The sequence below is a fragment of the Candidatus Pelagibacter sp. genome (genome assembly GCF_052049675.1).
Taxonomy (GTDB): domain Bacteria; phylum Pseudomonadota; class Alphaproteobacteria; order Pelagibacterales; family Pelagibacteraceae; genus Pelagibacter.
Map to the genome: position 1 here is coordinate 692,059 of NZ_JBNGZM010000001.1, position 115,343 is coordinate 807,401.

General features: G+C 30.6%; 115 protein-coding genes, 1 tRNA gene and 1 other RNA gene (2 of these 117 only partly in view). 31 read left to right on the plus strand and 86 right to left on the minus strand.

Annotated features, from left to right (window positions below):
- Positions 1–1,020: the 3' portion of a cryptochrome/photolyase family protein gene (locus ACTT9L_RS03835; protein WP_440928016.1), read on the plus strand. Its footprint begins 402 nt before the window's first position; only the last 1,020 of its 1,422 coding nucleotides appear in the window; the start codon falls outside the window, past its left edge; the stop codon is at positions 1,018–1,020.
- 8 nt (positions 1,021–1,028) lie between these two features.
- Here ACTT9L_RS03835 and ACTT9L_RS03840 read toward each other — a convergent pair whose 3' ends face one another.
- Genes ACTT9L_RS03840 through ACTT9L_RS03875 form a run of 8 tightly spaced genes read right to left on the minus strand, consistent with a single transcriptional unit; the run spans position 1,029 to position 8,483 of the window.
- Positions 1,029–1,448, minus strand: a complete 420-nt coding sequence (locus tag ACTT9L_RS03840) for a secondary thiamine-phosphate synthase enzyme YjbQ (protein WP_440928017.1) — start codon at positions 1,446–1,448, stop codon at positions 1,029–1,031.
- Positions 1,448–2,503, minus strand: a complete 1,056-nt coding sequence (zapE, locus tag ACTT9L_RS03845; RefSeq protein ID WP_440928018.1) for a cell division protein ZapE — start codon at positions 2,501–2,503, stop codon at positions 1,448–1,450. Before zapE ends, ACTT9L_RS03840 begins: the two co-directional genes overlap by 1 nt.
- On the minus strand, positions 2,503–2,934 hold the full coding sequence (locus ACTT9L_RS03850) for a hypothetical protein (protein WP_075504010.1): 432 nt from the start codon (positions 2,932–2,934) through the stop codon (positions 2,503–2,505). The genes zapE and ACTT9L_RS03850 overlap by 1 nt, the downstream gene beginning before the upstream one ends.
- 2 nt (positions 2,935–2,936) lie before the next feature.
- On the minus strand, positions 2,937–4,235 hold the full coding sequence (locus ACTT9L_RS03855; RefSeq protein WP_440928019.1) for a PQQ-binding-like beta-propeller repeat protein: 1,299 nt from the start codon (positions 4,233–4,235) through the stop codon (positions 2,937–2,939).
- Positions 4,228–4,872, minus strand: coding sequence for a hypothetical protein (locus tag ACTT9L_RS03860; RefSeq protein WP_440928020.1), 645 nt, complete (start codon positions 4,870–4,872; stop codon positions 4,228–4,230). The genes ACTT9L_RS03855 and ACTT9L_RS03860 overlap by 8 nt, the downstream gene beginning before the upstream one ends.
- Positions 4,873–4,874: 2 nt before the next feature.
- Positions 4,875–7,544, minus strand: coding sequence for an aconitate hydratase AcnA (gene acnA / locus ACTT9L_RS03865; RefSeq protein ID WP_440928021.1), 2,670 nt, complete (start codon positions 7,542–7,544; stop codon positions 4,875–4,877).
- 1 nt (position 7,545) lies between these two features.
- On the minus strand, positions 7,546–8,139 hold the full coding sequence (locus ACTT9L_RS03870) for a LysE family translocator (RefSeq protein ID WP_440928022.1): 594 nt from the start codon (positions 8,137–8,139) through the stop codon (positions 7,546–7,548).
- A gap of 2 nt (positions 8,140–8,141) precedes the next feature.
- Positions 8,142–8,483 (minus strand): tRNA-binding protein, encoded by a 342-nt coding sequence (locus tag ACTT9L_RS03875; RefSeq protein ID WP_440928656.1) that lies wholly within the window; start codon positions 8,481–8,483, stop codon positions 8,142–8,144.
- 27 nt (positions 8,484–8,510) lie between these two features.
- On the opposite strand from ACTT9L_RS03875, the gene argE reads away from it, so the two are divergent.
- Entirely contained in the window at positions 8,511–9,689 is a 1,179-nt protein-coding gene (gene argE / locus ACTT9L_RS03880) for an acetylornithine deacetylase (RefSeq protein ID WP_440928023.1), read from the plus strand.
- Here the strand turns inward: argE and ACTT9L_RS03885 are convergent.
- Both ACTT9L_RS03885 and speB read right to left on the minus strand, forming a co-directional pair.
- Positions 9,686–11,119, minus strand: coding sequence for an aldehyde dehydrogenase family protein (locus tag ACTT9L_RS03885; protein ID WP_440928024.1), 1,434 nt, complete (start codon positions 11,117–11,119; stop codon positions 9,686–9,688). The genes argE and ACTT9L_RS03885 overlap by 4 nt on opposite strands.
- 20 nt (positions 11,120–11,139) lie before the next feature.
- Positions 11,140–12,099 carry an agmatinase gene (gene speB, locus ACTT9L_RS03890; protein WP_440928025.1) on the minus strand — a complete coding sequence of 320 codons (960 nt, stop codon included), beginning with the start codon at positions 12,097–12,099 and terminating at the stop codon, positions 11,140–11,142.
- A 53-nt stretch (positions 12,100–12,152) separates the two neighbouring features.
- Between speB and ACTT9L_RS03895 the strand changes: the two genes are divergently transcribed.
- Together ACTT9L_RS03895 and ACTT9L_RS03900 are read left to right on the plus strand one after the other, a co-directional pair.
- Positions 12,153–12,881 (plus strand): putative zinc-binding metallopeptidase, encoded by a 729-nt coding sequence (locus ACTT9L_RS03895; protein WP_440928026.1) that lies wholly within the window; start codon positions 12,153–12,155, stop codon positions 12,879–12,881.
- Positions 12,878–13,528 carry a peptidylprolyl isomerase gene (locus tag ACTT9L_RS03900; protein ID WP_440928027.1) on the plus strand — a complete coding sequence of 217 codons (651 nt, stop codon included), beginning with the start codon at positions 12,878–12,880 and terminating at the stop codon, positions 13,526–13,528. Before ACTT9L_RS03895 ends, ACTT9L_RS03900 begins: the two co-directional genes overlap by 4 nt.
- Here the strand turns inward: ACTT9L_RS03900 and ACTT9L_RS03905 are convergent.
- The 7 genes from ACTT9L_RS03905 to ACTT9L_RS03935 all read right to left on the minus strand — a co-directional run bounded on the left by ACTT9L_RS03905 (position 13,521) and on the right by ACTT9L_RS03935 (position 22,262).
- Positions 13,521–15,743: a 3-hydroxyacyl-CoA dehydrogenase NAD-binding domain-containing protein gene (locus ACTT9L_RS03905; protein ID WP_440928028.1), complete on the minus strand. Its 2,223-nt coding sequence runs from the start codon at positions 15,741–15,743 to the stop codon at positions 13,521–13,523. The genes ACTT9L_RS03900 and ACTT9L_RS03905 overlap by 8 nt on opposite strands.
- A gap of 36 nt (positions 15,744–15,779) precedes the next feature.
- Complete coding sequence (locus tag ACTT9L_RS03910; RefSeq protein ID WP_440928029.1) at positions 15,780–16,634, minus strand: ABC transporter permease; 855 nt, start codon at positions 16,632–16,634, stop codon at positions 15,780–15,782.
- A gap of 2 nt (positions 16,635–16,636) precedes the next feature.
- Entirely contained in the window at positions 16,637–17,902 is a 1,266-nt protein-coding gene (locus tag ACTT9L_RS03915) for an ABC transporter permease (RefSeq protein ID WP_440928030.1), read from the minus strand.
- Positions 17,903–17,971: 69 nt separating this feature from the next.
- On the minus strand, positions 17,972–19,087 hold the full coding sequence (locus ACTT9L_RS03920) for an extracellular solute-binding protein (protein ID WP_440928031.1): 1,116 nt from the start codon (positions 19,085–19,087) through the stop codon (positions 17,972–17,974).
- Between the two features lie 128 nt (positions 19,088–19,215).
- Positions 19,216–20,301: an ABC transporter ATP-binding protein gene (locus tag ACTT9L_RS03925; RefSeq protein WP_440928032.1), complete on the minus strand. Its 1,086-nt coding sequence runs from the start codon at positions 20,299–20,301 to the stop codon at positions 19,216–19,218.
- Positions 20,302–20,346: 45 nt separating this feature from the next.
- Positions 20,347–21,516, minus strand: coding sequence for a M24 family metallopeptidase (locus ACTT9L_RS03930; protein ID WP_440928033.1), 1,170 nt, complete (start codon positions 21,514–21,516; stop codon positions 20,347–20,349).
- Positions 21,516–22,262: a maleate cis-trans isomerase family protein gene (locus ACTT9L_RS03935; RefSeq protein WP_440928034.1), complete on the minus strand. Its 747-nt coding sequence runs from the start codon at positions 22,260–22,262 to the stop codon at positions 21,516–21,518. The genes ACTT9L_RS03930 and ACTT9L_RS03935 overlap by 1 nt, the downstream gene beginning before the upstream one ends.
- 58 nt (positions 22,263–22,320) lie before the next feature.
- On the opposite strand from ACTT9L_RS03935, the gene ACTT9L_RS03940 reads away from it, so the two are divergent.
- The 3 genes from ACTT9L_RS03940 to ACTT9L_RS03950 are packed head-to-tail and all read left to right on the plus strand — an operon-like array spanning position 22,321 to position 25,582.
- The gene (locus tag ACTT9L_RS03940) at positions 22,321–23,193 is read left to right on the plus strand and encodes a DMT family transporter (protein WP_440928035.1); all 873 of its coding nucleotides are present in this window, start codon (positions 22,321–22,323) and stop codon (positions 23,191–23,193) included.
- Positions 23,157–24,131 (plus strand): NAD(P)-dependent oxidoreductase, encoded by a 975-nt coding sequence (locus tag ACTT9L_RS03945; RefSeq protein ID WP_440928657.1) that lies wholly within the window; start codon positions 23,157–23,159, stop codon positions 24,129–24,131. Before ACTT9L_RS03940 ends, ACTT9L_RS03945 begins: the two co-directional genes overlap by 37 nt.
- A 20-nt stretch (positions 24,132–24,151) precedes the next feature.
- On the plus strand, positions 24,152–25,582 hold the full coding sequence (locus ACTT9L_RS03950; protein WP_440928036.1) for an aldehyde dehydrogenase family protein: 1,431 nt from the start codon (positions 24,152–24,154) through the stop codon (positions 25,580–25,582).
- Here ACTT9L_RS03950 and ACTT9L_RS03955 read toward each other — a convergent pair.
- Positions 25,566–26,717 (minus strand): TauD/TfdA family dioxygenase, encoded by a 1,152-nt coding sequence (locus ACTT9L_RS03955; RefSeq protein WP_440928037.1) that lies wholly within the window; start codon positions 26,715–26,717, stop codon positions 25,566–25,568. The two genes, ACTT9L_RS03950 and ACTT9L_RS03955, sit on opposite strands and share 17 nt — an antisense overlap.
- On the minus strand, positions 26,717–27,448 hold the full coding sequence (locus tag ACTT9L_RS03960; protein ID WP_440928038.1) for a class II aldolase/adducin family protein: 732 nt from the start codon (positions 27,446–27,448) through the stop codon (positions 26,717–26,719). The genes ACTT9L_RS03955 and ACTT9L_RS03960 overlap by 1 nt, the downstream gene beginning before the upstream one ends.
- A gap of 125 nt (positions 27,449–27,573) precedes the next feature.
- Here ACTT9L_RS03960 and ACTT9L_RS03965 point away from each other — a divergent pair, with 125 nt between their 5' ends.
- The 10 genes from ACTT9L_RS03965 (at position 27,574) to ACTT9L_RS04010 (ending at position 38,141) form a co-directional block, all read left to right on the plus strand.
- On the plus strand, positions 27,574–28,599 hold the full coding sequence (locus tag ACTT9L_RS03965; protein ID WP_440928039.1) for a quaternary amine ABC transporter ATP-binding protein: 1,026 nt from the start codon (positions 27,574–27,576) through the stop codon (positions 28,597–28,599).
- Position 28,600: 1 nt separating this feature from the next.
- A complete protein-coding gene (locus ACTT9L_RS03970) occupies positions 28,601–29,062 on the plus strand; it encodes a thioesterase family protein (RefSeq protein ID WP_440928040.1) in 462 nt (153 codons plus the stop codon).
- Positions 29,063–29,102: 40 nt separating this feature from the next.
- Positions 29,103–30,056 (plus strand): DMT family transporter, encoded by a 954-nt coding sequence (locus tag ACTT9L_RS03975; protein ID WP_440928041.1) that lies wholly within the window; start codon positions 29,103–29,105, stop codon positions 30,054–30,056.
- Positions 30,053–31,021 carry a 2OG-Fe(II) oxygenase family protein gene (locus ACTT9L_RS03980; protein WP_440928042.1) on the plus strand — a complete coding sequence of 323 codons (969 nt, stop codon included), beginning with the start codon at positions 30,053–30,055 and terminating at the stop codon, positions 31,019–31,021. The genes ACTT9L_RS03975 and ACTT9L_RS03980 overlap by 4 nt, the downstream gene beginning before the upstream one ends.
- Before the next feature lie 105 nt (positions 31,022–31,126).
- On the plus strand, positions 31,127–32,296 hold the full coding sequence (locus ACTT9L_RS03985; RefSeq protein ID WP_440928043.1) for an LLM class flavin-dependent oxidoreductase: 1,170 nt from the start codon (positions 31,127–31,129) through the stop codon (positions 32,294–32,296).
- Positions 32,293–33,996, plus strand: coding sequence for a thiamine pyrophosphate-binding protein (locus ACTT9L_RS03990; protein WP_440928044.1), 1,704 nt, complete (start codon positions 32,293–32,295; stop codon positions 33,994–33,996). Before ACTT9L_RS03985 ends, ACTT9L_RS03990 begins: the two co-directional genes overlap by 4 nt.
- Complete coding sequence (locus ACTT9L_RS03995; RefSeq protein ID WP_440928045.1) at positions 33,993–34,580, plus strand: amino acid synthesis family protein; 588 nt, start codon at positions 33,993–33,995, stop codon at positions 34,578–34,580. Before ACTT9L_RS03990 ends, ACTT9L_RS03995 begins: the two co-directional genes overlap by 4 nt.
- Before the next feature lie 6 nt (positions 34,581–34,586).
- Positions 34,587–35,369, plus strand: coding sequence for an alpha/beta fold hydrolase (locus ACTT9L_RS04000; protein ID WP_440928046.1), 783 nt, complete (start codon positions 34,587–34,589; stop codon positions 35,367–35,369).
- Positions 35,362–36,843 carry an aldehyde dehydrogenase gene (locus ACTT9L_RS04005; RefSeq protein ID WP_440928047.1) on the plus strand — a complete coding sequence of 494 codons (1,482 nt, stop codon included), beginning with the start codon at positions 35,362–35,364 and terminating at the stop codon, positions 36,841–36,843. The genes ACTT9L_RS04000 and ACTT9L_RS04005 overlap by 8 nt, the downstream gene beginning before the upstream one ends.
- A gap of 107 nt (positions 36,844–36,950) precedes the next feature.
- Positions 36,951–38,141 carry an ABC transporter substrate-binding protein gene (locus ACTT9L_RS04010; protein WP_440928048.1) on the plus strand — a complete coding sequence of 397 codons (1,191 nt, stop codon included), beginning with the start codon at positions 36,951–36,953 and terminating at the stop codon, positions 38,139–38,141.
- Between the two features lie 32 nt (positions 38,142–38,173).
- Here the strand turns inward: ACTT9L_RS04010 and ACTT9L_RS04015 are convergent, their stop codons facing one another.
- The 16 genes from ACTT9L_RS04015 to ACTT9L_RS04090 all read right to left on the minus strand — a co-directional run bounded on the left by ACTT9L_RS04015 (position 38,174) and on the right by ACTT9L_RS04090 (position 51,704).
- A complete protein-coding gene (locus ACTT9L_RS04015) occupies positions 38,174–39,343 on the minus strand; it encodes an MFS transporter (protein WP_440928049.1) in 1,170 nt (389 codons plus the stop codon).
- A gap of 76 nt (positions 39,344–39,419) precedes the next feature.
- A complete protein-coding gene (locus ACTT9L_RS04020) occupies positions 39,420–40,751 on the minus strand; it encodes a branched-chain amino acid ABC transporter permease (protein ID WP_440928658.1) in 1,332 nt (443 codons plus the stop codon).
- Between the two features lie 35 nt (positions 40,752–40,786).
- A complete protein-coding gene (locus ACTT9L_RS04025) occupies positions 40,787–41,797 on the minus strand; it encodes a branched-chain amino acid ABC transporter permease (protein ID WP_440924962.1) in 1,011 nt (336 codons plus the stop codon).
- 1 nt (position 41,798) lies between these two features.
- Entirely contained in the window at positions 41,799–42,506 is a 708-nt protein-coding gene (locus ACTT9L_RS04030) for an ABC transporter ATP-binding protein (RefSeq protein ID WP_440928050.1), read from the minus strand.
- Positions 42,506–43,294, minus strand: coding sequence for an ABC transporter ATP-binding protein (locus ACTT9L_RS04035; protein ID WP_440928051.1), 789 nt, complete (start codon positions 43,292–43,294; stop codon positions 42,506–42,508). Before ACTT9L_RS04035 ends, ACTT9L_RS04030 begins: the two co-directional genes overlap by 1 nt.
- A 5-nt stretch (positions 43,295–43,299) precedes the next feature.
- Positions 43,300–44,067, minus strand: coding sequence for a pyrroline-5-carboxylate reductase (locus tag ACTT9L_RS04040; RefSeq protein ID WP_440928052.1), 768 nt, complete (start codon positions 44,065–44,067; stop codon positions 43,300–43,302).
- A gap of 32 nt (positions 44,068–44,099) precedes the next feature.
- Positions 44,100–45,011, minus strand: coding sequence for a glutarate dioxygenase GlaH (gene glaH, locus ACTT9L_RS04045; protein WP_440928053.1), 912 nt, complete (start codon positions 45,009–45,011; stop codon positions 44,100–44,102).
- A 39-nt stretch (positions 45,012–45,050) separates the two neighbouring features.
- Complete coding sequence (locus ACTT9L_RS04050; protein ID WP_440928054.1) at positions 45,051–45,374, minus strand: AzlD domain-containing protein; 324 nt, start codon at positions 45,372–45,374, stop codon at positions 45,051–45,053.
- Positions 45,364–46,068 (minus strand): AzlC family ABC transporter permease, encoded by a 705-nt coding sequence (locus ACTT9L_RS04055; protein WP_440928055.1) that lies wholly within the window; start codon positions 46,066–46,068, stop codon positions 45,364–45,366. Before ACTT9L_RS04055 ends, ACTT9L_RS04050 begins: the two co-directional genes overlap by 11 nt.
- Positions 46,068–46,853 carry an ABC transporter ATP-binding protein gene (locus ACTT9L_RS04060; protein WP_440924955.1) on the minus strand — a complete coding sequence of 262 codons (786 nt, stop codon included), beginning with the start codon at positions 46,851–46,853 and terminating at the stop codon, positions 46,068–46,070. The genes ACTT9L_RS04055 and ACTT9L_RS04060 overlap by 1 nt, the downstream gene beginning before the upstream one ends.
- Complete coding sequence (locus ACTT9L_RS04065) at positions 46,853–47,593, minus strand: ABC transporter ATP-binding protein (protein ID WP_440928056.1); 741 nt, start codon at positions 47,591–47,593, stop codon at positions 46,853–46,855. The genes ACTT9L_RS04060 and ACTT9L_RS04065 overlap by 1 nt, the downstream gene beginning before the upstream one ends.
- Positions 47,590–48,642, minus strand: a complete 1,053-nt coding sequence (locus ACTT9L_RS04070) for a branched-chain amino acid ABC transporter permease (protein ID WP_440928057.1) — start codon at positions 48,640–48,642, stop codon at positions 47,590–47,592. The genes ACTT9L_RS04065 and ACTT9L_RS04070 overlap by 4 nt, the downstream gene beginning before the upstream one ends.
- A complete protein-coding gene (locus tag ACTT9L_RS04075; RefSeq protein WP_440928058.1) occupies positions 48,629–48,811 on the minus strand; it encodes a hypothetical protein in 183 nt (60 codons plus the stop codon). Before ACTT9L_RS04075 ends, ACTT9L_RS04070 begins: the two co-directional genes overlap by 14 nt.
- Positions 48,808–49,701 (minus strand): branched-chain amino acid ABC transporter permease, encoded by an 894-nt coding sequence (locus tag ACTT9L_RS04080; protein WP_440928059.1) that lies wholly within the window; start codon positions 49,699–49,701, stop codon positions 48,808–48,810. Before ACTT9L_RS04080 ends, ACTT9L_RS04075 begins: the two co-directional genes overlap by 4 nt.
- Positions 49,702–49,764: 63 nt before the next feature.
- On the minus strand, positions 49,765–51,003 hold the full coding sequence (locus ACTT9L_RS04085) for an amino acid ABC transporter substrate-binding protein (RefSeq protein WP_440928060.1): 1,239 nt from the start codon (positions 51,001–51,003) through the stop codon (positions 49,765–49,767).
- An 86-nt stretch (positions 51,004–51,089) separates the two neighbouring features.
- Positions 51,090–51,704, minus strand: a complete 615-nt coding sequence (locus ACTT9L_RS04090; RefSeq protein ID WP_440928061.1) for a LysE family translocator — start codon at positions 51,702–51,704, stop codon at positions 51,090–51,092.
- 117 nt (positions 51,705–51,821) lie between these two features.
- Here ACTT9L_RS04090 and ACTT9L_RS04095 point away from each other — a divergent pair, with 117 nt between their 5' ends.
- Both ACTT9L_RS04095 and grxC read left to right on the plus strand, forming a co-directional pair.
- Positions 51,822–52,118 carry a TIGR03643 family protein gene (locus tag ACTT9L_RS04095; RefSeq protein WP_440907558.1) on the plus strand — a complete coding sequence of 99 codons (297 nt, stop codon included), beginning with the start codon at positions 51,822–51,824 and terminating at the stop codon, positions 52,116–52,118.
- 3 nt (positions 52,119–52,121) lie between these two features.
- Positions 52,122–52,379 (plus strand): glutaredoxin 3, encoded by a 258-nt coding sequence (grxC, locus tag ACTT9L_RS04100; RefSeq protein WP_440928062.1) that lies wholly within the window; start codon positions 52,122–52,124, stop codon positions 52,377–52,379.
- Between the two features lie 10 nt (positions 52,380–52,389).
- Here the strand turns inward: grxC and msrB are convergent, their stop codons facing one another.
- The 23 genes from msrB to hflK form a co-directional block, all read right to left on the minus strand.
- Positions 52,390–52,764, minus strand: coding sequence for a peptide-methionine (R)-S-oxide reductase MsrB (msrB, locus tag ACTT9L_RS04105; protein ID WP_440928063.1), 375 nt, complete (start codon positions 52,762–52,764; stop codon positions 52,390–52,392).
- Positions 52,761–53,660, minus strand: a complete 900-nt coding sequence (locus tag ACTT9L_RS04110; protein ID WP_440928064.1) for a histone deacetylase family protein — start codon at positions 53,658–53,660, stop codon at positions 52,761–52,763. The genes msrB and ACTT9L_RS04110 overlap by 4 nt, the downstream gene beginning before the upstream one ends.
- 2 nt (positions 53,661–53,662) lie before the next feature.
- The gene (locus ACTT9L_RS04115; RefSeq protein WP_440928065.1) at positions 53,663–54,613 is read right to left on the minus strand and encodes a D-2-hydroxyacid dehydrogenase family protein; all 951 of its coding nucleotides are present in this window, start codon (positions 54,611–54,613) and stop codon (positions 53,663–53,665) included.
- Positions 54,606–55,508 (minus strand): DMT family transporter, encoded by a 903-nt coding sequence (locus tag ACTT9L_RS04120; RefSeq protein ID WP_440928066.1) that lies wholly within the window; start codon positions 55,506–55,508, stop codon positions 54,606–54,608. The genes ACTT9L_RS04115 and ACTT9L_RS04120 overlap by 8 nt, the downstream gene beginning before the upstream one ends.
- Positions 55,509–56,750 (minus strand): NAD(P)/FAD-dependent oxidoreductase, encoded by a 1,242-nt coding sequence (locus ACTT9L_RS04125; RefSeq protein WP_440928067.1) that lies wholly within the window; start codon positions 56,748–56,750, stop codon positions 55,509–55,511.
- Between the two features lie 63 nt (positions 56,751–56,813).
- Entirely contained in the window at positions 56,814–57,938 is a 1,125-nt protein-coding gene (gene rodA / locus ACTT9L_RS04130; RefSeq protein WP_440928068.1) for a rod shape-determining protein RodA, read from the minus strand.
- Positions 57,939–59,861, minus strand: coding sequence for a penicillin-binding protein 2 (mrdA, locus tag ACTT9L_RS04135; protein ID WP_440928069.1), 1,923 nt, complete (start codon positions 59,859–59,861; stop codon positions 57,939–57,941).
- The gene (gene mreD / locus ACTT9L_RS04140; RefSeq protein WP_440928070.1) at positions 59,854–60,372 is read right to left on the minus strand and encodes a rod shape-determining protein MreD; all 519 of its coding nucleotides are present in this window, start codon (positions 60,370–60,372) and stop codon (positions 59,854–59,856) included. Before mreD ends, mrdA begins: the two co-directional genes overlap by 8 nt.
- The gene (gene mreC, locus ACTT9L_RS04145) at positions 60,372–61,220 is read right to left on the minus strand and encodes a rod shape-determining protein MreC (RefSeq protein WP_440928071.1); all 849 of its coding nucleotides are present in this window, start codon (positions 61,218–61,220) and stop codon (positions 60,372–60,374) included. Before mreC ends, mreD begins: the two co-directional genes overlap by 1 nt.
- Before the next feature lie 5 nt (positions 61,221–61,225).
- Positions 61,226–62,260 carry a rod shape-determining protein gene (locus ACTT9L_RS04150; protein WP_075504547.1) on the minus strand — a complete coding sequence of 345 codons (1,035 nt, stop codon included), beginning with the start codon at positions 62,258–62,260 and terminating at the stop codon, positions 61,226–61,228.
- The gene (locus ACTT9L_RS04155; RefSeq protein WP_440928072.1) at positions 62,260–63,831 is read right to left on the minus strand and encodes a 2-isopropylmalate synthase; all 1,572 of its coding nucleotides are present in this window, start codon (positions 63,829–63,831) and stop codon (positions 62,260–62,262) included. Before ACTT9L_RS04155 ends, ACTT9L_RS04150 begins: the two co-directional genes overlap by 1 nt.
- Before the next feature lie 102 nt (positions 63,832–63,933).
- A complete protein-coding gene (locus ACTT9L_RS04160) occupies positions 63,934–65,616 on the minus strand; it encodes a dipeptide ABC transporter ATP-binding protein (RefSeq protein ID WP_440928073.1) in 1,683 nt (560 codons plus the stop codon).
- On the minus strand, positions 65,613–66,551 hold the full coding sequence (locus tag ACTT9L_RS04165) for an ABC transporter permease (RefSeq protein ID WP_440928074.1): 939 nt from the start codon (positions 66,549–66,551) through the stop codon (positions 65,613–65,615). Before ACTT9L_RS04165 ends, ACTT9L_RS04160 begins: the two co-directional genes overlap by 4 nt.
- The gene (locus ACTT9L_RS04170) at positions 66,535–67,518 is read right to left on the minus strand and encodes an ABC transporter permease (RefSeq protein WP_440928075.1); all 984 of its coding nucleotides are present in this window, start codon (positions 67,516–67,518) and stop codon (positions 66,535–66,537) included. The genes ACTT9L_RS04165 and ACTT9L_RS04170 overlap by 17 nt, the downstream gene beginning before the upstream one ends.
- A gap of 61 nt (positions 67,519–67,579) precedes the next feature.
- Positions 67,580–69,142 (minus strand): ABC transporter substrate-binding protein, encoded by a 1,563-nt coding sequence (locus ACTT9L_RS04175; protein WP_440928076.1) that lies wholly within the window; start codon positions 69,140–69,142, stop codon positions 67,580–67,582.
- An 82-nt stretch (positions 69,143–69,224) separates the two neighbouring features.
- The gene (gene ilvC, locus ACTT9L_RS04180; RefSeq protein ID WP_440927064.1) at positions 69,225–70,247 is read right to left on the minus strand and encodes a ketol-acid reductoisomerase; all 1,023 of its coding nucleotides are present in this window, start codon (positions 70,245–70,247) and stop codon (positions 69,225–69,227) included.
- 18 nt (positions 70,248–70,265) lie between these two features.
- Positions 70,266–70,814, minus strand: a complete 549-nt coding sequence (gene ilvN / locus ACTT9L_RS04185; protein WP_440928077.1) for an acetolactate synthase small subunit — start codon at positions 70,812–70,814, stop codon at positions 70,266–70,268.
- Positions 70,815–70,819: 5 nt separating this feature from the next.
- The gene (locus ACTT9L_RS04190; RefSeq protein ID WP_440928078.1) at positions 70,820–72,586 is read right to left on the minus strand and encodes an acetolactate synthase 3 large subunit; all 1,767 of its coding nucleotides are present in this window, start codon (positions 72,584–72,586) and stop codon (positions 70,820–70,822) included.
- A 52-nt stretch (positions 72,587–72,638) separates the two neighbouring features.
- Positions 72,639–73,547 carry a tRNA (adenosine(37)-N6)-dimethylallyltransferase MiaA gene (gene miaA / locus ACTT9L_RS04195; protein ID WP_440928079.1) on the minus strand — a complete coding sequence of 303 codons (909 nt, stop codon included), beginning with the start codon at positions 73,545–73,547 and terminating at the stop codon, positions 72,639–72,641.
- A gap of 2 nt (positions 73,548–73,549) precedes the next feature.
- The gene (locus tag ACTT9L_RS04200) at positions 73,550–74,965 is read right to left on the minus strand and encodes a Do family serine endopeptidase (RefSeq protein WP_440928080.1); all 1,416 of its coding nucleotides are present in this window, start codon (positions 74,963–74,965) and stop codon (positions 73,550–73,552) included.
- Position 74,966: 1 nt separating this feature from the next.
- On the minus strand, positions 74,967–75,152 hold the full coding sequence (locus ACTT9L_RS04205; RefSeq protein ID WP_440928081.1) for a DUF2065 domain-containing protein: 186 nt from the start codon (positions 75,150–75,152) through the stop codon (positions 74,967–74,969).
- A gap of 7 nt (positions 75,153–75,159) precedes the next feature.
- Positions 75,160–76,032: a protease modulator HflC gene (hflC, locus tag ACTT9L_RS04210; protein ID WP_440928082.1), complete on the minus strand. Its 873-nt coding sequence runs from the start codon at positions 76,030–76,032 to the stop codon at positions 75,160–75,162.
- A gap of 1 nt (position 76,033) precedes the next feature.
- Entirely contained in the window at positions 76,034–77,134 is a 1,101-nt protein-coding gene (gene hflK, locus ACTT9L_RS04215; RefSeq protein ID WP_440928083.1) for an FtsH protease activity modulator HflK, read from the minus strand.
- Between hflK and ACTT9L_RS04220 the strand changes: the two genes are divergently transcribed.
- The gene (locus tag ACTT9L_RS04220) at positions 77,135–78,010 is read left to right on the plus strand and encodes an Mrp/NBP35 family ATP-binding protein (RefSeq protein ID WP_440928084.1); all 876 of its coding nucleotides are present in this window, start codon (positions 77,135–77,137) and stop codon (positions 78,008–78,010) included.
- Here the strand turns inward: ACTT9L_RS04220 and thyX are convergent.
- Positions 77,991–78,938, minus strand: a complete 948-nt coding sequence (gene thyX / locus ACTT9L_RS04225) for an FAD-dependent thymidylate synthase (RefSeq protein WP_440928085.1) — start codon at positions 78,936–78,938, stop codon at positions 77,991–77,993. The two genes, ACTT9L_RS04220 and thyX, sit on opposite strands and share 20 nt — an antisense overlap.
- Before the next feature lie 4 nt (positions 78,939–78,942).
- Here thyX and ssrA point away from each other — a divergent pair.
- Positions 78,943–79,242: a transfer-messenger RNA gene (gene ssrA, locus ACTT9L_RS04230) on the plus strand.
- On the opposite strand, the gene ppdK is transcribed toward ssrA, so the two are convergent.
- From ppdK to ACTT9L_RS04250, 4 genes are read right to left on the minus strand one after another with little or no spacing between them, the layout of a single operon-like run.
- On the minus strand, positions 79,243–81,909 hold the full coding sequence (gene ppdK / locus ACTT9L_RS04235) for a pyruvate, phosphate dikinase (protein ID WP_440928086.1): 2,667 nt from the start codon (positions 81,907–81,909) through the stop codon (positions 79,243–79,245). It lies immediately after the preceding tmRNA gene.
- Complete coding sequence (gene glyS, locus ACTT9L_RS04240; protein WP_440928087.1) at positions 81,909–83,975, minus strand: glycine--tRNA ligase subunit beta; 2,067 nt, start codon at positions 83,973–83,975, stop codon at positions 81,909–81,911. The genes ppdK and glyS overlap by 1 nt, the downstream gene beginning before the upstream one ends.
- Positions 83,975–84,856, minus strand: a complete 882-nt coding sequence (locus ACTT9L_RS04245; RefSeq protein WP_440928659.1) for a glycine--tRNA ligase subunit alpha — start codon at positions 84,854–84,856, stop codon at positions 83,975–83,977. Before ACTT9L_RS04245 ends, glyS begins: the two co-directional genes overlap by 1 nt.
- Positions 84,846–85,652: a S49 family peptidase gene (locus ACTT9L_RS04250; RefSeq protein WP_440928088.1), complete on the minus strand. Its 807-nt coding sequence runs from the start codon at positions 85,650–85,652 to the stop codon at positions 84,846–84,848. The genes ACTT9L_RS04245 and ACTT9L_RS04250 overlap by 11 nt, the downstream gene beginning before the upstream one ends.
- 114 nt (positions 85,653–85,766) lie before the next feature.
- On the opposite strand from ACTT9L_RS04250, the gene ACTT9L_RS04255 reads away from it, so the two are divergent.
- The gene (locus ACTT9L_RS04255) at positions 85,767–86,780 is read left to right on the plus strand and encodes a polyprenyl synthetase family protein (protein ID WP_440928089.1); all 1,014 of its coding nucleotides are present in this window, start codon (positions 85,767–85,769) and stop codon (positions 86,778–86,780) included.
- On the opposite strand, the gene pdxH is transcribed toward ACTT9L_RS04255, so the two are convergent.
- On the minus strand, positions 86,777–87,403 hold the full coding sequence (pdxH, locus tag ACTT9L_RS04260) for a pyridoxamine 5'-phosphate oxidase (protein ID WP_440928090.1): 627 nt from the start codon (positions 87,401–87,403) through the stop codon (positions 86,777–86,779). The two genes, ACTT9L_RS04255 and pdxH, sit on opposite strands and share 4 nt — an antisense overlap.
- A gap of 33 nt (positions 87,404–87,436) precedes the next feature.
- Here pdxH and aroC point away from each other — a divergent pair, with 33 nt between their 5' ends.
- Positions 87,437–88,519: a chorismate synthase gene (gene aroC / locus ACTT9L_RS04265; RefSeq protein WP_440928091.1), complete on the plus strand. Its 1,083-nt coding sequence runs from the start codon at positions 87,437–87,439 to the stop codon at positions 88,517–88,519.
- 6 nt (positions 88,520–88,525) lie between these two features.
- On the opposite strand, the gene dxs is transcribed toward aroC, so the two are convergent.
- Genes dxs through ACTT9L_RS04280 form a run of 3 tightly spaced genes read right to left on the minus strand, consistent with a single transcriptional unit; the run spans position 88,526 to position 91,543 of the window.
- Positions 88,526–90,442: a 1-deoxy-D-xylulose-5-phosphate synthase gene (gene dxs / locus ACTT9L_RS04270; RefSeq protein ID WP_440928092.1), complete on the minus strand. Its 1,917-nt coding sequence runs from the start codon at positions 90,440–90,442 to the stop codon at positions 88,526–88,528.
- A complete protein-coding gene (locus ACTT9L_RS04275) occupies positions 90,439–91,311 on the minus strand; it encodes a polyprenyl synthetase family protein (RefSeq protein WP_440928093.1) in 873 nt (290 codons plus the stop codon). The genes dxs and ACTT9L_RS04275 overlap by 4 nt, the downstream gene beginning before the upstream one ends.
- A complete protein-coding gene (locus tag ACTT9L_RS04280) occupies positions 91,292–91,543 on the minus strand; it encodes an exonuclease VII small subunit (RefSeq protein WP_440928094.1) in 252 nt (83 codons plus the stop codon). Before ACTT9L_RS04280 ends, ACTT9L_RS04275 begins: the two co-directional genes overlap by 20 nt.
- A 20-nt stretch (positions 91,544–91,563) precedes the next feature.
- Here ACTT9L_RS04280 and ACTT9L_RS04285 point away from each other — a divergent pair, with 20 nt between their 5' ends.
- The 3 genes from ACTT9L_RS04285 to ACTT9L_RS04295 are packed head-to-tail and all read left to right on the plus strand — an operon-like array spanning position 91,564 to position 94,012.
- On the plus strand, positions 91,564–92,499 hold the full coding sequence (locus tag ACTT9L_RS04285; protein ID WP_440928095.1) for an L-threonylcarbamoyladenylate synthase: 936 nt from the start codon (positions 91,564–91,566) through the stop codon (positions 92,497–92,499).
- Positions 92,496–93,218, plus strand: coding sequence for an ABC transporter ATP-binding protein (locus tag ACTT9L_RS04290; RefSeq protein ID WP_440928096.1), 723 nt, complete (start codon positions 92,496–92,498; stop codon positions 93,216–93,218). Before ACTT9L_RS04285 ends, ACTT9L_RS04290 begins: the two co-directional genes overlap by 4 nt.
- A gap of 2 nt (positions 93,219–93,220) precedes the next feature.
- Entirely contained in the window at positions 93,221–94,012 is a 792-nt protein-coding gene (locus ACTT9L_RS04295; protein ID WP_440928097.1) for an ABC transporter permease, read from the plus strand.
- 2 nt (positions 94,013–94,014) lie between these two features.
- Here ACTT9L_RS04295 and ACTT9L_RS04300 read toward each other — a convergent pair.
- Positions 94,015–94,091 (minus strand) — tRNA-Arg (locus ACTT9L_RS04300).
- A gap of 23 nt (positions 94,092–94,114) precedes the next feature.
- On the opposite strand from ACTT9L_RS04300, the gene ACTT9L_RS04305 reads away from it, so the two are divergent.
- Together ACTT9L_RS04305 and rpoH are read left to right on the plus strand one after the other, a co-directional pair.
- Positions 94,115–95,095, plus strand: coding sequence for an RluA family pseudouridine synthase (locus ACTT9L_RS04305; protein WP_440928098.1), 981 nt, complete (start codon positions 94,115–94,117; stop codon positions 95,093–95,095).
- 41 nt (positions 95,096–95,136) lie between these two features.
- A complete protein-coding gene (rpoH, locus tag ACTT9L_RS04310; RefSeq protein WP_440928099.1) occupies positions 95,137–96,030 on the plus strand; it encodes an RNA polymerase sigma factor RpoH in 894 nt (297 codons plus the stop codon).
- On the opposite strand, the gene ACTT9L_RS04315 is transcribed toward rpoH, so the two are convergent.
- The 18 genes from ACTT9L_RS04315 to ACTT9L_RS04400 form a co-directional block, all read right to left on the minus strand.
- Positions 96,027–97,319 (minus strand): adenylosuccinate synthase, encoded by a 1,293-nt coding sequence (locus ACTT9L_RS04315; RefSeq protein ID WP_440928100.1) that lies wholly within the window; start codon positions 97,317–97,319, stop codon positions 96,027–96,029. The genes rpoH and ACTT9L_RS04315 overlap by 4 nt on opposite strands.
- Positions 97,319–98,131, minus strand: coding sequence for a bifunctional hydroxymethylpyrimidine kinase/phosphomethylpyrimidine kinase (thiD, locus tag ACTT9L_RS04320; RefSeq protein WP_440928101.1), 813 nt, complete (start codon positions 98,129–98,131; stop codon positions 97,319–97,321). The genes ACTT9L_RS04315 and thiD overlap by 1 nt, the downstream gene beginning before the upstream one ends.
- A gap of 1 nt (position 98,132) precedes the next feature.
- Positions 98,133–99,464: a phosphoglucosamine mutase gene (gene glmM, locus ACTT9L_RS04325; protein ID WP_440928102.1), complete on the minus strand. Its 1,332-nt coding sequence runs from the start codon at positions 99,462–99,464 to the stop codon at positions 98,133–98,135.
- The gene (folP, locus tag ACTT9L_RS04330; RefSeq protein WP_440928103.1) at positions 99,464–100,516 is read right to left on the minus strand and encodes a dihydropteroate synthase; all 1,053 of its coding nucleotides are present in this window, start codon (positions 100,514–100,516) and stop codon (positions 99,464–99,466) included. The genes glmM and folP overlap by 1 nt, the downstream gene beginning before the upstream one ends.
- 6 nt (positions 100,517–100,522) lie before the next feature.
- Positions 100,523–102,430 (minus strand): ATP-dependent zinc metalloprotease FtsH, encoded by a 1,908-nt coding sequence (gene ftsH, locus ACTT9L_RS04335; RefSeq protein WP_440928104.1) that lies wholly within the window; start codon positions 102,428–102,430, stop codon positions 100,523–100,525.
- Positions 102,431–102,493: 63 nt separating this feature from the next.
- Positions 102,494–103,522, minus strand: a complete 1,029-nt coding sequence (gene tilS / locus ACTT9L_RS04340; protein ID WP_440928105.1) for a tRNA lysidine(34) synthetase TilS — start codon at positions 103,520–103,522, stop codon at positions 102,494–102,496.
- Positions 103,482–104,489, minus strand: a complete 1,008-nt coding sequence (gene ybgF, locus ACTT9L_RS04345) for a tol-pal system protein YbgF (protein ID WP_440928106.1) — start codon at positions 104,487–104,489, stop codon at positions 103,482–103,484. Before ybgF ends, tilS begins: the two co-directional genes overlap by 41 nt.
- Positions 104,490–104,572: 83 nt before the next feature.
- Positions 104,573–105,064 carry a peptidoglycan-associated lipoprotein Pal gene (pal, locus tag ACTT9L_RS04350; RefSeq protein ID WP_440928107.1) on the minus strand — a complete coding sequence of 164 codons (492 nt, stop codon included), beginning with the start codon at positions 105,062–105,064 and terminating at the stop codon, positions 104,573–104,575.
- A gap of 98 nt (positions 105,065–105,162) precedes the next feature.
- Entirely contained in the window at positions 105,163–106,503 is a 1,341-nt protein-coding gene (gene tolB / locus ACTT9L_RS04355; protein WP_440928108.1) for a Tol-Pal system beta propeller repeat protein TolB, read from the minus strand.
- Positions 106,504–106,511: 8 nt separating this feature from the next.
- Positions 106,512–107,375: a cell envelope biogenesis protein TolA gene (locus ACTT9L_RS04360; RefSeq protein ID WP_440928109.1), complete on the minus strand. Its 864-nt coding sequence runs from the start codon at positions 107,373–107,375 to the stop codon at positions 106,512–106,514.
- Positions 107,376–107,380: 5 nt separating this feature from the next.
- Positions 107,381–107,797, minus strand: a complete 417-nt coding sequence (gene tolR, locus ACTT9L_RS04365) for a protein TolR (RefSeq protein WP_075484955.1) — start codon at positions 107,795–107,797, stop codon at positions 107,381–107,383.
- On the minus strand, positions 107,798–108,472 hold the full coding sequence (gene tolQ / locus ACTT9L_RS04370; protein WP_440928110.1) for a protein TolQ: 675 nt from the start codon (positions 108,470–108,472) through the stop codon (positions 107,798–107,800).
- Positions 108,473–108,525: 53 nt separating this feature from the next.
- Positions 108,526–109,020 (minus strand): crossover junction endodeoxyribonuclease, encoded by a 495-nt coding sequence (locus ACTT9L_RS04375; protein WP_440928111.1) that lies wholly within the window; start codon positions 109,018–109,020, stop codon positions 108,526–108,528.
- Positions 109,020–109,745, minus strand: a complete 726-nt coding sequence (locus tag ACTT9L_RS04380; RefSeq protein ID WP_440928112.1) for a YebC/PmpR family DNA-binding transcriptional regulator — start codon at positions 109,743–109,745, stop codon at positions 109,020–109,022. Before ACTT9L_RS04380 ends, ACTT9L_RS04375 begins: the two co-directional genes overlap by 1 nt.
- A 5-nt stretch (positions 109,746–109,750) precedes the next feature.
- Positions 109,751–110,554, minus strand: a complete 804-nt coding sequence (locus tag ACTT9L_RS04385) for a TIGR00282 family metallophosphoesterase (RefSeq protein ID WP_440928113.1) — start codon at positions 110,552–110,554, stop codon at positions 109,751–109,753.
- A complete protein-coding gene (locus tag ACTT9L_RS04390) occupies positions 110,551–111,096 on the minus strand; it encodes a 5-formyltetrahydrofolate cyclo-ligase (RefSeq protein WP_440928114.1) in 546 nt (181 codons plus the stop codon). The genes ACTT9L_RS04385 and ACTT9L_RS04390 overlap by 4 nt, the downstream gene beginning before the upstream one ends.
- Positions 111,097–111,100: 4 nt before the next feature.
- Positions 111,101–111,547: a cell division protein ZapA gene (gene zapA / locus ACTT9L_RS04395; RefSeq protein WP_440928115.1), complete on the minus strand. Its 447-nt coding sequence runs from the start codon at positions 111,545–111,547 to the stop codon at positions 111,101–111,103.
- Positions 111,535–111,858 (minus strand): 5-formyltetrahydrofolate cyclo-ligase, encoded by a 324-nt coding sequence (locus ACTT9L_RS04400; protein ID WP_440928116.1) that lies wholly within the window; start codon positions 111,856–111,858, stop codon positions 111,535–111,537. Before ACTT9L_RS04400 ends, zapA begins: the two co-directional genes overlap by 13 nt.
- Before the next feature lie 53 nt (positions 111,859–111,911).
- Here ACTT9L_RS04400 and tkt point away from each other — a divergent pair, with 53 nt between their 5' ends.
- The 3 genes in view from tkt to ACTT9L_RS04415 are tightly spaced (at most 1 nt apart) and all read left to right on the plus strand, a layout consistent with a single transcriptional unit that may run on beyond the window.
- Positions 111,912–113,870, plus strand: coding sequence for a transketolase (tkt, locus tag ACTT9L_RS04405; protein WP_440928117.1), 1,959 nt, complete (start codon positions 111,912–111,914; stop codon positions 113,868–113,870).
- Position 113,871: 1 nt separating this feature from the next.
- Entirely contained in the window at positions 113,872–114,879 is a 1,008-nt protein-coding gene (gene gap, locus ACTT9L_RS04410; RefSeq protein ID WP_440928118.1) for a type I glyceraldehyde-3-phosphate dehydrogenase, read from the plus strand.
- Positions 114,879–115,343, plus strand: the beginning of a protein-coding gene (locus ACTT9L_RS04415) for a phosphoglycerate kinase (RefSeq protein WP_440928119.1). 714 nt of this gene lie beyond the right edge of the window; only the first 465 of its 1,179 coding nucleotides appear in the window; its start codon is at positions 114,879–114,881; its stop codon lies off the right edge, out of view. The genes gap and ACTT9L_RS04415 overlap by 1 nt, the downstream gene beginning before the upstream one ends.

Genomic DNA, 115,343 nt, shown 5'->3' on the forward strand with positions numbered 1-115,343 from the left:
GTAACTAAAAATGATGGTACACCTTTTAAAGTATTTAGTCCATTCTGGAGAAATGCCGAAGAGAAATATCTTAATTTGCCCCCAAGCAAAAATTATGTTGTAAAAAAAAAAATTAAATTAATTTCTTTTTTTAAAAACAGTATTGAACCTAAAAATATTTTACCAAAAAAAAATTGGTATAAAAAATTTGAGAAATACTGGAAAGTTTCTGAAAATGATTCGAAAAAAGTTCTTAACAATTTAATTGAAAAAAAAATTAAAGATTATGGAACAGCTAGAGATTATCCATCAATCGAGGGTACATCAAAATTATCTCCATACATTAAACATGGTCAAATTCACGTAAGTACTATTTGGCAAAAATGTAATGAAATAAAATCTAAAGGAATTGGCTATAGGAAATATATCAATGAATTAGGGTGGCGTGAATTTTCACATAGTTTAATTAATTATTTTCCCGAATTTTTAAAAGGTAATTATAGAAAAGAATTTGATAAATTTCCGTGGGTAAAAAATGAGAAATTTTTAAAGGCATGGAAATCAGGAATGACTGGCTATCCTATTGTCGATGCTGGAATGAGAGAATTATATGAAACTGGATGGATGCATAACAGAATTCGAATGGTTGTTGGTTCCTTTCTTGTAAAACATTTAAGAATTAATTGGACAGAAGGTGAGAAACATTTCAGAAATTGTTTATTAGATTTCAATAAAGCAAATAATGTAGCTCAATGGCAATGGGTTGCAGGTTGTGGAGCTGATGCTGCACCTTACTTTAGAATATTTAATCCGATTTTGCAGGGAGAAAAATTTGATAAGGAAGGTTTTTATGTAAAAAAATGGGTTCCCGAATTAAGCAAAGTGCCAAAAAAATTCATTCATAAGCCATGGCAAATGGAATTAAAGTATCAAGAAGCTATAAAAACAATTATTGGCAAAGATTACCCAGGCCCTGTTGTTGTTCATGAAGAAGCTAGAGCTGCAGCTCTTGAAGCGTTTCAATCTTTGAAGAAAAAATAAATTTAATTTTATTCTCCAATAAAATGATGAATTATAGTTCTTTTTTGAGCCTCTAATCTGTGTTCAAATAAATATATGCCCTGCCAAGTTCCAAGCAACAAGTCACTATCTTTCACACTTAGAGAAATTTGATTATTAGTTAATGCGGATTTAATATGTGCAGGCATATCATCTTTTCCCTCTGTAGTATGAACATATAATTTGTTATCCATAGGAGCTAATTTATCAAAATAATTTATTAAATCTGTTTGTACACCTGGATCTGCATTTTCTTGAACAATTAATGAGGCGCTTGTGTGCTGAATACTTAAATTAAGAATACCATTTTTAAAGTTATTTTGACCAATCCAATGAATTGTATCATTAGTAAATTCATATAACTTTTGACCATTAGTCTTAATTTGAAGATGGTAAAATTCTTGTTTCATTAATTATACTCCTTCGATGTAAGCTCATACAAACGACTAATGGTTCGTTTAAATGGTTTTTCTAACAATCTTGAAGAGGTAAATTGATCTAAATTTATATCAGCTGTAACTGCTAATGAAATATTTTTATCATAAATTACATCTAACAAAGTGATAAAACGTTGTTGTTGATTTGAATTTACATCATTAAATTGAGGTATTTGATCAATTACCATAAATTTACATTTTTTAACAATTTCTAAATAATCTTCCGCTCCTAAATTTTGATCACAAAGATGATTAAAGTCACATCTAATAATTCCCTCATAAAAGTTTTCTATTTTAAATTCTCTTCCCTTCACATTAATTTTTATTAAAGATTGTTTTTTATCCTTTGTTATGGTTCTAAAAAATTTGTTAATCTTAAAATTGGTTTCTTGATTAAGTGGAAAAAAATATCTTTTTTTTTGATTATCATTAGATTTTCTATAATCATCCTCAATTATTAATTCACACTCTACTGATTGATATTCCATTATTTTTATAAAAGGTATAAATTGTTCACGTTGAAGACCTTCTTTATAAAGTTCTGAAATTTTAATGTTTGAAGTTAAAATAATTTTAATATCTTCTTTAAATATTTGTTCAAATAGTCTTCCTAAAATCATTGCATCAACAATGTTTGTTACTTGGAACTCATCAAAATAAACTAATGAAGCTTTTGATTTTAAATTTTTAACAAATTGATAGATTACATTTTCCTCATTTTTTTCTTTTTGCTGATGGACAAAATCATGAAAACCTAACATAAATTCATTAAAATGCTTTTTTAATTTTTTTTCTTCAAAATGATCATAAAAGAAGTTTAAAATCATTGTTTTACCAACTCCTACACCACCATACAAATAAAATCCTTTTTTAGTTTTTTGTTTGGAAAAAAATTTAGAAAAAAATGATTTGTAATTACTATTATGATAATCTTCTAATTTTTTAATAACTTTGATTTGATTAAGATTTACTTCTAAATTTTGATTTTCACAGTAAGATATGAATTCTTTTTCAAATTTTTTTGGCATCAATTTTTTTTAGTTTTAAAGTCAATACCATACTCTGATCTTGGTCCTTTCCTTAGCCCAAATGGACCTGAGATAAATAAAGTTAATGGTTTGGTTCCTGGTTCCAAATCTACACGATGCAAATTATTTGCTGATCTGAAACCAATATACCCTGGCGGGCGCCAAAATTTGCCAGTGCTTAATGTTTCCCAATAACCCCCTCTTAAAATTATCGTAATATAAGGAAATGTGTGATTATGGACTCCTTCTCCATGATCATCTGCTAGCATCTCATGAATTAATATATTAAACGGAAACCATTTAGGCCGATACCTCATCAAAACATAGTAACGGTTCATCCAAGGCTTTGCTTCTTTAAAATTAGGATGAGAAGGGCCCCTGTCCAATACAACTTTTTTTCTTCCAATTTTTTCTAAAAATTTTAGGAACATGTTTAATTATATTGTACAATTGAACCATTTGTTACTACATATAAATTATTATTAAATATAAACGGTTCAGAGACTAATCCGCCAGAAACTTTTTCAATTTTACTTACTTTTCCGTCCTCTATTCCAGCTATGATCATTTTACCATCAGAGTTAGTTAAATATAAATTTTTGTCCCCAATCACGAAACCAATTGGGTAAATATTTTTTCTTTTTTTATTTTTGTAATTCAGAAATAAATCTGTAATTCGAACTATATTACCTGTATTTTTATCAATTAAATATAAATAACCTTGATTTGAAATTGTGAAAATTAGATTTCCAACCAAAATAGGTTTCACATTAGAATTAACTTCATTTATCCAGTTAATGGTTCCTATTTTTAAATCAATTGAATAAAACTGGTTTTTATTGTTTGAAAAATAAACAGAATTTCCATCTGATACTAGTTGAGATGTCTTAAAATTATAAGTTTCATTTACTATCGAGCCACTCTGTGTGGGTATTTGCCATGAAATTAGACCAGTTTCAATATCTACAGCTGTAATATCTCCTATTGAATTATTAAAAATAACACTATCGTTTAAAATAATTAAAGAATATTTAATATTTGAAATTGTAAATGAATCCTCAGTTTGCAAATTCCAACATTCAGAACCATCTTTAATTTTAAAACATCTCAGTATATTTTTATAATCAATAACAAATATTTTATCTTTATGCTTTTTAATATTTGAATTAAATGAATACTCATTATTTTTTAACCAATTTAATTCTCCAGTACTAATATTCACAGAATAATATTTAGCTATACTATCGGTCACTAAAAGATTTTGACCATCTAATAAAAAATTAAGTTTTGGTTTTAATTTTTTTTCAGATTTTGAATAATGATTTTTTTTCCAAGTGACTTTCTGATTATTATCGTACCTTGTAATTGAACCTTTTTTGTCAAAAAATATAATTCCATTTTTTAAAAAAATTGGCCTGAAATCTAATTGATTAAGTTTTTCTAACTTTGAGAATTTAAAGTTACCAATCTTTGTTAATTCACCTTTGAAATTTTGCAAACCTAGATTATTTTGGTTATCATTTTTTTTATTATTTATTTTTATTGATGATAAATCTAATTTTAAATCTCTATTAAATTCTGAAACACTTATATTTTCTTCTGCAAAAACTTTTGTTATTTTTTTATCTGTTTCTAATTTATTTTCTTTATCTTTCCAAATCCTGGAGTTTTCATTAAATGAACAGTTATTAAGAAAAAATAATGCAATGAAAGTAAAAATTAATTTATTCACTCAAGTCTCTGTTCAATCTTTTCTCTGCTTGAAGCCTTATATCTGGATTTGAATTTTCTAAAGCTATTATTTGGTTGAAAAATTCTTTAGCTTTTTGATTTTGATTATTTGCATAAAAATATTCCGCCATTAAATATAAAGAATGTGATTTCCATACACTTTTTGAATTAATTAGTGGATTTAACATATTTAGAAGATCGCTCTCCTGAGCGTTATCTGCATTGAAGAGTGCCTTCTTGTATATAATTAAGTTTTTAATTTCACTGTCTAATGAAGTATCATTTATCAATATATCAAACAATGAATTGATTTTGGACTGATCACTTACAAGATTATTATCAATGATAAAGTAGAGTGATAGAGGTGAATAAGTTGGATCTTTCGTATTTATAATTTCAATAAGACTGCTAGCTGTTTTTTCTTTTGTTTTTTTTGAATAATCAATGATAATTGAATGATAACTCTCTGAGATATCATTTTTTTTATTAATTAAATATTTATCGTAACTAAAAACACCTACTATGATAATTATTAAAATAATTATACCTGAAATTATTTTATTTTTATTATTTACAAAAAAATACTTAATTTTTTCATTTCTAGTATTGGTATTTATAATAGATAAATCTTCGTCCATAACTAAATCATATTCCTTAAAACGTACTGCAGAATACCTCCGTTTTTATAATACTCTAATTCATTTTTTGTATCAATTCTGCATAAAGTTTTAATTTTCTTTATTTCGCCAGAAGCATATTTAATTTCGACTGTCACTTCATCTGAGGGGTTAACACCTTTTTCTATATTTAAAATACTAATTAATTCAGAACCAATTAATTTTAGATTTTTTCTATTTACATCGTCGATAAATTGTAATGGCAATATACCCATTCCAATTAAATTAGATCGGTGAATTCTTTCAAAACTCTCTGCAATTACTGCTTTTATCCCAAGTAATTTTGTTCCTTTAGCTGCCCAATCTCTAGACGATCCGGTTCCATACTCTTTTCCACCGATTACAACTAAATCTGTTCCTCTTTTTTTATATTCTACTACCGCATCAAAGACGGGAAGAATTTTTTCTTCTGGGTATAACTTTGTAAAACCACCTTCTGTACCAGGAGCCATCTCATTTCTAATTCTTATATTTGCAAAAGTTCCTCTCATCATAACTTCATGGTTACCTCTTCTCGAACCATAAGAGTTATAATCTTTAGGTAAAATTTGGTGTTCCATAAAATATTCACCAGTCGGACTATCTTTTTGAATACTGCCAGCTGGCGATATATGATCAGTGGTAACCATATCACCTAAAATTAATAATGGTCTTGCATCTTTAATTTCTTTAAATCCTTCTGGTTTATCTGGTAAGGAGTCAAAAAATGGAGGTTTTTTTACATATGTTGACTCCTCATCCCAATTATAGATACTGCTTTTATCAGTTTTAATTTTTTGCCATTGAGTTGGGCCCTCTGAAACATTTGAATATCTTTGTATAAACATCTCGGCATTAAGTGAATCTTTTAAAGTTTCTTCTATCTCTTTATTTGAAGGCCAAATATCTTTTAGAAATACATCCTTTCCTTCTTTATCTTTTCCCAATTGATCTTTATATAAATCAACTTCCATATGCCCAGCTATTGCATATGCAACAACAAGTGGGGGTGAAGCCAAATAATTAGCTTTTATATGTGGAGAAATTCTTCCCTCGAAATTTCTATTTCCTGATAAAACTGAAACTGCATAAATATTTTCTTTTTGGATCGCTTCTACAATATTTTCTGGAAGTGGTCCTGAATTTCCAATGCAAGTTGTACAGCCATACCCAACTAAATTAAAGCCAAGCTGATCTAAATAAGTGTTTAATCCAGCTTTTGCCAAATAGTCTGTAACTACTTGAGATCCAGGTGCGAAAGAAGTTTTTACCCAAGGTTTAACCTGCAAACCTTTTTCAATAGCTTTTTTAGCTAATAGTCCAGCTCCAATTAAAACATTGGGATTAGAAGTGTTCGTACAAGATGTTATTGCTGCAATCAATATTGAACCATCTTTAATTTCATAATCTGTATTTGTTACTTTTGAAATTGATTTTTCATTTTTATTTGTAGCTTCCTGCAATACTTTTTGAAACGAACTGGGTGCATCTGTTAAAAGAACTTTGTCTTGAGGTCTTTTTGGTCCTGAAATAGTTGGTACAATTGTTGACACATCTAAAGATATAATGTCAGTAAATTCTATCTCGTTACTCGCCCATAAACCTTGTTCCTTGGCATAATTTTCGACGATATCAACAGTTTGTTGATCTCTTCCAGAAAATTTTAAATACTTTAATGTTTCTTCATCAATAGGAAAAAAGCCACAAGTAGCACCATATTCTGGTGCCATGTTTGCAATTGTAGCTCTATCTGCAAGAGTTAAATTTTTTAAACCCTCTCCATAAAACTCAACAAACTTACCAACAACACCTTTATCTCTTAACATTTTAACAACAGTTAAAACTAAATCTGTTGCAGTGGTTCCTTCTGGCAATTTGTTTTTCATTTCAAAACCAATTACTTCTGGTATTAACATAGAAATTGGTTGACCTAACATTCCTGCTTCAGCTTCAATTCCTCCAACACCCCATCCTAAAACAGATAAGCCATTTACCATTGTTGTATGACTGTCTGTTCCAACTAAAGTATCTGGAAAAAGATACTTTTCCCCTTTAAATTCTTCTGACCAAACAACTTTTGATAAATACTCTAGATTTACTTGGTGACAAATTCCTGTTCCTGGTGGAACTATTCTAAAATTATCAAATGCCTGTTGTCCCCATTTTAAAAAAGAATATCTCTCACCATTTCTTTCAAATTCTATGTCAACATTTTTTTCAAAAGAATCTGCTTTTGCAGATTGGTCAACTTGTACAGAGTGATCAATTACAAGATCAACTGCAGATAATGGATTGATTGTATTTGGATCTTTATTTTTTTCTTTGACTGCTTCTCTCATTGCGGCTAAATCTGCAACTGCAGGTATTCCTGTATAATCTTGAAGCAAAACTCTTGCTGGTCTATATGCAATTTCAGTTTTAGACTTTTTTGTCTTTAGCCAGTTTTTAATCGCTTCTATTTGAGATTTCGTTACAGTTAAATCGTCTTCATATCTTAATAAATTTTCTAGTAAAACTTTAAGAGATTTTGGAAGTTTATTAATTCCTTCAAGTCCATTTTTTTCTGCTTCATTTAATGAGTAATAATTATACTTCTTGTCATTAACTGTGATTTCTTTAAGTGAATTATAAGAATTTTTGTTTCCCGGGGTCATATTATAAATAAAAAGTTATTATGCTTGTTAAAAGAAGCAGTGACATAGCATAATTAAAGTAATTAATAAATTTCTGATTTGTCGCAAATTTCCTGAAAAATTTACCTAAAAAAGTCCACAGAGTTATGCTAGTCACTGAAACAATTAAGGCCATAATTATAATTTGAGTCGTATAACTTACAAAGGTTTCGCCTGGATTAATATAAGTTGAAACAAGAATAATTGATGCAATAACCCCTTTGGGATTTAAAAATTGAAAAATAAAAGTTTCATGAAACTTAATTGGATTTTTATTTTTATTTCCCTGATCAGAAGATCCTGAAAAAGAAATTTTATATGCTAAATAAATTAAAAATAGAGTTCCTAAATATTTTAATATATCTTGAATTAATGGATAGAGCTTAAAAATATTTATCAGACCTAGAGATAAACATAATAACAAAAATGGAAATCCTAAAGTTACACCAGTTATATGTGGTAGTGTTCTTAGAATACCAAAATTGAAACCAGAATAGAAAGCAACAAAATTATTTGGTCCAGGAGTAAATGCTGCAACAATTCCAAATAAAGTTATAGAAAGAATTTCAGGATGCATTTCTAAGCGATTGGTAATCCATTTTCTGCTTTTTGAGAAGGATGAACAAGTGTAACCTTACCATTAGCATCAATTGCTCCTAAAACCAATACTTGAGAAACTATTCCAGCAATATTTTTTTCAGGAAAATTACAAACAGCAATAACTTGTTTTCCTTTTAAATTCTCCTCATTATAATAGTGAGTAATTTGAGCTGAAGATTGCTTAATACCAAGTTCACTTCCAAAATCAACTTCAATAACTAATGAAGGTTTTCTAGCTTTTTCATTTTTTTTAACAGAAATTACAGTACCAATTCTAATATCTACTTTATCAAAATCATTATAGGTAATTTGCTCTTTAATCATAATATAATATAGTGTTTAAAGTTTATGAGTATAGATAACAATTTATATGAAAAATCAATCAAGATTTTAACTGACTTAATCGCATTTAAAACTATCTCAGGTCAAGATAACAGCAATTTGATTGATTATTGTGAAAAAATTTTAAATAACATTGGAATAGATACTTTCAAAGTTTATGATGATGATGAAAGAAGAGTAAATCTTTTTGGAACTCTAAAAGCAAAAAATCAAAGCACAAAAAAACCAATTATATTATCTGGTCATACTGATGTGGTTCCAATATCTAAAGGTTGGAGTACTGATCCATTCGTTGCAACTATTAAAAATGATAAATTATATGGAAGAGGCTCATGTGATATGAAAGGTTTTATTGCATGTACACTTGCTTATGCACCTATCTTCAAAGAAAGTAATTTAGATAGAGACTTGCATTTCTGTTACACATTTGATGAAGAAACTGCATGTATTGGAGCCCCTTTGTTAATAGAGGAATTGAAAAAAAGAGAAATCAAAAATGGAATTTGTATAATTGGTGAACCAACTAGAATGAAAATTATTGATGCTCACAAAGGGATGAATGAATACACAGTTCACTTTGGAGGACTTGCAGGACATAGTTCTAAACCACATTTAGGAGTAAATGCAGCTGAATATGCTACTAGATATGTTGGAAAACTTTTAGAAATTAGAGAAGAATTAAAAAAAAGAGTTCAAAAAGATAGTATTTTTGATCCTCCACATTCAACTTTATCAATTGGTGGAATTAAAGGTGGTATTGCTCATAATGTCATTGTAGATAAATGTAGTGTTGAATGGGAAACAAGACCAGTTGTTAAAGAAGATGGAGAATTTGTTACGAAAGAAATTGATAAATATGCAAATGAAGTACTTCTACCAGAAATGAAAAAAGTATTTTCAGACTCTTATATCAAAAAAGAAGTGATAGGTGAAGTTGTTGGTTTTGACAGATTAGATGAGTCTGAAGCATGTGAATTTGTATCAAACATAACTGGTGATAATTCTAGAGAAGTAGTTTCTTTTGGAACAGAAGCTGGTTTATTTCAAGAACTAGGAATCAGTACTGTTGTTTGTGGACCAGGATCGATAGAACAAGCTCACAAAATTGACGAGTTCATAGAATTAAATGAAATGAAAAAGTGCCTTAAGTTTTTAGAAGGTGTGAAAGATAAATCAGTAAATTAACTCCAACCACCTACGGCTTTTACTTCTAAAAACTCTTCTAAACCGTGTTCACCTGCTTCTCGACCTATTCCAGAATGTTTAAAACCACCGAAAGGTGCATCAACTGCAATACCAGCTCCATTAACATCAACCATTCCAGATCTTAATTTTCTTGCAACTCTTTGAACTTTTTGAGAATCTTGGGTTTGGATATAGTTTGTTAGTCCATAAGTAGTATCATTTGCAATTTTAATTGCATCTTCTTCTGTTTCAAAAGGAATAACAGATAAAACAGGTCCAAATATCTCTGTTCTTGCAACTTCCATATCATTATTTACATCTACAAAAACAGTTGGTTTAACAAAGTAACCTTTGTCTAATCCATCAGGTTTACCTGTTCCTCCAGCTACTAATTTTGCACCTTCATCTATTCCTTTTTGGATTAAAGTTTGTATTTTATTGTATTGAGTTTCTGAAATAACTGGACCTATATGTTCTCCTTCTTTTTTAGGATCACCCACCTCAAAACTTTTGGTATATTTTTTTAATCTCTCAATAGCTTCTTCATACATTGATTTTTCAACTAACATTCTTGTCGGTGCATTACAAGATTGTCCAGAATTTCTGAAACATCTAAAAGCACCTCTTTCAATAGCTTCTGAATCAGCATCTTTAAAAATTATATTTGCACCCTTGCCTCCTAATTCTAAGCTTACTCTTTTAAAATCTTTAGCAGCATTTTTTGAAATCAAAGCTCCTGCTCTTGTTGATCCAGTAAAAGATATCATATTAATATCTGGATGACTTGTGAGAGCATCGCCTGTTGTTGCTCCATCACCATTAACTAAATTGAACACACCTTTTGGAAATTTTACTTCATCAATAATTTCAGCGAGTATCATTGATGAGAGTGGTGCTAATTCTGATGGCTTTAAAACCATTGTGCAACCTGCGGCTATTGCTGGCATTACTTTTAAACAAACTTGGTTCATAGGCCAATTCCATGGTGTTATTAATGCACAAACACCTTTCGGTTCATAAATTAATCTTTGGTTAGGAGCATGATCTCCTAACGGTTTTTCAAATTCAAAATTTTTTAAATATCTAATAAATGATTTGATATGACTTGCTCCTGTACCTGCTTGTAATTTTGTTGCAAAATCTTTTGGAGCACCCATCTCAAGAGTTATAGCTTCTGCAATATCTGCCCATCTTTTCTTATAATTATCATAAAGTTTTTCTAATAATCCAATTCTTTCTTCTTTGGAAGAAAAGGCCCAAAATTCATAGGCATTTTTAGCTGCATTAACAGCAATATCAACATCAGCTTTGTTCCCTAAAGTAATTACTGCACAATTTTCTTCTGTAGCAGGATCAATTACTTTAATTTCCTCGGAACTATTTGGCTTAACCCACACTCCATTAATGTAAAAATTTTTTTTGTCTAACATGTTTTGACGTTATCCTTTCTTTATGTTTTTGCAAATAAATTAGTTAATTCATAAACAATAGTTGCTGCTGCTAAAGAAGTTACTTCTGCATGATCATATGCTGGAGATACCTCAACGACGTCTGCTGAAACTAAATTTAATCCAGACAAACCTCTTAAAACATTTACCATCTCTCTTGTAGTCATCCCTGCAATTTCTGGTGTACCAGTACCTGGAGCAAATGCAGGGTCTAAAACATCAATATCTATAGATAGATAAAGTGGATTGTCTCCCACTCTTTTTCTAATTCTTTCTGCTATTTTATCAGTTCCTTCTGTTTGAAACTCATCACAATGAATTATTTTAAATCCAAAACTTTCATCATTTTTAATATCATCTCTACTATAAAGTGGTCCTCGAATTCCAACATGCATAGATGCATCATCTAAAAATAATCCTTCTTCTCTAGCTCTTCTGAATGGAGTTCCGTGAGTATAAGGTGCACCAAAATATGTGTCCCAAGTATCTAAGTGGGCATCAAAATGAACTAAAGATACAGGACCCTTATTTTTTTTATTGATTGCTCTTAACAATGGTACAGCAATAGTATGGTCTCCACCTAAACTTATAATTCCTCCAACCTTATTTAATAAATCTGTTGCGCCTACTTCTATTTGTTTAATTGCTTCATCAATACTAAATGGGTTGCAAGCAATATCACCAGCATCAGCAACTTGCTGAATTTTAAAAGGTTCTACATCATAACTTGGATGATAATTCGTTCTTAAATGTCTTGAAGCTTGCCTAATGCTTTGAGGACCAAATCTCGCCCCCGGTCTATAACTTGTTCCTGCATCAAAAGGAATACCAACAATTGCAACATCACAGCTTTCAACATCTCTAAGCTCAGGAAGTCTTGCAAAAGTGCTTGGACCAGCAAATCTTGGAACTTTAGTTCCGCTAACTGGCTGAATTGGATTTTTATTTCTTTCTTTTTTCATTTTTTAATAATCTAAGATAATATTATCTCGTCTAATTCGTCTATAATAATTTAATGAAAATTTTGATTTTATTTGTTTTTATATTTCAAATTTCCTATGTAAACGCTGATGAAATTTATAATTTAATAAAAATTCCAAACTTGGAAATTTATAAATTAAAAAATGATAATGGCATTCGTTATTTGAGTGCTAAAGGTAATTTTAAAATTGGTGTAAATAAGAACATTACTTGTGAAGAAGCAAATAAAAATAATTTAAAAACAAAATTCCCTTTAATTGAAAAAAATCTTAATCGATATAATTCTAATTTCCTTAATAAGATAAAATTAAAATATGTCATATTTTGTGAAAATTTATTCATCTCTAAAATTAATACTGGGGGAATACCTGATAATAAAAATAGAACCTTAATTTTAGATATTAATTTTAATAAAAAATATTTTGAGAGAATGATACACCATGAAATTTTTCATATGGTTCAAAATACTCATATTAAATATTTTGATGAGGAAAAATTTTCTTCTTTTAATCAAACTTCATTTAATTATGCTGAATGTTCAACTTGCTCTAATAGATTGAATTTAGATCTATATGAAAAAACCGATGGCTTTTTAACAGAATATTCTAAATCTATCCCATCTGAAGATATGGCAGAAATTTTTTCATTTTTAATGACTGATAAAGAAACGATTGAAGATAAAATTAATACTGACAAAATTCTGAGTAATAAAGTGAATTTTATAAAATTAAACTTATCTAAAATAGATAAAAATATTTTATGATCAAAACTATTAAAGCTTCAAAATCAGAAAAAATTTTATTTATATTTTTGATTTGTCTCTCAATATTTGCTTTTACATCTTTTTTTTTATTAAAAAATAAATGTCTATTTGTTGAAAAAAATAATTTAAGTAATCTAAATTTTAATGAACCAAATAATATTGTAGTAATGAATCTTGAGTGTGGAAATGTAATAATTGAACTTTATCCAAATATTTCTCCTAGAACAGTAGAGAGATTTAAAATTTTAATAGAGAAAAAAATGTATGATGGTTCTGCTTTTTATAAAGTTTTAGAAAACACTTTTGTACAAGCTGGAGATATTGAGTATGGAAATATTAATAATTTAGATTACTCCAAAATTGGTAGCGGTAAGTCTGGATTAGGATTATTAAAATCTGAACTGAATAATGATTTTAAATTTATAGAGGGAAGTGTAGCTTTTGCTAGAACAACAGAATTTGATACAGAGGATAGTGAATTCTTTATTACATTGAAAGAAATTCCAATATATCAAGGGGAGTATACTCCAATAGGTAAGGTGGTTTACGGTTTAGATATTTTAACTAAAATTAAAACAGGGAATAAAGCAGTTTATGTTTTAAGGCCTGATTATATTAAAACATTTAGGTTGTTAAATTCTAATTGACTAAAGGTTTGCCAGTTAACAATGTGTGCTTAATTCTGTCTTGAGTTTGTTTTGTTTCAATTAATCTCATAAAAGAATCTAGCTCTAATTTAAATAAATCATCTTCTGATAACACTTTTTCAATAGATGTGTCTCCACCACTTAAAACATTTGCAAGCTCAGTTCCAACATACATGCCATGATCAAAGATTACTTTTTCGTTATATAATTTCTCTAAAACCTTGATCATTTTGTCTTTCAATGGTTTTCCAGAAAGTTTGAACTTACACACTTCTGGAGGAACAAAGTCAGTATTTTGATCAATTAACTTTTTTGCCTCCTCAAAAAGGCTGTTTCTGTTCATTATTTTTTTATCCTCTGATCTTAAATACTTTAATGGCTCAGCCTCAATTGGCGATGTAGCTGTTTTAGCGTAACCAATAATATCAAAAACTTTTAGTGGTGCATAATCTGGATCTAATTTTGCTTCCTCTGTTTGTGACCATCTCCATAACATTTCTTTGCATCCTCCTCCTGCTGGAACTAATCCAACAATAGTTTCAACTAATCCAACAACTAAATTTGTATGTGAGGCAACAAAATTACTTTGAACTAAAACTTCAAATCCTCCTCCAAGAGTAAGTCCAGATGGAGCAGATACAACTGGATATTTTGAATATTTTAAGGTTTTACAAGTATCTTGGAAATATTTTATAAATTTTTCTATCGATTTAAAATCACTTTTGTCTGCAAAATTCATAGTATAACTTAAATTCACGCCTGCCGAAAATTGCATACTTTCATTAATTACAATTAAAGGTTTATCAGTTGCATTTTTCAGCGCATCCATTGAATCATAATCTAATGCACAAGCTTTTGTTGTAAATTCAACAATATTAAAATCTTTAAATCTATGAATTTCAGCAGAATTATTTTTATCAAGTTTAATTGCTGAAGGTCTTACTTTTCCTAAAGTTTGAATATCTGTATAAAGTTGTCTTTCACCATAAAAATTTTCATCTTTTATTTTTGATAAATTTTCTAAAAATTTATTATTTTCAAAGTTGTCAATTCTTTTGAAAAAATTCTTAACACCTATAGAACTCAACATTTCAAAAGGACCCATTGCCCAATTAAAACCAAGTCTCATGGCCTCGTCAATATCATTAAATTTATCGGTAATTCCTGGAACTAGTGAAGAGGCATATTTAATTATTTTTGAAATCACAATCCAAGCGTACTCACCAAACTTATCTTTTCGATTAATTAAATTATTAATATCAACAGTCTCTATTCCTAAATCTATTTTTTTAGTTGCTGAATAATCTCCAGTTTCTAAATCAATTGCTTCTAAAATTTTTTGATCTCCACTTTTGTTCATTCTATAAAAGCCACCTTTTCCTTTACGTCCCGTATAGCCTGTCTCAATTAACTTTTTAACTAATGGAATTTCTTTTGCAACAATTTGAAATTCATCTTTATCAGAAAGTTCTTTGATAAAGCTTTTTAATACATCAGCCATCAAATCAATTCCTATAAGATCATATAAACCAAACACTCCTGTTTTTGGAATTCCCATTGGTCTGCCGAATACTGCATCGGCTTCCTCAATTGAAAGTTTCATTTTGAATGCTTCTGTCATCGCAACCTGCATAGCGTAAACACCAATTCTATTACCTAAAAAACCAGGAGTATCATTGCAGATTATAGCTCCCTTCCCAAGCTCAACTTCACAAAATTTCTTTAAAGAATTAATTTTATTTAAATCGTTATTTTCATTTTTAACAATTTCTAATAACCCCATATATCTAACTGGATTAAAAAAATGGGTTATACAAAAATCTTTTTTTTCTTCGTCTGTCAGTTTTTCTGATAAAACTTTAATTGGAATTGATGATGTATTTGATGAAACGATTGCATCTTTTTTTCTGCTCTTAAATATTTTTTCGTAAATATTGTGTTTAATATCAATTCTTTCTACTACTGCCTCTACAACCCAATCTGCATCCTTCACAACATCAAAATTTTCTTTAATATTTCCTACTTTAATATTATTGATTTTGCTTTTATCTATTAATAATGGTGGTCTCGATTTATGTATTCTTTCTCTAGCTTTTTCGCTGATTTCAGTAGTTAAATCTAAAAGAGTCACTGGAACACCAGCATTACATAAATGTGCTGCTATACCACTTCCCATTGTGCCAGATCCAATGACTACAACTTTTTTAATTTCCATAAAGAACTCTATATATGAATAATTTATTCTGGTAAATTATCTATTTATTCCTCTTAATCTTTCAGATCTTCTTCTTAATAACTCTGCACTAATTAATATCAAAGTAGATAAAAGAATTAAACAAGTTGCAACTGCAAGAATTGTTGGACTTAGTTGTTCTCTCAAACCAGTCCACATCTGTATTGGAATAGTTGTATTTTCTAATCCTGCTAAAAATAAAACGACTACAACTTCGTCAAAGGATGTTACGAATGCAAACAGCCCGCCAGATATAACTCCAGGTAATATTAAAGGAAGTGTTATCTTCATAAATGTATTAACTGGGTTACTGCCTAAACTTGCAGCGGCTCTAGTAACACTGTGATCAAAACCAGAAAGCGTAGCTGTTACTGTTATTACTACAAATGGTGTTCCAAGTATTATATGAGCTAATACTATTCCTGTATGCGTTGCTGCTAAACCAGCTTTTGCCATAAAAAAGAAAATTGCAACTCCTGAAATAATTAAAGGAACAATCATAGGTGATATTAAAGTTGCCATTATTAGTCCTTTATAAGGCATGTGTCTGCTACTTAATCCTAAAGCAGCAAGTGTTCCTAAAATAATTGATCCAATAGTTGCAAATATTGCTATAATAAAACTATTTTTTGCAGCTAAACCCCAGGGATTTTTTGTTCCATAAATCATATCTTTATACCATCTTAGAGAAAATGCATCTGGATCAAAATTTTTCATTCCTTCAGAAAAAACTAAAAATTCTTCCGCATTAAACGACAAAGGAAAAATTACAAATAGAGGTGCAATCAAAAAGAAAAAAACAAAGGTGCAAATTGTAAGATAAATATAATGCCAAATTCTATATCTAGTTTCTGTATAACTTGGTAATGCCATAATTATCCTAATTTAATGTTATCAACTCCAACCAATTTATTATAAATCCAATAAATAACTAAAACACCTGTCAAAAGCATTAATCCCATTGCTGATGCAAAACTCCAATCAAGAGTTGTCTTCATATGAAATGCAATTTGATTACTTATTAAAGTTCCTGATGCTCCACCAACTAAAGCTGGGGTTATGTAGTATCCTATCGCTAAAATAAAAACTAGTAAACATCCAGCTCCTATTCCTGGAATTGTTAGAGGAAAGTAAACTTTCCAAAAAGCAACGAAAGGTGTTCCACCAAGGGATTTTCCTGCTCTCATTAAACTTGGTGATATTGTTTTCATGACACTGTATAAAGGTAGAACCATAAAAGGTAATAATATTTGTGTCATTGCAACGTAAGTTCCAACTTTATTGTACATCATCTCTGGCCGGTTATCGTCTCCAACTAAACCAATCATTACAAAAAAATCATTTACTACTCCTTGCTGCTGCAACAAAATCATCCAACTTGCAGTTCTGACCAGCAAAGATGTCCAGAATGGGAGCAATACACAAATCATCAATAAATTGCTGTACTTCATGGGAAGTGTTGCCAGTAAATGAGCTATTGGATAGCCCATAAAAAAGCTAAAAAGAGTAACAAAAAATGCTATTTCTAATGTTCTAAGCCATAAAATTCTGTGAATTCTTCTGTCTTCTTCTACTTGAGCTATACTACCATCTGAAGCAACATACATATCCATACCCTTCAAATACTTTCCCATCGTATAAGGAGGGGCAGTTCTTTTAATTGCTAACCAAAACTCCACATTTCTCCATCTCTTATGAATTTTGTTAATTTGTTCTTTTATACTAATACTTTCATCAATTTTATTTCTTTTTATTTGTCTAAAAAGTCTTTTAGTAATTGTATTAAAACCATTTTTTTCTTTATTTAACCTTTGTCCTAATTTTCCATGCTCTTGCTTCTCAACAAGTACTTTATAGTCTTCATAAAATCCTCTATATACTTCTTCGGGTGGTAATTCCTCAAGGTTTAACCATTTTTCCATTGCTTTGAAAGTTTTTGGAAGCATATTAGTCACCATTCTGTCATCAACACTCCTCATAAACATATCGCCAATTGGAAATATATAAGTGATAACAAGAAATAATAGTAATGGAGCTACAAGAAGAAATGCTTTTATTTTATTCTTCTTTTCTGCTTTTTTTAAACTAACCTCTAAAGGTATTCCGTCAGTTGTTAATATTTGTTTTGTTTCAGAGCTCATAAAAAAAATAGGGCGGTTAAAAATAACCGCCCTAAATATATTATATAAATTCAGTGTTTAAAACTGAAATTATAGTCCTGCTTTCATTGCTTCCCACTTCTCACTGATTTCAGTATTGTTATCAGCCCAGAAGAAAGGGTCTACTAAGAAATAATTCTTAGTGTTTGCAGGAGCTGTTGGCATTTGTGGCATCATTTCAGTTTTGCCATCTTTGTACCAAGGCTCACCAGCAGTAATTATATCAAGAGATGATTTTCTGTATGGTGCATAAGCAATATACTTAGCACTTCCAGCTAACATTTCTGTGTTAGTCATCATTGCAAGAGCTTTTTTAGCATCAGCTTCGTTTGGTCCACCTTTAACTAGTGCAAAGTATTCATAATCAAGACCTTGACCATCCCATACTTGTACAAGTGGTGCACCTTCACCAACTATTGCATTAAAGAATCTTCCATTCCATCCAGTTGCCATAACAACTTCACCACTCATTAAAAGTTCTGGTGGTTGAGCACCTGCTGACCAGAATACACATCCACCATTTGGATCTGTACATAATGCTTTGATTTTATTCATCGCTCTGTCGATTCCACCATCTTCTAGAAGTTTTCTGTAAACTCTAGTTCCGCCATCACCTAGCTTAACACCATCCGCAGCTAAAGCGATTTCTAAGTTAGTTAAAGCGCTGTTATAGATAGCTCTTTTTCCAGGGAACTTTTTAGTATTAAAGAAATCTTTAATAGTTTTTGGAGTGCCTTTAATATTATTTTTATTATAAGCATAGTTCCAAGAATATAAAATGTTACCTACAGCACATTCACTCGGCATTGGTGCGAAGAAATCTTCACTTGCCTTAGTTCCATCTGGTGCTGCTGGGAAATCTTTGTCAAAATCAAATTTAACAAATATACCTTCGTCACATCCGTTAATAGTGTCGAATGCAAATACATCTATAATATCCCAAGTTATAGCACCTGCTTCTTTTTGTGCTTTGATCTCTGATAAACCACCAGAATAGTCAACCCAATTGATTTCTATTCCAAGTTTTTTAGCAGTAGGATCACCATACCCAAGCTTTTGAGACTCTGTATAAGCTCCACCCCATGATGCTACAGTAACAGCAAAGGCTGAAGATGTAAGAGACACAACAAAAGAAAGAGCAAGTAATAATTTACTTATTTTTCTCATTATTCCTCCGTTTAAACGTTAATATAAATTAATTTATATAAGTAAAATTACAACAAATAGGGATGATTAAGTCAACAGCTGATTTTGTCGTTAGATACATGTATAAAATATATATATTTTAATTGAGATTATTTTGGGTCTAGTGCTCTAGCATCAATACTATTCCATCCAATATTTATATCTTGACTAACTTTTAATTCTAAATTGGATGTACTGTTAGGGACCTTAAGAATAAATTCAGAGCTACCTAAAAGATTCAATCGAACCCTTGTATGATCTCCGTGATAAATTACTTCTTCAATCTTACCAGTAAACATATTATCCATTTTCTCACTTGGATTTATCAATGCTCTTTCAGGTCTCAATGAAACAGTAGTTTTTTCACCTTTAGACTTTACTGATATAGGATTAGCTAATATTTCCGAATTAGCTAATTTAACTTTACATTTATCTTTATCAATATCTATTATTTCTCCATTAAAAGTATTATTTTCACCAATAAATTCTGCAACAAAAGAATTTACAGGTTTTTCATAAAGCTCAGCCGGATTTGAAAGTTGTTGAACTTTTCCATCATTAAATACAGCAATTCGGTTTGACATAGTTAGCGCTTCACTTTGATCATGAGTTACGTACACTACTGTAACACCTATGCTTTCATGAATGTGTTTAATTTCATATTGCATACTTTCTCTTAGATTTTTATCTAACGCTCCTAGAGGTTCATCCATTAAAACAACTGCTGGATCAAATACTAAGGCTCTCGCAACAGCTACCCTTTGTTGTTGCCCACCTGATAGCTGAGCTGGCATTCTGGTTTCAAAACCATTAAGTGAAACCATCGATAAAGCTTTATCAACTTTTTTATCTATTTCATCTTTTTCAACTTTTCTTACTCTCAATGGAAAAGCCAAGTTTTCATAAACTGTCATATGTGGAAATAATGCATAATTTTGAAAAACCATACCAATGCCTCTCTTATGCGGAGGAATGTTAGAAATTATATTTCCATCTAATAGTATTTCACCGTGAGTTGGTGTTTCAAAGCCAGCTAACATCATCAAACAAGTTGTTTTGCCTGAACCAGAGGGACCAAGCATTGTTATGAACTCACCTTCTGCAATATCTAATTGAAGATCTTTAACGACAAGAACTTTACCGTCGTAACTTTTATCTACTTTGTCGAATTTTACAAACTCTGGATTTTTAGACATAAAAATGAATATAAAACATTTGTGTTAATAGATTTCAATAGCTAATTAACTCTTAATATGAAGCTCTTTTGGAAAATTACAGAACAATTCTGATCCATTCTCTGTAACTCTTATTGCCTCTGATGCTTCAACACCCCAATCACCAAACTGCATCACCGCTATCATATGAAAACAAACATTAGGCTCAAGTACTGTCATATCTCCCTTATAAATATTAAGAGTGTGTTCGCCCCAATCAGGAGGATAACCAATTCCTATCGAATAACCTGTTCTAGATTTTTTTTCTATTCCATATTTATCTAATATTTTCCAAAAAGCTTGGGCAACATCATCTGCTGTATTCCCAGGTTTAATTTGACTTATGCCTGCATTTAAAGCCTCTATTGTTTTATTCATCGTATCAATCTTTAATTGATTAGGCTTTCCTAACAAAACTGTTCTCGCCATCGGAGCATGATATCTCTTATAAACCCCAGATAACTCAATAATTGTAGCCTCACCTTCCACAAATTTATCTTGTGTTGCTGTTAAATGTGAGGCTGAAGTACCTTTCCCTGTTGGAAGTAAAGTTGCAATACTGGAATATTCACCTCCATATTCCTCTGTTCCATAAAATAAAGTTTTTTGAATTTCACCAACTGCATCACACTGTCTGACACCTGGTTTAATAACTTCCATGGCAGTTTTCATTCCTTTTTCAGAAATTTTTGCAGCAGATTTCATGAAATCTATTTCAGCACCTGATTTTACTAACCTTGCCCAATTAACTAGACGATCACTATCTTTAATTTTTGCGTTAGGTAATCCCTGCTTTATTTTTTCATAACAAAATGCAGTGAAGTAATGTGCATCCATTTCTAAGCCAATACATAAATTATCCCATTTCATTTCTTTTATAATTTCTACTAAATTGTCATACGGATGTTTTGGCCATGTATGAATATAATTTTCGTCATAAACTATAATATTCTCATCCTTTAAATAAGTTGTAATGTATGCACCACCTGCATCTTGAGCCCTAACAAAACATAAAGGCTCGTCTGCATCTATATGAACAATTGCACATTGTGCATAATAAAAAGACCAAGCATCATAACCTGTTAGGTAATTCATATTATTAGTGTCATGTGAGATTAAAAGTTCGATGCCTTTTTCTTGCATCATTTTTTTAACTTTATTTAATCTTTGCTTATATTCTTCTTTTGTGAAAAGCATTAATTTTCTTTAAATAATTTACCAAATCCATCGACAGAATTATTTTTATTTATTTTAACAAGCGTATCCCAAATCAAAGCCTGATTACTAGATAAAACTGTAGTATTCAATTTTTTCTCTAACCTATCAATTATTGGCAATACTGGTAAAGCTGTACAAGAAACAAAGAGTGCCTCTGCCCCATTTAAATCTATTTCAGATAGAACATTATATAAATAATTCTGATCAACTTTTCCGATATCATAATCAGCCTCAATATCAAAATAAGAATTTGAAGTAACTTCAAATCCTTCGGTTTTAAAATATTCCAAAACTTCATCGTTAAGTTTTTTGCTATAAGGTGTAAATAGACATATTTTATTTACATTTAATTTCTTTAAAGCTTTGATTGCAGCAGTACTTGGAGTTGTCACTTCTGCCATAGGTTTTGCAGCTTTTACTTTTTTTTCAATAGACTCGTAGCCTGCAGCTATTGTTCCAGATGTACAGCCATAAACAACACAATCGATATCCTGATCAGGCAATATATCTTTTGTTACCTCAGTTACTTTGTTTGACATTTTGATCAAATTTTCTTTTGTTAGTGGGTTATAGCATTCGATACGATTTACAAAGAAATCGACTTCTCTATCTTTAATTACATTGATAAAATCTCTTTCAATCATAAAATCGCTTGCAAGCGCAATAAGTCCAATTCTTGGATTTGATTTGGTAATATATTTGGGATCTATTTTTGTTGAATTCATATTTTAAAAGGTGAATATATCAGAAGTTATTTAATAATCATTAATATAAAAAGTAGGTATGAATATAAAAGATACTTTCGTAGCATCCTTGGTACCTATTTTTTTAGGCTTTGGTTTTGTAATAGCTAAACCAGCATTTGAATCTTTTCCTCCTGTTCTTTTAATGGGTATCAGATTTACATTTGCTGCTTCATTATTAATTTGGTGGTTTCCAATTCCAAAAGGATATCTAAAAAGAATTTTTGCTGCATCATTAGTCGCTAATACGTTGCAATATAGTATTACATATACTGGTTTAGATTTAATTGATGCATCTGCAGCAGTTCTTTTGGTTCAAACGGAAGTTCCGTTTGGAGTTATTTTTGCTTACTTCATGCTTAAAGAAAAACCAACTATCAGAGCTTTGATTGGTATAACCATCGCTTTTGTTGGTGTTTATATTTTAACCGGATCTCCTAACCTAGATGGAAAATTTATTGGGATTGGTCTTACAATATTAGGATCTGCTGTGTGGGCTCTTGGACAAGTTATGGTTAAACCATTAAGTAAAGAAATAAATCCTTTAGCATTAGTTGCTTGGTTAGCATTATTCTCTGGACCAATATTAGTAATGCTATCTTCAATAATTGATGGAAATACAATTAATTATTTTACAAATGCAAAATTCGATCATTGGATTATTGCTATTTATATTGGTTTCATCATGCAACCAATTACATACGGTTGTTTTTATTATGTTTTAAAAAATAACCCACTTTATAAAGTACTACCTATTGTAACCATGGGTATACCCCCAACAGGTTTATTAGCCGCTATATTTCTTTTAGGTGAAAAACCAACTCCAGAATTATTTATAGGTGGTGCAATAATCATAGTTGGTGTGATTTTAATTGTATTTACAAAAAACAAAAAAGAAGAGGAAATAAAATGAAAATTGGATTTATCGGTTTGGGTAATGTTGGAGGAAAACTTGCGGGAAGTTTATTAAGAAATAACTTTGATCTTACAGTAAGAGATTTAGATGAAAGTTTAACAAATTCATTGAAAGACTTAGGTGCTAAAGTTGCAAAGTCCCCAAAAGAATTAGCTGAACAATCCGATTTAATCATTACCTCTCTTCCTTCTCCTAAGGTTTCTGCAGAAGTTATGGAAAGTGAAGATGGAATTCTAAATGGTTTATCAGAAAATAAAATTTGGCTAGAAATGAGTACCACAGATGAAAATGAAGTTAAAAGACTTGGGAAAAAAGTTATAGAAAAAAAAGCTATCCCTTTGGATGGGCCTGTGAGTGGTGGATGTCATAGAGCAACAACAGGTAATATTGCTATATTCGTTGGTGGAGAAAGAAAAACATTTGAAAAAATTTTACCTGCATTAACTGTTATGGGAAGAAAAATATTGCACACTGGTGAGCTTGGTACAGCAAGTGTATTAAAAGTAATTACAAATTACCTAGCATCTGTTCATTTAGTTGCATTAGGTGAGGCTTGGACTGTAGCAAAGAAATCTAATTTGGATCTATTAAAAACTTATAAAGGGATTGCTATTTCATCCGGTAATTCATTTGTGCATGAAACTGAAAGTCAGGTTATATTAAATGGATCTTACAATATAAATTTTACAATGGATTTAGTATTAAAAGATACAAGCCTATTTGATAATCTTGCAAAAAAAATGAAGGTTCCTTTAGAAATTTCTCCACAAATAGTTGAAATTTTTAAAGATGGTCAAAAAAAATATGGTTCCAGAGCTTGGTCATCAATGATTGTGAAAAGGATGGAGGATTTAAATAATATTAATTTTAGAGCAAATGGTTTTCCTGATGAGTTAGTTGACAATGAACCTGAGGAAAAAGGATATGAAATTTAATTAATGTGTTAAGGTAAAAAATGTTAGATAAAAGAAAATTTTACATAAATGGTCAGTGGGTTGATCCAATTAAAAAAAATGATTTTGAAGTCATTAATCCATGTAATGAGGACACTTTTGCTATTGTTTCTTTAGGTTCAAAAGAAGACACAGATTTAGCTGTTAAATCAGCAAAAAATGCCTTTGAAACTTGGAAAGAAACAAGCAAGGAAGAAAGGCTCAGTTTACTAGAAAAATTGTCATCAGTTTATAAAAAAAGATTTAATGAAATGGCTGAGGCTATTTCTCTAGAAATGGGTGCGCCAATGGATTGGGCGACAGATGTTCAAGCATCTTCAGGAAAAGATCATTTAGATGATTTTATTTTAAGATTAAAAAATTTTAAGTTTGATGAACACTTTGATAATAAATCAAATAATCATATCTATTATGAGCCAATTGGAGTTTGTGGATTAATCACACCATGGAATTGGCCAATTAATCAAATTGCTTTGAAGGTTGTTCCAGCATTCGCAACTGGATGTACAATGATTTTAAAACCATCAGAGATAGCTCCTATTTCTGGAATGTTATTTGCAGAAATGATTGATGAAGTAGGTTTTCCAAAAGGAGTATTTAATTTGGTAAATGGCAATGGTGAAGGAGTAGGAACTGACATTTCAAGCCACCCTGATATTGATATGGTTTCTTTCACAGGTTCAACACGAGCTGGAAGATTAATTTCAAAAAACGCTGCAGAAACAATTAAAAGAGTTTGTCTTGAATTAGGTGGTAAAGGTGGAAACATTGTTTTTGCTGACAGTTATAAAGATGCAGTAAGAGATGGCATTCGAAATGTAATGAGCAATTCCGGTCAATCTTGTGACGCACCAACAAGAATGCTTGTTGAGAAATCAATTTATGAAAGAGCTGTTAAAGAAGCAGTAGATGAAGCAAACAAAATTAAAGTAGATCAAGCTTCAAAAAAAGGAAATCATATAGGACCAGTAATTTCTAAAATTCAATATGATAAAATTATAAATCTTATTGAAAGTGGAATTTCTGAAGGCGCAACTCTTGCAGCAGGTGGACCTGAACTACCAAACGGGTTGAACAAAGGATACTTTATCAAACCAACTATATTTACAGATGTAACTAATGACATGAGAATTGCTAAAGAAGAAATTTTTGGACCTGTATTATCTATAATTCCCTTTGAAACTGAAGATGAGGCGGTCAATATTGTAAACGATACTTCTTATGGTCTTGGAAATTATTTGCAAACTGAAGATAGAGAAAAAGCACATCGTATTGCTAAAAAATTAAGATCAGGCTGTGTTTACATTAATGGAAATGGAGCTGATGCTGGAACTCCATTTGGTGGTTACAGACAATCAGGTAATGGGAGAGAAGGAGGTGTTTGGGGCCTTGAGGAATATCTTGAAGTAAAGAATGTTACTGGTTGGAGTTAACCGAATTTTTTAAATATCTTAGTCTTCCAATAATTTCATCTCGATCCATGTAATAACCTTGTAAATGTCTATGTCCTGAGTTTGGATCATATTCAGTTCTACCGTGTAATAATCGTCTATTGTTAAAAGAAAAAATATCACCTGGTCCTAATCTAAATTTAATCTGGAATTGATCGTCATGAAGCAAATTTCCAAATCGATGATGAGCTTTGTAAACTTTATCCATCAAATCAGGATGACAGTCTAAAGCATCCATAGTTGCTACACTGAACCGAATATCATTGTAATCGTTATCTTTTGTAAGAGATATCGCGGGTGCGTAATAACTTCTTACAGACTCTTGTGTATAATCCATATCTCTAAATTTTAAATGAACGTTTACTAATGTATCAAATATTTCTTTCTCATTTTTTCTCAAATAATCCGCAACTGCAAAGCCATCTACGGCGGATGAGTCTCCTCCAGTTGCAGAATTTATTAAACAATGAAGAAATTGATATCCAGGTGGTGTTTCAAACCATGGTAAATCCATATGATTTCTTAAAGCATGCGCTGTGTAAGCAGAATTATTTGGTTTAGGAATATTAATTACTTCAAATGGTGTTTTAAAAAAAGTTTCTCTGGTATGGCTAATTCTGTTTAAAATTTTAAAGCCAGAATTATTTTCAGTTGGAGCGTTTTTTACTATAGCAATTCCAGTATGATGTAAAAGCTCTAACCATCTGATAAGTCCTTCATCCGAACTCATAATTTCATCATGATCAATCTCGATTGACTTTAGGTCATTTTGTAAAGAATTGTCCCAAAGTTGATATGGTGATTTATATTCTAAATTATTTTTTATTGTATAGCAGTTTTCTCTTAACCAATTTTGATCATAATAACTTACGTGGTCTCCTTCACTCCATTCAATTTCAAGCTTACCTTCGTTGTTTACTGCAAATTTTTTTGGATTAATATTGTTTGATACTTTTAAAATATTAAACATTCTATGACGTGAGTCTTTATCGTGTGCAGTTGGACAATTGTCTCTTAGCCATAAATAATTAAATTTACTTTTTTTTCCATCGCTCCAGTCAACTTCTAAATTTGTAGAATTTTTAGTTATATTTTTGATTGTAAAATTTTGTTCCATTAATTTTTATAATTTGAATGTTCTCTCTCTAGTTTTCTTAATAAAGCAGCCCACTCTGTTTTTCCATCATAATTATAATCATCAGAGTCACTCATGTTTTCCCAGAAATATGCAGCTTTTTGTTTATCTATTTCATGTTTATTTAAACCCATAGCAAGATTTTTTACCTGAACTGAACATGCTTGCTCCAGATAATAAGCTCTAAAAAATGCTTCTGCTGCAGTTTTTCCTACTGTGTAATATCCATGATTTCTAGTAATCAAAATGTCGTGTTTGCTAATTAGGTTTTCAAATTTGCTTCCAAATTCTTTGTCCTCAACAAATTCATAATCAATATATCCAACAAGATGATTTAAATAAACTGCAGCCTGTGAGAGATACATTAAACCCTCTTTAGTGCCACCAACTGCCATCACATCGTTGGCATGTCCGTGAACATAAAAGTTTACATCATTTCTTTTATTAAAAATCCATTGAGCAAGATTAATACATCCATCGTTTAACCAAGGTCCGTCTGAATCTAATTTTTTTCCGTTTTGATCAATTTTAACTAAGGATGAAGCAGTAATTTCCTCATAAAACATTCCATATGGATGAACGAAAGAACAATTCTTATCTTCAGCAGATCTTGCCCCTGCACATTGATTTGCAAGATCTGTCATACCGTACATATATAAAATTCTATAGAGAGCAGACAACTCTAGTCGCACATCTTTATCTGTTTGCGCCATATACAAAATTCTTATTTAAAAAATAATTAAAAGCAAATAAATACAACCTTTATTTCTTAAAACAATTATAAGTTGTATAATATTTGTTTTACATATTGTGATTGTAACTGTTAGAACATTACATCATGTCAAAAATTGAGATCAACAACGTATATAAAATTTTTGGGAACAACCCTACTTCTGTATTGCCAATGGTAAAAGATGGTGCAACAAAAGATGAAATTTTAGAGCAAACTGGCCATACTGTTGGATTAGATAATGTTTCACTTAATATTGAAGAAGGAGAAACATTTGTCTGCATGGGTTTATCAGGATCAGGGAAATCAACACTCATAAGACACTTAAATAGACTAATCGATCCAACTGATGGTGAAATTTTAGTTGAGGGCACGAATGTAATGTCACTTGATAAAGATAAACTTATTGAATTTAGAAGACATAAAATGAGTATGGTATTTCAAAGATTTGGATTATTCCCACATAAGACAGTTATTCAAAATGTTGGTTATGGACTAGAAATGCAAGGAAAAACTGAAGATGAAAGAAATAAAATCTCAATGGAAAAAATTGATGCTGTTGGTCTAACTGGTTTTGAAAATCAATACCCAGCTCAATTATCAGGAGGAATGCAACAACGTGTGGGTTTAGCACGAGCATTAGCGACAGATACAGACATAATGTTAATGGATGAAGCATTTAGTGCTCTAGACCCATTAATAAGAAGTGATATGCAAAAACAATTGATTGATCTTCAAGCAGAATTAAAAAAAACAATTGTATTTATTACTCACGATTTGGATGAATCATTAAGATTGGGAGACCATATTGGAATATTAAATTCTGGTAAATTGGTTCAAGTAGGAACTCCTGAGGAAATCATTATGAACCCTGCTGACGATTATGTAAAAGCTTTTGTGAAAGATGTGAACAGAGCAAAAGTTATCAAGGCAAAAATTATTATGAAAACTGCTGATCAAGCAAATGATATAGATAAATCAAACTTAATAAAAGTAAATGAAGAGGAATTTATTGAAGATTTTTTACCAAAAATTGTCTGTTCTGATTCAAATTGTGAAGTGGTTGATAAAAGTGGAAATGTGAAGGGATACATTTCAAACCAAGAACTACAATCTTCTTTAACAAGATCATAAAGTGTTATTAAAAACTTTTGAAGTCAAAAAAGAATGGGTTGATTATAACAATCATATGAACATGGCTTATTATGTGCTTGTTTTTGATCAAGCATGGGAAGTTGCTCTCGAAAAATTTAAAATGGGAGGAACGGCAGCAAAAGATTTAAATAGAAGTACAATGGTTGTTGAAACTAACACCAAATATTTAAATGAGGTAAAAGAGGGAGAAATGGTAAATGTTAATTTGACTTATTTTGATTATGATAAAAAAAGATTACATTTAAAAATGGATATGATTTCTCAAAAAACTAACAAACTTTCAGCTTCTATGGAATGGATATCACTATATATTGATTTAAGCAAAAGAAAAGTCACTGAATTTGAAGAAGACAAAGTAAAATTAATGAAAGATTTTATTGAAGAAAATAAATCAAAATTTTCAAACGAAGGTCTTATATTCTCTTCTAAATTAAAGAAATAATTAAATATTCTATACAATTTTTTTTTGATATAGGTGCATAATGAGCGCTAATAATAATTCAAAAGGTATACTTCTAATAATTACTGCAATGACGTTTTTTGCAATGCAGGATGCTTTAATTAAATTTATTTTTGAAAAAGCAGCTTTATATGAAATATTTTTTGGAAGATATTTTGTTGCAGCAATTTTGCTGTTTGGTTACATAAAATTTAGAAAACAAAGAGTTTCTCTTAAAACTTACTATCCTTTTTTAACAATACTAAGAGTAATCTTACATTTTATTGCTTTTTCTGCTTTTTTTATTTCATTAACTTTTATGCCTTTAGCAACAGCAAATGCTCTATTTTTTTCCTCCCCTTTTTTCGTATCAATATTTGCAAAGTTATTTTTAAAAGAAACTATTGGTATTAGAAGGTGGTCAGCAATTATTTTTGGTTTTGTTGGAGTTTTTATTGTCTTAAATCCAAATTTTTCAGACTTTGAATATCGGAGTCTTTTACCAGTTTTTTGTGCATTTTGTTATGCTGCCTCTATGACAATCACTAAATATACATCTGATAAGGATGACGTTAACACCCAACTTTATTACTTTTATCTAATTGCAATATTGCTGTGTCTAATTTTGTATTTTTTTATGGGAAGTGGTCAGCTAAATAATCCAAACTTTGATCCAACAATACAATTCATCTTTAGAGAATGGTTTTCAAATATTGAATATACATGGAAATTTATTTTATTTTTTGGTTTTGCAGCATCAATAGCTTTTGTTTGTATTTTTTCAGCGTATATAGTTGCATCACCATCTGTTGTTTCTTTGTTTGAGTACTCATTAATAATTATGTCTATGATACCTGGCTACTTTTTATTTAATGAGGTGCCAACGACCAGAACATTTATTGGTGTTGCGTGTATTATAGCAGCTGGAATTTATATTTATATGAGAGAGAGAGTTAGAGATCAATTTATTGCAACAGAAACACCAGTTAGAAGATGAGCAAGAACTTTATACCAACAATTAATATTTCATCTTTAATAAAAAATAATTTTGAAACTCAAAATGCATTTAAAACAATTAAAGAAATTGAAAAAGCTTGTGTCAATGTAGGATTTTTTCAAATTACCGGACATGGAATTAACCAGAAAGAAATAAAAAAAACATGTGGAGTGGCTAATAAATTTTTTAATTTACCAGACAGCACGAAAAGAAGATTAGCACCTAAAAAATGGAATAAAAAAAATAAAAATTTTTACAGAGGATATTTTCCTAATGATGTTAATGGAAAAGAAGGTCTGGATATAGGTGATTTAAAAGTAACTAAAAAATATTCTTCAAATCTCAAAAATCAATACATAGAGTTTATTAATCTGGGCGTATGTTTTAATAAAAACTCAATTAATACTTTAAACAAATATTTTGATAACATTTATAGATTGAGTGAAATATTGTTTAAAAGTCTGATAAAACTTAATAAAAAAAATCCTGATATTTCTAGTGCAGCTTTTTCAAGATTAAAAACATTAAGTACATTAAGATTTAATTATTACCCAAATCAAACTAAACCAGTAGAAATATCAAAACAAGATGGAGTAGCGCTTGGATGTGAAACTCATGTTGATAGTGGAATATTTACAGTTCTATACCAAGATAGAAAAGGTGGATTACAAGTACAAAATAGAAAAAATAAAAAATGGTATGATGTACCATTTAATAAAAATGCTTTAGTAGTAAACACGGGAAGAGCTTTAGAATATTTAAGTAAAGGTAAATTTAAAGCAACCAATCATAGGGTTTTGTGGAATAAAAGTAAGAGGCTCTCTGTTCCTTTTTTCTTCGAACCTTCATATGATTTCAAAATGAACCAATCATTTTTAAATGGAAGCAAATTCAAAAATAATGGTCTAATTTATGAGAAATTTCTTAACAAATCTTTAAAAAAATTTATTGAATATCAACGTTAGTAATTATAAGGTTTATATATAAAGCGATACATAACTCGTCGTTAAATTCAAAAATTTACGAAAGTGGGATCGGTCGTCTTTAAATTAATTTTTAAAGGAGGCTTTATGAAATTTGGTTATTTTTGTAACACCACAAACTGGACACACAAACCTTATCATCAATTGCTAGATGAGACTAAAGAAATTACAGAATACTGTGATCAAAACAAATGGAACTCAATTTGGTTTACAGAACATCACTTCAATCACGAGGGAATGGAGTCTTGTACAAATCCATTAATGATGGGTGCAGATGCAGCTGCAAGAACAAAAAATATAAGAATAGGCCAAGCTGCAAACGTTATTACTTTTCATAATCCAATAAGATTAGCAGAGGATATTGCAACATTAGATCAACTTTCAAAAGGGAGAGTTGAAGTAGGTGTAGCAAGAGGAATTTATGGTAGAGAAGCAATAAATCTAAACAAAGAGGCCGATTTAAAAGATCAGGCTAAAAATTTTAGATTATTTGCTGAGACTTTAGAGGTATTAAAGAAAGCATGGAGTGAAAAATTTTTCAATCATCAAGGAGAATTTTATACTTATCCATCACCAAATTATGTTTGGCAGCATGATATGAGTCCTCCAAGTGAAGAATTTATAAATATGGAGGACAGTACTATGAAAAAAATTAGTGTTGTTCCACAGCCATATCAACAGCCGCATCCTCCAATTCATCAAGTTGTTGATGGAATTAGATCAATTGAGTGGGCTGCTGAAAATAACATCAATGTTATTATGTGGATTCCAACTGTAAAAGCTTTGAAACCAAAATTTGAAGCTTATAAAAATAAAAGATCAGAGGTAACAAAGAAAAATATACCTCTTGGCGAAGGGGTATCTCTTGTAAGAGATATGTTTGTTGCAGACACGATGGAAGAAGCAAAAGAAAAAGCTGGTGAACATATGGTAAATTATATGAGATGGGTTTGTCATTGGAGAGGTTTGGGAAATCATATGGATCCTGGTGAAGAGCTACCTGAAACAAAAGGTAAATTGGATTTATTAAATTATGAATTTTTACATAAAAGAAACATGTTATTTGGAACACCAGAATATGTGATTGATAAAATTCATGAATTAAAATCTGAACTCAATTTACAAAATTTGCAAGTTTGGTCTAATTTTCCGGGTGTGAAGCATAAAGATTGTATGAAAAGTATAAAACTTTTCACAGAAAAAGTTATGCCTCACTTCCAAGATGACTTTGACACTGAAGTAAAAAAAGTTTCGTGAATAAAAGACGAAAAAGAATTAGCGGCGGACAAGCTGCTGTTCAATCATTAAAAAAAGAAAAAGTAAAACATGTTTTTGGACTTATTGGTTCAGCAACAATGGAAATGTTTGATGCTCTTTATCATGAGAAAAGTATAAAATTTTTTGGTGTCAGAGATGAAAGAACCGGCACACATATGGCTGATGGTTATGCAAGAGCATCCAATAGACCTGGGGTAATTATTGCAGGCCAAAACGGACCTGGCGCTACTAATTTAGTTACAGGCGTTGCTCAAGCAAAAGCAGCCTTTTCTCCAGTTGTTGCAATTGCAGGTTCGTATTCAACTAAAGATAAAATGGAAGATGCATTCCAAGGTTTAGATCAACAGTCTTTGTTTGCACCTATTACAAAGAAAACCTGGACTATAAAAAATTCAAAAATAATTCCAAAAATTATGAGTGATGCTTTTAGTTTGGCAATGAAACCTAGAAAGGGACCTGTATGTGTAAATTTACCAAGAAATATATTAGCAGCTTCAAACAAGTATAATATCAATGTTAAAAAACCATCGTTCGAAAATGAGAGCAAACAAAAAGGAAATAAAGAAAATATCAAAAAGGCTGCAAAATTAATTGGATCTTCAAAATGTTCAGTAATTATTGTTGGTGCAGGAATTAAATATAATTCTAAATACAAAGAGGTAATAAAATTAGCTGAGCTATGCAATTTACCAATTGTTACAGCAGCAGGTCATGGAGATGCAATTCCTTTTGGTCATAAATTAAATGCTGGGCAAATGGGTCCTAGAGGAAATCCTGTTGCATCAAGATTAGTTAAAAATGCAGATGTTATTTTAGCAATTGGAACGCGTTTAGGATTTAATTCAACTTTTTACTCCTATGAAAATATAAATAAAGAGGCAAAAATAATTCAAATTGAACTGGAAAAAAGAATGCTTGGAAAATATTTTCCTGTAAAAGTTAAGATACACGCAGATGCTGCGACTGCAACTAAACAGCTTTACGAAGAGATTAAAAAAGAGAATATTAAATTAAATATTAAAGATTGGACTAACTCTTATTTAAAAGAGAGAAAAGAATATTTGATAAATAGAAATAAAGAAAATTTGGGTTCAAATTTTCCTATACAACCGAAAGGGCTATTTAAACAATTAAGAAAAGTGCTACCAAGAAACTCAGCAATTACTCTAGATGCTGGAACGTTATGTTTGCAAGCTACAGATGCTTTAGAATATTATGATCCTCCTTCATTATTTACTCCATTGGATTTTGGTTTAGTTGGTTTTTCTTTTGCATGTGGCCTTGGTGTCAAGGTTGCAAAGCCTAAAAAAACAGTTGTAAGTCTTATGGGTGATGGGGGTTTCGGCATGACAATATCTGAGTTAAGCACTGCTGTTGAATATGGAATTAATACAACAACTATTGTGATGAACAATCAAAGTTGGGGCGCAGAAAAAGCTTATCAAAAAGATTTTTTTGGAAAAAGATATTTAGGTGCAGATATTACCAGTCCATCCTTTGATAAGGTTGCGGAACTTTATGGCGCAAACGGTTTTAAAGTTAAAAAAATTTCTGAGATTGGTGAAGCTGTACGAGCAGCAATTAAGTCAAACAAACCATCTGTGATAGATGTTGATGTGGATCCGAAAGCATTATACAGTTTTAGAAGAGATAGTTTCAAACATAGAAAAAAAAAATGAAATTAGAATTAAGAAAATTTACAAAATTTGTAGACAAGACTTTTATTGAAGGTGGTAAAGAAGCGAAAGAACCAGTTTTAATGGTATCAGTAGCAGCTGTGTTTAAAAATCCATGGCATGGTCAGGGTTTTGTTGAAGATCTCAGACCAACTATTTTAAATCTTGCACCAAAGCTAGGTGATTTACTTGTTCCAGAACTGATAAAAGAAATAGGATCACCTGAAAAAATATTAGCGTATGGTAAGGCAGGTGTAGTTGGATTGAACGGTGAAATAGAGCATGCTTCAGCTTTTATTCATACTTTAAGGTTTGGTAATAAATTTAGAGATGCTGTTGGTGGAACTTCCTATTTAAGTTTTACAAATACAAGGGGACCTGCTGGATCAAAGATTGCGATTCCTATGATGCATAAAACAGATTCTGGATTGAGACCATATTACCTAACTCATGAATTTACTATTCATGATGCACCCTTTGATGATGAGGTGGTTATTGCAATTGGTGGGGCATCAAGTGGTAGAGCACATGCAAGAACTGGTGATAGATATCAAGACATGAAAGAAATGGGTATCGAGCCAAAATAATTCTTGATGACGACAGGAACTACTGCCTCAGGAACTTATTACTTATTCAATAAAAAGGATCAAGATGTGCCAATAGTATTTGTGCATGGTGTAGGTCTTACTCACGAAATATGGCAGCCTCAACTTGAATTTTTTAATTATCATTCGACTCTTGCTTATGACATTTTAGGTCATGGAAAATCTTCATTAGAAAATAAGGAAATTAGTTTTGATAATTTTTCTGACCAACTAATTACATTAATGGACCATCTTAATATAAAAAAAATACATCTTGTAGGTTTCTCTATAGGGTCTTTAATCGCACGAAATTTTGCAACTAAACATAATGAACGTTTACAAACCTTAACTCTTTTGTGTTCTATTTATAAAAGAACTGAGGAACAACAAAAAATTGTTAATCAAAGATTTGAACAAGCAAAAAAAGAATTAAAACTCTCAAAACAAGCCCTAAAAAGATGGTTTACTGATAAATATCTAAAAAATAATCCAGAAATTTATGAAAAAATAAGTTCAATTTTGTCTGCAAATAATATGAATAATTTTTTAAAGGTTTACGAGCTATTCGTTAATCATAAAAATGATGAAGATTTTAATAAAATTAAAGCAAGCACACTGATTATGACAGGTGAATACGACATTGGCTCAACTGTAAAAATGTCACAAGAATTGAATAGTTTGATATCTAAAAGTCAATTAAAGATCATTAAAGATGGAAAACATCTTTGTGGTATTGAGTGTGCTGATGATGTAAATTTAACAATCAAAAATTTTATTGGATCAGATGAGTAAATTAAAGCAATATAAAATGTTTATTAATGGTGAGTGGGTAGACTCTGAAAGTAAAAAAACATTTGAAACTTTAAATCCAGAACATAATGAGCCATGGGCAGTTGTTCCAGAAGCAAGTGCTAAAGATGTTGATAATGCAGTTAAAGCTGCTCAAAAAGCATTCGAGGGTGAATGGCCAAAGTTACTTCCTAGAGAAAGAGCTAAATATTTAAGAGCTATTGGAAATCAATTAAGAGAGAATGCAGAAATGCTAGGAGAAATAGAAACAATTGATACCGGAAAACTTTACAGGGAAACAAAAAAGCAAGCAGTTTATATAGCAGAATATTACGACTATTATGCTGGCTTGGCAGATAAAGTTGAAGGAACGGTTTTGCCAATAGATAAACCAAATGTTCAAGCAATAACAACTAGAATACCTATAGGTGTTATAGCTGCAATAATTCCTTGGAATTCACAAATGTTTTTAACTGCCACTAAAGTTGCGCCAGCTCTTGCAATGGGTAACACAGTTGTAATTAAATCCTCCGAACTTGCTCCTGCTGTTTTATTTGAATTTGCAAAGTTGATTGAAAAAACTGGTATCCCTAAAGGTGTAGTGAATGTAATTACAGGATTTGGGGATCCATGTGGTAAAAGTTTGACTACGCACAATCTAGTTGAAAAAGTTGCATTTACTGGAGGTCCTGAAACAGCGAGACATATAATTAGAAACTCTGCTGAAAATTTATCTGAAGTAAGTTTAGAATTGGGTGGAAAAAGCCCAGTTGCAGTATTTGATGATGCTGAACAAGAAAATGCAATAAATGGAATTACTGCAGGTATATTCGGTGCAAGTGGACAAAGTTGTATAGCAGGATCAAGACTTTATTTGCAAAAAGGAATTTATGATGAATTTTTAAATAAGCTTTCAAATCGTGCATCAAAAATAAAAATTGGAGCACCAATGGATCCAGAAACAGAGATGGGTCCTTTAAGTAATTTTAAACAATTGGAAGTAATAGAAAAAAATATTAAAGAGACAATTGATCAAGGTGGAAAAATTAAGTGTGGAGGTGAAAGACATTCTTTCTCAAATAAAGGGTATTACTTTCCCCCAACAATTATTGAATGTGACAATCATAATCTGCCTGTAGCAGAAAACGAATTATTTGGACCTGTATTATCAGTAATGAAATTTGATACAGAAGAAGAAGTAATTTCTAAAATGAACGATAATCAATATGGATTATCTTCTGGGGTTTATACAAGTAATTTATCTAAAGGCATGAGAGTTTCGAAAGCAATTAGGGCAGGAATAACTTTTGTTAACACTTATCGATTAATTTCACCATCTGCACCATTTGGAGGTATTAAAGATAGTGGATATGGGAAGGAAGCGGGAATTGACTCAATTAAAGACTACACAAGAGTAAAAACAACTTGGTTCTACACATCAGACGAACCTTCTCTGGACCCTTTCTCAATAAGATAATCCGTATCAATTAACCCATCTAAAATAGGATAATTTTGTCATTGAATATTGATTGTATTCATACTTAAATTGGCTTTTATAAATTGTTAACAATAAAGAGGAAGATAATGAGAAAACTATTTATCGCTGTATTTATGTTTGTATCAAGTTTTGGTTCAAATGTAATGGCAGACGGACATTCGATTAAAATGGGGATCATCTTAGGATTCACTGGTCCTATTGAATCTCTAACTCCAGCTATGGCTGCATCTGCAGAGCTTGCATTTAAAGAAGCCTCAGATTCAGGTTCACTATTAGGTGGAAAAAAAATTGAGCCAGTAAGAGCAGACTCAACTTGTGTTGACTCAGCAGCGGCAACAGCTGCAGCTGAAGGTTTAATTTCAGGTGGTGTAGCTGCAATTATGGGAGCAGACTGTTCAGGTGTAACTGGTGCTATTGCAACTAACGTTGCTGTACCAAATGGTGTAGTAATGATCTCACCTTCAGCTACTTCTCCAGGATTAACAACTCTAGATGACAAAGGGTATTTCTTTAGAACTGCTCCATCAGATGCTAGAGGTGGTCAAATTTTAGCTGATATAACTAAAGACAGAAAAGTAAAAAGTGTTGCAATCACTTATACTAACAATGACTATGGTAAAGGTTTAGCTGATGTTTACAAAGCGGCAGTTGAAGCTCATGGTATTAAAGTTACAACTGTAACTGCTCACGAAGATGGAAAAGCAGATTACTCATCTGAAGTAGCAACTCTTGCTTCTGCTGGTGGTGATGCTGTAGCAGTTATTGGTTATCTTGACCAAGGAGGAAAAGGAATTATTCAAGCTTCTTTAGACTCTGGTGCGTTTGATAGATTCATTTTATCAGATGGTATGATTGGTCAATCTTTAGTTGATGCATTCGGAAAAGATTTAAGTAAATCATTTGGATCATTACCAGGTTCTACTGGTAAAGGCGCAGGCATATTTGCTGAAGTTGCAAAAGCTGGGGGTGTAGAAGCTTCTGGTCCTTACACAGGTGAATCTTACGATGCAGCTGCTTTAATCGTTCTTGCAATGCAAGCAGGTAACTCTGCTGACAGAGCATCAATTGCAAAAAATGTAATGGATGTTGCTAATGCTCCTGGAACTAAAATTTATCCAGGTGAACTTAAGAAAGGTTTAGACTTACTAGCAAAAGGTAAAAAGATTAATTACGAAGGTGCTACTGGAGTAACTTTTACTAGTGTTGGTGAAGCTGAAGGTTCTTTCTTAGAACAAGAAATTAAAGGCGGAAAATTCAAAACTAAAAAACAAAGATAATTTTTTATCTTAATTCAAAAAACCCCAGTAATTTAATTACTGGGGTTTTTTTTTAAATCAGCTCTTATGGTAGATAGAGCTATGATAATTAGAAAAATCAAACATATTAAATTCATAGTTTTCCAGCTAGTTAAGCTTAGAAACACCCCAGCAGACAAACTCGCTACTGCTTGTATAGAATAAACAATTAAATCATTATATCCTTGAGCTCTAAATTTCTCCTCTTCTCTGTAACACAAAACGAGTAAGCTTGTTCCTGATATAAATAAAAAATTCCATCCTAGCCCAAGAAAAATAAGTGCAACCATATAGTTAATATAATTCTGTTCAAACAAACTAATTATTATTGTGATTAAAAATAATAAAACTCCCACATACATAATTTTACTGTGACCAAACCTTTTAATTAAATTTCCAGTAATTAGTGAAGGTAAAAACATGGCTGCTATATGAAGCTGAATAACAAATCCAGTCTTGGATAAACTTATTTTCTCCATCAAATGCATACTTATGGGAGTTGCTGTCATTAAAAAAGTCATAACAGCATAGGCAAAGGCTGAAGCTATCAGTGCCTGTAGAAATCTAGGTTGAGAGATAAGCTCAAAAAAACTTCTTCCTGTTTTATATTGATTACTAGATATCGTTTTTGGTTCCTGATAAAAAATTAAAAATATTGTTGATGAGATGGATAAAATGGCAAGTGCAAAATAAGAACCTGCATATATATGATCTGAAATAAATCCTTTCGAAATGTTTGCAATGTTTGGACCAATAAATGCCGAACCTATTCCTGCTAACAAAATGATAGAAATTGCTTTTGGTGCATAATCCTTATCCACAACCTCGACTGCTGCAAAACGATATTGATGGCTGAAAGCTATTCCTCCACCAATTAAAAAGCATCCTAAATTATATAAGACAAAACTTTCTATAATTATAGAGTATGCAGTTAAAAGAGATGCAAAACATGTACCTACTGATGCGTAAATGAATCCCAATTTCCGTCCAATTATACTCATTAACTTTGCAGCAAAAAAAGCAAATAGCGCAATTCCAACAACTGACAAAGCCATTGGAAGAGTTGCTAAAGATTTTATTGGACTAAATTTTGAACCAATTATACCACTTAAAAAAACGGTGACCGGTGCAGCTGTAAATGCAAAAATCTGGCTTAATATAAGTAACGAAAGATTTTTATTCATTAAAAGAATAAATACTTATCTGCCATATACAAAGCCCAAGCAGCAGCAGCACCTAATATAATATATTTCATTACGTTTACTTTATTTCTATTTTTTCAGGAAGTATACCTTTAGGTCTATACCTCATAATAAACAACAATCCTAATCCCATCAGTAAAAATCTGAAATAAGGAACGCTTTCAATTAAATGAGCTTTAAGTGCATTTGTTTCAGGAATTCCCGCAGTGAAAAAGTTTATTAAGAATAATGATATTGGTGCAGCTTCAATCCATAAAAACCAAACAACAAATCCTCCTAAAATTGCTCCAAAATTATTTCCACTTCCTCCAACAATTACCATCACCCAAATCAAAAACGTATATCTCATAGGTCTATAACTTCCTGGTGTAAATAAACCATCTTGTGTAACAAGCATTGCGCCCGCAATTCCAACAATTGCTGAGCCTAAAATAAAAATTAGTAAATGTTGTTTAACAACATTTTTACCCATTGCATTTGCAGCTTCCTCATTATCTCTAATTGCCCTCATCATTCTTCCCCATGGAGAATAAAGAGCCTTTTGAGTTAAAATTAAAAGTATGATTGCTACTACTAAAAATAATCCTGAATAACACAGTTTTACAAATACTGAAGAGCCTTCAATAACAAGTTGATTTAAAGCAGCTTGTCTATCAGCTAAATTCTCAATTACACTTAATTTTGCTGAATTAAACTTTTCAACTAATTTAATAAACCAATCAGTTGTTTGAAGATCTACTTCATAAGGTGCAGGTCTTTTTAATCCAATGACATTTTTAACTCCTCTTGTGAGCCAATCTTCGTGTTTAATAATTGCAATAACAATTTCGGAAATAAGAAGTGTTGCGATAGCTAAATAATCTGCTCTAAGACCAAGCGCAACTTTTCCAACTATAAATGCTAAACCACCAGCAAAAAGTGCTCCTACTATCCAAGAAAATATTATTGGTAATCCAAATCCTCCTAAGAAACCAGTTTTAGCAGGATCAACTGCTTCAATAGCTTCTATGCCTGGCTCTGCAGAAAATCTAATAAGTAAAATACCTGAAATTATTATTGCAGCTATGCTGTATGTTCTTATTTTTGATTTTTCAAATCTTTTTAAAACAAAGCGTATAACTAATACCATTACTACTATCAACCACAACGACATTAGAATGTCGAAACCTCCTGCGCTCCAAGCTTCTTGGACAGGATCGACAGATATCAATACTGCAGCTAAACCACCTAAAGCCGTATAGCCCATAATTCCAAAATTAATTAAACCAGCATATCCCCATTGAATATTCGCACCCATTGTCATAACTGCAGAAATTAAACAAAGATTAAATATTGATAACGCTATGTTCCAAGACTGAAATATACCAACCATCAGAATGAGTACCATCATGATACTGTAAGCTGCAATTACATTTAGGTTTTTTCTCACAATACTTTCCCCTTAAATATTCCCGAAGGTCGATAAATTAAAACAATTACAAGTATAGAGAACGATACAGCAAACTTATAATCTGTAGATAGTAACTGAACCAAACTACTTGGCTCCATACTTTCTGGTAAAATATACATAAAGAATTTTTTATATGCGTAAGTGAGCAATATTTCAGAAAAAGCAATTACATATCCACCTAAAAAAGCTCCAAATGGATTTCCAATTCCTCCGACAATTGCAGCAGCAAAAATAGGAAGCATATTATTAAAATAAGTAAATGGTTTAAAACTTTTATCTAAACCATACAAAGCTCCACCAATTGTAGCTAAAATTCCAGCAATAACCCAAGTAACTAAAACTATTTTTTTTGGATCAATACCTGACAACAAAGCAAGATCTTCATTATCAGAATAAGCTTTCATACTTTTTCCAGTTTTTGTTCTATTTAAAAACCAAAACAATAAAGAGACTAAAACTATTGTTACAAAAATAGTTATCACTTGAGTTGATTTCAATGCAAGACCTTCATTTAAACCTGTCATCTCCTTAAATTCACGAGCTTTAATAATGAATTTTTCCCCATCAAAAAATCTTCTGTCACCAGGTCCAATAATAATTCTTACCACTGCTTGTGTTACAAACATTACTCCAATACTCACCATAGCAAATTGAACTGGGGGGCTTTTTTGATTTCTATAATACTTAAAGACAAACTTATCAATTAAAAGCATGTAAAAAATCATGAAAATTATTCCAAATGGAATAGCCAATAAAGCAGTAGGTAAAACACCTAAAGAAACACCTAAAGATTGAAAATACCATGTAAACAATATTGTCATCATGGTTCCAAAAGACATCATGTCACCAGTCGCGAAGTTTGCAAATCGTAAAATTCCATAAATTAATGTTACAAATATTGCACCTAATGCTAACTGAGAACCATAAGTTAATGCGGGAATAAATATATAATTTAATAAAAGAATTATTGCATTTACAAAATCCATATTACCCTCCTAAAAAAGAGCTTCTTACTCTTGGATCGTCTAATAATTCTTTACCAGTACCTGAATAACGATTTTCTCCAGTCACTAGTACATAGCCTCTATCTGAAATACTTAAGGCTTGTTTTGCATTTTGTTCTACCATTAAGATTGCAACATTAGTTCTTTTTACTTTTACAATATGATCAAATAATTCGTCCATCACAATTGGTGATACGCCAGCAGTTGGCTCGTCTAACATTAAAACTGTGGGTTTAATCATTAAAGCTCGACCTAGAGCTACTTGTTGTCTTTGACCTCCAGAAAGCTCACCAACCATCTGATTTCTTTTCTCTCTTAAAATTGGAAACAATTCAAAAATTTCCTCAATTATATTTTTGATTTCATTATCAACAAGAAATGCGCCCATTTCTAAATTTTCTTCAACAGTCATCCCTGCAAAAACATTTTTAGTCTGTGGCACAAAAGAAATACCTTGCTTAACTCGATCTTGAGGAGATAATTTTGAAATATCCTTACCATCAATCTTTACTGATCCAGACTTTAAATCAAGCAATCCCAACATTGCTTTCATGGCAGTTGATTTACCAGCTCCATTAGGACCTAAAATAGAAACTATTTCACCTTTATTAACATTTACTGAACACGAACTAATAATGTCAGGACCATTACCATAACCACCTGTCATTTCTATTCCTTCAAAATATGCCATTAGTTAGTTTCCTTTAATTTTGATCCTCTTCCAAGATAGCTTTCGATAACTTTCTCATCTTTTTTTGCTTCTTCAACACTTCCTTCAAATAATACTGACCCCTCAGCCATTACAATCACTGGATCACACAATCTTCCAATAAAATCCATATCATGTTCAATCATACAAAAAGTATAACCTTTTTCTTTATTTAACTTTTCTATTGCAGTTCCAAGATCTTTTAACAAAGTTCTGTTAACTCCAGCCCCTACTTCATCTAATAATACTAATTTTGCATCAACCATCATGGTTCTTCCAAGTTCTAATAGTTTCTTTTGTCCACCTGAAAGATTTCCAGCGAGTTCATTTGATAAATGTCCTAAATTTAAAAATTCAACAACTTCTTTTGCTTTCTCTTTAACCACAGCCTCTTCTTGTGCAACTAAACCTGGTTTAAATAATGCTGTCATTATTTTTTCTCCAGATTGATTTCCAGGAACCATCATTAAATTTTCTAAAACAGATAAATTTGAAAATTCATGTGCAATTTGAAATGTTCTTAACAACCCTTTAGAAAATAATTCATAAGATGGAACATCAGTAATATTTTCATCATCAAAAACAACATTTCCACCAGAGGATTTTAGGTTTCCAGCAATTAAATTAAATAAAGTTGTTTTACCAGATCCATTTGGCCCAATGATACCAGTGATAGTTCCTCTTTTAACTTTTATTGAACAATCTGAAACTGCAGCTAATCCACCAAAATATTTACTTAAATTATTAATCTCTAAAATATTTTCAGACATTTGATTTATTTGTTAAGTCTTCTGTGAATACTATTTAATGTTTTTTCTAGAGATCTATAAAATCCAGCTTTAGTTAATTCTTTCACACCTTGTTCATTTAATCCTTTTGGCGTTTGAGACTCTTTTACTAAATTCTTTAAATTTTCTTTTGAATTTACTACAGCATCTTCAGATAAAGCTAAAAATAAAGAAGTAATATATTTTTGAGCATTATTTCTTTTTACCCCTCTTTTTACCAACCAATCAGTCATTACTCTTAACATCTCATAAAAAGTTGCCATCATGCCAGAGGTTGACCAAAAATTTATAGATGATTTTTCGTTTTTAATTTCTACAGTTGTACCCAAATTATTAAAAAATGCTTTAACTTTTGAATTAGGAGGGCAAATAGGCACCGGACCTTTCTTTAATGAAATTGGAGGTAAAGGTATTGCTCTTACAATTTTTGCTTTTACTTTAATTGCTTTCTTTAATTGAGATAAAGTAATTGTTGAAATAAAACTAACAACTGTTTGGGTAGATTTAAATTTTAAATCTTTAATAATTTTTTCACCAACAATAGGTGTAACAGATAAAAATACCCAATTAGATTGATCTAAAATTTGTTGATTATCCTTGGCAATGATTATTTTTTTAAACTTTCTTTTTAACCTAAGAGCTATTTTTTTATTTCTTGGAGAAATAATAATTTTCTTATAGGAAATTTTTGATTTACATATTCCAGTAATTACTGAAGCTGCAATTTTTCCAGTACCAATAAAACCTAAATTCATAATTTTGGATACTTTATATTGATTATATTGAATTAATTAACAAAAAAAGAACCTCTAATTCTTAGTAATTCTCTGCTTAATTCCTTGTTTTCTTTAAAAGGTTTTCTTCCATGAAGCCAGAAATAATTATTTGCAATCACAGAGAATCCAACAGGTAATTTTGTAATTATTTTATTTTTACTTTCCTCTAATCCATCAGACAATCTTTGTAAAAAATTTCCTTGATCCATATTTTGAGGTTCTGGAAACTGATCTATATAAGATATCGTTGGTCTTCCCTCTTTATCAGTCGAAAAGACTGGGTGCTCTACCTTGTAATTAATATTTTTACTTTTTGGTGACCCCCAAACAAAATTTTGTCTCCCAACTGGATCATTGTATAAATCATCACAATGCTCCCAGTCATCAAGGTGTAACATAGCTGTTTCACCACCTTCAACATTTTGCTCATCAATTTTTGTCATAATTAACCAATCGGTTACATCTTTCACATATGTCCCATCTGTATGAAGATCCATATTCCTATAAGCCTTTCTTAGGTAAGAGTCGCTAGTATCTTCATGTTTAACATGAAAACGAGCATAATATTTTCCTGCCATAGCATCATGATTAGGTACACCAATTAGATGAGCTATTGCAGTTGATAACTTAACTAAAAATGTATCATTAATTTTTACAGTTATATTTTTTGGTCCAATAATAAAGCAACCTGTAGATCTATCTCTAATAATTGAGTTCATTAATTCGCTTAATTTATTATTTGTTAAATCATCTAAACTTTTAGCTAAAGTAAATCTTGTAAATGGTTTTAGCTCTAATGCTGTTAAATCAAATTTATTAAAAGGGAAAATTAATTTATCTATTATGTCATTTTCTAAACTAATTTTTATAATCCTATTTGATTTATCATGTTTTTGAATATCTATGCCTGTAATTTTTTGCATTCTAAATTTTATTTTACCTTATTTTATAAATCAATTTAATCAGATATAATTGTTAATTATTGCCATACAAATAGCTGAGAAAATTGTTGGATAAACAAAGTTTTTCTTAGAAATAAAAAAAACAAACAAGGATAAAAACACAACAATTGATCTACTGTAATAACTAGCATCTACCAAAATACCAGCAGGAAAAATTATAGTTCTAGCTATTAGTGCTGCCAAGGTTGCATAGGCTAAACAATTAAACCACTTAAAAAGCTTGGAAGTTTCTTTAATACCCTCAGATGTTAGAGCGCCCAAAAATCTAGACAAAAATGTTGCTAAAGACGTAACAAGGATTGCGTAAACAATATTAGCTGACACTGTGCTCTCCTACTAGATAAGCTAAGGTTCCGCCAATTATACCTGCTATCAAAATTGACCACTCTGGTGAGAGTAAATAAATAATTGGTCCTAATATAGTTCCAAATAAAACTGATAGAGTTACTGGTATAGTTTTAGATGCACCAATCATCATACATAGAAAATAAACTGGGTTAAGAATTGCTAAACCCAACATCATATCTTTATTCAAATGTTCTGAAAAAGAGAAACCTAAAAATGTTCCAATTACTGATACACTTACTGTTGCACTTCCAATACCAATCCAATAATCAATTCTATGTTTTTTTGGAATGTTTTTATAATTGCTTTTCATGATTAGCCATGCGGAAATAGCAATGAAATGACATGAAAAATAATACTTCCACTTAGGTTGACTTTTATGCATCATTAACGGAAATAAAGATACAGCCATAGGGTAAAGTCTTGCATTAACAATCCATACTGCCAAAAAAATATTTAACAAAGATGCTCCAATTAACATGGACTCGGCCATCACTAGTGAGCCTGGTAAAGCATAAGTTAAAACAGTTGAAAAAATACTTTCTTGAATATTAAAACCTAAATTTTTAAATAGAGCTCCAATAGCTATAAAGCAACAGGTGAGAGCGATAGCTGGACTATCATGAGTAAATATAGATCTATATCCTTTAAAGAAAAAATTTTTTTTAATCATTATCCACCTAGGAACAGTCTACCAACATCAGGATTTTGAAGTAAATCATCTCCTTTACCCGCAATTGCAGTTTGCCCAGATACCAAAACGTATCCAATATCTGCAAACTCTAATCCTTTTTTGGCATTTTGCTCAACTAGAATGATTGTTTTTTTTTCATTTTGCTGAAGATCTCTTAATATTTCAAAAACCATTTCAATATATCTGGGTTCAAGTCCAATTGACGGTTCGTCTACTAAAAGTACTGAAGGTTTCATAACTAATGCTCTTGATATTTCTAATAATCTTCTCTCACCTCCAGATAATACTTTTGCAGGTTGGTTTCTTCTATTTCTTAACCTTTCATACTTTTCAAAAATTCTTTCAGCCTCTTCAAATGATTCATCTGTTTTTTCTTTTATATATCCTCCCATTAATAAGTTTTCTTCTACTGTCATATCTGGAAATACAGAGTTGTCCTGCAATATATAAGCTATACCAACTGACTTTAACTTTTCTGCTGGGGTAAGATTTGTAATTTCTTTTCCTTCAAGTTCAATTTGACCAGAAAAAATATTTGTAAAACCATATATTGAGTGAAGAATTGTAGATTTGCCTGCACCATTGGGACCAATCAAACACAAAGACTGTGCTTTATTCACAAATAAATCAAAGTTATGTAAAATTTCCATTTTTCCATAACCTGCATTTAAATTTTTTATTGTTAAATGAACTTCATTTGGAGATAATTTTTTTAAATCATCTGGAGTTGGAGCTTTTCCTAATACCTCATATTGATTAGCCATTATTGAGCTCCTAAATACGCATCAATGACACGTTTATCATTTTTAATTTCATCTGGTGATCCATTAGCCAACATTTTACCATGAGCTAAACAAAAAATATTTTCTGCTAATTGCATAATCACTCTCATATTATGTTCAATAACCAAAAGGGTTATTCCAAAATCCTGATTAACTTTAATTAATCTGTCTATAATACCATTTATTAGTGTTGGATTAATTCCAGCTGTAGGCTCATCTAGAAGTAACATCTCTGGTTCATTCATTAATGCCATAGCAAGCTCAAGTAATTTCTGTTGACCAAAAGATAGATCTCCAGCCCTTAGTTTTCTTTTTTGATACAATCCTACAAAATTTAATAGATTTTCTGCTTTTTCTGTTAATTCTTTTGGAATTTTAGAAAATATTTTCATTAAATTTGCATCACTACCTTTGTGACTAATAAGCATATTTTCTATGCAGTTAAGTTTTCCATAAATTCTAGTCTGTTGAAAAGTTCTTAGCAGTCCAAGCTTAGCAATAACTGGGACTGGTAACTCTGAAACTTCTTCACCATTAAACTTAATAGATCCGTTATCTATTGGGTAAGTACCTACAATTGAATTAAATAATGTAGTTTTGCCTGAACCATTTGGCCCAATTAATCCAACTATCTTCCCTTTTTCAACATTCATTGAAATGTCAACATTTGCTTTAACACCACCAAATGATTTACTTACATTGCTTACTTCTAAAATACTCATTTAAGTTCTACCTGTGCTTTACGATCTTTTTCATCAATTACTTCACCAAATCGTTCTGGATATTTTTCTCTTAACCATCCCATAATTCCTTCTGGGAAATAAATTACAATTACAACAATCAAAACTCCAAGAGCAACATACTGCCAACCTAAGAAGAATGTCCAAAAACCTTCTTTAAAAATATGGAATACAGTTGCTCCAATAATTGGACCCCAAAGTGTACCTTTGCCACCCAATATTGCCATTAAAACCATGAAGACTCCCATCTCTCTACCATCAAATGCAACATCAGTAGAGTCAATGTATCCAACTAATCCCCCCATTATTCCACCAGCTAATCCACAGAAGAAAGCTGAGATCATCCATCCAATGATTTTATATTTCATTGTTTCAATTCCCATTGCTTCTGCTTTATCTTCGTTATCCCTAATTGCATTTAATATTAACTTAAATCTAGTGGTATAAATTCCTCTCACAGCTATGAAAGTCAGTACTAAAACAAAAAAACTTAAGAAATAGAAAAATTCACCTCTTGAATCTAAACTTCCAACTTCAGGAAATGGTGGTGTTGTGAAACCTTGTCCTGCTCCAATAATTTCAATTCCTCCAGAAATTTCGCCTGCCGCAACACCTAATCCTAATGTACAAATAGCAAAATAATGTCCTCGAAGTCCTAAAATAGAGTATCCAATTAAACCTGCCACAATAGTTGGTACAATTGCAGCGACTATCAACCCGACAGCCATTCCCTGAAAAAATTGTGCCGGTGTATGCACAAATGTTTTCTCGCCACCACTTTCAGTCCACTCAGCTAGTGGGAAAAACATTCCAACTTGAACAGAGGCACATAGATACATTCCAAGACCATAAAAAAGAATATTTCCAAATGAATTATAACCCATTTCACCACCTTGGATATTCCAAGTAGTTGCAAGTACAATCAATACACACAGTATTGATAACTGAACTTTAAAAGCAGGAAATAAAAATGGAGCAGCTAAACCGAATAATAAAATTCCAGAATATAAAATTAAATTATTCTTGTTCATATAAACTATTTATTTTATTTCTAAATTTTTGATCAACTGTAAAATAATGTCCATTTTCTTCATGTATACTTGATCCATTTAAATGATATTCATCTAAATGTTTTTTAAATTTTTTAATATCAACCTTAATTTTATTGCCAGTATCATCAATAATTTCAACTTTTTTCATTTTAAATACTCTCTTTTTCTTGAAAGTTTAAATCTTCTATAAACTAGAATTAGTACTAATAGTAAAAATACAGAACCAATCCTAAATTCTGTTCCTAGAATATAGTCTGCAAATTCTTCAAATACACCTAGCCCCATACCTGACATAGCAACACCTGGTAAATTGCCAAGACCTGCAACGATAACAATCATAAATGATCTTATTGTGTATGGTAATCCCATATAGGGGTGAATAGTGAATGTTATGGAGATTAAAGCTCCAGCAACACCACATAGAGCAGCATTAATTCCAAAAGTTGCTGCATAAACTTTTTCTGTATCAACGCCTAAAATCTTTGCAGCTCTTGCATTTTGCGCTGTAGCTCTAATTGCACGACCAAGCTTAGATTTTTTCATGTAAATTACTAAACAAATTGCAAATAAAATGCTTATAAAAGCTGAAAATATTTTTGAATTTGGTAACACTACGTTGCTGTTAAATAACATAGTTGTTCCATAATCTGAATTTGCAAGAACAACGTCAGCTCCAAATGCGAAGTTCATTAATTGCATGAAAAGAATACTTATTCCAAAAGTTGCTAAAATAGAGATAAATAAATCTCTATCTACTACTTTATTAATTACAAGTTTGTAAATTGCTATACCAACAAAGAACATTATTATTGGAGATACGATTACTCCCCAAGCTGGATGAATTCCATAAAGATACATAAAGTAAGCAATGTACCCTCCTAAAATAACAAGATCGCCTTGAGCGATATTTATAATATTCATTACTCCCCATTGAAGAGCCATACCATAAGCAATCAATGCAAATAAAATTCCAAGTAAAATTCCATCCAAACATGCTTGAACAGAAATCATTGGATACTGGAAGACCATGAAATCCATAATGAATCCTATAAAAAAATACCCCCTATATATATTATATTAGGGGGTATTTATAGATTTGTTTTATCTTTCAGACCACGAAGGGATTGGGTGAATCAATTTAGCTGAAGCCCATTTAGTTGGAGCAACAACTTTGTTTTCACATTTTCCTCCATCATCACACATAACCTGGAAAAGTACCATTGGCTTGTCAACATTCTGACCACCTTCTGCAAATTTTATGTTTCCATAAAAAGTTTGCATATTAGTAGCTGCAAGAGCATCTCTTACTTTCTTTTGATCAAAAGAATTTGCTCTCTCGAATGCATCTTTAAATACCAATAGGGCAGCTGAAGACTCTGCTGCTTGGTATGGAGGTGCATAACCAAACTCTTTAGTAAAGTCTGCATCATAGGTCATACCATCTTTAAAGAAATCATCTTTATAAGTTAGTGTTTTGTGCCACTGAGAAGCGCATAAAGCATATTGTGAGTTTTTACCATGTTGCTTTGATAATTTAGCAGCATCACAATGTGTCATAGCTAACATTGGAACATCAACTTTCATCTCCGATATTTGTCTGATAGCAGTTAGAGCACCTTTAGTGTGACCTGAAACAACTAAAACATCTGGTTTCATTTGTTTCACTTTGACTAAAGTAGCGGCCATATCATTAAGCTCTTTTGGTAATTTGTCATCAATTACTTTTTTAGAGCCAGTTCTCTTAATTGCATCTAACACACCAAGTCTCACATCTTGAGAAAATGCATCTTGTTCAAACGCCATTGCAACGGTAACTCCTTTTCCATTATTCTTTTCAACTGCTAGATCTATAGCAACATCAAGATATAAATTAGCTGGAGCTAATACAGCAAATAAATATTTGTAACCTTTTGTAAACAAAGATCTAGATGCACCATTTGCTTCAACCATTGGAACACCATATTTTTCAGTCACTGGAGCAATCGCTTTAGTTAAACCAGAACTGTAAGGGCCAAGCATAAACTCAACACCATCTTGTGATATTAATCTTTCTGCAAGCTGTGCAGCTCTCTTAGGGTTTGACTCATCATCGTAATAAATAATGTCAAACTTATAAGTCTTTCCACCAACTTTAACACCACCCATGCTGTTAATTCTATCAACGGCCATGTTATAACCATTTTGAGTATGAACACCATTAGATGAGTATTTACCAGTTAAGGAAATCGCAGCACCTAAAATAATTTTGTCACCAACTACTTTTGCAAAAGATGCAACAGAAGTTGAAAATAAAATTACTAATGCAGAAACAAAACTTAAAATTATTTTATTTAATCTCATTTTATTTCCTCTTTAATTAATTAATTATATAATGATTAAATAAAGAAATTTTATTTTATGCAAGTGGCAATAAAGGCCAGATCTAATTAATATTGTTGAGTTACAACGATTATTGCGGCTATAATTACTAAAACACTCGCAGAAATTGTATTAATTATTTTTGGATTTGCAGTTATCCACTTTATTAGTTGTTGTGCGAGCATTGCGTAGCCAATTAAAGATAAAAAATCTAAAACGATATAAGTTGTAATTAAAATTACAAATTGAACCAATAAATTTGAATTAAAGTCAATAAATTGAGGAAAAATAAAAGGAAAAAACATCCAAGCCTTAGGACTTGTACCAGCAACTAAAAAACCATCTCTAAAAAAAGATAAGTTGCTTTTTTTTATTTCTCCTTCATTTGTAATACTTTTTGGTCGAGATTTATAAATATCATAAGCCAAATATAATAAATAAACTATTCCGATCCATTTAAACCCATTAAGTGCTATTGAGTTCTCTGAAAAAAAAGATCCAATGACAAAAATAACTAAAGTTGCTTGAAGCAAATTTGCAGTTACGTCTCCTAAGGCAGACCATACACATTTTCCAACACCGTAATTCATTGAATAAGAGATAATTACAATCCTGGGAGTTCCAGGTGTAATAAATAAAAAAATAATTATCTGTAGATAAAGTATAAAATCTAGGGGGAGCATAAAAAAAGATAGTCCTTAAAAACCGGGAGCTAAAGATGGCTAAGAAGGACTATCAAATATATAATATCAAAGGCTAAAAAAAATGCATTAAATATTTTTTTCAAATATAAAGGATTTATGAAAAAAAAAGGTCACAGGCCAATTACAAAAGTCAAAAATCCAGAACCCAAAATGGACGATCCTGATTGGATCATTTGGGCAGCTTGGGCAGACAGGATAACTTTTGAAGAAATTGAAAAAAAAACTGGAAAGAAAGAATCTGATGTAATTAAAATTATGAGGAGGTCTCTAAAACCATCATCTTTCAGATTATGGAGAAAAAGAGTAAATCAAAAAAGTATAAAACATCGCAAAAAGTTTGAATACTCTAGAAAAGAAATAACTAGTAAAATTAAAAAAGGTGATTATTTATAAAATATGAAAAAAATTACCATGTATACGGGTCCCTTTTGTAATTATTGTGAAGCAGCTAAAAGATTATTAGCAAGAAATAATGCAACATATAATGAAATTGATATTTCAAAAGTTGATGGAGCAATGGATGAAATGATTAAAAAGGCAAATGGTAAAAGAACAATTCCCCAGATCTTTTTTGATGAAGAGCATATTGGCGGTTATGATGAAGTTAGAGCACTAGAAAAAGAAAATAAACTTCAAGATCTTTTAAAAAATTAATTTTAACAATTTATACTTTTGGTTTAAAAATTAAACAAACGCCGTTATTACAAAATCTTTTTCCTGTAGGTTCAGGTCCATCTTCAAATATATGACCATGATGTCCTCCACATTTTTTACAATGATACTCGGTTCTTGCATAACCTATGTGATGATCCGTTTTGGTTTCAAATACATCTGGTAAAGAATCATAAAATGAAGGCCAGCCTGAACCACTCTCATATTTTGTTTTTGAGTCAAATAATTTTTCTCCACAATTTGCACAATGAAAACTTCCTTCTCTTTTTTCATGATTGAGTTCACTCGAACCAGCAAGCTCAGTCCCTTCTTCGAATAAGATTAATTTTTGTTCCACAGTTAAATTTGGATTTATTTTTTTTGTCATGATCCTATATATTTAGCACAGGATTTATGTAAGATTGAATGTAATTCAACTAATTTTTTAAAATCTTTATTATAACCACCACCTAAAACACCACAAAAGGGTATTCTTTTAGAAAAAAAGTTTTCGATAACAAGCTCGTCTCTAGATTTAATACCTTCATCAGATATTTTTAGTTTACCTAATCTATCGTTAAAATGAATATCTACTCCAGCTATATAGAAAACAAAATCAAAATTTTCTTGATTTAACTCATTTAAATAATGTTTAAGTGTATTAATGTAAGCATCATCCTCTAAATTATCTTCTAGCTCCACATCTAAATCGCTATTAGATTTTTTGGCTGGATAATTAGTTTTAGAGTGCATACTGAAAGTAAAAACACTTCTATTTTCTTTAAAAATTTCTGAATTTCCGTTTCCTTGATGAACATCTAAATCAACAATTAATATTTTGTTAGCCAAGCCTCGATTTAGTAGATAATGAGCAGCAACAGCTACATCATTAAAAACGCAGTATCCAGCTCCACCATCATAGTTTGCGTGATGACTACCGCCAGCAGTATTACATGATATTCCATAATTAATTGCAAGTTTAGAGGCTAAAACAGTACCACCAGTAGCTACTAATGATCTCTGAACAACACTATCAACAAGTGGAAATCCAATTTTTTTTACTTCATCTTTACTTAATGTTTTATTTTTGATGTTAGAGATATACTCTTTTGAATGTGCGTAACTCAATGTTTCAAGCGAACAAGCATATGGTTGATAAAACTTTTTAACGATTTTATTTTGGATCAAATAATTTGCCAATTCTCCAAACTTGTTTATAGGAAATTTATGATCATCTCCAATTTTGGCAAAATAATCCTCATGATTAACCACTGGTAAATCCATCGTTACTCTAAAACACGTACTGGCTTTCCATCAACACAAGCCTCTAATCCTTCAATCATTTGATTATAAAAAATACTATAATTTTCTGCTGTCACATAACCTATATGTGGAGTAAGAAGTGCATTAGGTAAAAACCTTAGTTTATTATTTTCAGGTAAAGGTTCTTTATCATAGACGTCAATTCCAGCTCCTGCAATTACATTGGTTGACAATGCAATAATTAAATCATCCTCATTAACAATAGGTCCTCTAGAAGTGTTTATCAAAAAAGCTGTCTTTTTCATTTTATCAAATTCTTTTATGGTAATACAGTCTTTGTATCTTTCACCTCCTTGAACGTGAATTGAAAGAACGTCAGAATTTGTGATTAAGTCATCTTTGCTACAAGGGAGTATATCTAATTCTTTGCACTTATCTAAGCTCAAATTTTCACTCCAGGCCATTACTTGCATTCCAAATGCTTTTCCAATTTTTGCAACTTCAGAACCTACTCTGCCTAGACCAATTAAACCTAGAATTTTTCCTTTCAATTCCACTCCAATTGTTGTTTGCCAATACCCTTGATACATATTGTCAAACTCTTCTTTAAAATTTCTAGCTAAACCTAGAATTAGTGCCCAAGTTAATTCAGGGGTTGGGTTTAAATTTATATCTGTACCACAAACAATAATTTTTCTTTTTTTCGTAGCATCTAGATCAATAGATTTATTTCTTAATCCGCTTGTAATTATAAATTTTAAGTTGTTTAAATTGTCAATCAAATTTTTTGTAATAGGAGTTCTTTCTCTCATTATTAATAAAGCTTCAAAATCAGCTAATTGTTCAATTGTGTCAGCTTCATCTAAAAAAGGTTCACTAAATATCTTGAACTCATATTTTCCAGATAGTTTTCCTAAATCCACAAATTGTTGAGCAACGTTTTGATAATCATCTAATATAGCGACTTTAAGCATTTTTAACTTTCTTATTTGATAACAATATTCCTGTAATAATAAAACAAGCGCCTAAAATATGATAAAACATAAATTTTTCACTAAAAAAGATCATTGCCATTATTGCGCTTAATATTGGCATTAAGTGTAAAAAAACACCAGAACGATTAGCGCCAATCATGGATATTCCTTTTATCCATAAAAGAAAAGATGCTAAACCTGGAAACAAAACCACATAGGATAAAATTAAAATAAAAGGCAATTCTAAATTAATTCTAAAGCCAATTTGATATTCAATAAAATAAATTGGTATTAGAAATATTAAACCAAAAGTAATTACTACTTGGAGTAATGATATTTGAGTTAATTCATATTGTTTTCCTTTTAACAACGTTGAGTATAAAGCCCATGAAAACATTGCTATCACCATAGTAATATCACCTTTATTAAAGTCTAAATTTTTTAATATTTCCAGGTTTGCTTTTGTAATAATCATAATTACACCAGCAAAAGAAAAAACTACTCCAATAATCTGAAATATATTTGTTTTTTCAATTTTTAAAATTGATGAAAACAACATTATCATCACAGGTATTGTTGAAATCATTAATACTCCACTAATAACTTGTGTAAAATTAAGAGAATAATAAACAATTGAGTTAAATACTGTTATGCTCGTAACTCCCAATATAATAAAAAGCTTATAATTCTTTATAATATAGTTTCTTTTCTCTATTATTTCAGAGATTGTAAAAGGAGCTAAAATTAACCATGCAAAAAGCCATCGATAAAAGTTTAATGAAAAAGGTGGTACCTCATAAAAACTTGCAAGTTTTCCAACCACGAAGTTTCCTGCCCAAAATGTTACTGTCAAGAAAAGATATAAGTAAGCTAAAAAATTATTATCTTTTGTCACTTAATTAAATCTAAGCGAACTATAAGGCTTTAAATCTAAATTTGTATTTTCATTCGCTATCATTCCTGAAACAATCTTTCCAGAAATTGGGCCCAAAGTCCATCCTAAATGATGGTGTCCAAAACAATAATAAACGTTTTTGTAATTTTTTGATGGTCCCATAACAGGTAAAAAGTCAGGTAAAGTGGGTCTAAATCCCAACCATTCATCCTCATGCTCAGGTAAATCTCCTAGCATATATTTTGCATTACTTATCAAATTTTTAATTCTTGATTTCGATAATGGATTGTCTAATCCACCAAATTCAACAGTTCCAACTACTCTTAAACCCTGTTCCATCGGTGTAATTCCAAATCCACGATTAGAAAATATTACTGGCCTACTTAATAAATGATCACAATTTTTAAAATGAACATGATATCCACGTTCTGTATCTAAAGGTATTTTTTCACCAAGATTATCTGTTAATTTCTTTGAAAAAGCACCACAAGCTATCACCACCTTATCAAAAACATAACTTTGGTTTTCAGTTTTAAAAACTGGTTTTTCTTCATCAAAACTAATATCTTTAATATTTACTTTATTAAATTTTCCTCCTTTTTGTAAAAATAAATTAAACAACTTTAAAAGAATTCTTTTTGGGTTTCTTGCATGTCTTGCATAAGGATAATATACGCCTGCGTGGTAAAATGGTTTGATATGAGGTTCAAGATCGTGAATTTCGGATTTGCTAACTAGTTGTTGCTTAACACCCAGTTCATCTCTAACTCTTATTTCTAATTCTCTACTTTTCAAATCTTTATCATTCCAAATATAAAGAATACCCTTGTTTTCAACTAAACCTTCTAGGTCCACCTCTTCAAACAATTCATCGTAAGCTGGTAAAGCTAAATCTAAAATTTGATGCATATTTTTAGCAGTATGCATCATCTTAGATTTAGTTGTGTTCATTATAAATTTTATAAACCACGGAATCATTTTAGGGACATAATTCCATTTTAAAGCTAGTGGGCCTGAAGAACTTAAGAGCATAGCGGGAACATCTGCAAGAACATCGGTTCTATTTAAAGAAAGAGATGCATATGGAGAAAAATGACCAGCATTACCATAAGAGGCAGCATGGCTGCCTGGGTTATCTCTATCAAAAATGGTTACATTAAAACCTTTTTTTTGAAGAAATAGAGCATTGGATACACCCTGAATGCCTGCTCCAACTATTCCTACTTTAAGATTTTTATTCATCGAGTTGTTATACAATTAAATATTATAATTTCAGAGTGACAAATTATGCAAATTTTAATTTTATTATGCAATCATTTGTTTATGATTAATTTTTGCACTTAATACTATTCCAAAGCCAATCATCGTAGCTAACATTGAAGAGCCACCATAAGACATTATTGGCAATGGAGAGCCAACTATAGGTAGCAAGCCTAAAACCATAGATAAGTTTACAACAATGTAAATAAATATTGCGAAAGCGTATCCAAAACAAAAAAGTCTTGCAAAATTACTTCTTGAGATAGATCCTATTCTTATAATTCTAAAAATTATGATAGAGTATAATATCAACAGTCCAACCGAACCAATAAAACCAAACTCTTCTGAGAATAAGGTGAATATAAAATCTGTGTGTTTTTCAGGTAGAAAGTCTAAATAACTCTGTGTCCCTTTTAAAAAGCCCTTTCCATCAAGACCACCTGAACCAATTGCTATTTTTGATTGTATGATTTGGTATCCCGCACCTAAAGGATCTCTATCAGGATCTAAAAAAGTAAGTATTCTAAGTTTTTGATAGGGTTTTAAGAATGAAATTATAAATGGCAGCGAAATTAAGAAGATAATAAATGAATAAATAAAATATTTAATTTTTACCCCTCCCAACCATAATATAATTAATCCGCTTAATGCAATAAGTATTGAGGTACCAAGGTCAGGCTGAGAAACTACAAAAATTGTAGGAATTAATATAACTGACAATACAATTGTAATGCTAGTAAATGAATTTACATTTTCTATTTTTAACCTGTGATAATATTTAGCAAGACACATTATAATTGCTATTTTCATTAATTCAGACGGCTGAAGTACAAAAAAATATACGTCCATCCATCTTTGCGAACCTGAGGCCTTAATCCCAAAAAAGGATACATAAATTAATAAAACTATTACTAGAATGTAAATAATATATGAAAAATTATGCCAAAATTTTATGTTAAAGAAAGCTACAAAAATCATTAGTGGAAAAAAAACCGCAAGTTTTACAAGATGATTTTTTGTATGAAAAAGTATTTCACCTCCATCAGTAGAATACATAACAAAAACACTTATTACAGAAAGAATGATAACAGAAATTAACAATATATAGTCTAAATTTTTTATTTTTTGGAATAAAGTAATCTCATTATTCAATCTATCGTGTTGAAACATTTATATTGTAATCCTCTCAAAATTTGATTGTTTGTTTCTTAATTCATGTCTATCAATAATTAATTTAAATAGTGTTTTTGCAAGAGGTGCTGCTGCTTTACTACCTGAGCCACCGTGCTCTATAATTACACTCAAAGCATATCTTGGATTTATGTAAGGGCCATAAGCAACATACAATGCATGATCTCTATCTTTGTAAGGTATTTGCTCTAATTCTAAATCTAATTCTCTTTCCCTTTTACTTATTCTCTTAACCTGTGCTGTTCCAGTTTTTCCTGCAAATTGATATTTAGGATCATCAATTCTTGATTTATATGAGGTTCCAAATCTTTCATTTGTTGAAGCAAACATAGCTTCTTGAACAATCTTAATATTTTTTTTATCTTTAAATAATTTTTTATCTAATAGGGAAACAGAATTAGAGTCAAATACCAACCCACTTTGCATTGATTGTTTTGCAGCTTCATAAGAAATTGGATTGCTATCAACAATTATTTTAGGTTTTATCGCATATCCACCGTTAGCAATTTGAGCCGTCATCATGCAGAGTTGTAAGGGCGTTGATTGTATATAGCCTTGACCAATACCTGTTATTAGTGTTTCTCCTAATACCCAGCCCCTGCCGAGATTATTTTTTTTCCATTTTGTGCTTGGGAATAGTCCTTTTTTTTCAGTATCAAAGTATTCACCAAGTACTTTTTTGCCTAAACCGAACTTTTGAGCTGTAATATTCAATCTATCGACACCTAACAATCTTGCAACTTCATAAAAATAAGTATCACACGATTGTTTCATTGCATTTTTCATACTAACCCAACCATGTCCTTTTTCCTTCCAACAATGAAATGTTTGTCCGTATAACTCCATTTTTCCAGTGCATTTAACTTTAAACTTCGTATCAACTACTTTGTTTTCTAAAGCTGAGAGAGCAACGATTGGTTTTATGGTTGAACCTGGTGAGTATAAGCCAGAAAGAGTTTTGTTAATTAGGGGTTTTAATGGATTGTTTCTAATTAATTGCCATTCATCTTGACTTATACCGAATAAAAATAAATTTGGATCATAAGATGGAGATGAATACATTGCAATAATATCTCCTGTGTAAATATCCATTACACTTATTGATCCTGCTTTTTCATTTAACAACTCACCACAAGCTTTTTGTATTTCTGTATCTACAGTCAAACGTATTTTTGATCCTTGCTGCCCTTTTTGATGCTCAAGTTGATTAATTCTTTTACCGTAAGCATTAACTTCATATCTTTGAATTGCATTTGTTCCAATTAAATGATTTTCAAGTCTTTTCTCTAAACCTAGTTTTCCAATTTTCATCCCAGGTACAAATCTTTCTTGAATAATTTGATTGTCTAAAATTTCTTGTTCATTTGGTTGGCTCACATATCCAAGAACATGTGTATATACATCATTAAATGGATAGTTTCTTGAGATTGTCATTACCGGTTTTACACCAACCAGGTCATATAAATAATTGTTTATCTTTACAAATTGACTCCAACTCAAATTTTCAGAAACAATAATACTATCCCACGGTTTTAACTCTGATTTTAATTTGTTTATTCTTGCAATTCTCTTGTCACTCAAATTTAAAAGATTTTTCAATCTAACTAATAAATAATTAAAATTCTCAACTTGCTCCGGAATTATATGTAATTGGTAAACTTTCAAATTGCCTGCAATTACATTTCCAAAATAATCAACTATATTTCCTCTTGTAGGCGGGAGTTTCCATTCTCTAATTCTATTCTTATCTGAAAGAGTAAGATATTTTTTATTTTCGTTTATTTGAAGAGAAAATAACCGAGCAACGATACCAACAAAAATCACTATTTTTGCTGCTCCGATTATGAACATCCGTCTATTAATTACATCAGTTTTTCTTATTCCTGAGTTAGATTTAATCATTAGTCTGATATGAAATTCTCTCGTTTAAAAAATTAAAAAATAGAAAAAATATTGGATAAAATAAAAATGTGAATCCAGAATTAATTAAATAATTAGTGTAATCAATTTTAATTAAAAAAACTAAATCTAAAATAATTACTTGAATTGAGTTTATTAATAAAATTGTAAATAATAATGATATCCAATCCTTTATAAAGTTTGGAGATAAAGTAATATTTCTTAAATATGCTGTTACTGAGCAAATAATAAGATAACAAAAACTACTAATTCCAATTGGTATTCCAATTACAACATCATTAATTATACCTGCAAAGAAAATTGCAAGATAACCTAGTTGATCAGGATTTCTTAAAGTCCAAAAGAAAATTAATAAATGAACAAAATTAAAAGCAAAATAATCAAGTTTTAAATAATTAAAATCAAATTCATTAAATACTGAAAAAAATAACATTATAATAGGAAGATAAGATAGAAATATTCTTAAGAAGGGACTTTTATTAAGTGATGACATTATTTTTTCCCACCAAAATTATAAGAGACAATTTTTACATAATTCAATTGAGTGAAATCAGAAAAAAAATTAATTTGTCCGTCAGAATTATTATCTATTTTTCCTATTGGTATCCCTGGCTTAAAAAGTCCACCAAGGCCTGAGGTATAAGCAATAATTTCTTTATTATTAAGAGATTCTTTATAATCAATTTGAGTATGTTCGACGGTTCCAAAATTGCTTCCTGTTCCAGAAACTACGGCCTGTATATCATCTGGCTCTAAAACAGAAGGTATTTTGCTATTTAGGTCAGACAAAAGTAATGCTCTAGAATTACTATAATTTACCTCAATAATTTGTCCCACTAAATAAACCTCATCAATTACAGCCATTCCAATTTTCACTTTATCTTTCGTACCTTTATTTAATACTACTGATTTTAAATATGGACTGTCTTTATCAATTAAAACTCTGGCAAATATTTCTTGTGAATTTATACTTTCATCAAGTAATTTTCTAAGCTTTTTATTTTCTGCAGTTAAAAACTCATTTTGTAATTTCAGTTGATCAGAGTTTTTTATTTTAATAAATTCTTTCCGGTTACTTTCATATAGTTCCATATGTGATTTGAATTTGGAGGTTATTTCTTTTAATTTATTTTCTGGGATTGATACGATATGAGATGATCTATAAATTACTTCATTGACTCCTAATTTAACAAATTTTATTGCTTTAAAATTAAGATCACTTAAGACAATTACAAAAATTGATACAAAAATTAGAGTGAGTAATGAAAATTTTTGTTTATCTTTTTTTTTTAAAAAAGCTGACCTAATGGCAATAACAAAATCATCTCTGCCAGTAGCCATTTTTCCTAATATTCAGATAACATAGTAGAAAAAGTTTCTTCTTGATCCAAAGCTTTACCTGTACCAACAGCAACACAAGATAATGGATCATCTGCTATATGAACTGGTAAACCTGTTTCTTTAGAAAACCTTTTATCGATATTTTTTAACAAAGCACCACCACCTGTTAAAGTTAAACCCATATCAACTAAATCAGCTGACAACTCAGGAGGAGTATTTTCTAATGCATCTTTGATTGCACCAACCATCTGTTTCATAATATCGTTTAGTGCTTCAGCTGTATCTTCTTCTGTAATATTAACTTCCTTTGGAGTACCAGATCTTAAATCTCTTCCTTTAACTGGGTAAGTATTTGTTCCAGTTGGAACGGCTGTCCCCATTTCTTTTTTTATTTTTTCAGCAGTAGTATCACCAATTAATAAATTATATTCTTTTCTCATATAATCCACTATTGCAGTATCCATTGAGTCACCTGCAACTCTTAAAGATTTAGAGTAAACCAATCCACCTAAAGACATTACAGCGATTTCACTTGTACCCCCACCAATATCTACAATCATTGAACCAGTTGCTTCAGAAATTGGTAAATTTGCTCCAATAGCAGCTGCAATCGGTTCCTCAATTAATTGAACTCTTCTTGCGCCAGCTGCTAGAGCACTATCTTGAATTGCTTTTCTTTCAACTGGTGTTGAACCAGTTGGTACACAAATTAAAATTCTAGGGTTAGCAAACGTACTTCCTTTGTGAACTTTTTTAATAAAATGTTTAATCATTTCTTCAGTGACTATAAAATCTGCGATAACACCATCTCTTAAAGGTCTAATTGCGCTTATATTACCAGGAGTTCTTCCAAGCATTGTTTTTGCTTCATCTCCGACTGCTAATACATTTTTTTTTCCACCTTGATCAACTATTGCAACAACTGATGGCTCATTTAGAACCACTCCTTGTCCTTTTAAAACAACAAGAGTGTTAGCTGTTCCAAGATCAATTGCCATATCTTGGCTCCATATTTTTTTAACACTACTAAATAACCCCATTATATCCCTCTTACTTTCTGACTTTCTTGCTCCATAGGAGCTGTTTTATCTCGTTTAATTATCATTTTATTTAATGCATTAATGTAAGCATTTGCTGATGCAACCAAAGTATCTGTATCAGCTGCTTGACCTACTGTTGTTTTACCCTTTTCCTCTATTTTGACACTTACTGTAGCTTGTGCATCTGTTCCTTCTGTAACTGCATGAACTTGATAAAGCTGCAAGTTAACATCATGAGGATACAAAGTTTTAATGCATTTAAATATTGCGTCCACCGGACCATCTCCAGTTTCTGAAGCGTTTTTAACATCACCATAAACATCCAAAGTCATTTCTGCTTTTTGTGGTTCACCTGTTCCAGCAAAAACTTTTAAAGATTTAAGAGTAATTGCATTCACTTTATTATCTATAATTAAACTATCATCTACTAAGGCAATAATATCTTCATCATAAACATGTTTTTTCTTATCTGCTAAGACTTTGAATTTTGCAAATGCATTTCCTACTACATCATCAGTTAAATCTGGATAACCTAGACTGTTTAATTTATCTTTAAATGCATGTCGCCCAGAATGTTTTCCCATTACTAATGATGTTTGTTTAACCCCTACACTTTCAGGTGTCATTATCTCGTATGTTTGTCTATTTTTTAGCATTCCATCCTGATGAATTCCTGCTTCATGAGCAAAAGCGTTTTTTCCAACAATCGCCTTATTGTATTGAACAGGAAATCCTGTTGCGTTCGACACAATTTTTGAAGCTTTGCTTAAAAGTGTTGTATTAATTCCAGTTTCATATGGCATTAAATCAGGTCTTGTTTTAATTGCCATAACAACTTCTTCAAGAGCAGCATTTCCTGCCCTCTCTCCTAATCCATTTATTGTACATTCAATTTGCCTTGCTCCAGCTTGAACTCCAGCTAATGAGTTAGCTACTGCTAAACCTAAATCATTATGACAATGAGTTGATAAAATTGCTTTATCAATATTTGGAACTTTATTTAATAAAGTTTCTATAATTGTAGTAAACTCAGATGGTATTGTGTAACCAACTGTATCAGGAATATTAATTGTTGTAGCTCCATTTTTAATTGCAAGCTCTACAGTTTTACACATGTAATCCATATCAGTTCTTGTTCCATCTTCGCAAGACCACTCAACGTCATCAGTTAACTTTCTTGCATAAGCAACATGTTTTCCAATTGATTCATAAACATCTTCTGGAGACATATTTAATTTATGCTTCATGTGTAAGGGACTTGTAGAAATAAATGTATGTATTCTAAATCTTGGTGCATGTTTTAGAGCTTCATAAGCTCTATCAATATCTTTTACTGAGTGTCTTGAAAGTCCTGCAGGAATAGAATTCTTTAAAATTTTGCTTACTTCTGAAACAGCTTCAAAATCTCCTGGTGAAGCTATAGGAAAACCTGCTTCAATTATGTCGATACCCAATTCATCAAATACTCTGGCGATTTGAATTTTTTCTTCTAAACTCATAGATGCGCCTGGCGATTGCTCACCATCACGCATAGTAGTATCAAATATAAAGACTCTATCTTTATTGCTCATAACAAAATTTTTTAGAAAATCTATAATACAATCTATAAGAGAGATTGCAAAATAATTAGTTAAATAATTACGAATAACGGACCATTTTAGGCTTAGGAAAAATTAATTATAAATAGACTCAATTTTAGGCATTAACCTTAAAAGTTCCAGCGTATATTCATGTGTCGGTTTTAAGAATAAATCCTCAGTGTTTGAAACTTCACATAATTTGCCATCTTTCAGAACTCCAATTCTATCACACATTTGTCTTACAACAGGTAGGTCATGACTTATAAATAAAATTGTTAAATTTAATTGTTCTTGAAGATCTTTAAGTAAATTTAATATTTGGGCTTGAATACTTACATCCAAAGCGGAGGTAGGTTCATCACAAACCAAAAGTCTTGGTTGTGTTGCAAGTGCTCTTGCAATTGATATTCGCTGTCTCTGCCCTCCTGAAAATTCGTGTGGATATCGATCTGCAGATTTTTGAGTTAATTCTACAGACTCCAGTAAATCATAAATATAATTATTTATATCTATATTTGATATTGATGGGTTGTGAAGTGTTATTGGTTCTGCAATTATATCTTTCACTTTTAATCTTCCATTTAGTGAAGAATAAGGATCTTGAAATATCATTTGAATTTGTTTTCTAAATTTCATTAATTCTGATCTTTGTTTTATTTTTGTAATACAAACATTGTCAAAGAAGATATTTCCAGAAGAAGGTTTAAATAAATTTACAATCATTTTTGCAATTGTAGATTTTCCACTTCCACTTTCTCCTACTAAGCCAAAAGACTCACCTTCTTTTATATTAAAAGAAACATCATTAACAGCCATCACAGAATTTTTAGAACTTTCTGTAAAAAAATTATCGTCAAAACTTTTACTAAGATTTTTTATCTGTACTAAATCTTGATCTATTATTTCTTTTTTTGTCCATCTATTTAATATTTTGATATTATTTTCTTTTTTGTCACTGTTTTCTTTTTCAACTATAACAAATCTTAAAATTTTTTTGTTAGTTGGTGGAACAGAACTTACTAAGCTTTTAGTATAATTTTCTTGTGGTTTAGTTAATATTTTTTTTGTTTCACCAATTTCAACTAAATTACCACTTTTCATAACTGCAACTCGGTCTGCAGTCTCAGCTATAACCCCCATGTCATGAGTAATTAAGATGACTGCAAGGTTTCTTTCTTTTGTTAATTTTTTAATTAGTTCTAAAATCTGAGATTGAATTGATACATCTAGTGCTGTTGTTGGTTCATCTGCAATTAACAATTCTGGCTCACAACATAAAGCAAGAGAAATTACTACTCTCTGTCTCATTCCACCTGAGAATTGGTGAGGATAATTATCAAATCTTGCCTCTGCATCTTTTATACCAACCTCTTTTAATAAATTTATAGATTTATTTTTTGCTTCTTCCTTGCTCAATTTAAGATGAGTTTGAATTGTTTCAATTAATTGTTCACCAACAGTAAGAATTGGGTTTAGTGAAGTTTGAGGATCTTGAAATATCAACCCAATTTTATTTCCCCTATATTTTACAATACTTTCAGAATTTTCATGAATGTTAAGATCGCCTAAAATAACTGAGCCACTAGATACTTTACCTGGTTCATCAATTAAATTTATTATAGCGTTTCCTACCGTACTCTTTCCTGAACCAGATTCTCCAACTAATCCTAAAATTTCTCCTTTGTTTACCTCAATAGTTACATTTTTAGCGGCGTTAACTGTTTCTTTTCTCATTTGATAATCAACACTAAGGTTATTTATTTTTAAAAATGTCATTTTTTTAATTTTGGATTTAAAGTATCTCTCATCCAATCCCCTAATAGATTTATTGAAAATGCTAAAATAACCAAAAAAATTGCTGGAAAAAAAGTGATCCACCATTCTCCTGAAAATAAAAAGTCATTACCGAGTCGTATTAATGTCCCTAAAGAAGGTGTTGTTGGAGGTACGCCAACTCCTAAAAAACTTAAAGTAGACTCAGCTAAAATAGCAAGTGCTAAACCAATGGTTCCAATTACCAACACTGGTCTTAAAATATTTGGTAAAATATGTTTAAACATAATAATTATATTTGAAACCCCAATTATTGTTGATGCTGAAACATAGTCTTTATTTTTTTCTACTAAAGTTGCAGCTCTTGAAACTCTTGCAAATTGTGGCCACTCTGAAATTCCAATAGCAAATATTAAAACATAAATTGCCATTTCATCATGCATTTCTCTTGAGATTAATCCTCTTGCTATTCCATCAACCAACAATGCCATCAAAATACTTGGTACCGTTAACTGAACATCTGTTAATCTCATTACTATCATTTCGTATTTTCCACCAAAAAATCCAGCCGTTAATCCCAATCCAACTCCAAGAATTAAACTAAAGATTATTGCAGAAAAACCTACAATCAGAGAAATTCTACATCCATATAAAATTGTAGACAACATGTCTCTTCCTTGTCCATCAGTACCTAAAATAAATTTAGCAAGACCATCTTCTGTCCATGATGGTGGTGTGAATGCATCCATCAGTGATAGAGACGAAGGGTCAAAAGGATTATAAGGTGTTATGAGCTCAACAAAAAAAGAACAGAAAAAAATTATAAACAAAATAGTAGATGATACAATCGCAGTAGGAGAATTTATGAAGCTATGATAAACATCACTATCTTTAATTCTTTCCCAAGTGTTTAATGATTTGTTATCCACTTGCAACATCTCCCTTTACTCTTATTCTTGGATCAATTAAATAATAAAGAATATCAACTATAAAATTTATCATCACAAAAACAAAAGCTATAAAAACTAAATAAGCTGACATGATTGGTATATCGACAAATTGTACTGCTTGAATAAATAAGAAGCCCATACCAGGCCATTGAAAAACAGTCTCAGTAATAATTGAAAAAGCAATTAGAGTTCCAATATTTATTCCTGCTATAGTTATTACTGGTATCAATCCGTTTTTTAATGCATGTTTATACTTGATACTATTTTCACTAATGCCTCGTGCACGTGCAAATTTAATGTAATCTGTTTGTAGAATTTCCATCATCTCTGCTCGCACAAGTCTGATAATATAAGTCATTTGGAAAAGACTTAATGTTACTGAGGGAAGTATAATTGCTTTCAGTCCTGAAGCTGTTAAGAAACCTGTGGTCCAAAAACCTAAATCAATTACTTCTCCTCTTCCAAAAGAAGGTAATATTCCTAAAATTACCGCAAACAAATATATAAATAATATTCCAATAACAAATGTTGGGAGTGAAACTCCCAATAAGGAGATGGCTAAAACAAAATCACTTAAAAAGCCTTTTCGATTTATACCTGTATAAACTCCTAATAATGTACCAGTTACAAGTGCAATTAGTGCCGAAATAACTACTAGTTCAACAGTAGCTGGTAATCTTTCAACAATTAACTCTGAAACAGGTCTTCTTAATTGATATGAAATTCCAAACTCTCCCTTAGAAGCATTAACTATAAATCTTGAAAACTGTACATGAATTGGATCCATCAAACCTAATGTTTCTCTTAATTCTGCCCTTTCCTGATCAGAAGTCTCTTCTCCAACCATGTTATTAATTGGATCTCCAACAAAATTAAATAATGAGAAAGACACAAAGGCGACAACCAACATCACCAAAGCAGATTGAAACAGCCTTTTAAAAAAATATTTTATCAATTTGTGAAAGTTTAAACTTACAAGCCCTTTAAATTTTTAAAGGGCTTGTAATAATTTTTAATTAGTTAAAACTAGCAGTTCTGAATAACGGTTCGTTATTCGGTCTGATAGGAACATTAACATTGCTTTTAGATGCCCAAGAAATCACTTGGTGATGTAAAGGAAGATAAGAGATATCATCTTTTACAATTTTCCAAGCTTTTGCAATTGCAGCATTTCTTTTATCTAAATCAACTTCACCTTCCATAACTCTAATTGCGGCATCAACATCAGCATTACTAAAGTTAACTTTGTTCCAGCTCGCACCACTTTCATATAGATAATGGAAAACATAGTGACTATCTAAAGTTGGAACACCCCATCCTAGCATATAGAAATCACCTTGATCATCTTTTAGCTCTTTGAAGTGTTTACTTTTAGTTTGAGCAAATAAGTTAACATTAACTCCAATTTTACCCAACATTCCAACAACAGCTGTACATATTGCTTCATCATTTACATATCTGTCATTAGGACATCTAAGTTCAACGTCAAAACCATTAGGATAACCCGCATCAGCTAAAAGTTTTTTTGCAGCATTAACATCGTAAGGTAATCTTTTATCAAGATCAGCAGTATATCCATTAACACCTGGGAAAGTTATAATTCCTGCTGGTTCACTTAAACCTCTCATAACTTTTTTCTTGATCGCTTCTATATCAATTGCTTGATAAAGAGCTTGTCTTACTTCTTTTTTCTTGAATGGATTATCACCTGTATTTCCAGTTCTTAATTTGTCAGCTGCTTGATCCATACCTAAGAAAATTGTTCTCATTTGAGCTGTACTTTCAACTTTATGACCTGAAGAAGATCCAATTCTTTTTAAATCTTGAACTGGAGCATCAGTAACTATATCAATTTCACCTGATAATAAAGCTGCAACTCTTGTAGCTGCGTTTTTTATAGGCATTAATTCAATTTGAGTTACTTTTTTGTCCTTCATCTCGCCCCACCAATGTTTATTTCTTTTAAACACTGTTTTAGTATTTGGTTCTCTTAAAGTTATTTTAAAAGGACCAGTTCCCATTGCATTAGTAGCAGAGAAAGTTTCTTGTCCTGCATCCCAATTTTGTGGAGACATTGCAAAGTTTTTCTCTGACCAAGCTTTAGACATTATAAAAATGTTTGATAGTTGGTTTAAAAGAATAGGGTTAGGTTTACTTGTTGTTATTTTAACTGAGTAATCTCCAACCGCTTCAACATTTGAAACTGTGCTGATGTATTCTTTAAAATCAGATGTTCTTTGCTTAGCTCTTAATATGCTAAAAACAACATCTGCAGATGTCATTCCTGAGCCATCTGAAAATTTAGCATCTTCTCTTAAAGTAAAAATCCATGTATTTGGATCAGTAGCTTTCCATTTTGTTGCTAAAGCAGGCCCTATTTTCATGTCCAAGCCTCTTTGAACTAGAGCTTCATAAACTTGTCTTGATACTTGAGTAGTTGGACCCTCATTTTGTGCATGTGGATCTAGTGTTAAACTGTCTCCTTGCATAGACCATTTAATAGTTTTTGCCCATGCTGAAGAAAATCCGAATACTAGAACTAATGACAATAGTATTCTTACTATATTTTTAGTCTTCATTATTCCCCTCATTTTTAAAATTTATTTAAAAAAGTATAAGTGAAATAATTGAATTATAGTAGCAATAATTTACTGATAAAATTTAACTTTTATCACTATCAACTAATTTTTTCTTACCAATCCATGGCATCATAGCTCTTAGTTCAGCACCAACTTTTTCAACTGGGTGTTCGGCTAATTTCGCTCTTGTAGCAAGAAAATTCTTTTGACCATTTTTACATTCATCCATCCACTCTTTTGTAAATTTTCCAGACTGGATTTCGGCTAAAACTTCTTTCATTCTTTTTTTAGTTTCTTCTTTATTAACTACTCTTGGCCCAGATTGATATTCACCATATTCAGCAGTATTCGAAATAGAATAATTCATGTTTGCGATTCCACCTTCATAAATTAAGTCAACAATCAATTTAACTTCATGTACTGTTTCAAAATATGCCATTTCTGGTTCATATCCTGCTTCAACTAAAGTTTCGTAACCATTTTTAATTAATTCAACTAAACCCCCACATAGAACTGTTTGCTCACCGAACAAATCTGTTTCAACCTCATCTTTAAATGTTGTTTCAATTATTCCTGATCTTCCTCCACCAACTGCTGAAGCATAAGATAAAGCTAGATCTCTTGCTTTTCCAGATCCATCTTGGTGTACTGCAAACAAACAAGGTACTCCACCTCCTTTTTCATATTCGCTTCTAACCAGGTGACCAGGTCCTTTTGGGGCAACCATGAAAACATCTAAATCTTTTCTTGCTTTTATTAAATCGTAATGAACATTTAAACCATGAGCAAATGCAATACTTGTACCCTCTCTTACTCTTTGTTCAATGTGATTTTTATAAATTTCTGCTTGAAGTTCATCTGGCGTAAGAATCATTACTACATCGGCCCATTCAGCAGCATCTGATAAATTCATTACTTTTAATCCTTTTGACTCAGCTTTTGCTGCGCTCGATGAACCTTCTCTCAAAGCAACAACAATTTCTTTTACTCCACTATCTTTTAAATTTAATGCGTGAGCGTGCCCCTGACTTCCATAACCAAAAATAGCAACTTTTTTACTTTTAATCAGATTTACATCTGCATCTTTTTCATAAAACATTTTCATATCGTTTCTCCTATTAAATTAATTAAATATTTTAGCACCTCTGGTCATAGCTACTGCCCCAGTTCTCGAAGTACTAATAAGTCCTAAGGGCTTTAATTTTTTATTCATTTTATCAATTTCTCTTCTAAGAGCGGTTATTTGAATTACTGCTGAAGTTTTTGTTTCATCTAATATTACTGGATTAAATTTTTTACAAGCGTTTAAACATTTACCTATTTTATTTTTTTTACCAACAACTTTAAATAAAGCCATTTCTTTAAATATTACACCTTTATCTTCTCTTTTAAATTCAGCAACCTTATGAACTGGCACTAGTTTTGTTAACTGTAGTTTAATTTGATCTATTACCTGAGGTGTTCCAGTAGTAACAATTGTTATTCTTGAAATATTTTTTATAGCATCAACTTCAGCTACAGCTAACGACTCAATATTATATCCCCTTCCCGAAAACAGACCAACTACTCTTGCAAGAACACCAGCTTCGTTATCAACCCAAACAACGAAAATATAAGTCTCAGATTTTTGTTTTTTTGTAGAAATACTGTAAGCTGACTTTGATTTAGGCATTATTTTTATACTAGAGCTTTGCCTTTTCCTTTAATTTTATTATCCTCTTGGTCATTTGGACCTAAGATCATTTGGTTATGAGGTTTTCCAGATGGAATCATTGGAAAGCAATTTTCATTAGGATCTACATGGCAATCAAATATGACAGGTCCACCGTAATCAATCATTTCTTGAATTTTATAATCAAGATCAGATGGATTGTCAGCTTTAATTCCTTTGCAACCATAAGCTTCTGCCATTTTCATAAAATCTGGTAATGCTTCTGAATAACTTTCAGAATAATTTTTTTCATGCAGTAATTCCTGCCACTGTCTTACCATTCCCATATATTGATTGTTTAAAATAAATATTTTTATAGGAAGATTGTACTGAACTGCAGTAGACATTTCTTGCATAGTCATTAAAACTGAAGCTTCTCCAGCAATATCAATTACTAATTTTTCGGGATGAGCAATTTGTACTCCAACAGCTGCTGGCAATCCATATCCCATAGTACCTAGTCCACCAGATGTCATCCATCTGTTCGGTTTATTAAATTTATAATGCTGGGCAGCCCACATTTGATGTTGCCCAACCTCAGTAGTTACATAAGTATCTTTATTCTTAGTTAATTCATAAAGTCTTTGAACAGCATGTTGTGGTTTTATACTTTCATCACTGTTAACAAAATTAAGGGAATTTTTTTCTCTCCATTTTTCAATTTGCTCCCACCATTTAGCAATGTTTGATTTGTTTGATTTGCTATGACCATTTTTACTTTTCGAAATTGTTTTATTAATTTTACTTATAACACTCGTAACATCTCCAACTATTGCAAGATCTACCTTGATAATTTTATTAATTGATGATGGATCAATATCAATATGAACCTTTTTTGATTTTGGTGAAAACTCATCTATTTTTCCAGTAATACGATCATCAAACCTTGCACCGATATTAATTAATAAATCACAATCATGCATTGCATTATTTGCTTCATAAGTGCCATGCATTCCAAGCATTCCTAAAAATTGATTATCATCTCCAGGGTATGCGCCCAAACCTTGAAGAGTAGAAGTAATCGGAAATCCAGTTAATTCCACAAATTCTCTTAGAGCTTGGCTTGCTTTTGGTCCTGAGTTAATTACTCCTCCACCACTATAGATGATTGGTTTTTTTGCTTTGCTTAATAATTTTACTAATTCATCAATTTGATCTTGAGAAAATTTATTATGTGTTTTTCCGTTTAATTTTTTTTCTTTATTAGGTTTTTTATATTTTGTTTTTGCAAACTGAACATCTTTTGGAATATCAATTAAAACTGGTCCGGGTCTTCCAGTTGTTGCGACTCTAAAAGCTTCATGCATAACTTTTGAAAGATCATTTATATCTTTAACTAACCAATTGTGTTTAGTACAAGGTCTTGTAATTCCTGTCGTGTCACATTCTTGAAAAGCATCAGTTCCAATTAAATGTGTTGGAACCTGACCAGAAATGCAAACTAATGGAACTGAGTCCATGTAAGCATCAGTTAATGCAGTTACAACATTTGTAGCCCCTGGACCTGATGTAACTAAAACTACTCCTGGTTTTCCTGATGATCTTGCATATCCTTCAGCTGCGTGACCAGCACCTTGCTCGTGTCTAACTAATATATGTTTTATAGAAGGATGATTTTTTAATTCATCATAAATTGGTAAAACAGCGCCGCCAGGATAACCGAAGATATGCTCTACCTTTTGGTCTTCAAGACATTTAAAAACAATTTCTGCTCCAGTAAATAATTTTGGCATTATTCAATCTAGCTGAAGTTGTACTCATTGGTCAAGTTTAAGAATGAAAATTTTAAATTTTTTTCAAAAAATTATTTATGTCTTGTGGCTTTAGTTTGATCCAACTCATCATGTTACCTCTAGCCCAAGTGCTTTGTCTTTTGGCGTATTGTCTAGTTTTTATGGCTATTTTATCTCTAGTATCATTCAAATTTTTTTGATTTTTTAAATATTCTGTAATTTCAGTAACTCCAATGGCCTTGTGGGAACTTTTATCTTTTCTTACCCTTAACTTAATGAAATCTTTTACTTCTTTAAGTGCTCCATTTTCTATCATTTCTCTTGTTCTTACATTGATACGCTCAATTAATTCTTGTCTAGGGTAATCAATATAAACTTTAAAAAAGTCATTTTCTATAAAGCTTGATTTTGTGTTTTTAAACCATTCATGTATAGATTTTTTTGTGAACTTTTTTACTTCATATGCTCTGATGGATCTTTGAGTATCTGTAGGGTTTATTTTTCTTTTTGAGGATGGATCTAATTTTAATAATTTTTCATAAAACTTCTTTTGTCCAATTTTTTTTTGCAAATCTCTAATTTCAGTTCTAAATTTTAATGAAATATTTGGTATTTTAACTAAACCATCAGTTAAAGCTTTAAAGTATAAGCCTGTCCCTCCAACAAGAATTGGAGTTTTTTTTCTTTTTTTAACTTCCTTTATTTTTTTAATTACTAGCTTAAGCCAATCACCAGTGGAGAAATTTTTTGTTACATTATGAAAACCATATAAGTGATGTTTAATTTTCTGATATTTTTTTGGATCTGGTCTTGCTGATAAAATTTTAAGCTGTTTATAAACTTGCATACTGTCTGCATTAATAATCTCTCCATTAACCTTCTTTGCAACTTTAATTGCAAAACTTGATTTTCCTGACGCTGTGGGACCAGATATTAATATTATCTTGGATTTTAAATCCATTATTAGTCTAGCTTAACACCAATGTATCGTCTTTGATTTTGATTATTATAGATTGCAAGTAAAAGTGTTTTTTGATTTGAATTAAGAACTTCATTTGTGATTTTCCTTAAATCATCTGCTGATCTAATTTTTTTCTTTTGAGCTTCAATAATAATACTGTTGAGTTCTATTGAATTTGCTACAGGGCTGTTGTTTGCTATTTTTGTTATTACTAAACCTGTTGTCTGGTTTGGTAATTTTCTATTTTTTATGTCTTCTTTAGTCAAAGGTCTTACTGCAATTCTCAAACTTTCAATAATCTCTTCGTTGCTCTGTTTTTGAGTTTCTTGATTTTTACTTATTTTAAAATCATCTGAAGTTTCTAACCTTCCTAAAATAACATTTTTAATTATTTCTTTTTTATCTCTCCAAATTTTAACTTCAACTTTTTTTCCAACTTCTGTTCTTGCTACAATAGCTGGAAGTTCTTTCATTAGGTTTATTTTTTCTCCATTAAATTCTAAAATAATATCACCAGCTTGTATTCCTGCTTTTTCTGATGGACTATTTTCTGCAACACTAGCGACTAATGCTCCTCGAGCTTTGTCTAATTTTTCAACCTCAGCAATTTCTTTTGTTACATCTTGAATTCTAACACCCAGCCAACCTCTTTTTGTTTCACCAAATTCAATTAATTGTTTAATTACGATTTGTGCACTGTTTGATGGTATAGAAAATCCAATTCCAATAGAACCATTACGTCCAAGAATTGCTGTATTAATTCCAATTACATTCCCTTCCATATCAAACAAAGGTCCTCCTGAATTACCAGAGTTTATAGAAGCATCTGTTTGAATAAAATCTTCATATCTTGATAAACCAATTGATCGATTTCTAGCTGATATAATTCCAGCAGTAACAGTTCCACCTAAACCAAATGGATTCCCAATTGCCAAAACCCAATCCCCAATTCTTGCTTTATCTGAGTCTCCAAATGCTACTGGGATAAATTTTTCATCTGTTTCTAATTGTAAAACTGCAATATCCATAAGCGGGTCAGAGCCCAAAACTTTTGCTTTAAATTCTTGATCACCATTTACTCTAACAATAATGTCGTCAGCATCTTGAATAACGTGATTATTTGTGACTACAATTCCTTTCTGATCTATTATAAATCCAGATCCTAACGCAGCTGATTGCCTTTCCTGAGGTGTCCCAAATTCTTTAAACATATCTTCAAAAGGAGATCCAGGAGGAAATTGGAAAGGAAATGGATTGGTGTTAGTTACCACAGTTGTTGTAGTAGAAATATTAACTACTGATGGCATTAATTTTTCTGCAAGATCTGCGAATGAAGCAGGAACTGTTCTAGAGTTTACATTTAATGAAAAAGTGAATGATAAAAATATTGTTAAAAATATAATTTTAATTTTTTTCATATTAACTCTTAATGTAATAAATAATTATAAAACCTATTACAGCAAAAATAAGTCCACCTGATCTAAGTTGACTATCCTTAACAAATTCTAATTTTTTCAACATACTTTTCATTTTTGCTGGAAATAAGGCGTATAAAATTCCTTCAACAAATAAGAAAAGACCAAAAGCTATGACTAGCTCGCGCATTTAAAGATTATTGTTGGATTTCAGGCTTTATATTTCCAAAAAATTTAAAAAATTCACTATCAGGTGATAAAATTAACGAAGTTTCACCACCGATAAGAGCCTTTTCATATGCTTGCATAGCTCTATAGAAAGCAAAAAACTCTGGATCTTGACCAAAGGCGTCAGCAAAAATTTTATTTCTTTCTCCATCACCTTCCCCTTTCATAATCTCAGATTGCTTTTGAGCATCTGCTAAAATTACAGTAACTTCTTTATCTGCAGTTGATGTGATTGTAACAGCCATCTCAGCACCTTTTGCTCTAAATTCTTTTGCTTCTCTCTCCCTCTCAGTCTGCATTCTTCGATATATAGCATCACTGTTAGCTTGTGGAAGATCTGCTCTTTTAATTCTAACATCTACAATATTAATTCCAAAGTTTTGTGCTTCATTATTTACACCCTCTTTAATTAAAGCCATCTGCTTGGATCTATCCTTAGATAATAATGTTTGTAATTCTTCTTGACCTAATACATTTCTAATTCTTGAGTTTATAATTGTAGATAACCTCGATCTTGCAACTCTCTCGTTCCCAACTGAAATATAAAATTTAAGCGGGTCTACAATTTGAAATCTTGCAAATGCATCAACAATCAATCTCTTTTGATCTGATGCAATAACCTCCTCAGGTGGAGCATCTAAATTTAAAATTCTTTTATCTAAATAAACAACGTTTTGAATAAATGGAATTTTAAAGTTTAATCCAGGTTTCATTATAATTCTTTTTGGATCACCAAATTGGAGAATTATTGCTTGGTTAACCTCTTTTACTATAATTACTGATAAAAAAGCTACAATACCAATTGCAACTAATATCCCTGCTAGTATTTTTCCAGCTTTCATTTTAATTCGTCGCTTTCTTTTTTAATTCAGGCAAAGGTAAATATGGAACTACTCCTGAACCTGCATTTTTTTCTATTATTACTTTATCAATATCAGCAAGAACTTTTTCCATAGTTTCTAAATACATTCTTTCTTGAGTAACTGCTTTTGCATTTTTGTATTCACTATAGATCGCTATAAATCTACTAGCTTCACCTTCTGCTTTTGCAACAACTTCTTTTTTATATGCTTCTGCTGCTTGTAAAATTTTTTGTGCTTCCCCTCGTGCTCTTGGTATTACATCATTTGCATAAGCTTCGGCTTCGTTTTTTGATCTTTCCATATCTGCCCTTGCAGCTTGCACATCTCTAAATGCATCAATAACTTGATCAGGTGGGTCAGCTTTTTGAGTTTGCACTTGCGTAATTTGAATTCCACTTTCATAATCATCTAAAATAGTTTGAATAATTTCTTGAGTTTCAAGCTCAATTTTAGATCTTCCTTCTGTTAAAATTGGCTGAATATCACTCTTTGCTATCACTTCTCTCATTGCAGTTTCAGCAGCTGCTTTAACTGTGCCCTCTGGATCTTGAATTTTAAATAAAAAATTGCCAGCATCTTTAATAACCCAAAAAACTGAAAAGTCTATATTCACTATATTTTCATCTCCAGTTAACATTAAACTTTCCTGTGGAACATCAGCAACACCGCCACCTGTAGAAAAACCACTGTCTCTTTCGGATCTAAACCCAATATCCATTCTATTAACTTTAGTAACTTTCGGTGTTTGAACAGTCTCAACAGGAAAAGGTATGTGATAGTTCAAACCAGGCTGTGTAGTTTTTACAAACTTACCAAATCTTAATACAACGCCTTGTTCATCAGGTAATACTCTGTAAAGTCCGCTAGCTAACCATACAAAAACTAAAACTAATAAAATTAGACTTATTGATTTTCCTCCTGAAGTCTTTCCACCAGGCAAAAATCTTTTTATTTTATCTTGAAGATCTCTAATTAATTCGTCAACATTTGGTGGTCTAGGGCCTCTACCTGATCCATTGCCACTGCCACCTCCACCAGGAGGTGCTCCCCAAGGACTTTGACCTTTAAAATCGTCAGACATATGCCAAAGTATATAGTGTCTTTATTTAAAAAAACAAGTAATGATACTTTTATGACTGATAAAAAACCTGAACTTAGTGCCGCAATGAAAAGTAAGCTTGAGCCTAAAAAATTCAGTAAAAATCCTATTCTTGGAACTAAATTTACAATTGCAATCTCTAGTGCAAAAGGTGGTGTTGGAAAATCTACATTTGCAACGAACCTTGCTTTAGCTTTGAAGAGAGTTGGATGTAAAGTTGGTCTTTTAGATGCAGATATTTATGGTCCATCAATTCCTAAAATGTTTGATATTAATGAAAAACCAAAAAGTGATGGTCAAAAGTTAGATCCAATTACAAAATATGAAATTCAATGCATGTCAATTGGTTTTTTAGCTGACCAACAAACACCTATGATATGGCGTGGCCCAATGGTAACGAGTGCAATTAAAACTTTTACTCAGAAAGTAAATTGGAAAGATTTAGATTTTATTATCGTTGATATGCCTCCAGGAACTGGTGATACTCAACTTACTTTTTCCCAAGAAATAAAAATGGATGGCGCAATAATCGTAAGCACGCCTCAAGAAGTGGCTCTTTTAGACGTTAAAAGAGGAATTAAAATGTTTGATAAACTTGGAGTTAAAATTTTAGGCTTAGTTGATAACATGAGTTTTTTCATAGGCGACGATAAAAAAAAATATAAAATTTTTGGACAAGGTGGAGTTAAAAAAACTGCAGAAGAATTTCAAAAAGAATTTTTGGGTGAGATTCCAATTAATCCAGAAGTTGGTAAAACTGGAGATGAAGGAAAGCCAATTGTAGAGGCGAGCCCAGAGCATGAAATTTCTAAGATATATTTAAATTTTGCTGAAAAAATTAAATCAACTTATCTTTAAGATCAAAAGCAGTCATTAATTCATTCCACTCTCTTTTAGACAATTCTGAACTTTCAACATCTACATTTTCACCTTTGATAAGTTTTTGAATAATTAATTTTCCTTTTGCAGAAACCTCGGTTCCACCAACCCTATAATCCATAAAAGCATCATAAGTTATAGGAACCCATTTTTTTACAGTATCCAGCATTATGTCAGCATAAACTCTAATTTCATATTGAGCGTGACTATCAGCTCTTAATCTTAAAAAATTCATTAAATTTAATAAATCAGTTTTCCAATACCATTGGGTGTATGTATTAAGTGTTAAATTCATTCTTGCAAGTTCTCTCGCCAAACCTTTTTTATTTTCATCAATAGTCGATCCATCAAATCTTTCATTAAGCATAGTCTCATAATTATCATAAGTTCTCTCTGCATCACTTTTTAAAAGTTCCAAAACTTCCTCTGCCTGTTTTCCTTCCAAGACATCACCTCTACCCTGTCTGTTACTAGTTGATTGAGCAGCTAAATTTTCTTCTGAAGGCAAATAAAATTCTTTATCTAGAATTGAATATCTTGCAGAATATTCATTTACATTTGCAGTTCTGTGTCTAATCCATTGTCTTGCAATAAATATCGGAAGTTTAACATGATATTTAATTTCGCACATTTCAAATGGAGTACTGTGCCAGTGCCTCATCAAATATTTAATTAAACCTTTGTCGGTTGAAACTTGTTTTGTACCTTTTCCATAAGATACTCTGGCTGATTGAACTATTGATGTATCATCACCCATATAATCAACAACTCTAACAAAACCATGGTCTAAAGCTGGAATTGCTTCATATAAGATTTTTTCAAGTTCAGGAGCGGTAACTCTCTTGGTCTGATTGCTTTGAGATTGTTGATTTTTTATTTCCTCTTGTTGTTCTTTAGTTAATTTCATGATTGTTATTGAATCTGTTGTAATTACTTTTATATTAATAACGTTGGTTTTCCAACTACGACGATAAACGAATTTCGTAATAACCATTGCGGACGTGGGGGCAGTACCCACCACCTCCACCATTACAACTTATGGGGGTGAACTAGAATCGACGGGTGACTAAAGGCTATTCTTTCGTTCGGGATTGTTCCACCGTAACGGGCTAATTTATAATTGCTAACGAAAGTTACGCACTTGCTGCCTAATTAACTCTGTTAATTAAGCAAACGGGGTCTGGGGCACCTGGCAACAGAACGCCCCCTATTTAATTTAATTTCTTTTTAATTTCAGCTTGAGCGGCAGCTAACCTTGCAACAGGCACTCTATAAGGTGAACAAGAAACATAATTCAATCCTGCATTAGAACAAAAAGATATACTATGAGGATCTCCTCCATGCTCTCCACAGATACCTAACTTTAGATTTTTGTTTTGTTTTCGTCCCTTTTCTACTGCTATTTCAACTAAATCTGAAACTCCTTCATCTATTGAAACAAAAGGGTCAACAGAAAATATTTTGTTTTCTAAATAATCATTTAAAAATTTACCACTATCATCTCTACTGATCCCAAAAGTAGTCTGAGTTAAATCATTTGTTCCAAAACTAAAAAATTCTGCGTGCTTAGCAATCTCTTTTGCTTTTATTGCCGCTCTAGGTAATTCAATCATCGTTCCTACTAAAAATTCTATTTTTAGTTTATTTTCTTTTTGAACTTGTCTAGCAGTTCTAATTACTAATTCTTTCATTATTTTAATCTCAGCCTCTGTAGATACTAAAGGTATCATTATTTCAGGAAATGCACATTTAATTTTATTTTTTTTGAGATAAGCCAAAGCCTCAAATATTGCTTTGCATTGCATTTCATAAATTTCAGGAAAAGATATTCCCAGACGACATCCTCTATGACCTAACATAGGATTTTGCTCATAGAGCTCTTCAATCCGAGACTCAACCTCTTTAACTGTAAGATAAACTATACTAGCAACCTCATTAATTTCCTTTTCTGTACGTGGTAAAAATTCATGTAATGGTGGGTCCAATAATCTAACTGTGACTGGCAATCCACTCATGATTTTAAAAATATCTATAAAATCTTTTCTTTGATGTGGTAACAGTTTTGCTAATGCTATTGCTCTGTCTTCTTTTGTTTTAGATAATATCATTTCTCTTACAGATAAAATTCGTTCTTCATCAAAAAACATATGTTCAGTTCTGCATAATCCAATACCCTCTGCACCAAAATCTTTTGCTGTCTTGGTATCTTTTGGTGTCTCTGAATTAGTTCTAACCTTTAATTTTCTAAAGCTGTCTGCCCAAGACATTAACTTGGAAAAATCACCAGATATTTCTGGCTTCACAGTTGAAACACTTCCAGCAATAATTCTTCCAGTTGATCCATCTATTGTAATTATATCTCCCTCTTTAATCTCCATTGATGAAGTTTTAAAAGATTTATTTTCATAGTTTATATCAATTTCACTTGATCCTGATACACATGGTCTACCCATACCTCTTGCAACAACAGCTGCATGACTTGTCATTCCTCCTCTGGCAGTCAAAATTCCTTTGGCAGCATGCATTCCTTGTATATCTTCTGGTGAGGTCTCTACTCTAACCAAAATTGTATCTTGCATCACCGCGGTTAATCTTTCAGCCTCTTCTGATGTAAATACAACTTTACCACTGGCTGCACCTGGTGATGCTGGCAATCCATTTGCAATTACATTAATTAAACTTTTTTCATCCAAAGTAGGGTGTAAAAGTGTGTCTAAAGAATTTGGGTCAATTCTTAATACAGCTTCCTTTTTAGAAATTAATTTTTCTTTAACCATATCAACTGCAATTTTGACTGCTGATTTTGCTGTTCTTTTTCCTGATCTTGTTTGAAGCATCCATAATTTACTATTTTCAACTGTAAACTCTACGTCTTGCATATCTTTGTAATGCATCTCTAATTTTTTCAAAATTTTTTGAAGTTCTTTAAAGACTTTAGGCATAGATTCTTCCATTGATAATTCTTTTACTTTAGCTTCTCTCCTAGCTTTTTTAGTTATGTATTGAGGAGTCCTTGTACCCGCTACAACATCTTCGCCTTGCGCATTAATTAAATACTCACCATATATTTCATTTAATCCATCTGATGGATTTCTTGTAAAGACAACTCCTGTTGCACAATCATCACCCATATTTCCAAAAACCATTGATTGAACATTTACAGCAGTTCCCCACTCAGCTGGGATTTGATTTAATTTTCTATAAACTTTTGCTCTATTACTTTCCCACGATAAAAATACTGCACTTATTGCTCCTAGCAATTGTTCATAAACATCTTGAGGAAAATTTTTTTTTGCCTTTTCTCTTACTGTTCTTTTAAAATCTTCAATTAATCCATCCCAATCACTTTCATCTAAATCTGTATCTAACAAAACACCTTTAGTAAGTTTATAATTTTCTATTAATTCCTCAAAATGATAACTCTCAACACCCATTACAACATTGCCGTACATTTGAATGAATCTTCTATAACTGTCTTTAGCAAATCTTCCATTTGAAGTTTTGATTGCTAAAGCTTTCACTGTTTTATCGTTCAGACCCAGATTAAGAATAGTATCCATCATACCTGGCATTGATACTCTTGCTCCAGAACGTACAGACAACAAAAGTGGATTTTTTAAGTCTCCAAATTTTTTAGAAACATCTTTTTCAATTAGTTTTAATTCTTTTTTAATTTGAGAAATTAAGTTTTTATTTAATTTTTTTTTATCCTTATAAAAAATTTCACAAACTTTTGTAGATATTGTAAAACCAGGAGGCACTGGAAGACCCATCCTTCCCATTTCAGAAAGATTAGCACCTTTTCCTCCTAAAAAGTTTTTAGGATTATTAATTTTTTTACTATCCTTAGAATTAAAGTTTAAAATAAGTTTTTTCATTAACGGGAGTCGATTAGATCAAAATTAACATAATTGTTGAACGTTTTACACATCATTTGGATTAGTTCCAGTCTATTCTTCTTAATAACAAGATCATCTTCGTTCACAATTACATTATCAAAAAAGTCAAAAACCTCTCTTTTGACGCTAGCTAAATTGTCCAATGTTTGAACATAATTTTCATCTTTATTAATGCCTGAAAAATATTTCCTTAATTCACAAATTTTTTTAAATAGATCTTTTTCCAACTCAGTTTTAAAAATTCCAGGATCAGTTGTATTTGATAATTCTATTTTATCTTTTTTTAATTCACCGTCTAAAATGTTTGAAGCTCTTTTATAGCTTGCAATAATATCTAAACCATTTGGTTTGTTAATAATTTTATTTAAATGTTTAGCTTTATTAAAAATAATAACAGATTGATCTAAGTTAAAAGAGCTAATTGATGCTTGAATTATATCATTTCTAATATTTTCTTCCTTCATGTGATATTTTAATCTATCCATTAAAAAATCTGATAATTCATTTTGTAGAGATTGATTATCAATTTCAAAACCTTGATCCAAATACAGGTTTAAAGAATAATTAATTAAATCTTTTATTTTAAAATCTTTTTTATTTTCAACTATTATTCTTATTACCCCCAATGCTAATCTTCTTAGAGCATACGGATCTTTCGAACCTGTTGGCTTTTGATTTAAACCAAAAAAACCAACTAAAGTATCTATCTTATCAGCCAAAGAGAGGGCTATGCTAAATGGTTTTTTTGGAACTATTGAACCTGAACCTGTAGGTAAATATTGCTCACTTATTGCCAAAGCTAAATCTTTATCAAAACCTTGTGCGATGGCAAAATAACCTCCCATTACACCTTGGAGTTCTGGAAATTCACCTACAAGTTCTGATAATAAATCAACTTTACAAATTGATGCTGACAATTCAACTTTTTCTTTACTTATTAAAAGTTCATCAGATATCATTCCACCCAATTTTCTCATTCTTTGGGCTTTATCGAAATAATTTCCTAATCCTTTAAAATAATTCATTAATTTTAATTCAGTAACTTTTTTGACCATATTTTGAGATTTATCTTTTTTCCAAAAAAATTCTGCGTCACTTAATCTTGCTTCAACTACTCTTTCATTTCCTAATTTAATTAATCCCTTTTTGTCTTTTTTGTTTGCAACCACTAAAAACTCATTGGTAATATTTTCTTTATTATCAAATATAGGAAAATATTTTTGATGGTATTGCATGGTAATAATTAATATTTCTTTTGGAATATCTAAAAACTTTTTATCAAATTCACAAAGAAGGATATTTGGTTGATCTGTTAAATCTACAACTTCGTTAAGTAATCTAGGATTATGTTGGATCTTAATATTTTTATTTTTTAATATATTGTTAAATTTTTTTTCTATTAATTTTTTTCTTTCTTTGTGATCAATGATAATGTCAATTTTTTTAAAAAAACTTTTATAATTTTTGAATTCTAGGAAAGACTTTTTATTTTCCTCAAATTCTTTATCAATAAAAGTTGAGCTAGAAGACGTTAGGTGATGAAAATTGAAATTTAACTTTTTTTTATCAAATACAGCTAGAATTGACTTTAAAGGTCTACCCCAATTTAGGTCAAAAGTTCCCCAATACATTGATTTTTTCCATTGAATTTTATTTAATAATATTGGGATAAATTCCTCTAATAATTCATGTGTGTAAAATTTTTTTGATTTTGTCTTGAAAAAATAAAATTCTCCTTTGTCTGTTTTCTTTTGGTAGAGATCCTTTTTTAAGATTTTATTTGACCTAACAAACCCCTCAAGTGCTGCCACTGGTGACTTAATATTTGGACCTTTAATCTCCTCAGATTTTAGTACAACATTTTTTTGAACACCTTCAAATAATACCACTAGTCTGTTTGGTGTTGAATATGAAGAGTTTTTTTTAAATAAAATTGATTTTTCTAAAAATAAATCATTAAAACTTTTAAGCAAGTCTTCCCTTAAATTTTGTTGAAGATTTGAAGGTATTTCTTCACTAAATAATTCTAAAAAAAACTCTGACATTATTTTTGACTATCTAGCCAAACGCCAGCTGCAGATTTTGTAATATCTCTTATTCTAGCAATATAACCAGCTCTTTGTGCGACGCTGATTGCGCCTCTTGCATCTAGAATATTAAACACATGACTGGCTTTTAAACATTGATCATATGCTGGTAATGAAATTTTTTTTTCTACCAAATCTTTTGCTTCGGACTCATGCATTTCAAACATTTTCAAAAGTATTTCTACATTCGCAAGTTCAAAATTGTATGCTGAAAATTCTTTTTCGGCTTGATGAAAAACTTCGTGATATTTTATGCCTTCATCATTCCACAATAAATCATAAACATTTTTTTCTTTTTGAGTAAACATGCAAATTCTTTCTAAGCCATAAGTGATTTCAACTGATACAGGTTTACAATCAAATCCAGCCATTTGTTGAAAATAGGTAAATTGAGTAATTTCCATTCCATCACACCATACTTCCCATCCCAATCCTGCAGCTCCTAATGTTGGACTTTCCCAATCATCTTCAACAAACCTTATGTCATGATCATTATGATCTATTCCTATAGTAGACAAACTATTCAAATAAAGTTTTTTTATATTTTCAGGAGAAGGTTTGATTAAAACTTGAAATTGATAATAGTGTTGTAACCTGTTTGGATTATCTCCATATCTTCCATCTGTAGGTCTTCTTGATGGTTGTACGTAAGCTGTTTTCCATGGTTTAGTTCCTAGTGATCTTAGTGTAGTAGCTGGATGAAAAGTTCCTGCACCAACTTCCATATCGTAAGGCTGAAGAATAACGCATCCCTTTTTACTCCAAAATTTCTGAAGATTTAAAATTGTATCTTGAAATGTTTGAATTTTTTTTTTTTCCTTTTTTGCTTTAGAAACCATATCTTTGCCAAATTGATCTTTCATCTAAAATACTTGCTATTTGATCTACTTGATTGCTAGATGAAGAAAGTTTTTGACTTAACCATCCTTTTGATTTTTCAAATTTTTTAATAATTACATCCTCTCCAAATTTATCTTTTAATATTTCATTTGCGTTACCTATTCCGTCAATCAATCCTAAATTTTTTGCTTTACTGCCTGACCAAAACTCACCTGAAAAAAGTTCTACATCAGATTTGTTTAACTTTGATCCTCTACTTTTTTCAACAACATCTATAAAGTCTTTATGAAGATCCAATTGAATATTTTTTAACCTTTCAATATCCTCGTTTTTTTCCTCTAAAAATGGATCAAGTGTGCTTTTGTTTTTGCCTGCAGTATGAACTCTTCTTTCAATCCCAATTTTTTTTATCAACTCTGTAAATCCAAAAGAAGAATATATCACTCCTATGGATCCAATTATTGAACTTGAATTTGCATAAATTTCGTCCCCAGCACAAGAAATCAAATAGCCTCCAGAAGCTGCTACGTCTTCAGCGAATACAATAACTTCTTTTTTGCGTTTTTTTGCTTGTTGTCTAATAAAGCTGTAGATTAAATGAGATTGAACTGGTGATCCTCCTGGAGAATTGATTGATATAGCAACACATGCCGCTTTTTTAAGAGAAAAAGCCTTTTTAATTAGTTCTTCTTGACCTGCAAAATCAATACCTTGTTTAAATTTTCCTGCATTACCAATAACCCCACTTAATTTTAAGTGAGCAACAATTTTTTTCTTTTTAAAAAAAGATAACATAGGTAAGTCTTATAGAATTATTTATTGAATATAAAGACTACTTATAATTGAAGAAACTGGTGCGTCAATTGATAAGTAATATATATAAACAAATTATACTAATTTAAAAATCTTATGGGAACAGTTGTACAGCTTAAAAATCAAATAAATAATTCATATTTTCAGCTTAAAGACTCGGTTGAGGAAAAACTGGTTTTAACCGAAGAAAAAATAAAATCAAAATTATCTAGTGACGTACAGCTAGTTCAAAAAATGACAGATTATCATATAGAAACTGGAGGAAAAAGACTAAGAGCTTTACTAACATTAGGTAGTGCAAAATTATGCGGTTATTCTAAGGGCTCTAGAGATATAAATTTAGCTGCGTGTGTCGAATTAATTCACAGTGCAACATTGATGCATGATGATGTGATTGATGAAGGCACTGTTAGAAGAGGAAAAGAAACTTTAAACAAAGTTTGGGATAATCATTCGTCAGTTTTAATTGGAGATTATCTATTGAGTAGATGTTTTGAAATGATGGTAGAAGACGGAAACCTAGAAGTTTTAAAATTATTATCGTCCACTTCATCTAAAATTGCTCAAGGAGAAGTTCTACAACTTCAACACAAAGGTGAAGTTGATATGCTGGAAGAAACATATTTAAAAATAATCTCAGCTAAAACTGCTGAGTTATTTGCAGCAGCAACTAAAGTTGGTGCAATTTTATCTGATGCAGAAAATAAAGAAAAAGATGCTTTAGAATTTTATGGAAGAAACTTGGGGTTAACTTTTCAAATAGCAGACGACACGCTAGACTATAATGCTGAGCTCAAACTATTTGGTAAAAAAATTGGTCAAGATTTTTTTGAAGGAAAAATTACCTTACCAATAATTTTACTTTTTCAAAAATTAGGAAATGATGAAAAGAAAATTTTATTAAATACGTTTAAAAAAGAGTTAAGAACAAAAGATGACTTTAATGAAATTATTGCTCTTATAAATAAATATAAAATAATTCAGGAATGCTATCAAAAAGCACAGCACTATATAAATTTAGCCTCAAATTCTCTAAGTGTATTTAAAGACTCTGAAGAAAAAAATATTCTTAAAAGATTAACATCATTTAGTTTATCAAGAAATTTTTAAGGACTTAATAAAGACTTTATCCACTTCCCGGATTTATCTTTACTATATTTTAATCTCTCGTGAATTCTGTTCTCACCATCTAACCAAAATTCAATACTATTTGGAGATAAAACCCATCCAGACCAATAACTTGGTCTTGGTACATCTAGTTTGTTGATATATTTTTTTTTGTAATCTTGTATAGATTTTAACAATTGTTCTCGCGAATTTAATTCTTCACTTTGTTTAGAGGCCCATGCTCCTATTCGACTTTCATACGCTCTAGATGAATAATATTCATCTGCAACCTGATCAGAAACTAATGATACCTTTCCATTAATTCTTATTTGTCTTAAGAGACTTTTCCAATGGAAACACATCTGAGCATTTGGATTTTCTTTTAATTCATTTCCCTTTTGACTATTTAAATTTGTATAAAATACAAATCCATCTTTGTTGAAATCTTTAAGTAAAACCATTCTAACTGAAGGAATATTTTTTTTATTTGACGTGGCCAAAGCAACAGCATTTGGATCATTTGGCTCTGTTTTCTTTGCTTCCTCCATCCATTCATAAAATAATTGAATTGGATCATCTATATCAAGAAAGCAACTATTAAGACCTAAAGAGTTTTTTTGATTCATAATTTAAACAAAATAATCTATATAATATAAATAATGTCATTTAATACTTTTGGAAAGCTATTTCGTTTCACAACTTGGGGAGAGTCTCATGGGCCTGCAATTGGTTGTATTGTTGATGGTTGCCCTCCAAACATAAATCTTAAAGAGCAAGATATTCAAATAGAATTAGACAAAAGAAAACCAGGACAATCTAAATTTACAACTCAGCGAAAAGAGGATGACAAAGTTCAAATATTGTCAGGAGTATTTGAGGGAAAAACTACGGGAACACCTATTTCTCTAATAATCTACAACAATGATATGAGATCTAAAGATTATAGCAATATTAAAGATAAGTTCAGACCAGGTCATGCAGATTTTACTTATTTTAAAAAATATGGAATTAGAGATTATCGAGGAGGTGGCAGATCTTCTGCTAGAGAAACTGCAGCAAGAGTTGCGGCCGGTGCAATAGCAAAAATTGTACTTAAAAAAAAATTAGGTAAAAAATTTAAAGTCATTGGTGCAGTAACTCAGCTTGGAATTCTTGGATGTGATACAAATCAATGGAACGATAAAGTAATTTCAAAAAATCCGTTTTTTTGTCCAGATAAATCCATGATAAAATTATGGGAAAAATATTTGCTTGGTGTAAGAAAATCAGGATCCTCATGCGGAGCAGTCATTGAAATAAGAGCAAGAGGTATCCCAGTTGGTTTAGGTGCTCCAATTTATTCTAAATTGGATACTGACATAGCTTCAGGTCTAATGAGTATTAATGCAGTTAAAGGTGTAAATATTGGTGCAGGAATGAACTCAGCACAATTAAGTGGAGAACAAAATTCAGATGAAATTTCTTCAAAAGGAAATAAATTAAAATTTAATTCAAATAAAGCAGGTGGAATTCTTGGTGGAATTTCTACAGGCCAAGAAATTGTTGCATCTTTTGCTGTCAAACCAACATCGTCAATTTTAACTAGTAGAAAAACTATAAATAAATTTGGAAAAAATACTTCAATATCTGTTAAAGGTAGACATGATCCTTGTGTAGGAATTAGAGCTGTACCAATTGGTGAGGCTATGATGAACTGTGTTTTACTTGACCACTACTTAATGAATAAAGCCCAGTGTAGTTAGCTTAAATTAATTTTTCACAACTCTTATCGTCTCCTTTTGAAACAAAATATCCGCAATTTTCTTAGAAATTTGTGAACTATTTAATCCAGCTTTAGCGTACATTTTTTTTGGATCATCTTGTTCAATAAATTTATCTGGTAAAGTCATTGATCTAAATTTTAAACCTTTATCAAACACTCCTTTTTCAGCTAATAAATTTTTAACATGAGAACCGAAACCACCTATTGATCCTTCTTCAACAGTTATCATAAGCTCATGTTCTTTAGCAGATTTTAATATAAGTTGTTCATCTAAAGGCTTAGCAAATCTAGCATCTATCAAAGTTGTTGAAACTCCTTTTGCTTTTAATTCCTCTACAGCTAACTTACACTCTTCAAGTCGAGTACCTAGATTTAAAACACAAACTCGTGTACCTTGTTGAACTACTCTCCCTTTACCAATTTCAATTTTTTCGTCTATTGATGGGAGATCAACACCTACTCCTGTTCCTCTTGGGTATCTAATTGCAGAAGGTCTGTCATTTATATCTATTGAAGTATTAATCATTTTAACTAGTTCAGCTTCATCACTTGCTGCCATTACTATAAAGTTAGGTAAAGTTGATAAGTAAGTTATGTCAAATGAACCAGCATGAGTTGATCCATCAGCACCAACTAATCCCGCTCTATCTATTGCAAATCTAACTGGTAAACTTTGGATGGCAACATCATGGACAACTTGATCATATGCTCTCTGTAAAAATGTAGAATAAATTGCAGCATATGGTTTATATCCTTCAGTTGCTAAACCTGCAGCAAAAGTTACCGCATGTTGTTCTGCTATTCCTACATCAAACATTCTACTTGGAAACTCTTTCCCAAAAATATCCATACCAGTTCCTCCTGGCATCGCTGCTGTTATTCCTACTATTTTGCTATCCTTTTTGGCATGTTTAACTAACGTGTTTGCAAACACTTTTGTATAAGCAGGAAGGTTTGATTTGCTCTTTATTTGTTCTCCAGTCTGAACATTAAATTTTGACACTCCATGATAATGGTCATTTGCTTTTTCTGCATAAGAATAACCTTTTCCTTTTTGAGTTTTGATATGTATCATTATAGGTCCTTCGTGTCTTGATTCTTTTGCATTTTTTAAAATTGGAATTAAGCTTGATAAATCATGACCATCTATGGGACCAGCGTAATAAAAACCAAGGGAACTAAACAATGTGCCTCCAGTTACTGCTGAACGGAAAAAATCCTCTGCTTTACCTGCTTTAGCACTAAATCTTTTTGAAAATGCAGATGTAATTAATTTTAAAGTTTCTCTAAGACTAAAATATATTTTACCCGTAAATAATTTTGCCAAGTAAGTTCTCATTGCTCCAACTGGTTTTGCAATTGACATGTCGTTATCATTTAAAATAACAATCATTTTTGTCTTGGATGCTCCAGCATTATTCATAGCTTCGTAAGCCATGCCTGCACTAATTGCTCCATCACCTATGACTGCAATTACATTGGAAGACTTATTTTCTAATTTATTTGCCTCAGCAACTCCTAATGCTGATGAAATAGATGTTGAACTATGGGCCGCTCCAAATGGGTCATACTCACTTTCAGATCTTTTTGTAAAACCTGACAAACCATCGCCCTGTCGTAGAGTTCTAATTTTATCTTTTCTTCCAGTTAAAATTTTATGTGGGTAAGATTGATGGCCAACGTCCCATATTAATTTATCATTTGGAGTATCAAAAACATAATGAAGTGCGACTGTCAATTCAACAACCCCCAAACCAGCACCAAGGTGGCCTCCTGTTTCTGAAACAGCACTTATCATTTCCTCTCTAACTTCATCTGCAACTTTTTGTAAATTATCTTCAGAAACTTTTCTTAAATCAGATGGAAAGTTGATATCATTTAAAAATTGATAATTTTTTTTCATTTTTTTCTATTCAATATATATTCCAATGTTTCATTCATTTTTTCAGATTTTGAACCGTATTTTATTAAATTCTTATTAATATCTTTTATTATCTTATCACAATACTTAACTGAGTCATCATAGCCTATTAAATTTATAAGTGTTGCCTTACCTTTTTTTTGATCTTTTCCTGTTTTTTTCCCAGCTTCCTTAGATTTACTTTTCAAATCAATTAAATCATCAGCTATTTGGAATAAAAGACCAATTTTTGATCCAATATTTTCAAAAAATTTAATTTCTTGGATTGTTTTTTTCTTAATTATTGCTGGAGCTGCACAGCAAAAACTAAATAACATTCCTGTTTTCTTTATTTCCATTTCTATTATTTTATTCTTTGATATTTTCTTTTTCTCATAACTCAAATCTAAATATTGCCCACCAGCTATTCCTAAATGACCTGAACATTCTGATAATTTTTTAATTAGGTTGATTTTTATCTTTTCATTTAATTTCAATTTAGGACTTGATAAAATTTCAAAAGCTAAAGTTAGTAATGAATTTCCTGCTAGAACTGCTGTAGACTCACCAAATTTAATGTGAGTTGAAGGTTTTCCTCTTCTTATATCATCATCATCCATGCAGGGTAGATCGTCATGAATAAGTGAATAAGCATGAATACATTCAACAGCCGACCCAACTATTATCAATGTTTCGTAATCAATTGAAAATAATGACCCTAAGTCAATTAAGATTTTAGATCTTATTTTTTTTCCGCCTGGAAACAAACCATACCTCATGGGTAGCATTAGCTGAGAATATTTCTGTGAATTAGTATATTTTTTAAGAAATATATTTGTATCCTTAGCTATTTTATTGAGCTGTTTTTTCATTTTTTTTAGTTATCTCTTTAATCTTTTTATTTGTCTCTTCTCCAATAGATTTAAAATTTTTATGAAATTTTTTTTCAATAATATTATTTAATTTTAAAAGTTCTTGATAACTGTCAACTGATTTGTTTAAGTCATTTTCCCTCTCTAGAGACTCTATAATCTTATTTGCTTTTTCTGTAAGCTGCTCAACTGAATACTGATCATAATCCAGTGGTAATATTTTATCTTTCATATAATAATAATTATTAATACATGAAATCTATTCAATCAAATATCAAAAAAGCAAAAAAATATTTAGATAATAATCATTGTATTGCAGTACCAACAGAAACTGTTTATGGATTAGCTGCAAACGCTTACTCGAATAGTGCAGTTAAGAAAATATTTAGTCTTAAAAAAAGACCATTAAATAATCCGCTTATTGTCCATTATTACGATATTCAAAGACTTAGAAAGGACTGTGATATAAATGACAATCTAGTAAAACTTTACAAAAAATTTTCTCCCGGTCCAATAACTTATGTTTTGAAATTAAAAAATGACTCAAAAATATCAAAATTTGTCACTAATAATAAAAAAATTATTGCCGTACGTTTTCCTAAACATAAATTGTTTAGAAATTTATTAAAAAATTTAGATTATCCAGTAGCTGCGCCTAGTGCAAATATATCCTCAAGATTAAGTTCAGTTAAACCATCAGATGTAAAAGAAGAATTTGCTTCAAAAATAGAATATATTTTAGATGGAGGAAAAAGTAAAATTGGAGTTGAGTCCACAATATTAAATCTTTTAGAAAAGCCTTCAATTTTAAGATATGGAGGTTTAGATGCTAAAAAAATTGAAAATGTTTTAAAAAAAAAATTATTTATTAATACAAATTCAAAAAAAAAATTATCACCAGGTTTATTACCTTTACATTACTCACCGGGGATACCTTTAAGAATCAATGTCAAAAAACCAAAAAAAGATGAGGCTTATTTATTGATAAAAAAAAGAAAATCAAAATTAAAAAACTATTATTATTTATCCAAAGTGAAAAATATAGATGAAGCTGCAAAGAATTTATATTCAACTTTAAGAAAAATTAAAAACGATGGATATAAAAAGATTGCAGTTGAGATGATACCAAACAAGGGTCTTGGCAAAACAATTAACGATAGATTAAAGAGGGCATCTAAATATAAATGACAAATTCTATTGAAGTAATCAATCTTTCTAAAAAATATAAAAATAAGGAAGCAGTAGCTAATATAAATTTTAAAATTAATGAAAATGAAATGGTTGGTCTATTAGGACCTAATGGATGTGGAAAAACTACAACTATTGGAATGATTTTAGGGTTATTAAAACCAAGTAGTGGTAAGGTTTTAATCAATGGAAAGAATATTGAAAAGAATAAAATCTCACTTCTTCATAAAATGAATTTTATTTCACCATATATTGAATTGCCTAAAAAACTTAAAGTTAAACAAAATTTAATTGTTTATGGAAAATTATATAATATTCAAAATTTAAATGACCGAATAGATCACCTTGCAAATAAACTTAGATTAAAAGACCTTTTAAACAAAATTACTGGAGAACTTTCTTCTGGACAAAAAAATAGGGTAAGTCTTGCTAAAGCTCTGATAAATGATCCAACGGTACTTTTGTTGGATGAACCCACCGCTTCATTAGATCCTGAAACTGGTGATTTTGTAAGATCATTTTTAGAAGATTACAAAAAGGAAAAAAAAATATCAGTTTTACTCGCCTCTCATAATATGGAAGAAGTAAAAAGATTATGTAGTTCTGTTTTAATGATGAAAGATGGTTTAATAGTGGATAGAGGAACTCCTGAAGAATTAATAACAAAATATGGAAGAAGAAATTTAGAGGAAGTATTTTTAGAAATTGCGAGAAAATAAAAATGAATTTAATTAGAATTTACGGTCTTTTTTTAAGACACTTTTATTTAATAACTAGATCATTTCCAAGAATATTAGATTTAATTTATTGGCCTTCAATTCAAATTACTCTTTGGGGTTTTATTTCTAATTTTTTTGCAGCTCATAGCTCTTATTACAGTGGTGCAGTAGGAGTTATTCTTTCATGTGCAATTCTGTATGATTTTTTATTTAGAACCAGTATTGGCTTTAATATGTTATTTTTGGAAGAAATTTGGAGCAGAAACTTTACGAACCTATTTATTGCGCCTATGAAAATTAGCGAGATAATTGTCTCTTTAGTTTTTACCGCTTTAATAAGAGCATTAATTGGTTTGATCCCAGCTATACTATTAACTTCTCCACTGTTTGGTATATCTTTGCTAAAACTTGGTCTTCCTTTAGCGTTTCTTTTTTTTAGTCTATATTTATTTGGAATAACGCTTGGATTATTTGTTTCTGCAGGATTGTTAAGATTTGGACCATCTTTCGAAAATATTGCATGGTCAACCATGTTTTTATTAGCGCCTTTTGGCTGCATTTACTATCCAGTTGAAACACTCCCAGGAATCTTTCAATCAATCGCTTTCGCACTTCCGTTGGTTTATATTTTTGAAGAGACTAGAAATATTTTAGTGAATGGAATGGTAAATTATGAAAATATCATTAATGCAATCTATCTGAACGGGTTTTATTTAATTTTGTCAATATTTGTATTTTATTACTCTTTCGACAAAGCAAGAGATAAGGGAACTTTAATAAATATAGGTGAATAATCTGGTGCGCCTGCTAGGAGTCGAACCCAGAACCTCCTGATCCGAAGTCAGGCGCTCTATCCAGTTGAGCTACAAGCGCATATAGTATTAATATTATATTTTATGGAAAAAAACATTAATTTTATAGTCAAAAAGGATGAGAAGAATTTAAGGGTTGATGTTTTAATTAACAAAAGAGAGGAATTAATTAGCAGAACTAGAATTAAAAATTTAATTTTGAAAGAAAAGTTAACACTAAATAATGAAATAATTAAAAGTCCGTCAAAAAAAGTATCAATTGGTGATAATATAAATATTAAGATTCCAGATCCTGAAATAGCATCCCTTAAACCTTACGAATTTAAATTAGAAATAATATACGAAGATAATGATCTATTAGTAATAAATAAACCTGCCAGAATAATCATGCATCCAGGGGCTGGAAATTATGATAAAACTATTGTTAATGCATTAATACATTATGATAAGGATTCTTTATCAAATATAGGTGATGAGTTAAGACCTGGTATTGTTCATAGAATTGATAAAAACACATCTGGTTTAGTTGTAATTGCAAAAAACAATGAAACTCATGAAAATTTATCAAAACAATTTAGTGATCATACAATTATAAGAGAGTACCAACTTTTAATATGGGGAAAATTAAGACCATCTTCGGGAAGGATTGAAACATTTATAACTCGTAGTTCAAAAAATAGGCAACTTATGGAAGTTAGTAGTTCTAAAGGTAAGAAAGCTATAACTAATTATAAAACACTTGAAATTTTTGAAAATCAGAAAACACCAACTTTAAGTTTGGTTGAATGTAAATTAGAAACAGGAAGAACTCATCAGATAAGAGTTCATATGAATTATAAAGGTAATAGTCTAGTCGGAGATGATAAATATAAAAAAAAATATAAAAAATTAAAAAATATTGATTTAAATATCCAAAATTCAATTACTAAATTAAATAGACAATTCCTGCATGCAAAAACTTTAGGATTTATACATCCACGAACTAAGAAAAAGATGATTTTTTCCTCACTTTTGCCAAAAGATCTAAATAATATTCTAAAAATGCTTAGAAACACTGAAGAATAAATTATTGAAAATTAGCTATAATTAATTAAATAAACATTGTTATGAGCACAACAATTAGTAACAATCTGCCAACCCTTTCGAATGAAGGTGGACTATCTGCATATTTAGAGCAGATTAAAAAATTTCCAATGTTAGCTGCGGAAGAGGAATATATGCTAGCAAAAAATTGGAAAACAACTGGTAATATTAAAGCTGCAGAAAAACTAGTTACTAGTCACTTAAGATTAGTTGCAAAGATTGCTATGGGCTACAAAGGATATGGCTTGCCTATAAATGAAATGATTTCTGAAGGAAATGTAGGTCTTATGCAAGCTGTTAAGAAATTTGAACCAGAAAAAGGTTTTAGATTGGCAACTTATGCAATGTGGTGGATTAAGGCTTCTATTCAAGAATATATTTTAAGATCTTGGAGTCTTGTAAAAATTGGAACTACTACTGCTCAAAAAAAATTATTTTTTAATTTAAAGAAAATTAAAAACCAAATTTCTCCAGAAACTGAAGGAGACTTAAGAGATGAACACGTTAATCATATCGCTAATAAGCTCGATGTAAGTAAAGAAGAAGTCGTTTCAATGAATAGAAGACTTTCTGGAAAAGAGTTTTCGTTGAATGCTCAAGTTGGAGAAGATGGTGATGAATGGCAAGACTGGTTGGTTGATAAGGAACTTGATCATGACTTAAAATTTGCTCAACACGAGGAAATGGAGCAAAGAAAAGATCTATTAAAAGACTCTATTAAAGTTCTTAACGATAGAGAAAGAGAAATTTTATACTCAAGAAGACTAAACGATGACCCAACTACACTTGAAGATTTAAGTAAAAAATATAAAATTAGCAGAGAGAGAGTTAGACAAATTGAAAACAAAGCATTTGAAAAACTACAAAAGCATATGCTTTTATTAGCTAAATCGAAAAATCTTTTACCTGCAAACTAAATTTCAAAAGGGTTTTCGATTAAAATAGTATCATCTCTTTCTGGACTAGTTGATATACTTGATACTTTTGCGCCAATGAAATCTTCTACTGCAAAAATATATTTTTTTGCATTTTCAGGTAATGAATCCATATTTTTGACTCCATTTGTAGAAACTTTCCATCCTTGAAAAGTTTCATAAATTGGTTTGATTTTTATCTGGTCTTCTACAGCAGCAGGTAAGTAATCTAATCTTTTACCATCAAGCTCGTAAGCAATGCACATTTTAATTTCATCTAATTCATCAAGTACATCTAATTTCGTTAGAGCAATACCATCAATCCCTGAAACTTTAATAGTTTGCCTCACTAAAACACCATCAAACCATCCACATCTTCTTTTTCTACTTGTAACAGTTCCAAATTCTTTTCCACGTGTTCCTAAAAGTTCACCGATATCATCAGTTAACTCTGTAGGAAAAGGGCCCTCTCCAACTCTTGTTGTATAGGCTTTTGTAATTCCAAGAACATAATTTATTGAATTAGGACCACAACCAGTTCCCGTCGCTGCGCTTGAGGCAACTGTATTTGATGAAGTTACAAAAGGATAAGTTCCATGATCTACATCAAGTAAAATCCCTTGGGCTCCTTCAAATAAAATTTTCTTTTTTTGTTTTTTAAATTGATCAATCTTTAGCCAAACTGGCTGAGAGAATTCTAATATTTTGGGTGCTATTTTAAGCAAGTCAGATTTAAGCTGATTTTTTTCAAAAATTTTTTTTTCCAGACCTTTTCTAATTGCATTGTGATGAACTAATACAGAGTCAAGTCTCTGATCTAAATTTTTTTCAGATCTTAGATCCATAACTCTTATAGATCTTCTTCCAACTTTATCTTCATATGCTGGTCCAATTCCACGTCTTGTAGTTCCTATTTTACTTTTTCCTGCTGCATCTTCTCTAATCTCATCCATTTCCCTATGAAAAGGCAAAATTAAATTTGCAGATTCTGAAATAATAAAATTATTTACATTTACTTCTACGCCTTTAGATTTTATTTCTTCTATTTCCTCTAATAAAGCCCATGGATCTACTACAACTCCGTTACCAATAATTGATATTTTACCTTTTCTAACTATTCCGGATGGCAGTAATCTCAATTTATATGTTACACCATCAATCACTAAAGTATGGCCAGCATTGTGACCTCCTTGGAATCTTATTACTACATCAGCCTGTTCGGATAACCAATCAACAATTTTTCCTTTACCTTCGTCACCCCATTGAGATCCAACAACTACTATATTTTTCATTATTTAAATTTTCTGTTCACTTTTAAGGATGTGAGATGGTTTATTGGGCCATGACCTTTTCCATATTGCGGGTTTGATTTAATTGCTGAATTTACATACTTAATTCCAAGCTCACAAGATTTCTTTACTGTTTTTCCACATGAAAGAAAAGTTGTAACTGAGCTAGATAAAGTACAACCTGTGCCATGAGTATTCTTTGTTTTGTGACGCTCGCTTTCAAAGATCTTAATATCTTTTGTGTTTATTAAAATATCTATTACATTTTTATGTTTTAAATGACCACCTTTTATAAGAACATTTTTTGCTCCTAACTCTATGATTTTATTAGCAGCAAAAATCATATCCTCTTTTGTTATAATTTTTGTTTTAGTCAAAATTTCTGCCTCAGGGATATTAGGAGTAATAAGTGATACTTTTTTGATTAGTTTTAATTTTAATAATTTTATTGCTTTACTATCTATCAGTTTAGCTCCACCTTTAGCAACCATCACTGGATCTAATACAATTTTTTTAACTTTAATTATATCCAAAGCCTTTAGCACCATTCTAATAACCTCTGAAGAATGAAGCATGCCAATTTTTATTGCCTCAGGTCTTATATCTTTACAAGTATAAATTATTTGATTAAAAATTTCTTTTGGATTAATCCCAACAATTGATTTTACACCTATGGTATTTTGTGATGTAACTGCAGTTATTGCTGTCATTGCATAAGAACCTAAAGCAGTGATAGTTTTTATATCAGCTTGAATACCTGCTCCACCAGATGAATCAGATCCTGCAATAATTAAAATTTTAGAATTAGGTTTCAATTTATTTAATTTTTTTTTTTATCATATTCACACATTTGTATAGAAGAGATTTGTTTTCACTTTCTCCCATTATTCTTATTTTGGATTCTGTCCCTGATTTTCTTACTAAAATTCTTCCCTTACCTTTAATTAATTTATCTGAATTTTTTATAATTTTTTTTATCTCTGGTTTGTTAATAATATTTTTATCTTTTACTTCAATATTTACTAATAACTGAGGTGTTTTCTTAAATTGTTCAAAAAATTCACTTGCTTTTTTCCCTTTTCTTAAAGCAAATAGAGCTTCTAAAGCTACTAGCAAACCATCTCCTGTAGTTGCAAATTTACCTAAAATAATATGTCCTGATTGTTCACCACCTAAATTAAAATTATATTTTTTCATTTTTTCTTTAACATATCTATCTCCAACATTTGCCCTTAAAAATTTTATTCCTATTGATCTAAAATATTTTTCTAAACCATAATTTGACATTAATGTTCCAACAACTCCTCCTTTTAACATTTTTTTATTTTTCCATCTTGTTGCCAAAGCGGCTATAATTTGATCTCCATCTATTATATTGCTTTTCTCATCACACATAATAATTCTGTCAGCATCTCCGTCTAAAGATATTCCGATATGAGCTTTATATTTTTTTACAGCAGACCTAATATTTCTTGGAAAAGTTGATCCACATTTTTTATTAATATTTAAACCATTTGGTTTAACTCCTATTGCTATCACTTTAGCTCCTAATGATTTCAATAATTCAGGACCTGCTTTATAACCAGCACCGTTTGCACAGTCGATTACTATTCTTAGTCCTCTTAAATTGAACTCTTTTGTGAAATTTTTTTTTAATATTTTAATATAATTTTTGGTGCCTGTTTCTAATCTTTTAACTCTTCCTAATTTCTCAAAATGCGAGAGATTTTTTGAGATTTTCTTATCTATAAGACTCTCAATTTTTTTTTCTATTTTATCTGATAATTTCATTCCATCAGGACCAAACAATTTTAAACCGTTGTCAAAATGTGGATTATGAGAGGCGGTAATCATTATACCCATATTAGCCCTCATTTCTTTGGTTAACATAGCCAACCCATTAGTTGGTAAGGGTCCTAAGGTATAAACATGCATACCAGCTGAAGCCAAACCTGAGACAAGAGCTGGTTCAAGTGTATATCCAGACAATCTAGTATCTTTTGCAATTATTGCTGTTTGTTTTCTTTTTTTTTGAGATTTAAAGTATGTTCCACTAGCAAGTCCGAATTTAAAGAACATATCTCCATTTATATATTTGCTATTAACTGCTCCTCTTATTCCATCTGTTCCAAAATATTTTTTTGCCATTAATTTTTGATTAATTGATTAAAAACTTTAATACCTTGCATAACTTCATTAACATCATGAATTCTTAAAATCTGAATTCCTTGCATCATCAAATAAATTGAAGAAGCCATAGTTCCACCAATCCTTGTTTCGCTATCATTGTTTTTTGATATATCTTTAATAAATCTTTTTCTTGAATTCCCTACTAGTATAGGAAAACCTAATGAATGAAAAATAGAAACACCTCTTATAAGATTCATATTATGTTTCAAATTTTTTCCAAATCCAATTCCAGGATCTAAAATTATATTATTATGTTTAATACCTTTAGACCTTATTAAATTAATCTTATTTTCAAAATAATCATATATATCTAATAATTCATTTTTATATATTGGATTCTTTTGCATATTTTCTGGTGTCCCAACTGAATGCTGTATTACAAATGGAATTTTATACTTTTTTAAAACATTTATTGTTTTAGGATCATGGCTTAATCCCGAAACATCATTAATAAGCTTAACCCCCATTCCAATACCTTTTACCATAATTGCAGATTTCCTTGTGTCTAAAGATATTGGTAATTTTTTTGCAATAAATTTTAATGTCTTATTAATTCTATTCCATTCTCGATTTTCATTTACTTCCTTCGATCCTGGTCTTGTAGACTCTCCACCAACATCTACTAACGAAGCACCTGTTTTATATAAATTAATAGCTTGACTGATTCCTTTATTTTTTTTGTTAAATTTTCCTCCATCAGAAAAACTATCAGGAGTTAGATTTAAAACACCCAATATATTTGGAATTTTTTTAAAATTTAAATTTGAAAAATTTGATTTTTTTGACCTAATTTTTTTTAAATCTGAATTTATTTGTGTTTTTAGTTTTTTTGGTAAATATCTAATTTTGTTTATTGAAATTTTTCTAATTTTTTTTCTTGTAATTATCTCAATATGGTCAAAAGATATTTCTTTGATCTGATGTAAAGGAATAGATTTTTTTTTATTTACTAAAATTTTTGATTGTTTGCCGAAGTAGAAATTACACGCTCTTGTGTAATATCTTGGCATTATTTATTAATGAACAATTTTTGGTTTTAAACCCATCGCGCCCAGAGCTGAGTTTTGATCATCTTTTGAGTCTGGATTATCCAAAATTTTATCTTTAGGATATAAATTTTTGTTTATTATATTCTCTATTTCTTCACCAGTTAAAGTCTCATAAGTTATTAGAGCTTTTGCAATTTTATGTAGATCATCTATTTTTTCTGTTAAAATTTCCTTAGCTTTATTATATCCTTCATCTACTAGCTTTCTTATTTCTTTATCAATTTTCTGAGCAACTTCCTCTGATACCGATTGAGTTTGAGTAACTGATCTTCCCAAAAACACTTCTTCTTGGTTTTCCCCATATTCAACTGGACCCATTTCTTCACTCATTCCATATTTTGTTACCATTGCTCTTGCTAACTGTGTAGCCTGGTTAATATCAGACCCATTTCCTCCACCTGCTCCTGTAGATATATTATCTTTTCCAAAAATTAATTCTTCAGCTACTCTTCCTCCAAAACAAACAGCTAATCTTGCCTTAAGATATTTTATTGAGTAACCGTGTTTGTCTCTTTCAGGTAAGTTCATTACCATTCCAAGAGCTCTTCCTCTTGGTATAATAGTAGCTTTATGAATTGGATCATAACTTGGCATATTAAACGACACTAGAGCATGTCCACCTTCGTGGTATGCAGTTAGTTTTTTCTCATCTTCTGTCATGACCATTGAACGTCTTTCAGCACCCATCATAACTTTATCTTTTGCTTCTTCAAATTCTAGTAATGTGACTATCCTCTTATTTTTTCTCGCTGCTAACAAAGCTGCTTCATTAACTATATTTGCAAGATCAGCTCCTGAAAATCCTGGCGTGCCTCTTGCAATTGTTCTTAAATTAACATCTGGCGCCATTTTTATTTTTTTTACATGAACTTTTAAAATTTTTTCTCTACCTATAATATCTGGGTTTGAAACTACTACCTGTCTATCAAACCTTCCTGGTCTTAATAAAGCTGGATCGAGGACATCTGGTCTGTTTGTTGCAGCTATAATTATGACACCTTCATTTGTATCAAAACCATCCATTTCAACTAACAACTGGTTTAACGTTTGTTCTCTCTCATCATTTCCACCTCCTAGACCTGCTCCTCTACTTCTTCCAACAGCATCTATCTCATCTATAAAAATAATACATGGAGAATTTTTTTTACCTTGTTCAAACATGTCTCTTACTCTAGAAGCTCCTACTCCAACAAACATCTCAACAAAATCAGAACCTGAAATAGTGAAAAACGGAACACCCGCTTCACCCGCAATTGCCCTTGCTAATAAAGTTTTACCAGTTCCCGGGGGTCCAACGAGTAAAGCTCCTCTTGGAATTTTTCCACCCAACCTACTAAATTTTTTTGGGTCTTTCAGGAATTCCACCATTTCTTCTACTTCTTCTTTAGCTTCCTCTACACCAGCAACATCATTAAAAGTAACCTTTCCTTTTAATTCATTCATCATCTTAGCTTTTGATTTTCCAAATCCCATTGCTCCACCTTTGCCACCTTGCATTTGTCTCATAAAGAAAATCCATACTGCAATAAGCAGTAACATAGGAAACCATGATAAGAGTACACCAAACAATGAAGGCATTTTTTCATCTAAAGGTGCTGCTGAAATACTCACACCTTTCTCTGATAATTTTTCTATAAGATTTGGATCATTAGGAGCATAAGTTGAAAAAGAATTTCCATTCGAATAAGTACCTTTGATGTTATTTCCCTGGATCTCAACTTTTAGAACTTCTCCGTCTTCAACTGAATTTAAAAAATCTGAAAATATTATTTGATTTCCACCCCTAACATTAGACTGTGGATTTTTAAACATGTTATAAAGACCTATAGTTAAAAAAACTATAATTCCCCACATTGCTAGATTTTTTAAATTCATAAGTTTAAAATAAGAATTATTATTAAATTAACAAGTGACAAAATATCAGTTATTTCATCAACTTTAACGCTCTTTTGATACTATTACTGAGTTATTTACCTTCTTTATAATACAGTTTCCTAAAGTGGTTATGAATGAGTTATCATTTTTAATTTGATAAATTAGTTTATCAATTTTTTTTCCTCTTACTGGATAGTATTTTTTACCAACACCTTTTAGCACTTCTGTAAGAGACCTAAAAACCACTTCTTCTGGCTGAAGAAAAAAATTTTTATTCAAAATAACAAACTTATTAATATTTGAAATTGTTGAATTATCTTTTAAATTTTTTTCTACAAAGTATTTAATTGACTCGTTAGCAAATCTTAAATTTTTAATCGTTAGATTAAATTTATCATTATCCAATCCCTCTAATTCCAAGTGCTTTATAAAATTTCTAATTTTTACTCTTTTAAAATCGTCATTTTTATTAGAGGGATCCTCAATATAATTATTAAAAACTTTTTTTGTAATATATTCTAAATTTTGTTTAGAAAATTTTAACAAAGGTCTAATCAAATTAATATTTTTTAGATTTGTTTTTTGATTAAATGACACCATACCATTTAAACCACTACCTCTCAAAATTCTAATAAAAAAATTCTCTATTAAATCATCCTTATGATGGCCTAATAAAATATTATTTATTTTTAATTTTTTTGCCTTGTTAATCATCAATGCATATCTTTTATCTCTTGCAATAGATTGAATGTTGCTTTTTGGTTTTTTTCCAACCCAGGTTAAAATCTCAAGATTAGTAGACAATTTTTTTAGAAGCAATTTTACAAATTTTGCTTCTTTTGTTGAATTATTTCTAAGTTTATGATCAACGTGAAAATATTTTACTTTTAGATGTTTTTTAATGGAATAAATTTTTGATAAAAAACATAAAGCTAAACTGTCTGGTCCACCAGAAACAGCAACTATAAAATCCTCCTTTAATTTAAGTTTTTTTTCAAATTTATTATAAATTTTAGAAGTTTGATTATCTTTTAATTGATTTAATAAAAACTTATGAGTCTTGTTTGATGCATTCAAATTTTTTGGACTCATATTTTGCTTTTTGTATTACAGACTGATTTGCATTAGGGTATTGTAATTCTACACCATTTATCATTTTACATCCTTGGTCTTTTTCACCAATTTGAACCATTGAGACTCCAAGTTTTAATAAATTAATTGGAGCTTTTTTTCCTTTAGGATATTTTTGGTAACCCTCTAAATAAGCAGACGCTGCATCAGTATATAATTGTCTAATTCTGAATGTTTCTGCGTACCAATATTGTGCACTACCCGCTAACTCATGATCAGGGTTGGATATAACAAATTCCCTAAATGCTCTTTCTGCTGTACTATAGTCTCCAACTTTTAAAAAACTGGTTGCAAACTCATATTGTTTTTCTGCATTTAAGTCTTGAGGAAGTATTTTTTCTTCAGACTGGAAAGTTTCTGTCACAATTGAAGCTGTAGTATCAACAGATTGAATTTGTTGTGAAGTTTCATTTGTCTCTGTATCTTTATATGAAATCGTTCCTAAATCTTGAGGTTGCGAACTTCCAGGTAAAACTTTTTGCTCATCGGTTTTAGGCTTTGAACTTAATTGATTTTCTTCACTAATCATATTTCCAGAGCTAATGTTGGTCTCTATATCTTGAAATCTTATTTGGTTATCTGCTTGAATTTTTGAAACACGGGTAGATAATTTATCTAACTTGAAATTTATTTCTTCAAATTTGTTAGTGAGTTCTCTAAACTGATCTTCAACCTCAGATAATTTTAATAAATGTCTTGTTAAAACATCTTCTGAATTTTGATCCAAATCTGAAACTGGACTATCATTGGTATTAGCTTTCACTTCTATAGATCCAGAATAAACCGCTCTTTCAAGAGTTTTAAGATCATTTTTTATTATTTCTAATGTTTCATAAATATTATGGTTATCTGCAAAAGAAATATTAATAAAAACCAAATTTAAGATTAAAAATAATTTTAAAATTACTAATTTAAATATGAGTATCATTTAAATTAGATTTATGATTATAAAAATGGCAAAAAAAAGACCCTAAATCCAAAAAAGGTTTTAGGGTCTTAAATTTTAAATAGTTAATTTGCTTTAACAGTTACTGATCTTCTGTTTTTTGACCAAGCTAATGGGTTTGAACCAGAGTCAACAGGTCTCTCCTTACCATAACTTAATACTGTAATTCTGTCAGAAGATATTCCGTAAGTCATCAAATAGTCTTTAGCTGCATTTGCTCTTCTTTCACCAAGAGCCAAGTTATATTCTCTTGTTCCTCTTTCGTCAGCGTGTCCTTCAAGCACCACATTTATGTTTGGATTTTTTCTTAACCAAGCTGCTTGTGCTCTTAAAGTTTCTCTTGATGCGGTTGTTAATATCGACTCATTTGTTGCAAAGAAAACTCTGTCTGGAACACCGTCTGCTAAATATTCAACTGTGTCTGTTCCTGTGTAAACATCACCTTGCATTTGACCTTGAATGTCTGTTGCTACTTCTTTTTTCGTTGCACATGCAGATAGCACTAGGCAAGCTGCTAATACTAAAAGTGTGTTTTTAAAAATTTTGTTTAATCTCATTAAAATGCTCCTTGCTGCTAATTTCAATTTATTGACTTTTTCACAACTAAATAGAGGTTTCAAGTCTAAAAATCAAGAAATTTACAAGAAATTAATCTTTAATTACTTAATAATGATGACCATGATGGGTCTGAAGCATCTGTTGGTGTCTTTATTTGCCTCTCATTATAACCCGTTAAATCTATTGACCACAATTTTGCAGAAAAGCCTTCTCCTTTGGAGTTAGTTTTTGTCTCTCTATAAAATATTAACACCCTTCCATTTGGAGACCAAGATGGCGCTTCTTGATAATAATTTTCAGTTAACAATCTTTCACCACTACCATCGGTTCTCATTACGCCTATATAAAATTTACCTTTATGTAATTTCGTAAATGCAATTAAATCTCCTCTTGGAGACCATACAGGTGTTCCATATAAACCGTTACCAAAAGAAATTCTTTTAACGTCACTTCCATCATTCTTCATTACATAAATTTGCTGATAACCACTTCTATCTGAATTAAATGTAATATATTTTCCATCGGGAGAATAAGATGGAGAAGTGTCAATTGATGGATGATTAGTAATTTTTTCAACAATCCTATTTTCTAAATCCATAGTGTAAATGTCTGATTTTCCGTCTTTAGCAAAACTCATAATTATTTTTTTACCATCAGGTGAAAAACGTGGTGCAAATGTCATTCCAGGAAAATCTCCAACTACCTCTTGTGTACCAGTTTCTATATCTAACAAATATACCCTTGGCATATTTTTAAAATAAGACAAATAAGTTACCATTTGACTTGCTGGATTAAATCTTGGTGTTAAAACTAACTCATTCCCTAATGTCAAAAATTTATTATTAGCTCCGTCTTGGTCCATGATTGCTAATTTTTTTATTCTCTGCGTTTTTGGTCCTTCTTCTGAAACATAAATTATTCTTGTATCAAAATAACCTTTTTCTCCTGTCAGCCTTTCGTAAACTTTATCAGAAATAATATGCCCTACTCTTCTCCAATTATTAGGGACTGTAGTAAAAGCTAAGGCCATCATTTCTTTTGCAGCTAGAACGTCCCATAATCGAAACTCAACTCTTAATTTATCGTCAACATAATTTACTTTACCAGTAATAAGTGCTTGAGCTTTAATTAAATTCCAATCTTCAAATCTTGGTTTTAGATTTGCAATATCAGGAGCTTGTAAAAAAGCCTTTTTATCAAGAGGGTTAAATAATCCTGAAGTCCTCAAATTGTTTTCAACAATATTAGATATTTCAGAACCAATATTTTCTTTTTTAAGTATTTTTTCAAAACCTTTTCTAGACTCTTCATCAATTGATAGAGGAGAAACTGCTAATGGAAGTGGATTTAAATTTCCCCGAGTTATATCAACTTCTATTAAAGCATTTGCCTTGAGAGGTAATAATATAAATAATAAAATTAAAATTTTTTTTGTCATTAAATATACTACCCTTCTAACATCTCTCTTGCATCAAAATTTAATTGTAATTCTTTCCATCTTTCATATCCAGTCGTTGGAACTCTTAATGGTTGGCACAACTTTACAGCTCTTAAAGCGCTTTCTGCTAACACCTTATAAAACCCTTGGCCTGGTTTATTCATTCTTGCATGATCCAAAATTTCTGTTTTTGATACTGTTCCATCAGGTTTTAATTTTAACTTTATTCTTACTAAAAGATTTTCATTATATGGTAATCCTAAGGGAATACTCCAACACCCGAATATTTGAGCCTTAAGAGCATCCTCTTCGCTTAGCGTAAGACCTGTATTTTCTACATTTCTTTCTTGATCTTGAGTAATATCGTCATTTGTTTTTAAAACTTCTGCAACCTCTTCTTTTGATTTATCAATTAAAGCAGCAATATTATTTGGATCAAACAAATCTTTTTTTTCAAATTCTGATACCTGTTTAACTTCATCATCTACTTTTTCAGGATTTTGTTTTTTTTCCTCTTTTGTTTCAACCTTTTTTAAAGTTTTGTCTGGAAGTGGAATTGCTTCAGGTGTCTCATTCTCTATTTTTTTATTATTTTGATCAGGAGCTAGAACAGTTTTTGTTTTTGTTTTTTCTACTTTTTTTGGTGGAGCTTGTTCTGAAACAAGTTTTTTTTCTTTCTCTTTTACTTTCTCAATTATTTTTTTAGCCTTAGGTGCAAATGGAATATTGGTTTTTTCTGCTATTTGAATTAACTCAACTGATACAATAGGTGGAATATCAAGTGGTTTCTTTGCCAAAAAAGGTAAACTCATAGCTGTAATGAAAATTAACAAAGCATGTAAAACAGAAGAAATAATTAAACTTCTATTCACTTTAATTACCTTTGTTTATAGGGTTCTGAAATCAATGCTACTTTGGTAAAACCTGATCCTGATAGTAGTCCCATTATTTCTAAAACTCTTCCATAATTTATAGTTTTATCACCTCTAACATAAATCCTGGTATCAGTTCTATTTTTTGAAACTGCCAAAACCTTTGCAATAATATTATCGTATTCAACTTTTGCTTCTTGAATAAAAATTTCACCTTTTGCATTAATTGAAAGTGTTAGAGGTTCTGTCTCTTCTGGCAATGAGTCTGCTGAACTTTCAGGCAAATCAACTTGAACACCAACAGTTAATAATGGTGCTGTAACCATAAAAATTATTAACAATACAAGCATTACATCCACAAAAGGTGTAACATTTATTTCACTCATTGGTTCTTTTGAAGAACGATTTAATTTAAATGCCATTTAAATAATTGTTAAAAATCTTTTTGAAAAATTTTCTAATTTTTCTAAATATTTTTTGGCATCGTTATTGAATTTATTGTATGCCACTACCGCTGGTATTGCGGCCAATAGACCAAGTGCAGTTGCAAATAAAGCTTCAGCTATTCCTGGCGCAACTATCGCAAGACTTGTATTTCTTGAAATAGCTATAGATTGAAAAGAATTCATAATCCCCCAAACAGTGCCGAATAATCCAATAAATGGTGCTGTTGAACCTACTGTTGCCAAAAAAGTAAAACCTTTTTCAATTTTTGTCATTTGTTTTTCAATTCCTGACTCTAGAGATGCACTCATTCTCTCACTTATGTTAGTTCTTGATTTTTTTTTAAGTAATCCTTCCATTGCATCTTGGAACACAAGTGACATTGGATCCTCAAGTTTACTGGGCAAACTATTGTAAAAGGTTTCAGCAGATTTAGAATTCCAGAATTTTTCCTCAAATTCTTCTGAAGATTTAGTAATTTTTTTAAATAAACGAAATTTCTCAATTATTACAGCCCAAGAATATATTGAGCACAATATTAATATAACCATTACAGACTTAACAATTATGTCCGCTCTAAAAAATAAACTAAATAAAGAAAAATCAGTATTTGTTCCTAATTCAACTGCTTTTGCTGCTATATCTGCTTCCATGATTACTCATCACACGTAAATGTGTCATGATTTTGTCTATTATTTTAAATTGATTATTCTTCTTTTTGATAAGTTTCGTAGAAAAAACTAGCTATTAGAATAGCATCTGCCTTGTTATTATCTTTCTTTTTTGACAATTGTGATGAAAAATACGGAAAAATTTCAATTGCTCTTGTTCTGCTCGCATCTTTTTCTGAATTAATAAGATTAAAATATTTTTTCCACTTAGCAGGCCTAACATAATAAACAGGTAAATGCATTGCGCTGCATATCCCTTTCAAAATACCAAAAGATTGACCAAAATTAAACATACTAGTAACGCCTTGGCCAGGCATTGCAGAAACTTGTTCAATTACAACTTTTATATTTTTTTTATCAAATTTGTTTATCCTTTCACTAATTTCGTAAAATATTTGAGCACCATTTACTTGTCGTTTATTCTTCTTACCATCTGTCATGGTTGGCATTTCAATTACGTCTTTAATTATACCATCCTGAAAAAAACAGATTGAACCTGTGATGCCTGGATCAATTCCAATAATCATCATTAAATACCACCCAAATTAACGTTTGAATAAACGTTCTGAACATCGTCATCTTCCTCAAGAGTTTCTAAAAAATCTACAATACTTTCTTTATTATATTTATTAACTTCAACACTATTTAATGGAACCCATTCAATTTCTGTAGAAATAAAATTTACAATAGTTATCTCTAGATTTTTTTTTACATTATATATTTCGCTCATTTGACACTGGACTTCATGATAATTCTCAAAAGACAAACATTCATCAGCTCCCGACTCGATAGCTAAATCTAAAATTTTTTCATCGGATATCTCTTTTTTATCAATTTTGATTATACCCAATTGTTGAAAATTATGAGATGCAGAACCTTGGGTTCCTAAACTACCTCCGCTCTTTTGAAAAATAGTTCTAATATTTGATGCGGTCCTATTTTTATTATCTGTTAAAGTTTCAACTATAACAGCAATCTTTTCTGGTCCAAATCCCTCGTATCTTAAATTTTCAAAATTTGCTCCTGTAGCTGCAGAAGATTTATCTATTGCTCTTTCAATATTGTCTTTAGGCATATTTGCAGATCTAGCAGCCTGTACTGCAGATCTTAGTCTAGGGTTCATTGCTGGATCTTTGTCACCAAGTTTTGCAGCAACAGTAATCTCTTTAGATAACTTTGAAAATATTTTTGATCTTTGCTTATCAGCCTTGCCTTTTTTATGTTTTATTCCTGCCCAATGTGAATGTCCTGCCATGATCTTTAAATATTTTTTAGTTGATCTCCATATACATAGCTTTTGATATCTGTTGCTAGACCTGTTTTTATATCACAATCTACTATTACACCACACAAAGTAGCATCTCCTGTTGCAGGAAAGTGTTTAACAGAATTTTTTTTTAAAAATCTATTTAAAGAATTTTCTTTATTCATGCCAATCACTGAATCATAATCTCCACACATACCTGCGTCTGTTTGATATCCAGTGCCGTTATTAAGTATTCTTGCGTCATTTGTTGGAATATGAGTATGTGTTCCAACCACGAGAGTTGCCTTTCCATCAAATAGATGTCCTATAGCATTTTTTTCGCTAGTAATTTCACCATGGAAATCAACTACAAGTAAATCAAAATCCTTTTTCATTTCATTTTCTTTCAAAAATTTTTGAGAAGCTTCAAAAACATCATCACACTTTTTCATAAAAACATTACCCATCAAATTAAGAACTCCAATTTTTATATCATTCTTTGTTATATAAATCTGAAAACCTTTTCCCGGTGCGGGTTCAAATAAATTTTTAGGTCTTAGCAATCTTTCTTCTTTATCAATAAATTCCATTATTTCTTTTTGATCCCAAACATGATTGCCAGTTGTGATAACATCAACCCCACAATTAAAAAAATCCTTACATATTTCTTTAGTGAGCCCCACACCTTGAACTGCTGCATTTTCACCATTTACTATTACAAAATCGATTTTGTTTTTATCAATTTCATTTAATAAATTACTTGTTAATTTAGAACATCCTGAAATTCCAACAACATCTCCTAAAAATAAAATTCTCATTGTATAATTTTTTTCTCAGTTATTATTAAATCAAGTTTCTTATCATACTTGTTAATGGGTATTTTTTTTATCTCTTGGTATGAAAATCCTAATCCAATTTTAAATATTTTTTTAATTTTAGATACTTTTTCTAAATAACGATCATAAAATCCTCCACCATAGCCTAATCTATTCAAATCATCATCATAAGCTACTAAAGGAACAAATATTATATCTGGATAAATTTTCTTTCCTAAAGTAGGCTCAGCAATTCCATACTTATTAATTTTTAAAGGATCTTTATTTGTCCATTCAAAAAAATCCATTTGGTTGTTTTCTCTAATTATTGGTAAGGAAATATTTGACTTTTTGCTTCTTAAAAAATAAAGCATATCCAGGTCATCAATCTCATGATTACAAGGGTAATACCCTCCTACATTTTTTAAATTAATTTTTTTTTTTTTCAAAAATCGATAAATTCTGTCAAGATTGAGACAAAATTTTTTATTTGAATTTTTTTTTCTAAGATTTAAAATTTTACTTCTTAGCTTAGATTTACTCACAGACCTACTTTGAAATGTTTTCTAATTTTGCTTTTTTAACAAAATTTGATATTTGATCAGCAGCTTCATCAATTAAATTTTCATATTTTTTTTGATTATCTTCAATTTCTATTTTTAAATTTTCATGATCAAGATTTAGTTTTTCAATTTCAGATTCTTTTGTGTCCCTATAATCGTAAATTAGAGATTTTAGTTCTTTAAATTTTTTTGAAAGATCATTTAATTCTTCCTTTTTTTGATCTACTTTTTTTTTAGTTTCATAATATTCATCCATTATTTTTACAGCTGTAATTAATAATAATTTATTTTCACCTAGATTTCCCAAATCATTTTTTAAATTATTAAACTTTTTGTTAATCTGAATTAACAATTCTTCTAAGTGCTCCTCTTGTCCATCTTCACAAGCAAGCAAAAACTCTTTATTGTTAAATTTTATACTTACATTTGCCATTTATCTATTTCATCCAATAACGTGTCAGTTTCTTGATTAAGTTCGTCAATTTTTTCAGAAAATTCAATTTGCTTTCTTTCTTCCAACTTTTCTTTGTTTTTTAATTCCTCAAGTTTTTTTGATAGATTTTCATGTTCCTCTAGTAAAGTTTTATATTTTTCTTCAATCTGTGTTTTTTCAATTTCTAATTGATTTTGTTTTGTGCTTAAATTTTTGATATTTTTTTGTAATTCAGGATTTGTTAGATCTAAATTTTTTAATTCCTCTAATGCAATATTTAATTTTTTTTCTTTTTCGTTTATAGAATTCATATATATATGTTTATATTATTAAATAGATTCTTCTTAGTCTAGTCAGGATAATTTTGAGCAAACTACACAATGATTTAGCTAATTGCATCAGATTTTTATCAATTGATGCTGTTCAAAAAGCGAATTCAGGTCACCCAGGAATGCCAATGGGTATGGCAGATGTTGCAACGGTGTTATTCAAAAATTTTTTAAGATTTAATCCAAAGAATCCAGATTGGTTAAATAGAGATAGATTTGTTTTGTCTGCTGGTCATGGTTCTATGCTTTTATATTCTTTGCTCTACCTAACTGGATATAAAAGTATATCAATTAATAATATTAAAAAATTTAGGCAGCTTAATTCTATTTGTGCTGGACATCCTGAATATCATCCGAAAACAGGTATTGAAACTACAACAGGTCCGCTTGGACAAGGTATATCTAATGCTGTAGGTTTTGCAATCGCTGAAGAAATTTTAAAAAATAAATTAGGTAAAGATTTTATTAATCATAAAACTTATGTTTTAGCTGGAGATGGATGCTTAATGGAAGGAATAAGTCATGAAGCGATGAGTTTAGCGGGACATTTAAAACTTAAAAATTTAGTTATGCTATTTGATAACAATTCAATTTCAATTGATGGCCCAACAAATCTCGCGGTTTCAGATAATTTTAAAAAAAGATTTGAAGGATATGGTTGGAATTATATTTCTATCAACGGTCATAATGAAAAAGAAATTTTTAAAGCACTAAAGAAAGTACAAAAAGCTAAAAAACCTACTGTGATTTCTTGTAAAACAAAGATTGGATATGGTTCACCGAATAAATCAGGAAAAGCATCTTCCCATGGAAGTCCATTGGGAGTAGATGAAATCAAGCTTGTAAGAAAAGCCTTAAATTGGAAAACCAAACCTTTTGATATCCCAAATAAAATTTTAAATGAATGGAGAAAAATTGGCCAAAGAGGTGAAATTTTTGAAAAAAAATGGAACAAAGCATTAAAAAGAAAAAAAATAAAATTTAATCAAAGTTTAAAAAATAACTTTACTACTGTTCTTAAGAAAGAAAAAGAGAATGCAATAAAGGAGCCAAAAAGTTTAGCCACTAGAAAATGTTCAGAAATGACATTGAATGCATTAACAAAACAAAAAAATAATTTAATTGGTGGTTCTGCTGATTTAGCGGGATCAAATAATACAAAAACTAAAAACCATAAAATCATTAAACCTGGAGATTTTACTGGTGACTACATTCACTACGGAGTGAGAGAACACGCAATGAGTGGGGTTATGAATGGTATCGCACTTCACAGTAATCTAATTCCTTATGGAGGTACTTTTTTAATATTTTCTGATTATTGCAAACCTTCGATCAGATTATCCGCCTTAATGAAAAAAAGAGTTATTTATGTAATGACTCATGACTCTATTGGGCTCGGAGAAGATGGTCCTACCCATCAACCTATAGAACAGCTTTCAGGCTTACGTTCTATACCTAACCTAAATGTATTCAGACCTGCAGACAGAATTGAAACTATCGAATGTTGGGAACATGCATTAAAAAGCTCAAAAACACCTAGCGTACTATCTTTAACAAGACAAAATTTAAATCCAGTAAGAAAAATATACCCAAATAAAAACTTATGCTCATTAGGTGCATATGAGGTTTTAAGAACAAACAAAAAAATCAATCTAACAATATTAGCGAGCGGATCTGAAGTTAATCTAGCGTTAGAGGTTAGCCATAAATTAGCCAAAGATAAAATATATTCAAAAGTGATATCAATGCCTTGTATGGAACTTTTTGAATTACAATCAAAATCCTATAAAAATAAAATTTTAGAAGAAACAAAATTTAAAATATCCATTGAAGCTGGATCAAGCGATTGTTGGAAAAAATATGTAGGTGATAACGGTATTACTTTTGGAATTGATGAATTTGGAAAAAGTGCACCCTATAAAGATATTTATAAATATTTTGGACTAGAGAGTACAAACATTAAAAATATCACTAAAAAATTATTAAATAAATAAAATGACAATTAAAATTGGAATTAATGGAATGGGACGGATTGGTCGTATGGTTGTTAGATCAATTGTCGAAAGTAAAAATAAAAATTTAAAAATTAATCATATAAATAATAGGTCAAATTCAGAAGCTACATCCAAATTAATCAAACACGATTCTATACATGGAAAATTTAATGCTGATTTAGATTTTGATCCAAATCATTTAATAATTAATAAAAATAAAATTACATTTTCTCAGGAAACAAAAATTGAAAACATAAATTGGAAAAAATACGATGTTGATTATGTTTTTGAATGCACTGGAAAATTTAATTCAAAAGAAAAACTTATTGCTAATATAGAAAACGGCGCAAAAAAAGTGATCGTTTCTGCTCCATGTAAAAATGCTGATAAAACAATAGTATTTGGTGTCAATGAAAATATAATTACTAAAAAAGATAAAATAATATCTGCAGCGTCATGCACCACCAATTGTCTAGCACCAGTTGCAAGTGTTCTTAATGAAAAATTTGAGATTGAAAAAGGTTTTATGACTACAATTCATGCATTTACTAGCGATCAGAGAATTTTAGATAATTCACACAAAGATCCAAGAAGAGCAAGATCAGCAATTCAATCAATAGTTCCAACCTCAACAGGAGCTTCGAAAGCAATAGGAGAAATAATACCAAACCTCAAAGGAAAACTAGAAGGTATTGCGATGAGAGTGCCCACTCCTAATGTTTCTCTTGTTGAATTAGTTTTTTGCACAAAAAAAGATATTAATATAAAAAAAATTAATGATGCTTTTGAACAAGCATCAAAAAATAAATTAAAAAATATCTTAAAAGTTACTTATGAAAAGTTAGTATCTATAGATTTTAATCATCATCCTGCTTCCGCAATAGTAGATGCTTCTTTAACAAACGTAGTTGGAAGTAATATGGGTAAAATATCAGCCTGGTATGATAATGAGTGGGGCTTTTCTAATAGAATGTGTGATATCGCTGAAACATTGCATAAAGTCTCTTAATGAGAAGTATTATAAACGAAAAAAATCTAAACAATAAAAAAATTTTATTAAGATTGGATTTGAATGTCCCTTTGGAAAGAAATAAGATAACAGACACAACAAGAATCGATAAAATTCTTCCTACATTAAATTTTTTGATTAAAGAAAAAGCTAAAATTATAATTTTATCTCATGTAGGAAGGCCAAAAGGTAAAATTGTTGAAGAGCTCTCCCTAAAACCAATTTGTGAAGAATTAGAAAATAAATTAAAAAAAAAAATAAAACTTATTAAAGAAAATATTAAAGAAATAAAAACTAAAAATTTTTTCAGTAACTACAATGAAGATATTTTTATTTTAGAAAATATTAGATTTTATTCAGAAGAAGAACAAAATGACAATAAGTTTGCTGAACAGCTGTCAAATCTTGGAGATATATACGTAAATGACGCTTTCTCTTGTTCTCACAGAGCTCATGCCTCAATT

Coding starts and splice junctions, on each gene's coding strand:
- ACTT9L_RS04115 (WP_440928065.1), bottom strand. CDS start 54,613: ATGCTTAAAGTCGCTATATTAGATGATTATCAAAACGTTGCTCAACAA.
- ACTT9L_RS04165 (WP_440928074.1), bottom strand. CDS start 66,551: ATGTTGCAAGTGGATAACAAATCATTAAACACTTGGGAAAGAATTAAA.
- tolR (WP_075484955.1), bottom strand. CDS start 107,797: ATGGCATTTAAATTAAATCGTTCTTCAAAAGAACCAATGAGTGAAATA.
- ACTT9L_RS04175 (WP_440928076.1), bottom strand. CDS start 69,142: ATGAAGACTAAAAATATAGTAAGAATACTATTGTCATTAGTTCTAGTA.
- ACTT9L_RS03920 (WP_440928031.1), bottom strand. CDS start 19,087: ATGAGAAAAATAAGTAAATTATTACTTGCTCTTTCTTTTGTTGTGTCT.
- glaH (WP_440928053.1), bottom strand. CDS start 45,011: ATGCAAAAAATTACAGGCATAGATATTCAAAAACATGATAAATCAAAT.
- ACTT9L_RS04035 (WP_440928051.1), bottom strand. CDS start 43,294: ATGTCTGAAAATATTTTAGAGATTAATAATTTAAGTAAATATTTTGGT.
- ACTT9L_RS03900 (WP_440928027.1), top strand. CDS start 12,878: ATGATCAAAACTATTAAAGCTTCAAAATCAGAAAAAATTTTATTTATA.
- rodA (WP_440928068.1), bottom strand. CDS start 57,938: ATGTTTCAACACGATAGATTGAATAATGAGATTACTTTATTCCAAAAA.
- ACTT9L_RS04070 (WP_440928057.1), bottom strand. CDS start 48,642: ATGAACAAGAATAATTTAATTTTATATTCTGGAATTTTATTATTCGGT.
- ACTT9L_RS03850 (WP_075504010.1), bottom strand. CDS start 2,934: ATGTTCCTAAAATTTTTAGAAAAAATTGGAAGAAAAAAAGTTGTATTG.
- ACTT9L_RS04305 (WP_440928098.1), top strand. CDS start 94,115: ATGGAAAAAAACATTAATTTTATAGTCAAAAAGGATGAGAAGAATTTA.
- acnA (WP_440928021.1), bottom strand. CDS start 7,544: ATGACCCCGGGAAACAAAAATTCTTATAATTCACTTAAAGAAATCACA.
- ACTT9L_RS04295 (WP_440928097.1), top strand. CDS start 93,221: ATGAATTTAATTAGAATTTACGGTCTTTTTTTAAGACACTTTTATTTA.
- ACTT9L_RS04095 (WP_440907558.1), top strand. CDS start 51,822: ATGAAAAAAAAAGGTCACAGGCCAATTACAAAAGTCAAAAATCCAGAA.
- ACTT9L_RS04085 (WP_440928060.1), bottom strand. CDS start 51,003: ATGAGATTAAATAAAATAATTTTAAGTTTTGTTTCTGCATTAGTAATT.
- ACTT9L_RS04290 (WP_440928096.1), top strand. CDS start 92,496: ATGACAAATTCTATTGAAGTAATCAATCTTTCTAAAAAATATAAAAAT.
- ACTT9L_RS03975 (WP_440928041.1), top strand. CDS start 29,103: ATGAGCGCTAATAATAATTCAAAAGGTATACTTCTAATAATTACTGCA.
- miaA (WP_440928079.1), bottom strand. CDS start 73,547: ATGGATTTAAAATCCAAGATAATATTAATATCTGGTCCCACAGCGTCA.
- ACTT9L_RS04275 (WP_440928093.1), bottom strand. CDS start 91,311: ATGAAAAAACAGCTCAATAAAATAGCTAAGGATACAAATATATTTCTT.
- ACTT9L_RS03980 (WP_440928042.1), top strand. CDS start 30,053: ATGAGCAAGAACTTTATACCAACAATTAATATTTCATCTTTAATAAAA.
- glmM (WP_440928102.1), bottom strand. CDS start 99,464: ATGGCAAAAAAATATTTTGGAACAGATGGAATAAGAGGAGCAGTTAAT.
- tilS (WP_440928105.1), bottom strand. CDS start 103,522: ATGAGTCCAAAAAATTTGAATGCATCAAACAAGACTCATAAGTTTTTA.
- ACTT9L_RS03965 (WP_440928039.1), top strand. CDS start 27,574: ATGTCAAAAATTGAGATCAACAACGTATATAAAATTTTTGGGAACAAC.
- ACTT9L_RS04255 (WP_440928089.1), top strand. CDS start 85,767: ATGGGAACAGTTGTACAGCTTAAAAATCAAATAAATAATTCATATTTT.
- ilvC (WP_440927064.1), bottom strand. CDS start 70,247: ATGAAAATGTTTTATGAAAAAGATGCAGATGTAAATCTGATTAAAAGT.
- ACTT9L_RS03870 (WP_440928022.1), bottom strand. CDS start 8,139: ATGCATCCTGAAATTCTTTCTATAACTTTATTTGGAATTGTTGCAGCA.
- ACTT9L_RS03985 (WP_440928043.1), top strand. CDS start 31,127: ATGAAATTTGGTTATTTTTGTAACACCACAAACTGGACACACAAACCT.
- tolQ (WP_440928110.1), bottom strand. CDS start 108,472: ATGGAAGCAGATATAGCAGCAAAAGCAGTTGAATTAGGAACAAATACT.
- ACTT9L_RS04200 (WP_440928080.1), bottom strand. CDS start 74,965: ATGAAAAAAATTAAAATTATATTTTTAACAATATTTTTATCATTCACT.
- ACTT9L_RS04030 (WP_440928050.1), bottom strand. CDS start 42,506: ATGGCATATTTTGAAGGAATAGAAATGACAGGTGGTTATGGTAATGGT.
- ACTT9L_RS03955 (WP_440928037.1), bottom strand. CDS start 26,717: ATGGAACAAAATTTTACAATCAAAAATATAACTAAAAATTCTACAAAT.
- ACTT9L_RS03930 (WP_440928033.1), bottom strand. CDS start 21,516: ATGCTTTTCACAAAAGAAGAATATAAGCAAAGATTAAATAAAGTTAAA.
- ACTT9L_RS04025 (WP_440924962.1), bottom strand. CDS start 41,797: ATGGATTTTGTAAATGCAATAATTCTTTTATTAAATTATATATTTATT.
- ACTT9L_RS04080 (WP_440928059.1), bottom strand. CDS start 49,701: ATGGATTTCATGGTCTTCCAGTATCCAATGATTTCTGTTCAAGCATGT.
- tolB (WP_440928108.1), bottom strand. CDS start 106,503: ATGACAAAAAAAATTTTAATTTTATTATTTATATTATTACCTCTCAAG.
- mrdA (WP_440928069.1), bottom strand. CDS start 59,861: ATGATTAAATCTAACTCAGGAATAAGAAAAACTGATGTAATTAATAGA.
- ACTT9L_RS03995 (WP_440928045.1), top strand. CDS start 33,993: ATGAAATTAGAATTAAGAAAATTTACAAAATTTGTAGACAAGACTTTT.
- ACTT9L_RS04385 (WP_440928113.1), bottom strand. CDS start 110,554: ATGAGAATTTTATTTTTAGGAGATGTTGTTGGAATTTCAGGATGTTCT.
- ACTT9L_RS04010 (WP_440928048.1), top strand. CDS start 36,951: ATGAGAAAACTATTTATCGCTGTATTTATGTTTGTATCAAGTTTTGGT.
- ACTT9L_RS04065 (WP_440928056.1), bottom strand. CDS start 47,593: ATGAGTATTTTAGAAGTAAGCAATGTAAGTAAATCATTTGGTGGTGTT.
- ACTT9L_RS04110 (WP_440928064.1), bottom strand. CDS start 53,660: ATGGATTTACCAGTGGTTAATCATGAGGATTATTTTGCCAAAATTGGA.
- ACTT9L_RS03860 (WP_440928020.1), bottom strand. CDS start 4,872: ATGGACGAAGATTTATCTATTATAAATACCAATACTAGAAATGAAAAA.
- ftsH (WP_440928104.1), bottom strand. CDS start 102,430: ATGAATTTAAAAAATCTAGCAATGTGGGGAATTATAGTTTTTTTAACT.
- msrB (WP_440928063.1), bottom strand. CDS start 52,764: ATGACAAAAAAAATAAATCCAAATTTAACTGTGGAACAAAAATTAATC.
- ACTT9L_RS03895 (WP_440928026.1), top strand. CDS start 12,153: ATGAAAATTTTGATTTTATTTGTTTTTATATTTCAAATTTCCTATGTA.
- ACTT9L_RS04285 (WP_440928095.1), top strand. CDS start 91,564: ATGAAATCTATTCAATCAAATATCAAAAAAGCAAAAAAATATTTAGAT.
- ACTT9L_RS04005 (WP_440928047.1), top strand. CDS start 35,362: ATGAGTAAATTAAAGCAATATAAAATGTTTATTAATGGTGAGTGGGTA.
- ACTT9L_RS04150 (WP_075504547.1), bottom strand. CDS start 62,260: ATGGGGTTATTTAGTAGTGTTAAAAAAATATGGAGCCAAGATATGGCA.
- ACTT9L_RS03940 (WP_440928035.1), top strand. CDS start 22,321: ATGAATATAAAAGATACTTTCGTAGCATCCTTGGTACCTATTTTTTTA.
- mreC (WP_440928071.1), bottom strand. CDS start 61,220: ATGGCTACTGGCAGAGATGATTTTGTTATTGCCATTAGGTCAGCTTTT.
- ACTT9L_RS04060 (WP_440924955.1), bottom strand. CDS start 46,853: ATGGCTAATCAATATGAGGTATTAGGAAAAGCTCCAACTCCAGATGAT.
- ACTT9L_RS04220 (WP_440928084.1), top strand. CDS start 77,135: ATGCCAAAGTATATAGTGTCTTTATTTAAAAAAACAAGTAATGATACT.
- ACTT9L_RS04125 (WP_440928067.1), bottom strand. CDS start 56,750: ATGAATAAAAATCTTAAAGTAGGAATAGTTGGAGCAGGCATTCAGGGT.
- ACTT9L_RS04205 (WP_440928081.1), bottom strand. CDS start 75,152: ATGCGCGAGCTAGTCATAGCTTTTGGTCTTTTCTTATTTGTTGAAGGA.
- ACTT9L_RS04075 (WP_440928058.1), bottom strand. CDS start 48,811: ATGAAAAAAGTTGAAATTATTGATGATACTGGCAATAAAATTAAGGTT.
- ACTT9L_RS04400 (WP_440928116.1), bottom strand. CDS start 111,858: ATGAATTCTATAAACGAAAAAGAAAAAAAATTAAATATTGCATTAGAG.
- ACTT9L_RS03905 (WP_440928028.1), bottom strand. CDS start 15,743: ATGGAAATTAAAAAAGTTGTAGTCATTGGATCTGGCACAATGGGAAGT.
- gap (WP_440928118.1), top strand. CDS start 113,872: ATGACAATTAAAATTGGAATTAATGGAATGGGACGGATTGGTCGTATG.
- folP (WP_440928103.1), bottom strand. CDS start 100,516: ATGCCAAGATATTACACAAGAGCGTGTAATTTCTACTTCGGCAAACAA.
- ACTT9L_RS04190 (WP_440928078.1), bottom strand. CDS start 72,586: ATGCCAAAATTATTTACTGGAGCAGAAATTGTTTTTAAATGTCTTGAA.
- ACTT9L_RS04015 (WP_440928049.1), bottom strand. CDS start 39,343: ATGAATAAAAATCTTTCGTTACTTATATTAAGCCAGATTTTTGCATTT.
- ilvN (WP_440928077.1), bottom strand. CDS start 70,814: ATGCCTAAATCAAAGTCAGCTTACAGTATTTCTACAAAAAAACAAAAA.
- ACTT9L_RS04040 (WP_440928052.1), bottom strand. CDS start 44,067: ATGAATTTAGGTTTTATTGGTACTGGAAAAATTGCAGCTTCAGTAATT.
- argE (WP_440928023.1), top strand. CDS start 8,511: ATGAGTATAGATAACAATTTATATGAAAAATCAATCAAGATTTTAACT.
- ACTT9L_RS04160 (WP_440928073.1), bottom strand. CDS start 65,616: ATGACATTTTTAAAAATAAATAACCTTAGTGTTGATTATCAAATGAGA.
- ACTT9L_RS04155 (WP_440928072.1), bottom strand. CDS start 63,831: ATGAGCAATAAAGATAGAGTCTTTATATTTGATACTACTATGCGTGAT.
- ACTT9L_RS04375 (WP_440928111.1), bottom strand. CDS start 109,020: ATGATGATTATTGGAATTGATCCAGGCATCACAGGTTCAATCTGTTTT.
- ACTT9L_RS03910 (WP_440928029.1), bottom strand. CDS start 16,634: ATGGCATTACCAAGTTATACAGAAACTAGATATAGAATTTGGCATTAT.
- ACTT9L_RS04055 (WP_440928055.1), bottom strand. CDS start 46,068: ATGATTAAAAAAAATTTTTTCTTTAAAGGATATAGATCTATATTTACT.
- ACTT9L_RS04315 (WP_440928100.1), bottom strand. CDS start 97,319: ATGAAAAATATAGTAGTTGTTGGATCTCAATGGGGTGACGAAGGTAAA.
- pdxH (WP_440928090.1), bottom strand. CDS start 87,403: ATGAATCAAAAAAACTCTTTAGGTCTTAATAGTTGCTTTCTTGATATA.
- mreD (WP_440928070.1), bottom strand. CDS start 60,372: ATGTCATCACTTAATAAAAGTCCCTTCTTAAGAATATTTCTATCTTAT.
- pal (WP_440928107.1), bottom strand. CDS start 105,064: ATGAGATTAAACAAAATTTTTAAAAACACACTTTTAGTATTAGCAGCT.
- ACTT9L_RS03840 (WP_440928017.1), bottom strand. CDS start 1,448: ATGAAACAAGAATTTTACCATCTTCAAATTAAGACTAATGGTCAAAAG.
- ACTT9L_RS03885 (WP_440928024.1), bottom strand. CDS start 11,119: ATGTTAGACAAAAAAAATTTTTACATTAATGGAGTGTGGGTTAAGCCA.
- ACTT9L_RS03960 (WP_440928038.1), bottom strand. CDS start 27,448: ATGGCGCAAACAGATAAAGATGTGCGACTAGAGTTGTCTGCTCTCTAT.
- thyX (WP_440928085.1), bottom strand. CDS start 78,938: ATGAAATTAACTAAAGAACAACAAGAGGAAATAAAAAATCAACAATCT.
- ACTT9L_RS04250 (WP_440928088.1), bottom strand. CDS start 85,652: ATGTTATCTTTTTTTAAAAAGAAAAAAATTGTTGCTCACTTAAAATTA.
- hflK (WP_440928083.1), bottom strand. CDS start 77,134: ATGTCTGACGATTTTAAAGGTCAAAGTCCTTGGGGAGCACCTCCTGGT.
- hflC (WP_440928082.1), bottom strand. CDS start 76,032: ATGAAAGCTGGAAAAATACTAGCAGGGATATTAGTTGCAATTGGTATT.
- ACTT9L_RS03915 (WP_440928030.1), bottom strand. CDS start 17,902: ATGAGCTCTGAAACAAAACAAATATTAACAACTGACGGAATACCTTTA.
- ACTT9L_RS03950 (WP_440928036.1), top strand. CDS start 24,152: ATGTTAGATAAAAGAAAATTTTACATAAATGGTCAGTGGGTTGATCCA.
- ybgF (WP_440928106.1), bottom strand. CDS start 104,489: ATGATACTCATATTTAAATTAGTAATTTTAAAATTATTTTTAATCTTA.
- rpoH (WP_440928099.1), top strand. CDS start 95,137: ATGAGCACAACAATTAGTAACAATCTGCCAACCCTTTCGAATGAAGGT.
- ACTT9L_RS04245 (WP_440928659.1), bottom strand. CDS start 84,856: ATGGTTTCTAAAGCAAAAAAGGAAAAAAAAAAAATTCAAACATTTCAA.
- ACTT9L_RS04380 (WP_440928112.1), bottom strand. CDS start 109,745: ATGGCAGGACATTCACATTGGGCAGGAATAAAACATAAAAAAGGCAAG.
- glyS (WP_440928087.1), bottom strand. CDS start 83,975: ATGTCAGAGTTTTTTTTAGAATTATTTAGTGAAGAAATACCTTCAAAT.
- ACTT9L_RS04090 (WP_440928061.1), bottom strand. CDS start 51,704: ATGCTCCCCCTAGATTTTATACTTTATCTACAGATAATTATTTTTTTA.
- speB (WP_440928025.1), bottom strand. CDS start 12,099: ATGAAAAAAGAAAGAAATAAAAATCCAATTCAGCCAGTTAGCGGAACT.
- ACTT9L_RS03925 (WP_440928032.1), bottom strand. CDS start 20,301: ATGTCTAAAAATCCAGAGTTTGTAAAATTCGACAAAGTAGATAAAAGT.
- zapE (WP_440928018.1), bottom strand. CDS start 2,503: ATGCCAAAAAAATTTGAAAAAGAATTCATATCTTACTGTGAAAATCAA.
- aroC (WP_440928091.1), top strand. CDS start 87,437: ATGTCATTTAATACTTTTGGAAAGCTATTTCGTTTCACAACTTGGGGA.
- dxs (WP_440928092.1), bottom strand. CDS start 90,442: ATGAAAAAAAATTATCAATTTTTAAATGATATCAACTTTCCATCTGAT.
- ACTT9L_RS04000 (WP_440928046.1), top strand. CDS start 34,587: ATGACGACAGGAACTACTGCCTCAGGAACTTATTACTTATTCAATAAA.
- ppdK (WP_440928086.1), bottom strand. CDS start 81,909: ATGAAAAAACTTATTTTAAACTTTAATTCTAAGGATAGTAAAAAAATT.
- ACTT9L_RS04280 (WP_440928094.1), bottom strand. CDS start 91,543: ATGAAAGATAAAATATTACCACTGGATTATGATCAGTATTCAGTTGAG.
- ACTT9L_RS04020 (WP_440928658.1), bottom strand. CDS start 40,751: ATGATGGTACTCATTCTGATGGTTGGTATATTTCAGTCTTGGAACATA.
- grxC (WP_440928062.1), top strand. CDS start 52,122: ATGAAAAAAATTACCATGTATACGGGTCCCTTTTGTAATTATTGTGAA.
- zapA (WP_440928115.1), bottom strand. CDS start 111,547: ATGGCAAATGTAAGTATAAAATTTAACAATAAAGAGTTTTTGCTTGCT.
- ACTT9L_RS03935 (WP_440928034.1), bottom strand. CDS start 22,262: ATGAATTCAACAAAAATAGATCCCAAATATATTACCAAATCAAATCCA.